Below are 94,406 nucleotides of genomic sequence, written 5' to 3'. Positions count from 1 at the left end.
TGGAGGATCGACAATATCGCCGCCAAGGGCATGCGATATTTCATCGTGATATCGCCGAATCCGATGTTCCGGTATTCCGGCCTCGGCTTTCTTACTGCGTCAGTCATGCTAGACCCCTACTATGTTGTCACACTAATCCGCGATTTTAGCGCCTTTTTATATCGCGCTGCAGCGAAAGTCTGCTCTGGATCATTACGCGAACGGGAATAAAGGCGGCCCGAAACGTGCTACGCGAACATGGGGAGTACGCGCACACGCTGCTTGTGCCGATACGTCGTCAGCTCAAGTCATTCTGATAGTAATACCCGGTTGTGACATACCAGCCGCGTCGCACTTCCACCGGCCGGTCTCCGTATGTATAGGACACGCGCTCGACCGATAGCAAAGGAAAACCGGCCGGCACGTGCAGCAGGTCGGCCACCGCCGGCTCCGCCGCCACCGCGCGAATCTTCTCCGTCGCGCGGATCATCCGCGTGCCGAATTCCGTCTCGAACATCGCGTAGAGCGGCCCCTTGTACTCGCTCAGCCGCTCGAACGTGAGCCCGCGGAACATCGCGCCCGGCAGCCAGATCTCGTCCAGCACCGTCACTTCGTTCTCGAACTCCAGCAGGCGGCGCACCTGCACGACAGGGTCGGCCGGCTTCAGCTCGAGCTGCCGCGCGATCTCGGCCGGCGCGCGCAGGCGACGGCATTCGAGCAGGCGGCTCACGTGCGGATGCTCGGCACCGTCATCGGCCAGCAGACGCAGGAAGCGGAACTGCGCGCGATCTTCGTTGTGCGTCGCAACAAAAGTGCCCTTGCCCTGCCGCCGGACCACGAGGTTTTCCGCGGCCAGTTCGTCGATCGCCTTGCGAACGGTGCCCTGGCTGACCTTGTAGCGGGCCGCGAGCTCCACTTCGCTCGGAATGATTTCGCCCGGCTTCCACTCGCCGGACTCCAGGCTCTGCGTGATCAATGACTTGATCTGCTGGTATAACGGGCTGAAGGTCGGCGACGGCGACGCGACAGGCGCCGGCACGGAATCGGCCGCGCCCGGCTGCCCTGGGCCGCCTGCGCCGGTCGGATTCGCGTTGTTCGCCTGGTTCGATGTCATGGCGCGCATTTCATCACAAACCGCGCTTTTCCGTCCACTCAAATTCCGCAAAACATCTGTCTTATATAAGACATATGATACCGTTTGACTTTGGGCCCGTCGGCTCCTACACTCCGGGGCGAGCAAGGGTTCGCGGGTGCAAAACGCGTCCCCGGCTACGTGCCACGGCCGTCTCCAGGTTCACCGCGTCTGCCTTTCGCGAGTCCTCCGCCCTGCTTCAATGCAACGCTACGCGTAACGCGCATAGAATGGCGTTTTGCCTAGCGTCCACCGCTTCACCCGTCCTGGAGATTTTCAATGGCTAAGCCCGCAAAGCGCGTTGCCGTCACCGGCGCCGCAGGTCAAATCGCTTACTCCCTGCTGTTCCGCATCGCGAACGGCGACCTGCTCGGCAAGGACCAGCCGGTCATCCTGCAACTGCTCGACCTCCCGCAAGCCCAAGCCGCCGTCAAAGGCGTCGTGATGGAACTCGACGATTGCGCGTTCCCGCTGCTCGCGGGCGTCGTGATCACCGACGATCCGAAGGTTGCATTCAAGGATGCAGACGTCGCGCTGCTGGTCGGTGCACGTCCGCGCTCGAAGGGCATGGAGCGCAAGGACCTGCTGTCGGCGAACGCCGAGATCTTCACGGTCCAGGGCGCCGCGCTGAACGAAGTCGCGAGCCGCGACGTCAAGGTGCTGGTCGTCGGCAATCCGGCGAACACCAACGCGTACATCGCGATGAAGTCGGCACCGGATCTGCCGAAGAAGAACTTCACGGCCATGCTGCGCCTCGACCACAACCGCGCGCTGTCGCAACTCGCAGCGAAGTCGGGCAAGCCGGTCGCATCGATCGAGAAGCTCGCCGTGTGGGGCAACCACTCGCCGACGATGTACCCCGACTTCCGCTTCGCGACCGTCGAAGGCGAGTCGCTGCTGAAGCTGATCAACGACGACGTGTGGAACCGCGACACGTTCATCCCGACCGTCGGCAAGCGCGGCGCGGCGATCATCGAAGCGCGCGGCCTGTCGTCGGCAGCGTCGGCAGCGAACGCGGCGATCGACCACGTGCGTGACTGGGTCCTCGGCACGAACGGCAAGTGGGTCACGATGGGCATCCCGTCGGACGGCTCGTACGGCATCCCCGAAGACATCATCTACGGCGTGCCCGTCACGTGCGAAAACGGCGAGTACAAGCGCGTCGAAGGCCTCGAAATCGACGCGTTCTCGCGCGAGAAGATGGACGGCACGCTGGCCGAGCTGCTCGAAGAGCGCGATGGCGTCGCCCACCTGCTGAAGAACTAAGCAGACTGCACGGCCTGGCCGCCTCCGGGCGGCCCGGTCACGGCACGGGCGGCGGGCCGGCAGCCGGCCCCGCCGCCCGATCCGATCCGGGCACGTTTTGACGCTCCAGGCGCCCCGCGCGCCGGCCCAGAACGCGCCCGAATCCGATTTTCTCCACGTTGCCCGCCTCCTTGACGTAGAAGAGATGTCCGCGCTCACTCCTGCACAAGTGCTGTACGACGGGGCGTCCCCGCCCGCGATCCTGCCCTGCTGCGATCACTACGCGGGCAGCGAGAAGCTGATGCGCAAGTCGCTCGCGCTCCAGGCCGAACTCGGCCCCGTGTTCGACATCACGCTCGACTGCGAGGACGGCGCGGCCGTCGGCCAGGAAGCCGCGCACGCGGAGCTCGTCGCCGAATTCCTCGGCAGCGCCGAGAACCGCTTCGGGCGTGTCGGCGTCCGCATCCACGACTTTTCCCACCCCCACTGGCGCGACGACGTGCGCATCGTGCTGCGCGCCGCGCGCGCGCCGGCCTACGTCACGCTGCCGAAGATCGCGAGCGCCGCCGACGCGGCCGAGATGATCGCGTTCATCGAAGGCACGCGCCGCGAGCTCGGTCTCGCGCAGCCGATCCCGGTCGACGTGCTGGTCGAGACGCACGGCGCGCTTGCGCAGGCGGCCAGCCTCGCCGCGCTGCCGCTGGTCGGCACGCTCAGCTTCGGGCTGATGGACTTCGTGTCCGCGCATCACGGCGCGATTCCCGATGCGGCGATGCGCTCGCCCGGCCAGTTCGACCACCCGCTCGTGCGCCGCGCGAAGCTGGAAATCGCCGCGGCCTGCCACGCGCACGGCAAGACGCCGTCGCACAACGTGACGACGGAAGTGCGCGACATGGCCGTCGTCGCCGGCGACGCGGGCCGCGCGCGCGACGAGTTCGCGTTCACGCGGATGTGGAGCATCCATCCCGCGCAGATCCGCCCGATCGTCGACGCATTCGCGCCGCGCACCGATGAAGTCGCACTGGCCGCCGAGATCCTGCTGGCCGCGCAGGCCGCAAACTGGGGCCCGACGCGCCACGGCGATACACTGCACGACCGCGCGAGCTACCGCTATTACTGGTCGGTGCTGCGCCGCGCACGGGCGACCGGCCAGCCGGTGCCGGCCGAGGCTGCGCCGCTGTTCGGCCCGGCCGCCGGGGACGGGCGGTGAGCGCGCGCCGACACACGCATTTCATCGAATCACCGGAGCGTGAACCCGCGACAGGTTTGCGAAACGACAAAAAACGTAACGGAGCCCGAAAACCTGAAATATGCGCGGCCAAATAGGTGAAAATAGCGGCCGCTGCGCGCTTCCGGGGCGCGTGCAGTTTCAAACCGGCCGACGGTGTCTGCCGCCGGCCCTTGTCAACTGATTATCGAAAGGTTCTGACTCCATGAAGAAACTCCTGATCGCTACCGCCATCGGCGCGTTGTCCGCCACGATGCTGGTGTCGGCTCCGAGCGCGTTCGCCCAGGATACGGCGACGACCGCGAAGAAGACGGCCAAGCGCCCGGCGCCGGCCAAGCGCATCATCCCGCGCAGCAAGAAGGCGCAGGCGCGTGCCGCTGCCAAGGTCGATCCGGTACCGGACGGCGCGGTCAAGTGGGCCTGTAAGGAAGGCCTGTCGTTCGACCTCGCCGGCGACATGAAGCGCGACCAGGTCGTCACGGTTCACTGGGCGAAGAAGAACTACAAGCTGCCGCGTCAGGCCACGACGACGGGCGCCGACACGTTCTACGATCCGGCAGCTGGCTTCAAGCTGGTCGTGATTCCGAGCAAGGCGATGCTGTTCTCCGACGCAAACGGCGGCGAGCGCCTCGCGGACGAGTGCGTGACGTCGGAAATGGCGCAAGGCACGCCGGCACCGACGCAGTCGAACGAGCTGAAGCCGGCAACGAACTAAGCACGTTTCCCCCGGCCCCTCGATGTCCGCCCCGGTCTCCAACGTCCGCCCTGCTCCGGATACGGTACTCGTCGATATCGTCGACTACGTGCTGAACACCGGAATCGACAGCGCGCTCGCGCTGGAGACGGCGCGTCATTGCCTGATCGACACGCTCGGATGCGGACTCGAGGCGCTGTCCTACCCTGCCTGCACCAAGCTGCTCGGCCCCGTCGTGCCCGGCACGATCGTGCCGAACGGCGCGAAGGTGCCCGGCACGTCCTTCCAGCTCGATCCCGTCCAGGCCGCTTTCGACATCGGCGCGATGATCCGCTGGCTGGACTTCAACGACACCTGGCTCGCCGCCGAATGGGGGCATCCGTCCGACAACCTCGGCGGAATTCTGGCGACTGCCGACTGGCTGTCCCGCACGGCCGTCGCGGCCGGCAGGAAGCCGCTTGCCATGCGCGACGTGCTCGTCGCGATGATCCAGGCCCACGAGATCCAGGGCTGCCTCGCACTCGAGAATTCGTTCAACGCGGTCGGGCTCGACCACGTGCTGCTCGTCAAGGTCGCGTCGACGGCCGTCGTCGGCCGCCTGCTCGGACTCACGCGCGACGAGCTGATCAACGCGGTATCCAACGCATTCGTCGACGGCCAGGCGCTGCGCACGTACCGCCACGCGCCGAACACCGGTTCGCGCAAGTCGTGGGCGGCCGGCGACGCGACGTCCCGCGCGGTGCGCCTCGCGCTGATCGCGAAAACGGGTGAAATGGGCTACCCGTCGGCGCTGACCGCGAAAACCTGGGGCTTCTACGACGTGCTGTTCGACGGGCAGCCGTTCCGCTTCCAGCGCCCGTACGGCACGTACGTGATGGAGAACGTCCTGTTCAAGATCGCGTTCCCCGCCGAATTCCATGCGCAGACGGCCGCCGAGGCCGCGCTGAAGCTGCACGCGCAGCTCGCCGCGGCGGGCCGCACGACCGACGAGATCAGCCGGATCACGATCCGCACGCACGCGGCCGCGATCCGCATCATCGACAAGCAGGGTCCGCTCTCCAATCCGGCCGACCGCGACCACTGCATCCAGTACATGGTCGCCGTGCCGCTGCTGTTCGGCCGGCTGACCGCGGCCGATTACGAGGACACGGTCGCCGCCGATCCGCGCATCGACGCGCTGCGCGCAAAAACCGTGTGCGTCGAGGATCCGCAGTTCACGAAGGATTACCATGACCCGGCCAAACGATCGATCGCGAATGCGCTGACGATCGAATTCGCGGATGGGTCGAAGCTTGCCGAAGTGGCGGTCGAATACCCGATCGGTCATCAGCGACGCCGTGCGGACGGCATCCCGCTCCTGGTCGAGAAGTTCAGGACCAACCTCGCCCGGCGCTTCCCGGCAAAGCAGCAACAAGCGATTCTCGACGTGTCGCTGGACCAGGCAAAGCTCGAAGCGATGCCGGTCGATGAGTACGTCGACTTGTATGTGATATAGGGGGCTGTTTGCGGATGAAACGGACATGCGAATGCCCCAAATCGGCCGCAGGACAAGAAGTGAGGAGCGCCGTTTGGCCGTGCCAAACAAGTGGCGAACGACGCCGTCATGCGGCCGATTTGGGGCATTCCCGTGGAATAAAGTTTAAATTTGGGGTTGCCCCGAGAAAGGCCGCTCGCTGCGTCACGTTCCTTGCGAATACGTCCAGTATTCGCTGCGTCGCAGTCCTCGCGAGCGGCCTTTCTCGGGGCAACGCATGTCCGTTTCATCCGCAAACAGCCCCCAGGTCATCTACAGGACTCTTTGTTTCCTAGCCTTAAACCCAGGAAAATCACCATGGCCCACAATCTCCACAAGACCCTCAAGGAATTCGACAGCGGTTCCGGCAAAGGCAAGTTCTACTCGCTGCCGCAGCTCGGCAAGGAACTGAAGACGAAGATCGAGCGCCTCCCGGTGTCGATCCGTATCGTGCTCGAGTCCGTGCTGCGCAACTACGACGGCAAGAAGATCACCGAAGAACACATCGAGCAGCTCGCGAACTGGAAGCCGACCGCGAAGCGCGTCGACGAGATTCCGTTCGTGGTGTCGCGCGTCGTCCTGCAGGACTTCACGGGCGTGCCGCTGCTCGCCGACATCGCGGCCATGCGTGGTGTGGCAGAGCGTTCGGGCAAGAACCCGAAGAAGATCGAGCCGCTGGTCCCGGTCGATCTCGTCGTCGATCACTCGGTCCAGATCGACTACTTCCGCCAGAAGGACGCGCTCGACCTGAACATGAAGCTGGAATTCCAGCGCAACAACGAGCGCTACCAGTTCATGAAGTGGGGCATGCAGGCGTTCGACACGTTCAAGGTCGTGCCGCCGGGCGTCGGCATCGTCCACCAGGTGAACCTCGAGTATCTCGCGCGCGGCGTCCACAAGAAGGCGGACGGCGGCGACACCGTGTACTACCCGGACACGCTCGTCGGCACGGACAGCCACACGACGATGATCAACGGCATCGGCGTGGTTGGCTGGGGCGTGGGCGGCATCGAGGCGGAAGCCGGCATGCTCGGCCAGCCGGTGTACTTCCTGACGCCGGACGTCGTCGGCGTCGAGCTGAAGGGCAAGCTGCGCGAAGGCGTGACGGCCACCGACCTGGTGCTGACGATCACCGAAATGCTGCGCAAGGAGAAGGTCGTCGGCAAGTTCGTCGAGTTCTTCGGCGAAGGCACGAAGTCGCTGTCGCTGCCGGACCGCGCGACGATCGGCAACATGGCGCCGGAATACGGCGCGACGATGGGCTTCTTCCCGGTCGACGAAAAAACGATCGATTACTTCGAAGGCACGGGCCGCACGAAGGCCGAAATCGCCGCGTTCGAAAACTACTTCAAGGCACAGAAGCTGTTCGGCATTCCGAAGGCCGGCGACATCGACTACACGAAGACGGTGACGCTCGACCTGGCAACGGTCGCCCCGTCGCTGGCCGGCCCGAAGCGCCCGCAGGACCGCATCGAGATCGGCAACGTCAAGTCGACGTTCACCGACCTGTTCTCGAAGCCGGTCGCGGAAAACGGCTTCGCGAAGAAGGCGGACGACCTGAACGCGCAGTACACGACGAGCAACGGCGTCGACGTGAAGAACGGCGACGTGCTGATCGCCGCGATCACGTCGTGCACGAACACGTCGAACCCGAGCGTGCTGCTGGCCGCCGGCCTGCTCGCGAAGAAGGCCGTCGAAGCCGGCCTGACCGTCGCGCCGCACATCAAGACGTCGCTCGCGCCGGGATCGCGCATCGTCACCGAATACCTGACGAAGACGGGCCTGCTGCCCTACCTCGCGAAGCTCGGCTTCGAAGTCGCCGCCTACGGCTGCACGACCTGTATCGGCAACGCGGGCGACCTGACGCCGGAACTGAATGAAGCAATCACGAAAAACGACATCGTCGCGGCTGCGGTGCTGTCGGGCAACCGCAACTTCGAAGCACGTATCCACCCGAACATCCGCGCGAACTTCCTCGCGTCGCCGCCGCTGGTCGTCGCTTACGCGATCGCCGGCAACATCACGCGCGACCTGATGACCGAGCCGGTCGGCAAGGGCAAGGACGGCTACGACATCTACCTCGGCGACATCTGGCCGACGAGCGATGAAATCCACGCGCTGCTCAAGTTCGCGCTCGACCCGAAGAAGTTCGAGGACAACTACTCGAAGCTGACCAAGAAGGGCGACCTCTGGAGCAAGATCGAGGGCGAAACGGGCCAGGTCTACGACTGGCCGAAGTCGACCTACATCGCCGAGCCGCCGTTCTTCGGCAACGACTTCTCGATGGAGCCGGCGGATTCGATCCCGACGGTCAAGGGCGCGCGCGCACTGGGCATCTTCGGTGACTCGGTCACGACCGACCACATCAGCCCGGCAGGCTCGATCAAGGAAGACTCGCCGGCAGGCAAGTGGCTGAAGGAAAACGGCGTGCAGAAGGCCGACTTCAACAGCTACGGCTCGCGCCGCGGCAACCACGACGTGATGATGCGCGGCACGTTCGCGAACGTCCGGATCAAGAACCTGATGATCCCGGTGAAGGCCGACGGCACGCGCGTCGAAGGCGGCCTGACGATTCATCAGCCGAGCGGCGAACAACTGTCGATCTACGATGCGGCGATGAAGTACGTCGCGGCCGACACGCCGACCGTCGTGTTCGCGGGCGAAGAGTACGGCACGGGCTCGTCGCGCGACTGGGCCGCGAAGGGCACGCAACTGCTCGGCGTGAAGGCCGTGATCGCACGCAGCTTCGAGCGGATCCACCGCTCGAACCTGGTCGGCATGGGCGTGCTGCCGCTGCAGTTCAAGGGCTCGGACAGCGTCCAGTCGCTCGGCATCACCGGCGAGGAGACCTATGACATCGAAGGCCTCGGCGACGACTTCAAGCCGCAGCAGGACGTCACGCTCGTGATCCACCGCAAGAACGGCGAAGCGACCCGCGTACCGGTGCTGCTGCGCATCGATACGCCGATCGAAGTCGACTACTACAAGCACGGCGGTATCCTGCCGTTCGTGCTGCGCTCGCTGCTCGCAGCGTAAGCGCCCTGCTGTTGCAGGTGCCGCAGCCGCCTCGCGGGCGGTTGCGGCCGATTTGGATGCCCGACCTCGTGTCGGGCTTTTTTTGCCTGCTCGCTACGCGATGCCGTCGCGTGTCCGGCGTGTCACGCCGCCTTTTCGCCGCGCGCCTTCGCGCCCGCTCCTCGCGTGTTCTTCCTCAGGTGGGTGCGGTTGTATTCGATCGCCGCGCGCACGAGGGCCTTCAGCGCCCGCTTGTCGATCCGGTCGCCTTCGAGGAAATCGATCGCGCGCCGCGCATTGCCTTCGAGGCCCGCATTGAACAGCCCGCCGGGATCGGGCAGCTGTGCGCCGTGCATGAACGTCAGCTTCACCTTGCCCTTGTGCGCATTCGCGACTGCGATCATCCCGTCGCATGACCACACCGGGCTGCCCATCCATTTCCATTCCTCGACGATGCCATCTTCGGCAGAAAGGATCGTCTCGCGCAGCTCGGCGAACGTCTTGCCTCGCCAGTCGGTGATTCCCGCGATCAGCGCGTCGATGCGTGCCGACGGCTCCAGGTCCGATGCGCTCATGCCCCGGCCTCCGATTCTCCATCGGGCCGCGCCAGCACCTGTTCGAGCGATTCGAAGAACCGCACCCAGCCGTGCTGCGCGCCGCGATACGCCTGTTCCTGATCCGCGCGGAAGCCGGCCTGCTCCATGCGCAGCAGCGTGCCACCCGGCGTCGGCGTGAGCGTCCACGTGACGACACTTTCCAGGCCATACGCGGCCCATGTATAGGACAGCACGCGCTGCGGCTCGATCGTCAGCACCGTGCAATCGACCGAACCCCAGTCCGCGCGGAAGCTGAATGCGCGCCCCGCGACAGGCTCGAAGTCGCTCTGCATCAGCCACGCCTCGATCAGGTGCGGTTGCGTAAGCGCACGCCAGATCTTCTCCGGCGGATGCGACAGTTCCCGTTCGACGACGACGGAGCGCGTTTCGGTAGTGGCCTGGTTCATTACTGATCCATCCTTTTGAGCAGATCTTCGAGGGCGTCGAACCGGGTCTGCCAGAAGCCGGCCATCTGGCTGGTCCAGTCGATCAACGGAGTCAGCGCCTGCGGCTGCGCGCTGTAGTGCGTCTGCCGGCCTTCGTGACGGTCGCTCACGAGCCCGGCCTGCTTCAGTACGCCCAGATGCTTCGATACCGCCGGCTGCGACACGCCTGCATGGGCCGTGAGCGCGGCGACCGTCAACTCGCCCTCCTCGCACAGCCGCTCGAAGAGCGCGCGGCGCGTCGGATCGGCAAGTGTCCTGAAAAGCATGTCGTGAGCGCTTTGCATGTTCGAATCAATAACCCGATGGTTATGGATTGAAGAATAGCCGCCGAACGAAACGCGTCAAGGAGGCGTTTCGCTGCGACATCGTTCGATCCCGCAGCGCGCTCGTTCGCCGGAGCGAGCCGCGCGGCAACGAACCGGCTCGCGATGGACATCCGGCGCGCGCCGAGTCGGCGCCATCGTGCGCATTCGAGTATTTCCTCTAATCCGCTCACATGACCCGCGAACCGAAAGCACGCTGCAAGACTCGGCTACGGGCTGTTCCACAGTTCGGGAAACGCTCGCGATCGACCGGCCCCTTTTTTGTGCATCCGCGCGTCGCGGCGGCGTCGCGTTGCCATCATGGCGGCGTCTGACCACATAGTGCAACGCGCGGCGCACCCGCGCCCGATCGCACGCGAAGCGCTCTCGCGGCGATTCGCTCCGCAATCGCGCGCATTCCGATACCGCAACGAACGAGTCGTGCGTGCAAACGTCGTCGACCGCAGCGCGATCGCGTCGCGAACCGGTTCCCTTTGCCGGCATCGATGCCGCGTGTACCGATGACGCCGGCGCATGCGCGCGAACACGCCGATGTCAGAACTGACAGCTATGGAAACTGGCAGCTACCGGAACCGCACCGACGCCCTACGCTCGTCACCGCTCGCGGCCCCACAAGGGCCGGGGGCTCCAGCAACGTCGTCTCTCCTAAAAAGGACTCCCGATGAAAAGGAACGCCCGGTTTGCCCTGCCCCTTCCGTCGCCCCGCCGCCTTGCATGCGTGTGGCCGCTCGTGCTCGCCGCCGGCGCCGCACACGCGACGACGGACTGGGTCGATACCCACACGAAGGCCTTTCTGACCGGCCCGCAGTTGATGGCGCGCAGCGCGGCGCCGTCGCTCGAACTCGCGGCCGGCGAGACGACCGACGTCGTCGTCAGCCTGAAGCTGCGCAATGCCGCGCAGCTCAAGCAGCTCGCGCACGACGTGAACCGGCCCGGCAACGCGCATTACCGCCAGTACCTGACGCACGAGCAGTTCCTCGCCAGCTACGCGCCGACCGACGCGCAGGTGAAGTCGGTCGTCGACTATCTGCGCAAGAGCGGCTTCGTGAACATCGAAGTGGCGCCGAACCGGCTGCTGGTGTCCGCGCGCGGCACGGCAGGAACGGTGAAGACCGCGTTCAACACGTCGCTCGTGCACTTCCAGTACGCGGGCCGCTCGGGCTTCGCGAACGCATCGACCGCCCAGGTGCCACGCGCGCTCGGCGACGTCGTCGGTTCGGTGCTCGGGCTGCAGAACGTCGCGCGTGCGCATCCGATGCTGCGCATCGGCAACGTGGCGAAGCCGCAGGCGCTCGCGGCCGGCACGGCCACCGGCCACTATCCGAAGGAATTCCCGGGCCTCTACAACGCGACCGGCGTGCCGACCGCGGCCGGCGTGACTGTCGGCATCATCACGATCGGCGGCGTGTCGCAGACATTGCAGGACCTGAAGCAGTTCACGTCGAGCAACGGTTACGGCACGGTCACGACCCAGACCGTCAAGACCAACGGCACCGGCACGAGCGGCAGCTACAGCGACGACCAGGACGGCCAGGGCGAATGGGATCTCGACAGCCAGTCGATCGTGGGCTCGGCCGGCGGCCAGGTCGGCAAGCTGGTGTTCTACATGGCGGACCTGAACGCCTCAGGCAACACGGGCCTCACGCAAGCGTTCAACCGCGCTGTGTCGGACAACACCGCGAAGGTGATCAACGTGTCGCTCGGCTGGTGCGAAACCGACGCGAACGCGGACGGCACGATCGACGCCGAAGAGCAGATCTTCACGACGGCTGCCGCGCAGGGCCAGACATTCTCGGTATCGTCGGGCGACGAAGGCGTGTACGAGTGCAACAACCGCGGCTATCCGGACGGCGCGAACTACACGGTGTCGTGGCCGGCCGCGTCGCCGCACGTGCTCGCGATCGGCGGCACGACGCTGTACACCACGTCGGCGGGCGCATTCTCGAACGAAACGGTGTGGAACGAAGGCCTCGACGGGAACGGCAAGCTGTGGGCCACGGGCGGCGGCGTCAGCACGGTCCTGCCGGCACCGGCGTGGCAGTCGGGCAGCAATCGTCAGTTGCCCGACGTGTCGTTCGACGCCGCGCAAAGCACGGGCGCGTACATCTACAACTATGGCCAGCTGCAGCAGATCGGCGGCACGAGCCTCGCCGCGCCGATCTTCACCGGTTTCTGGGCGCGTCTGCTCGCGGCGAACGGCACGGGTCTCGGCTTCCCGGCCGGCAAGTTCTATGCGGACATTCCGTCGAACCCGTCGCTCGTGCGCTATGACGTCGTGTCGGGGAACAACGGCTATCAGGGGTACGGCTACAACGCAGGCACCGGCTGGGATCTGACGACCGGCTTCGGCAGCCTGAACATCGCGAACCTCAACAAGCTGATCCAGACGGGCGGCTTCTGAGCGTGATGCGAAGGCGGGCGCGCGGCGGTGGTTTGCCGTGCGCCGGCCGGGAAACTCTCGGGCAGCGGTCGCGCACGGAGCGCTACTCCGTCGCACGCTCCTTCGCCGGCGTCACCGCGACCGATGCGACCGGCGCGCCGGCCCGATGCGACGGCGCGAAGAGCCGCAGCCCACTCGCGACGCTCGCGGCGCCGGCAAAGCCCGCACCGAGCATCAGCGCGAGCGTCGGCCCGTGACGCCCGGCGATCCCGAACGACAGCGCGACGAGCGCCGCGCCGGTCGCCTGCCCGATCAGCCGCGCGGTCGCGATGATGCCGCTCGCGCCGCCGCTGCGCTCGGGCGGCGCGCTCGACATCAACGCCTTCAGGTTCGGCGACTGGAAGAAGCCGAAGCCCGCGCCGCACAGCATCATCCGCCAGCCGATGTCGATGACGTTCGGCGCCGCCGGCAGCGCAGCGAGCGACACCATTCCCGCGCTCAGCAGTGCGAGCCCGATCGCGCCGAGCAATCCGGGAGGATAACGATCGGACAGCCGGCCCGCGATCGGTGCGGCGAGCGCGACGATCGCCGACCAGGGCGTCATCAGGAAGCCAGTCTCCACCGCGTCGCGATGCAGCACGGTTTCGAAGTAGAACGGCAGCGATACGAACGCGAGCCCCTGCGCGGCGAACGCGCACACGGCCGTCAGCGCGGACAGCGTGAACACCGGCCGGCGGAACAGGTCCACCGGCAGCATCGGTGCCGGGTGCCCGGCCTGGCGGCGGATCAGCAGCGACCCGAACGCGACCGCGACCGCGGCAGCCGCGAACACGACGGACAGCGGCCCGCGCTGCGCGAATTCGCCGAGCGCGAAGATCAGTGATGCGAACGTGATCACGTTGAACAGCGCGGCGAGCGGATCGAATGCATGCTTGCCGCGCGCCGTCTGCGGCAGCGACGGAATCGCCACGGCAAGCGCGAGCACGCCGAGCGGCACGTTCACCGCGAACAGCCACGGCCAGGCCGCCACCGACAGGATCAGCGACGCGATCGTCGGCCCCACGGCGAACGACACGCCGACGACCAGTGCGTTGAAGCCGACGCCGCGCCCGAGCCGGTGCGCGGGAAACAGGTTGCGGATCAGCGCGACGTTCACGCTCATGATCGCGCTCGCGCCGAAGCCCTGCACGATCCGCGCCGCTGTCAGCTGCGGCAGCGTCGCCGCGAGCGAGCAGCCGAGCGACGCGAGCGTGAACACCACGAGGCCCGCGACATACACGCGCTTGTGACCGACGATGTCGCCGAGCGACGCGAACGGCAGCAGCGTCGCGACCATCGCGAGCTGGTAGGCGTTGATGATCCACACCGACGCGGCCGGCGACGCGTGCAGGTCGGTGGCGATCGCGGGCAGCGCGGTGTTCGCGATTGCCGTGTCGAGCGTCGCGAGCGCGACGGCCAGCAGCACGGCGGACATCGCGCGCCAGTTGACGGCCGGCTCCCGGGCGCCGGCAGGGGATGCAAATTCGGACAAGATGAGGCTCGGCTGACGAGCGACGCGCGGCGTCGCGGATTGAGCGGCGCGGCACCGGGCGCCCCCTGCTGCAAGAACGGAACGCGCGGTGTCGCGAGCCGTATTGTTGCAGAGCCTCATCGAGCGTGCAGGCAACCGCGTCGCCAGTCAGCGAAACGAAAGCTTCCGTGCGCCGCGTCGAGTGCGCGGCATCGTTGAGACCGCAACGATCGACGATACGGCGGCCGCTGCGGTTCCGGCCGTCAAGACACCGCGCGTCGCGCGTTGCGTCCGCGCAGCCATTCGAGCGCGAGCAGCAGGCTCGTCGAGAAGATGATCAGGATCGTTGCGAGCGCGGCGATCGTCGGGCTGATGTTCTCGCGAATGCCGGTGAACATCTGGCGCGGCAGCGTCGTCTGGTCCGCGCCCGCGAGGAACAGCGTGACGACGACTTCGTCGAATGACGTCGCGAACGCGAACAGCGCACCCGACATCACGCCCGGCGCGATCACCGGCAGCGTCACGCGGAAGAACGTCGTGACGGGATTCGCGCCGAGCGACAGGCTCGCGCGCACCAGGTTCTGGTTGAAGCCCTGCAGCGTCGCGGCCACCGTCGTCACGACGAACGGCACGCCGAGCGCCGCGTGCGCGGCGATCAGCCCCGTGTAGGTATTCGCGAGGCCGAGCGGCGCGAAGAACAGGTACATGCCGACGCCGACCACGACCACGGGTACGATCATCGGCGACAGCAGCACGGCCATCAGGAGCCCCTTGCCGCGGAAGTCCGCCTTCGTGAGGCCGATCGCGGCGAGCGTGCCGAGCACGGTCGCGACGACGGTCGCCGACGGCGCGACGATGAAGCTGTTCTTCGCGGCCATCCGCCACTCGTCCGACGCGATCAGATTCTCGTACCAGCGCATCGAGAAGCCCGGAATCGGATAGACGAGGAACGTGCTCGATGAAAACGACAGCGGCACGATGGCAAGCACCGGCAGGATCAGGTACAGCAGCGTCAGCACGACGAGCACACGTAGCGCGACATACCACGCGCGCTCGACGAACGACATGTGCGGCGCGAACAGCGGCCTGGCGAGTTTCATGGTCGGCATCCCCTTCCCGTTTCGTTGCGTATTGCTGCTCGACCGCTCAGCCGAGGCTCACGTTGGTGCGCGTGAAGCGCCCGTACACCGCATACAGCACCAGCGTCGCCGCGAGCAGCAGCCCGCCGAGCGCGCACGCCATGCCCCAGTTGATCGTCACGTTCGTGAAGTACGCGACGTAGTAGCTGACCATCTGGTCGTTCGGCCCGCCGAGCAGCGCGGGTGTGATGTAGTAGCCGATCGCCAGGATGAACACGAGCAGCGCGCCGGCGCCGACGCCCGGATAGGTCTGCGGCACGTACACGCGCCAGAAGGCGGCGAACGGATGGCTGCCGAGCGATACGGCCGCGCGCTGGTATGTCGGCGGGATCGACTTCATCACGCTGTAGAGCGGCAGGATCATGAACGGCAGCAGGATGTGCGTCATCGAGATGTACACGCCGACGCGATTGAACAGCAGCGTCAGCGGATGCGAGATCAGCCCGCTGCCGATCAGTGCCGTGTTGATGAGCCCTTCGCTCTGCAGCAGCACGATCCACGCGGCGACGCGCACGAGCACCGAGGTCCAGAACGGAATCAGCACGAGGATCATCACGAGGTTCGCGCGGCGCTCCGACAGCGTCGAGATCCAGTACGCGAGCGGATAGCCGAGCAACAGCGCGAACAGCGTGACCGCGACGCCGATCACGAACGTTCGGCCGAAGATCGAGAGATAGATCGACTGATCGGGATCGGCCTGCACGATCTGCCCGAAGCCGTCCTGCTTGTGGTCGAGCGCGGCGAGCAGGTAGAACGGCGACAACTGGCTACCGTTCTTCGCGATCGACTGCCAGTACGCAACGTCGCCCCAGCGCGAATCGAGGTCGATCAGTTTCGCGCGCGTTTGCGCGGGCGTCAGTGCCGCGTCGTTGTCGCCTTTCAGCGGCATCGCGCGTGCCGTCTTCGCGACGAGCGAGCGGTAGCCGGGAATTTCGGTGTTCAGGCGCCGCGCGAGTGCGCCCATCGCCTCGCTGTCGGCGACCTTCGTCATGTCGGCCGCGAGCGCGACGTACGCGGCGTCGGCCGGCGGCGCCTTGCGGTCCCATCCCGACAGCGCGGCGATCGTGTTCGGCAGCGCGGTCGCGATCTCGGGGTTCTGCACCGCGCGCGTGAGCAGCGTGCCGATCGGCACGACGAAAATGAGCAGCAGGAAGATCGCGAGCGGCGCGATCAGCAGCAACGCCATCGTGCGCTTGCGGGCCTCGGCGGCCTTCAGCTCGCGCTTGAGCGCGGCTGACGACGGCGAGGAAGGAGCGATCGTCATCGTGTTCAACGGTTCTCTCCGGCCGGGCTCGATCCGGCGGAATGCCGCACGACGCAATCGATGCGCCGCGCGGCAGGTTGCATCAGGACACCTGAGTAGCGGTTACTTCGTCGCCCACGCGGCGAAGCGCTGCTCGAGCTCGTCGCTGTGGTCGGTCCAGAAGCCGATGTCCTCCAGCACCGCGTTCTTGCCGTTGGCCGGCGAGTTCGGCAGGTTCGCGAGCGTCTTCGCGTCGAGCGACTTGATCGCCGCGACGTTCGCGGGGCCGTACGCGATGTGCTGCGCATACCCTTGCTGCGGCTTCGGCGTCAGCGTGTACGCGATGTACTGCTCGGCCAGCGCCTTGTTCGGCGAGCCCTTCGGAATCGCCCAGTAGTCGAGGTCGTAGATGCTGCCGTTCCACACGACTTTCAGGTTCTTGCCTTCCTTCTGCGCGGCGTCGATACGGCCGTTGTACGCGGTCGACATCACGACGTCGCCGGCCACCAGGAACTGCGGCGGCTGCGCGCCCGCTTCCCACCACTGGATGTACGGCTTCAGCTCGTCGAGCTTCTTGAACGCGCGGTCCTGGCCGGCCTTCGTGCCGAGCACCTTGTACACGTCCTTCGGCGCGACGCCGTCGGCCATCAGCGCGAACTCGAGGTTGTAGCGCGCGCCCTTGCGCATGCCGCGCTTGCCGGGGAATTTCTTCACGTTCCAGAAATCGGCCCAGCCGGTCGGCGCGGTCTTCAGCTTGTCCGCGTTGTACGACAGCGCGGTCGACCACACGAAGAAGCCGACGCCGCACACCTGCGGCGATTCGGGAATCAGGTCGGACTTCTTCGCGATCTTCGACCAGTCGAGCTTCTCGTACAACCCTTCGTCGCAGCCGCGGTTCAGGTCGCCCGATTCGACTTCGACCACGTCCCAGTTGACGTGCTTCGCCTCGACCATCGCCTTCACTTTCGCCTGCTCGCCGTTGTACTCGACGGCCGTGACCTTGTTGCCGGTCGCCTTTTCGAACGGCTGGTTGAATGCGGCCTTCTGCGCGTCGCCGTTCGCGCCGCCGAAATTGACGACCGTGAGTTCGGCCGCGGTGGCCGATGCGCCGACGACGGCGAGCGCCAGTGCGAGCGCGGTGCGACGCGCGGTAGAGCTTGCTCCGTTCATGATGGTTCCTCTCCTCTCGTGGTGGAAGTGGGCAGTTGTTGTTGACGACGTGCTGCGATAAAGCGGGAAAACCCTGCGTCAGGCGAATATGCGCAGATGCTCGGGCGCGAATGCGAGCGATACCGGCGCGCCGGGCGAGAACGCATCGAGCGCGCCCGTGCCGAGCGGCACCTTCACGAAGCATTCGTCCTGGCCCGGCAGCGCGCAGCGCATGCGCACGTGATCGCCGAAATAGATGAGGCTGCGCGCTTCGCCGGTCACGCGGTTGGCGGTGCCGTTCGCGTGCCCGTTCGCGAGGCTCATGCGTTCGGGGCGGATGCACGCGACGGCCGGCGCGCCTTCAGCTGCGTCGCCGATGCGGCGACCGACGAGCTGCGTGCCGTCGTCGAGCCGGAATTCGCAGAATTCGCCGTCGACGCGCGCGATGGTGCCGCGCAGCCGGTTGCTGTCACCGATGAAGTTCGCGACGAATTCATTGCACGGCGATTCGTACAGGCGATCGACGGTATCGAGCTGCTGCACGATGCCCTTGTCGAACACGGCGACGCGATCGGACATCGTCAGCGCCTCGCCCTGGTCGTGCGTCACGTAGACGAAGGTCACGCCGAGCTTCTCGTGCAGCGCCTTCAGTTCGTACTGCATGTGTTCGCGCAACTGCTTGTCGAGCGCGCCGAGCGGCTCGTCCATCAGCACGAGCTTCGGCTCGAACACGAGTGCCCGCGCGAGCGCGATGCGCTGCTGCTGGCCGCCCGACAACTGCGCCGGATAGCGTTTCGCGAAACGCTCCATCTGCACCATCTTCAGCGCATGTGCGACGCGCTCCGCGCGCTCGGCCGCCGGCAGCTTGCGCACCGACAGCGGATACGCGACGTTCTGCTCGACCGTCAGATGCGGAAACAGCGCGTAGTTCTGGAACACCATGCCGATGTTGCGCTTGTGCGGCGGCACGGTGTTCAGCAGTTCGCCGTCGAGGCGGATCTCGCCGCCCGTCGGAAACTCGAAGCCCGCCAGCATCATGAGGCAGGTGGTCTTGCCCGAGCCGGACGGCCCGAGCAGCGTCAGGAATTCCCCTCGGTGGATATCGAGGTCGAGCGATTTGACGACCAGCGTCTCCCCGTCGTAGGTCTTCCGCACGCCGCGAAAGCTGACGATCACATCATCGGACTTCATCGTGGCTGTCCCCTTGCTGCGCGACAAACGTTTTTGAGATGGGCCCACTATACGGTGCGTACGGTTCTACAATAGGGAACCATTTCAATATTACTAGTAGGACCACTTTGGATACCGTGATCCTGGCCGACTGGCTCTCCGCCCGTCTCGACCGCAGCTCGTCCGAGCCGATGTACCGGCAGTTGCTGCAACTGATGCAGCAAGCCATTCTTACCGGAGAATTAGGGCCAGGGACAAAGCTGCCCAGTTCGCGCACCCTCGCGGCAGACCTGTCGATCGCGCGCAATACCGTGCTGCACGTGTACGACCAGCTGACGGCCGAAGGCTATGTGCTGACGACGACCGGGAGCGGCACCTACGTGGCCGACACGCGCCCGGACGCGGCCGCGATCCGCGTGCCGGGCGCCGCGCCGCCGTCCGACGCCGGTGCGGCGGCGCAGCAGGACGCACAAGGCAGCCTGTCGATGCGGGGTCGGCAGTTGATCGAGCATGCGGGCGTGTCGCGGCGCCAGTGGGGCGCGTTCATGCCGGGCGTGCCGGATGTGTCGGAATTCCCGAGCCGGACATGGAGCCGCCTGCAGGCGCGCCTGTGGAAAGAAGCGAATCCCGAATTGCTGACCTATTCGCCGGGCGGCGGCTACCGGCCGCTGCGCCGTGCGCTCGCCGATTACCTGCGCGTCGCGCGCTCGGTCAAATGCTCGCCGGACCAGGTGATCATCACGACCGGCATCCACCAGTCGATCGACCTCGCGGTGCGGCTGCTATCGGACATCGGCGATCGTGCGTGGGTCGAGGAGCCGTGCTACTGGGGCGTGCGCAGCGTGCTGCAGGCGACCGGCCTCGCGCTCACGCCGGTGCCGGTCGACCAGGAAGGCATCGATCCGAGCGCGAGCGACATGCAGCATCCGCCGCGGCTCGTGCTTGTCACGCCGTCGCACCAGTATCCGCTCGGGATGGTGATGAGCCTCGCACGGCGCCGGATGCTGCTCGAGTACGCGCGCCAGCATCGCTGCTGGATCATCGAGGACGACTACGACAGCGAATTCCGCTACGGCAGCCGCCCACTCGCGTCGCTGCAGGGGCTCGACGACGGCGGCCGCGTGATCTACGTCGGCAGCCTGGGCAAGATGCTGTTCCCGGGCCTGCGGATGGGCTACATGGTCGTGCCTGAGCATCTTGTCGACACGTTCCGCACCGGGTTGTCGGAACTGTATCGCGAGGGCCAGCTGATGCAGCAGGCCGTGCTCGCCGAATTCATCATGGACGGGCACCTGACTTCACATGTCAGGCGGATGCGCACGCTGTACGGCGAGCGCCGGCAATTGCTGATCGATGCGATCCATGCGCGCTTCGGCGACGCGCTGCCCGTGATGGGCGACGAGGCCGGCCTGCATCTGGTGCTCGGCCTGCCCGACACGTGCGACGATCGCGCGGTCACGCAAAGCGCATTCGACGCGGGTGTGATCGTGCGCCCGCTGACCAGCTACTACAGCAGCCTGGACACCGCGCGGCGCGGGCTGCTGCTCGGCTATGCGTGCGTCGCGCACGAAGGCATCGGGCCCGCGTTCGACACGCTCGCGGCTACCATCGAACAGCATCTGCCGCGACACGTCACGCGCGCGGCATGACCGCGTGCGTCACTGCGCGGCAGCCGTGCCGCGGTCGAGCGACGCCGCGCGCATCGCTTCGCCGGGCTTCGTGAACATGCGCTGCCGCAGTGCGGCGATCTGCGCGTCGCGATCCCGTGGCGACAATCCGGCGGCGCCGATCTGCGCACGCTGCGCCGCATAATCGGCGTAGCGGCTCTGCCATGATGCGTCGTCCTGCTGCATCTGCGCGACGCGCGCGGCGGCTTCGGGGCCGAGTGTCTGCGTCAGTTGCGCGCGCATCGCATCGGGCGTCGCCCCGCTCTTTTGCAACTGCGCGATCTGGTCGATCGCGGCCTGCTGCCGGTCGGCCTTGTTCCGTGCCGCGCGTTCGTCGGCGGGCATCTGCTGCGCGAGCGCCGCGAGCCGCTCCGCCTTCTGCGCATCCGTCAGCGTGCGGTCCTGCTCAATCTTCAGCCGCGCGAGATCGTAGCGCTGCCGCCACTGCTCCGCGCCGAGGAACGGCTGGCTCCAATCGCCGAGCGTGCGCGACGCGATCGACGCGCGCTGATCGAGCGCGAGCTGCAACGCACCGAGATCGGACTTGTCGACCGCGCCCGCCTCCGGCAGCTTCGCCAGCGCGTCGAGATACGCGCGATATCGATGCCAGACGTCGAGCGCCTGGGGTTGCGCGGCCGTGCCGTCGAGCTGTGCGGCAATCTCGCGCACGACGAGTGCATCGAGCGCGGCCGCGTTCAGGTCGCTCCGCGCGGTCAGGCAGTAGTCGAAGAAATCGCGCACCGCGCGCGACTTCGCGAGATGGCCGCCGGCATCGAGCGGCAGCCTCGGCGCACTGGAACCGTCAAGCGGCGGCGGCAGTCCCGCGCTCGCGGGCAATGCGGCCTGCGGCGGTGCGGCGCTCGTGCCGCCGAGCACTGCCGCGCCGGCCGACACATGCACCGCGTCGGCGCCGCGCTGCGATGCCGTGCCGCTCCAGATCGCGACGCCGGCGATCGCCGCCAGCCCCACCGCGCCGTAGACCGCAACGCGTCGCGCGAGCGGCGCGCGTCCTTCACGTGCCGTCATCGATCACACGCCCGCGAGCTTCAGCCGATTCGCATGCGTGCGGATCACCGCGACCGGATCTTCCGCATTCGCGCCGCGCACACCGAGCAACTGGTTGATCTCATCGAGATGGTTCCACTTGTAGCTCGTGCTCAGCACCTTCCCGTACAGCGCACTGCACTTCGACACGAGCCCGTCGTTCTGGCCCGAGGCGCGATTGATCATCACCGTGCCCGTGCCGAACAACGCAAGCGTCGACAGGTCCAGCGCGTTCGCCGGGTCGATCAGCGGAATCGTGCTGGTATCCGTCGCGCCCGTCACGCCGAACGCGGAGATGGTCGGCTGGATCGCCGTGCCGGCCCACGAATACAGCAGGTGCGTATTGCCACCGACGGTTTCCGTCGGCGCACCCGTCTGGCAGCTGCCCGGCGCGCCGAGGCCCGCGCTCGGGTAATTCTGGTTGTACGTGGCGGCCTGGGAAGTCGTCAGCGTCTTCAGTGCGGCGAGCGCGTCCTGGTTGGTGTTGTTGCTGCTGCTCGTCAGGATCCCGAACACATTGACGAACGCTGCGATCACCGACGACGACAATCCGGTCGGATCGTAGGCGAGTACGCTCTGCACGAAGTCGGCGAACTCCGAGCCGCGATGCGGCGTGCCGATCGTCGTCACCGACGCGACGAGATCGGGTGCGACGGCCGCGACATAGCGCGACGTGAGGCCGCCCTGGCTGTGACCGACCAGGTTCACCTTGGTCGCACCGGTCGCGGCGAGCACCGTCTTGACGTAAGCGAGCAGTTGTTCACCGCGCCCGTTCGGCCCGTCGTCGCTCTGGAATCCCGACAGGTTCGCGACGTAGACGGTCGCGCCGTGCTGCTGCAGGTCCTCCTGGATGCCGTACCAGTACTCGAGCACGCCCGCGTACTTGTCGGTGCCGGTGAGCCCGTGCACGAGGATGATCGGATAACGCGTCGTCGCGTAGTCGTCCGCCGGCGCGGTTGCCGCCATCGCCGCGTGCGTCGTCGCGAGCGTCATCAGCGCGGTCGTCCCCGCGAACGGCGCGACGCTCATCGCGCAAGCCACTGCCCCTGCCACCACCCTGGAACGCATCGATCTGGCCATGCATGTTCTCCTGATTATTGTGTTGCCGGTGCGAATGAGATCGGATCGACGCGCACGGCAGGTCGCGAACCGTCGCGGGCAACGTGTGCGTCGAATGCGGGAGTGAATCACGAGTCGCGAACGTTTGCGCCCTGACTAGATACGGTTCTCTAATCGGTTGACGCGCCCCGCCCATTCGGGCGGGGCTGCGTTCACGCGTGCGCATGCTGCAGCGCACACGCGCCGCGCGTTACAGCTTCGCGCTCACACGCAACCATGCCGTGCGCCCCGGCTCCATCACCGGCGCGTTCGCCGGATAGCCGAAGCCCGCGTTGCCGGCGAGGTTCAGGTGCTCGGTGTAGGCCTTGTCCAGCACGTTGTCGATGCCGACCGAGATCTGCACCTTCTTGCTGACGTTGTACTGCGCATGCAGCGACAGCACGCCGAAGCCGGCGCTCGGACCGAAGTCCTTGCCCACCACATTGCCTTCGTTCAGGGCATAGCGATGCTGCGGCGCAACGACTCGCCACAGACCGCCGGCCGACCATGCGCCGTGCGTATACTCGAGCCCGAAGCGCGCCTCGAGCGGCGGCATCTGCGGCAGCGGATCGCCGCTCGTTGCGTTGCGCCCCCACGCATACGCGAGCGACGTCTCGACGCGCAGCGGTGCGACCGGCCGCCACGACACGCCGGCTTCGCCGCCCACGATCTGCGCGTTGACGTTGGTCGCCTGCGTGGTCGGACCCATCATCCCGGCCGCGTAGTTGAACAGGATGTAGTCCTGCACATATCCCGCGTAGGCCGACACCCACGCATCGAACCGGTCGCTCTTGTACTGCGCGCCGATGTCGAGCTGCGTGGTCTTCTCCGGCTGCACCGCCGAGAACGCGTTGATCGAACCGGCCGGCCCGCGCTTCGCGGAGAACAGCTCCCAGTAGTCCGGATAGCGTTCCGCGTGACCGATCCCCGCGTACCACGTGACCGGCAGCGCCGCGAGATCGCGCTCGTACCGCACGAAACCGCTCGGCAGCACGCGCGCGCGATCGTCGTCGAAGGTCGGGTTCGGCTTGCTCGCCATCATCCCGCTCGTCGTCGTACGCTTGTCGCGCGCGCTCGCGTAGTCGACCCGCGCGCCGCCGATCACGCGCGATGCATCGCTCGCATACCACGTCAGTTCGCCGAACGCGCCCGCGTTCCACATCGTCGCCTGCGCATCCCACGGCTGGTCGCCGTAGTTCTGTCGCCCCATCGCCGAGCGGGCATCGAGCCGGTTCGACTGCGCATCGACGCCGGTCACGAGCTTGAAGTCGTCGCCGAAACGGAACGTCGCGGCCGCCCGCGCACCGAGCGTGCGGCGCCGAACCTCGGATGCCATTCGCATCGGCATGCTGCTGGTCGGGTCGGGCTGCCGCAGCGTGTAGTTGTCCATCACGTGGTCGGCTTCGTTGTAGTACACGCGCGCTTCGATCCGGTCGAGCACGTCGCCGAGATGCCGCTTGTCGAACGAGAGGCCGAACGTCTCGCGGCGAAAATGCGCGCCATCCATGCCGCGCCCCGCGTAGCGCGCATAGCCGTCACCGGTGCCCGCCGTCAGTTCGACGCGCGTGTGATCGTCGGGTGTCCAGCCCAGCGCCGCGTCCGCGTTCCACTTGTCCCATTGCGACGGCACGGTGTTGCCGTTGCCATCCTCGTAGTCCTGCGCATGTGCATGGTTCGCGGTCACGCGGCCGTAGACATCCGGCGTGCCGGCCGTCACGTCGACGTTCTGGTCGTTGCGGCCGAACGATCCGCCGACCAGGCTGCCGTCGAAGCGCATGCCGGGGCGGTCGAAACGCGGCGTCACGCGTTCGAACAGCACGGTGCCGGCCGATGCGCCGGGACCGTACAGCACGGTTTGCGGGCCCTTCACGACGGTGACCTTGTCATAGCTTTCCGGCGCGATATACGAGGTCGGCGCATCCATCCGGTTCGGGCACGCGCCGAGCGTCGGCATCCCGTTCGCGAGAATGTTCAGCCGCGACCCGAACATCCCGCGCAGCACGGGGTCGCCGTTCGTCCCGCCGCTGCGGATCGACGTGAAGCCGGGAATCGTCTTCAGGTAGTCCGCGCCGTCGCTCGCCGGCAGCGGCTGGCGCGGCGTCTTCGGATCCGTGACGACGACGAGCGGTGTCGTCAGCGGCGACGCAACGACCTCGACGGGCGGCAGCAGCGCGGCCGCGTCGTCCGTCGGCGCACCGGCGGCCTGCGCGGATTCGGCCGCGGCCGCGGTCATCGCGCCGGCGGCCAGCGCGGGAACAGTGAGTTTCAGCATGCGCGGCACGCGCCGCGCACGGGAATGGCGCGCCGCCCTCGGCGCGCGCAAGGAAAGAATGGTCATGATCGAAAGCCCGAGTGACGCCCTCCACGCGACCTCGACAGACCGCACGGATATCGGCGATGAATGGAACGGAAGACAGCGCGTCAGGCGCGCTCGGGCGGTGCGCGTGGATACGCGCGCGGATAGCGGTCGGCGCGTGCCGCGACCGCATGCGGCGCGGTGGCGGAAACGGCATGAGGGGGGACGAAGGCGAACGATACGGCGGCCGCGCCACCGATCGCGGGACTGTGCGCGAAGAAGCCGCAATAGCCGCACGCATCGAGATGCAGTGCATGGTCGTGCGCGCGGCCCGCATCGGGCGCGCGGTGTGCGCCATGTTCTGCACTGCAGACGATTGCGTCGGGGGTGGCTGCCTGCGCGATGCGCCACTGCGACACCAGCGGTGCCGCGATCGCGAGCCAGATCGCGAACACGCCGAGCCAGGCGGTCAGGTGACGATGTCGGTGCAGCATGCGCGGCGATGCGTAAGCGGAATGTAAAAGCAGCCGAGATGTTACAGAATGTTCGCCGCGATGGCCAGTCGCGCATTGCGGTAAACGGACCGGGGGCGCATGGTTGTCGATACAACCATGCGCCCCCGGCTGCTGCGCGGCTTCAGCGCGCGGCAATCACGGTGCCATGCGCCGCAGCACGTCGTCGCGCCGGATGAAGTGGTGGTAAAGCGCGGCCAGCGCATGCAAGCCGATCACGAAGTAGAACGCGTTACCGATCAGTTCGTGCGCTTCCTTGATCGTCGGCCGCAGCGCCTTGTCCGGGCCGAACAGCGTGAACGACACGCCGATCCAGTCGAGCGACACGGGCTTGCCGCCCATGTTGACCAGCATGATGCCGAGCAGCGGCTGCGCGATGATGAATACGTACAGCGCGAAATGCGCGAGCTTCGACATCCACTTGAGCAGCGTCGTCTGCGGAATGGCTTCCGGCACGCGGCTGATCATCCGCCATAGCACGCGCAGCACCGACAGCACGAGCACGAAGGTACCGGCCAGCAGGTGCACGTTCATCCAGAACGCGCGACTGTCACTGCCTTTCGGTCCGCGAATCTCGATGGCCAGATAGGCCAACGCCACCAGCAGGAAGATGGCCCAGTGGAAGAAGATCGCGGGTGAGCTGTAGCGCGTCTGTTTCGCGAGGATGTTTTTCATGCTGTGTCTCGAAATTTCTCGTGTGGTATGCGGGGCAGACACACGCCGCGGCTGACGGCACCCCGGCGGTTGCCCAGATTGTAGCCTCACGCGCAACCATCGTTGTGCGACCGGATCAAATATCCGAGGAATCCGCGCGGCCCGTCCACTGGCCCGCATATGGAAAGTCCGAATCGCGCGGGCCCGCGGCTGTGGCACGATGAAGCTTTGGTGCGACGTTGCGCGGGCATCATGAGCAAAGCGTTCTTCGTTGCGGCCTACAGGCTGATCGCCGCGTTGCTCGCGGTGTCGACCACGCTGCACAGCGTCGCAGGCTACTGGGGCATGCCTGCCGTCCATCTCGGCAACTACCTCAGCTACTTCACGCAACTGAGCAGCCTCTATGCCTCGGCCATGCTGGTCGTGGGGCTGTCGCGTGTCACGCGTCCCGGCTCGGCGCGCTACGAATCGATGCGCGGCGCCGCCGTGCTCTACATGCTGATCACCGCGATCGTCTACGAACTGCTGCTCGCCCGGCTCGATGCGTTGCGCCACGTCACGCCGGCCCTCAACAACTGGGTCCTGCACCGGATCGTGCCGCTCGTGGTGCTGTGCGACTGGCTGTACGTGGAACCGCGCTCGCCGATCGCGTGGCGCAGCGCGTTCGCGTGGCTCGGTTTTCCGGTCGTCTATCTCGGCTATACGCTCGTGCGCGGCGCGCTGGAGAACTGGTATCCCTACCCGTTCGTCGATCCGCGGCCGCACGGGTACCTGCCGGTCGCGATCCAGTGTTCGCTGATCGCGCTCGGCGCGGCGGGACTCGCGCTGGGCATTCGCTGGCTCGGCAATCGTGCGCGGCAGTCGGGCACCGCGGAGCTCAAGGAAGGGTGAAGACGGGAACGTGTGCGCCGCGCGGCGCACACGTCGTGACGCGGCGCGTCAGCCGCCGTTGCGCGGCAGGAAGTTCATCGGATCGACGACCTTGCCGTTCTGCCGGACTTCGAAGTCGAACGTCGCGCGACCGCTCGCGTCGGCGCCCATCTCGGCGACCGGCTGGCCCGTACGCACTGCGTCGCCTTCGTTGACGAGCAGCTTGCCGTTGTGCCCGTAGGCCGTGATGAGCCCGTTGTCGTGCTTCAGGATCACGAGCGGGCCGTATGCCTTGACGCCAGACCCGGCATAGACCACGCGCCCGTTTGCCGCGGCCCGCACCGAACGGTCGGGCCCGGTCGCGGCGATCACGATGCCGCGCGTCTTGCCGGCCACGAATGGCGCGGCGACCATGCCCGTGGCCGGCCAGGCCAGCGAGCCCGGCTGCGCGGCCGCGGCGGGCGCCTGCCCGAGCGAGGTCGAGGCAGGCGGCGGCGCGACGCGCAGCACCTGGCCGGGCGACAGGGCATCATTCGGCGACATGTGGTTCCAGCTGGCCACGTCCTGAACGCGCTGCCCGTAGGCGGCGGCGACGCCGGCGAGCGTGTCGCCCGGATTCACGCGGTAATAGCCGGCAATCACGCCCGGCGTGGCGACCGACGCCGGCGTCGACGGTCGTACCGGCTGCCAGCTGTCGGTCCACGGCGTCATCGTACAGCCCGTCAGCACGGCGGCCGCGGCGACGAGCGCCGCCTGCGGCAACCAGCGCGCCAGTGCATCGTGGATCGGAATCGTTTTTCTCAAGGGTCCTCCCGGATTTGCGTCGTTGCGCCGCCCACCGCCCTCCGGCGTGCGACGCACGATGTCCGGCCAGGCGGCCGGACCAACCAGTATCCGACCGCTCTCGCGGCCGTCAGTTTCCACGGCGGGACGTCGGCGCGAACGGGCTCATCGGCCCCTTTTTCGCGCCATTTTCGTATCGCCCCGGCCGTCAAAGATACCATCTGTCGTGGACAGGACCGTGGCAGGCGCCCGATCCGGAAACAATCTTGCGGTATCGCTGACGCGTGTCGGCGGGCCGCGAGCCCCATCGCGCGGGGCGTCCGGAGGCTTCAGGCCACGGTTCCACGGCCGCCAGCCGTGTCGCACCGATGACTGCCGCCCCGCTGCCGGCCGCCTCCTATACTCGGAGGTGCAGCGCACGATCCAGCGATCACGAGGAGAAAACCATGAACAATGCGACGTTTCTGTCCGTGCAGCTCAACGCCGAGGATTTCGCCGGTTCCAGCGGCCTCGTCGAATTGCTCAACCGGCACCTGTTGTTCGCGACGGACGTCGCCGAAGCAGCGGACGCACTCGTCCAACTGGCGAGCGTCGCGCACCTGAGCGGCGCCACCCGGCACAGCGTCGAGCTGCCGGTGCTCGCGATCGAGCGGCTGCGCGACGCGCTCGATACGCTGAGCGGCTACGACGAGGCCTGGCTGCAGGCGCTGGAGCCGGCCGACGCGCTGTTCCGGGACATCGGCCGCGGACCACGGCCGCTGCATTGACACGACGGGTGCCGCCAATGAAAACAGCCCGTCGTTCCGTGATGCGGAACGACGGGCTGCGGGTACTGCGTGGGGTCGCATCGGGCCGCACATGCGGTCGGCGATCGATGACGATTAACGACCCTTGTAGACCGGTGCGCCATCCGACACGCGCTTGACCTGCCAGCCGGTCTTGGCGGCCGCCGGAGCGCCCGATTCCTGCTGGGCGGCCGGTTGCGCACCGTAGCCGCTCGTATCGGCAGCGGCCACGTTCTGTTGCGGGTTCACACGGGCTTCAGCTGCCTGGATGCTTGCCGGGTAGTCGGTACGGTCGCTGCCCAGCTTGTAGCCGGCCTGTTGCAGTTGGGCCAGTTCGGCCTTCACCTGCGCACGGGTGACGGGGGCGTTCTGTTGGGCGAACGAGACGGCAGGAACGGCGAGGACAGCAGCAGCAGCGAACGTTGCGATCAGCGATTTCATGATTACCTCCGGGATTTTTTTGCTCCGCCGCACACACCATGTCTGCAGCGATTGAACAAAGTTTAGTCCCGAGATCACCTAGGGAAAACCATGAAAGAACGAAAACACTGTTTCCTCGGAGCCAACAATTCCGGGATCCGGGAACGAAAAACCCTACTCAAAGAATAGAATTTCGCAACAATACCGTCCTCGCCAGCCGGTCACGACCAGTTCGCGTGGAAGCTGCCCGGCCGGTCGGTACGCTCGAACGTATGGGCGCCGAAGAAGTCGCGCTGCGCCTGCACAAGGTTCGCCGGCAGCCGCTCGGAACGGTAGCTGTCGAAGTACGCGACCGCCGACGCGAACGCCGGCACCGGCACGCCTGCCTTTACGGCAGCCACCACGACGTCGCGCAGCGACGCCTGGTAATTCGCGGCGATGTCCTTGAAATACGGGTCGAGCAGCAGGTTCGCGAGCGCCGGATCCTTCGCGTACGCGTCGGTGATCTTCTGCAGGAATCGCGCGCGGATGATGCAGCCCGCGCGGAAGATCTTCGCGATCGTCCCGAGATCGAGGTTCCAGCCATACTCTTCGGACGCCATGCGCAGTTGCGCGAAGCCCTGCGCGTACGAGATCACCTTGCTCAGGTACAGCGCGCGGCGCACCGCTTCGACGAACGCGGCGCGATCGCCGTCGAACGACGCGGCGGCCGGGCCCGACAGGATCTTGCTGGCCGCGACGCGCTCGGTCTTCAACGACGACAGCACGCGCGCGAACACCGACTCGGTGATCAGCGGCAGCGGCACGCCCAGATCCAGCGCGTTCTGGCTCGTCCACTTGCCGGTGCCCTTCTGCGCGGCGCGATCGAGGATCACGTCGACGAGGTGCTTGCCGGTTTCTTCGTCCTTCTTGCCGAAGATCTTCGACGTGATCTCGATCAGATAGCTGTCGAGCTCGCCCTGATTCCACTCGGTGTATACCGCGCCGAGTTCGTCGTTGGTCAGGCCCGCGACGTCCTTCAGCACGGCATAGCTTTCGGCGATCAACTGCATGTCGCCGTATTCGATGCCGTTGTGGACCATCTTCACGTAGTGGCCCGCACCGTCCGGACCCATGTACGCGACGCACGGCTCGCCGTCCGACGGGGCCTTCGCGGCGATCTGCTTGAGGATCGGCTCGACCAGGTCGTACGCGTCGCGCTGGCCGCCCGGCATGATCGACGGGCCGCGCAGCGCGCCCTCTTCGCCGCCGGACACGCCGGTGCCAATGAAGTGCAGGCCCGATTGCGCGAGTTCCTGGTTGCGGCGGATCGTGTCCGTGAAGTGCGTATTCCCGCCGTCGATCAGCACGTCGCCCTTCTCGAGCAGCGGCTTGAGCGATGCGATCGTCGCATCGGTCGCTTCGCCGGCCTTCACCATCATCAGGATCCGGCGCGGCGTCTCGAGCGACGCGACGAACTCTTCGAGGGTATAGGTCGGTACCAGATTACGGCCGGGGAATTCGGCGATCAGTTCGTCGGTTTTCTCGCGGCTGCGGTTATACACCGACACCGCGTAACCGCGGCTCTCGATATTGAGTGCGAGATTGCGGCCCATCACCGCGAGCCCGATCACACCGATTGCTTGTTTGCCCATTAGTCAATTCTCCGGAAAAAACAGGGCGCGACCGAACCGGGTCGCGCGCACAGGCGAAAGGATAGTGGAAACCCGGCTGCGATGCGCGCTTGCGTGTCACTGCTCCGCGTGCGGCAGGCGCCTGAACACGACGCTCAGGTTATTCGCCGGCATCTCGACGACCTCGATGCAGTCGAGCCCGCGGTCGAGGCCGAGCGCGACGACCGCCTCGAGATCGCGAACGCCCCACGACGGGTCGCGGCTGCGTAACTGCTGGTCGAACGCTTCGTTGGACGGCGCCGTGTGCCGGCCTTCGCGGCGATACGGGCCGTACAGGAACAGCACGCCGCCCGGACGCAGCACGCGCGACGCGCCGGCGAACAGTGCGTCGGTGCAGGCCCACGGCGAGATGTGGATCATGTTGATGCAGACGATCGCGTCGAACGCCGCGGCCGGCCACGACGCATCGCGCACGTCGAACGCCAGCGGCTCGGCCAGGTTCGCGAGGCCGGCATGCGCGACCCACGCGGCGATCGAGCGGCGCGCATGTGCGTCAGGATCGCTCGGCTGCCAGCGCAGCGCCGGCAGCGCCTGCGCGAAATGGACCGCATGCTGCCCGGTGCCGCTCGCGATCTCGAGCACGTCGCCGCTGGCCGGCAGCACGCGACGCAGCACGTCGAGGATCGGCCCGCGATTGCGCTCGGCCGCCGGCGCCGACAGCCGCGCGGACGGATCGGGCGAGGACGTCGGCCCGGTCACGATGCGTGCTCCGGCGCGCCGCCGGCGACGCCCAGCCGCGCGTTCAGCGCGTCGAGCGCGGGCGCGCAACGCGCCTCGACCTTCAGCGTCAGCATCGGATCGGCGCGCGTATGGCCGAGGTTCAACGCGGCGACGGGCTTGTTCTGCGCCTGGGCCCACACGCAGAACCGGTAGCCGGAATACACCATCAGCGACGAGCCGACGACGAGCAGCGCATCGGCCGCATCGAGCGCCTGCGACGCCAGCGCGACGCGTTCGCGCGGCACGTTCTCGCCGAAGAACACCACCGCCGGCTTCAGCAGCCCGCCGCAGGCCGGGCAGGCCGGGATGCGGAACGTGTCGAGCGCGGCCCATTCGAGGTGCGCGTCACCGTCGGCGGCGGGTTCCGCCTGTGTGCCCAGCAGCTCGGGGTTGTCCGTTTCGAGCAAGGTCTGGATCGTCGCGCGCGCGTGATGCGCGCCGCAATCGAGGCACGTGACGCCGTTGATGCCGCCATGCAGTTCGATCACGTCGCCGCTGCCTGCACGCTGGTGCAGCCCGTCGACGTTCTGCGTGACGAGGCGCTCGATCCGGCCGGTGCCGCCGAGCCGCGCGAGCGCGACATGCGAGCGGTTCGGCCGCGCACGGCCAACCACGGGCCAGCCGATCATGCTGCGCGCCCAGTAGCGGCGGCGCGCGATGTCGGAACCGAGGAATTCGTGGAGCTGGATCGGCGGCGAGCGCATCCATTGACCGTTGCGGTCGCGATAGCCGGGAATGCCGGAATCCGTGCTGATGCCTGCACCGGTCAGCACGAGCAGCCGCGGATGGCGCTCGACGAACGCGTGCAGCGCATCGAGCGCGGGCGGATCGAGGCTGGCGGATGAGGGGTCGGGCAAGGCGATGTCGTTCATGTTGGCGGCGCGTGATCGGGCGCGGTGGCAAGCCGTGCGGCCAGCGCGCCAGCACATGATACAGAACGCCGGGAGATCGGGCCGGCGGCGCGCGCGACACCGGCGCAGCAAAAAAAGACGCCCATCGACCACATGGCGATGGGCGCTCCAACAATTGATCCATCGGGGTAGTGGATCAACTGACAGCACAATGTCGTCGGATCCACCGCGGCGCCGCCGGCGGACCTTTCCCCTGGACTACACCTTCGATTTCCCGATGTCGGGCGGATCGCCGCGCGACATTGCGTGCGGCAGGCACACGCATGCGTCGCGCTCGGCACGCAGGCGTTTCGCGCGTCGGCATGACGATCCATATCTCATGATTGATTGCCCATCCACGTGCTCGGCGGTTCATCCCCGACGGCCGACTGGCACCGCTCGGCCTGGTGCGTCACGCCTGCACGTCGTCGTTCGGAACGAACCCGGATTGTTCGGATGGAACGAAAAGCCGCACGCTCATGTCACCGCAATCAACGGTGAAACGAATTCTCGGGCAGGTCGGCGATTCATTTTTGCAACACGACACGTTGCGATTCGGTCTGTTCTCATTCTCTTGTCCCCGTCTTCGATGCGTCCGACCCACTGAAGCGATGGCCGGCCCTCTACCGCGCCGGCGATCGCGCTCACGGCACACACAGATATGCAAGGAGCGCACCATGCTTCGCGGCGCAAGGCGGCGCGGCCGGTGAAGTGACCCCGATGCAGATCGGGCGGCGACAGAAATGCGTGAACGTTTCGAAAGTGAAACGACGGGAAACGGCGCGCGCGATCGGCGGACGGGCGCGGCGCCGGTGTTGCAGGAATGTGACGTGTGCACCGGCGAGACGTCTGCACCTGCACGACACCCGACGATCCACTTACAATCGCCCGCCCCTGGCCGCGCATGTGTGGTCGAACGCGCACGTGATCCGAGGCAACCCATCCCGGAGGCCCGCCGTGATGCCCGACTCCTCGGCGGTCCTGCATAGATCGGCATGCGTCGCCTCAACCGTGCGAGCGCCGCCGAACACGAACAGCACCGTGCCCGCCACAAGACCGACCACCACTTGCCGAGGTCAGTTCATGCCGATTGATTGCCCGATGACCGAAGGCGCCGATCATGCCGGACCCGCCGATGCCGCCGTGTATCGCTCGCCGCGCGTCGCAAGCGTCGTGCAAACACGCTAGCATGCGAACACCGTACGGAGCGCGCCCGCTTCGCCCCGTCTTCAAGGAATGGACATGCCCCTGCCCGCCCCCGGCCGCGCCGACGTCGCGCAGCGCATCTTCTCGGCCGAGCGGCTGTCGATCGGCCTGACGCTGCCGCTGCTGCGCAGCGGCCGGACCGTCGCCGATTTCAACGAGCAGCTCGAACTCGCGGCGCGGGCCGATTCGCTCGGCTTTCGCGCACTGTGGATTCGCGACGTACCGCTGAACAGCGCCGACTATCCCGACCCGGTCGGGCACCTCGATCCGTGGGTGCTGCTCGGCGCGCTCGCGTCGCGCACGCGCCGGATCGTGCTCGCCAGCGGCGCGATCGTGCTGCCGCTGCGTCATCCGCTGCATATCGCGAAAGGCGCGCTGTCGGTCGCGACGCTGTCCGGCGGGCGCTTCATCCTCGGCCTCGGCTCCGGCGACCGGCCGCCCGAATATGCGGCGTTCGGCGTCGATGCTCAAACGCGGCGCGACCGGTATCGCCGGCATTGGGACATCCTTGCGGCCGCGCTCGGCGTGCCGTCCCGCGTGCTGCCCGACGAAACACCGCCGGACGCACCCGACTTCACGCTGCTGCCGCGCGGCGATGCCGCGGTGCCGATGCTCGCGGTCGGTTCGGGCGGACAAAGCGTCGACTGGATCGCTCGGAACGCGATCGGCTGGATGACGTACCACCGCGATCCGGACACGCAGCGTTCTCGTTATTCGATGTGGCGCGCGGCCGTCGACCGGCTGGCTCAACCGGGCTTTCGCGCATTCGGCGTGTCGATGCGGCTCGATCTCGATGCGAATCGCGATGCGCCGGCCCGCGCGCTGTCGCTCGGCTACGCGACCGGACGGAATGCGTTGGTCGGCATCTTGCGGGACATGCGCGCAGCCGGCACGCACCACGTCACGCTGAATCCCGGCTCGGACCGGCCCGTGCGCGAGGTCATCGAGGAAATCGCCGAGCACGTGCTGCCGATCTTTCACGACGAGCAGGGCTGATTCATCAGGAATCCGGAGTTCGCTGCATGTAGCCGCAGTCGTGGTTTGCACCGAATCGATGTGCCGGCGAGCACGTTTCGTTCCCGACCCGCCACGTCGCAAGCGAATATTCGTCGGCGGAACTATTCGGGTCCGTTCGCGATCATGTTAACTTCCGTCCATCGTCCAGACCGGCGGGCCACTTTTCGATGTGCGCCCGCATGCCTCCCCATGCGACATTTCCTGCTCGGCTGGCTGCTCGCCGCCGTCGTATCGATCGCCCACGCGGCTACCCCTGCACCAGCCGCCCCATCGGCGGCCTCCGGCGCCGTGCCGGCATTGACGCCGCAACAGGCGCAGCAGGCCCTCTCCGTCCTGCAAAATCCACGCGAGCGCGAGCAGGTCGAAACGACGTTGCGCGCGATCGCGGCCGTCGGCGTGCTGAGCACGCCCGCGCTTCCGGCGAGCGCCGCGACACCGGCCAGCGCGGCATCCGCCGCCCCAGCCGCGCTCACGACGAACGGGCTCGCGTCGATGCTCGTCCGGCAGGGGGCACATTGGGCCGGCGAAATCGGCGCCGCGCTGAACGAATCGCTGCGCTCGCTACTCGATGTCGGCTCCGTCGGCCGCTGGTGGCACGAGCGGCTGGTGCGAACCGACGAACGCGCGGACCTCACGCGCGCGATCCTGGTCATCCTCGCCGTGCTCGTGCCCGCGTTCGTCGTCGAATGGTTCGCGAAGCGGCTCCTGCGGCGCGCGCTGGCCGCCATGGGCACGCGTCGGGCCGAATCGTCGCGTCGGGCCGAGCCCGAGCCAGCCGGGCCGGACGACGCCAGCGCCGGCGCCGACGGCACCGCCGCGCCCGATACGTCGTCGCAAGGCCGTGGCCATGCGCGGCGCCACACCACGCTGCTGCGCCGGATGCCGCGCGCGCTGGTCAGCCTCGCGCTGCGCGTGGTGCCGCTGCTGGCGTTCGTCGGCGTCGCGAGCCTGACGATGTCGGTGCTCGACGGCGCCGGCACGCCGACCGAAACCGCACTCGAATCGCTGATCGACATCTACGTGATCTGCCGCCTCGTGACGATTGTCAGCCGGCTGTTCTTCCAGCCCGATGCGCCGCAATTGCGGCTGCTGCACGTCAGCGACGCATGGGCCGCGATCGCGCAGCGCTCGATCGCGCGGATCGCGATCGTCGTCGGCGTCTGCACGGCCGCGGTCGAGATCGCCGCGAGCTTCGGCCTCAGCGACGCCGGTCACGTCGCGCTGCTGAAAGCCGTCGCGCTCGTCGGCCACTTGATGATCTCGGCGCTGATTCTCAGGTGCCGCCAGCCGGTCGCCGCCCGCATCCGCGCGGCCGGCGACGATCGGCCGGCCTTCGCGATGATCGGCAACGCGCTCGCCGACGCGTGGGCGCCCGTTTCGGTATTCGTCGTGATGGCGCTGTGGTTCGTGTGGGCGCTCGACGTCCACAACGGCTACCGCGTGCTGATCACGCTCGGCGGCCGCTCGATCGCCGCGATGATCGGCATGCGGATCGTGTCGATCGTCGTGTTCGGTGCACTCGCTAGACTGTTCCAGCGCCGCGACGACGATCGCACGCTGGTCCACCTGCACGCGTACCGCTACTACCCGCTGGTGCGCCAGATCGTGTCGGCGGTGATCGCCGTCGCGACCGTCGTGGTGCTGCTGCAGATCTGGGGCGTGCCGATCTTCCACGCCTTCCAGACCGGCACGATCGGCCATCGGCTCGCGTCGGCGCTGATCACGATCGCGATCGCGGCCGTCGTCGCGCTGATCGTATGGGAAGCCGCGAACATCGCGATCGAGCGCCGCCTGCAGCAGTGGACACACGAAGGCAACCTCGTGCGCGCGGCGCGGTTACGCACGCTGCTGCCGATGCTGCGTTCGCTGCTGTTCATCATGATCGCGCTCGTCGTCGTGCTGACGGGCCTCAGCGAAATCGGCGTGAACATCGGTCCACTGCTCGCCGGCGCCAGCATCTTCGGCGTCGCGCTCGGCTTCGGCTCGCAGAAGCTCGTGCAGGATTTCATCACCGGGATCTTCCTGCTGATGGAGAACGCGATGCAGGTGGGAGACTGGGTCACGCTCGCCGGCGTGTCCGGCACGGTCGAATACCTGTCGATCCGCACCGTGCGGCTGCGCGCGGGCGACGGGTCGCTGTACACGATCCCGTTCAGCTCCGTTACGACCGTCAACAACACGAATCGCGGGCTCGGCAACGCAGCCGTCAAGGTCAGCATCGCGTACGGCCAGGACATCGATCGCGCGATCGAGACGCTGAAGGAGATCGGCGCCGCGTTGCGCGACGATCCGAATTACAAGGACGGCATCCTGTCGGATTTCAGCTACTGGGGCATCGACCAGGTCGACGGCGCGACGATCGCGCTGGCCGGACAGATCCAGTGCAAGGACTCTGCGCGCTGGGGTGTGCAGCGCGAATTCAACCGGCGTATCGCGGTGCTGTTCCGCGAACGCGGAATCCGGATCGCGAATCCGCAGCGCAGCCTCGTCGCGTATGACGACGGTTCGCGGCCCGTGGCGCCCGAGAACGATGAGAATGGTGGCCCTACCGCCGGCACCCCGGTCGCCGAGCCGCCACCGCGTGCTGCACCGGAGCGCAAGCCGGACTGATCGTGCGGATGCCGTTGACCCGGCCACCGCGCGTCGCGCCGTGCCTGTGCTCGTGCCATCGAACGACCGATAGCCGCGCTCGACGCGCGGCGGTTTTCATCGCGCGCTGAACGCGCTTCGCCGCATTCGCCGGGGCGGCCCGCTCGCCACCCGATGCGCCGCGCGGCACATGCCAGTGTTCGCGCAGAACCCGCGTCTGATCCGCAATGGTCGCCATCAGCAGCGCGCGGCACCTTCACCGCTAAACGATCCCAATCGAGCAGTTGCAGCGTGGAACGCGGCACGAGGTGGAATACCGTCAACTGGCCGAACGGACTCATCGCGCGCAACTGGTTGTCGCCGTGCTGGTCGTTGATACGTTGTGTCATCCGGTCGCTTCGCCGCGCGATGCGATCCATCACGATGCGCCGACCCACCCCGTTCTCGAGACGCTGTCGCTGGCTGGACTGCTCGCGACGAGCCGTCGATATGATCAGGTTGACTCGCCGGACGCGCCCGACGCGCGTCGAACCCTGCGTTCCGGGACGGAAAACGGGCACGGGAGATTCGAATGATTTCTCGAATACGGTTCGTGCATTACGAATCGAATCGAGAATTATCCGAAGGACGGAGCTGCAATTGCACCCGGTTTATGGTTTGAAAATTACAAAATACCTCATGACTTTTCAAAAACATTTCATCCAATTCCATTTAACTTTGTTTCATATAATCAGAAAAAGTTTGACACCGAACTTTCGTTCTTGATACCGTCCGATGCAAGCAATCCGACGAACTGCAGACCACGCAATCGTTCCCGCTCAACGCATCTCTCGCTTCCGCCGCACCGAAGTTCTCGCCGCCGACCGTCGCTTCTTCCGTTGGCGCATGCAACATCCCGATGCATTCATTGGGCAGCTGCCGTCCGGCAGCAGGCCGAAGGACCGAACCAGATGAGCAGGATACCGAAACTTTTGCTCTAGCTCGCCTGCATCAGGCCTGCCGGCGCGGCCGGGCCGCATCGCGGCGCAGCGCCCCCGTTACCGAGCATTCCAGCATTTCGCCCCCGGAGGATCACCACCCATCCGGTCGGGCGAAAGGCCCCGTCGCGTCCGCGCCATCCGCGCGAGCGCGGCGGATATCGGCGGCGCACGATCCGCGCCGCCGTCGACCGTTGTTGTTCGTGCAGTTCGATGTTCAACCGGAGGGGTAATTCAAAATGAATCAGGTTGCAGACAAGAAACTAAAACACATCCGCATCGCCAAGCTCGCCTTCGCCGCCGCAACAGCCGCTTCGTTCGGCATGACGGCCGCCCATGCCGCACCGGCCGCCGGCTGGACGGAAACGCGCACCAAGGGGTTCCTGCCGCTCGTCCAGCAAGGTGAAAGCAGCAGTACCGCCGGTGCTCCGGCTGCCAGTACCGCCGCCGCTGCCGCGGCTGCCACCGAGATGGCGCCCGGCGAATCGGTCGACATCGTGCTCGGGCTGAACCTGCGCAACGAAGCGCAACTCGACCAGTACCTGCACGATCTGCATACACCCGGCTCGCCGCACTACAAGCAGTTCCTCACGTCGGCGCAGTTCGCCGCGCAATACGCGCCGACCGACCAGCAGGTTGCCTCCGTCGTCGCGCACCTGCGCCAGGCCGGCTTCGTCAACATCGTCGTTGCGCCGAACCGCCTGCTCGTGTCCGCGTCGGGCACCGCGGCAACGGTCAAATCGGCGTTCCGCACGACGCTCAAGCGCTTCACGCGCAACGGCCGCAACGTTTACGCGAACACCGATGCCGCGCAGGTGCCGAACGCAATCTCAGGCATCGTCGGTGCCGTGCTGGGGCTGCAGAACGTCGAGCTCATGCATACCGGCGCGGGCAGCAAACCGCAAGGCAACACCAGCAACCTGACGATTCCGGCAGGCGCATCCGCGGTGCCGCACTACCCGACGGAATTCTCGTCGCTCTATGGCGGCGACGGCACGCCGACGGCCTCGCAAACCACCGTCGGCATCATCTCCGAAGGCGACCTGTCGCAGACGGTCAGCGACCTCAATACGTTCGCCGCCAACAACGGCCTCGGCACGATCAGCAGCAGCGTCGTGCAGACGGGTCCGTCAGGTAGTTCGTACACCGATACGTCCGGCACCGTCGAATGGAACCTCGACAGCCAGTCTATCGTCGGCGCCGCCGGCGGCAGCGTGAAGCAGGTCGTGTTCTACGTGGCGCCGTCGATGTCGCTCACCGCGATTACCGCCGCGTACAACAAGGCGGTGAGCGACAACGTCGCGAAGGTCATCAACGTGTCGCTCGGCGTGTGCGAATCGTCCGCGTACAGCACCGGCTCGCAGGCGACCGACGACACCATCTTCAAGCAGGCCATCGCGCAAGGTCAGACCTTCTCCGTATCGGCCGGCGACCACGGCGCATACGAATGCGCGAGCGGCACGCCGTCGCGCTCGACCTACACGGTGAGCGAGCCAGCGACGTCGCCGTACGTGATCGCGGTCGGCGGCACGACGCTATTCACCAACACGTCGACCAACGCATACAACAGCGAAATCGTATGGAACGATCCGAGCTGGCAGCCGGGCACCGTATGGTCGACGGGCGGCGGCTACAGCAAGTACGAAGCCGCGCCGTCGTGGCAATCGTCGAGTCTCACCGGGTCGACCAAGCGCGCACTGCCGGACGTCGGTTTCGACGCCGACCTGCGCACCGGCGCGATCCTCGTGGTGAACGGCCAGACGTCCGACACGCTTTGGGGCTCGGGCTACCTGAACAACGAAGGCGGCACGAGCCTCGCCGCACCGATCTTCACCGGCATCTGGGCGCGGCTGCAATCGGCCAACAACAACGCGCTCGGATTCCCGGCGTCGAGCATCTACAAGTACTTTCCGAGCAATGCGGCGCTGGTGCACGACGTGACGTCCGGCAACAACGGCAGCGGCACGTACGGCTACAAGGCGAAGGCCGGCTGGGACGCGACGACGGGCTTCGGCAGCGTGAACATCTCGAAGCTGAACACGTTCATCCAGAGCACGTCTGATTTCGCGCGCTGATCGCGCGATGAATGGTGCGGTTTCCGGGTGCGGGTCGTTTTGCGCGCCCGGAGCCGCATCAGCGCCAGTGCGCGCACGGCCTCCGGATCGACGCTGCGCGTCGGCACACGCCGCCCGCGGTCGTCGCGGGCAAGCGAAATCACAGCTGCGATTCGATCGGAAACAAGCCCAGAAACCACACTTCCATGCGCCGCGCCGCCGATACTTCCGGTTCGTGATCGAGTTCGGTCACTTTCCCGTCCGCGTCAGTCTGAATCCACTTGAGCCGCCCCTTCCCGGCCGGGTCGGTCCTCGATTCGACTCGCCACGCGATTTGATCGAGCCGCGGCTCCAGGTCCGCGGCGACTTCCGACGCAATCGCCGCGCTCTCGCAGTAAACGCCGATCTCGGTATTGAGATTCAGCGAGCGCGGATCGAGATTCATCGAACCGATGAAGATGCTTTTGCGATCGAACACATAGGTCTTCGCATGCAGCGAAGCACGCGACGAGCCGATGATGACCTGCTTCGAAATGCTCTTGTCGCCGGATGGCCGCCGTTCGTAAAGCCTCACGCCGGCTTCCAGCAGCGCACGCCGATAGCGCCGGTAGCCGGCATGCACGGCCGCGACGTCGGTCGATGCGAGCGAGTTGGTCAGGATCGTCACGCGCACGCCGCGTGCCGTGAGCGCGTGCAGCCGTTCGACCATGTCCTTGCCCGGCACGAAGTACGGCGACACGATCAGCAGCTCCTGCTCGGGCCGCAACGCGAGTGCGCGCAGTTGCGGCATGAGGTGCCCGTCGCTGTCCTTCGGCGAGCGTGCGATCTTCGCCGGATCGTCGTACAGGACCGTCGCCTGGCCCCAGGACAGCTCGGTGCCCTGCCCGTGCACGATCTGGTCGAGCCTGTGTCGCGCCTCGAGCACGTACGGATTGTCCTCCATCGCGCGCAGGTAATCGCGCAACCGTTCGCGCTCCCGGTCGAGGCCGCCCGGCGCCGCGTCGTGCCCGACCAGCGCATCGATCGGATACGCATACGGTGAATTCCAGAACGTATCGAATTCGGTCGAGATGTCGTTCACAACGGGGCCGTGCACGACCACATCGAGATCGCCGAACTCCAGCATCGACGACGCGCCGAAATATTCGTCTCCGATATTGCGGCCGCCGACGATCGCCGCCTGGTTGTCCGCGATCATCGCCTTGTTGTGCATGCGCCGGTTGACGCGCGAGAATTCGAGCACCGTGCCGATCTTCTTGAAGTGGCGTGTGGCGACCGGATTGAAGAGCCGGATCTCGATGTTCGGATGCGAACTGATCTCGAGCAGCTTTTGGTCGTCCGCATTCGTCCCGAGATCGTCGAGCAGCGCGCGCACGCGAACCCCGCGATCGGCCGCACGGATGATCGCATCCGCGAGCTCGTGCCCGGTCAGGTCGTCGTGCCAGATGTAGTACTGAAGGTCCAGTGAGCGGTCCGCGCGATCGGCGAGCAGCACGCGCGCATCGAGTGCATCGACGGGATCGCGCAGCAGATGAAACGCGTCCTGCCCCGGATGGGCGGCGGCCTGCTGGCGGAATGCGACGCCGAGGCGCGTGGTTTCCGTATCGGTAAATGCGTGCGTTGGCGCGCGACCGGCCTGCGGCGGCAGGCTGGCGCATGCGGCAAGCATCAGCAACGACAGAATCGCACTCCACGAACGCAACGTGATCATGATGGCCGCCCCCACTGTCGGGCGAAGTCTGTTTGTGTTTGTTCTGGCTGCCGGACGGAACGCGGCGCTGCCCTGCGGTTCGCGCACTCGACGATTCTCGATCGTGCGCGCCGACCGCGCTACAGCATACTTCGATTGATATCGGGACGGCACGCTCCGCGCGTTTTCCCGGTGGCGGCAATGCGACACGCGACGCCGGCGTGAACGCATTCAACACGCTCGACACATTCAGGCAGCGCACAAAAGAAAAACCCGCGAAGCCTTGCGGCGTCGCGGGTTTCGAGACTTCTGTGCCGTTAAGCATAACTCGTCCGCCATATAAAGCATAAACGGTCCTCGCGTTATGGCATTACCGGCAACCATATTATCTCCAAAAAACCATTAGTTGACCACTCGTGCAAATATAAAGCATATCCCGTCCGCGAAAATCACCGATAAAATAGTCTAGTTTTTCGCATTAATGCGACGCAAACTCGAATACCATGAATGACAGCGCAGTATCGACGGGCCGCCAAGGTGAGAGTCGACATTTTCCCGCCAGGCCCTCATTGGTGAACAGGAGATGCTCATGACTATTTGGAGAATCGCCCCAGTGAGTGAGGAACCTGGGGTAACGTTATCGCGCTGGAGAATCATGGAAACATCGAACGGGACTCGACATTTTGTCGGTGCAGACAACCGAGATCTCACCGGACGCGTCAGCTCCGAAGTCGTTACGTTCGACCATCTAGGCTTACGTGGTGAGACTCGCTCCGGCCGAATTTATCAACTTATCGGGGAGCCTGGCTGGTCAGATAATGCGGACTATGTGTGGAAGCGCTGGTGTGCAATCAACCAAGTGGCTGCATACGTTGACGTCACCAAGCAGCTGCTTGCCGGAGCCGAGGATGACAACTCCATATGAGCGCACGAAGGCCGTCATCGATACCCGCGTGCTCCTTCAGAGGCTTGCTTCCGCCAACCATTTGGATTGCCACTGCAACGTTCAATCAGTCGCGCAACGCCTGCTCAGGCACTACCCGCTGAACATTGACCTCGAGGTTTCGGCTGCGGCGTTGCCGGGAGTCTGGGCCGCCTCAGGGCTCTAGATCGAAAAAGCGAGCGCGGCATCGTGCCGCGCTCGACAGTTTTCAGATTCGCTATTGCCGGCGTGCGGGTTTGTCAGGTTCGCTGCTCGTGAGGTGACCACTCGCCCGGTGCTCCCCGTTTGCAAAGCGAGATGCAATCACGCATAGCAAATTACGCGCTACTAAGGCAAATCAAACCATCCCCCGCCCCCCACTCGAACATCGCCCGCATGTTTGTAAAGAGTTCATAGAAGTCCTGGTCCGCAAACCTCTTCGCGCGCTCGTCCCATTCCGCGAACTCCGCCGCCAGCTTCGCCGAAGCCTTCGGACCAACCGTTCCCTCTTGCATCCACATGAAGAAATCGCTGAAAGCGACAGGACCACCCATCTTCAGGAGTTCGTTCGTGCAGCCGACCATCTCCGCCAGCTTTATGACCCAGTCACGGCAAACGCGCCAGTGAGGAAAGGAGAAGAAGAAAACTTCCGCAAACTGGTAGGTGGCGCCAACCTCCACGCCTTCGGCTAGTTGCGGGACGTCCGGATTGCCTTCCACGACCATCAGGTCCGCCGTCGCGTAATCATCGTCCGTAAGCTCCTTTAACGCGGCTTCATCAAGCTTCGTCAACCCTCTGCCAGCCCAAAACAAAACGCCCAGAACGTACTCCATAAATGTGCGGATGCCGCGCAATCGGCTATTGTTCATCCGCGTAGTCCAGTTCAGCTGCTGCGACGGTAGATCGAGCAGAGTTATCGCCTCGATTTGTCGAATCGGGCATAGGACGTATAGTGTCGATCGAAGCGGATGACGCGACAAAAAATGCCCCTTAGATAGATGGAGTTTCCTCGAATGGCAAAAACAAGCGATAACCCAAGGGAGTTTTTGATTTAAAAATAACTGCCCGACAAATAAGCCTGTTTTCCGTCTCAGCCCCGCGAACACCAATGGATGTAAGTGACCTCGTGCGCTCCCAACCCGCTCGATGTCAGATTAAAAGGGCTGGATCATGCGGCAGGTCCGCTCCGCTCATGGCCTACAAATATGCGGCGCGCACGCTGTACTTGGGCTGCATGGCCCACAAATGTGGGGAGGCAAAATCGCCTCCCGCCGGATGACCGTGAGCTTTGACTGGATACGGATATGGGTACGCAACACCTGCCCGGCACGCCCGTGGCACAAGGCGTAACCGAATCTAATCGAATACGGTTTGGAACCCAGTCGAGATGCGCGGTCTCGTTTCCACCTGCACGTCAATAGGCTCTCAGCAAGATTAGCTTGGCGACCCAGACGAAATCTGGCCCCTCCTGCGTCGAAATTCTGCCGCGTGGGTTCTTTGGCTTTCGGTTCTCACCGATGCCAGCATGGGTGCAAAAGCCGATCTGCTCAATTTTGAGCAAATCATGCCCCTTCGGCGAACCTACACTCATATGCAGGCAACGCACGCCTGTGCGAGCAGCCGACCGGCTGGACTCGCATCCCAACGAACCCGAAAAATGAACAACTTTGGCGACAATGTGCATGCCGTAGGTAGTTTTGATTTTTTGGCGCGATTCTGGCGCAAGCGGAAGATGCCGAAAGGGCTCCCGTTCCACGTCTGTGCGCTGACATGTCCGATGGACGCCTCGGCCCTGGCCAGCCTGCCGCGGGACTTCTCGCCGGCGATAATGACTTTCGAGAGCCTGCAGCTTGGCTCGCATCCTGTCATTGACATGACACTGTCCATCGGCGACCTGGAGATTCACTGGCTTGCCAATGCGAAAACCCCAGATGTTTGGATGTACATCGCCCACTGGGAGGACTGGAAGGTCGTGCCGATTGTGGTCGGCGTCGAACAGGGTACTGACTGGGTCTACCGGCTCTATCTGCCAGAGATGCCGAATATCGCTCTGAATGCCGGAGAACTGATAGACACGCATTACGTTTGGGGAGACATGGAGCCGTGGCTCAGTATGGTGGAGCACGTCAAGAGCCATCGGGCTGCATACCCGCTCCTGTCTGCTCGCGTGCCACCATTGCCACGGCCCGATGGGTTTCGTGCAAAGTTCGTCTTATCCCCCACAGACATTTGAGTTGAAGCTGGAACAGCGCAGCGCTGAGCATCTTGCCCGGCGCCGTAGCCCTTTCACTGAGCTATGCCCTGACCTAACCACACCGACCACATTCGACGAATATGATTTATTTTACGGAAGAGCAGATAGCTAACAGAGAACTCCGAAACGCCGCATACCACGAAGCGGGCCACAAGATGCTCTACGAGCGCTTCGGCGGCGCTGGCGACGCAGTCGTGTGGAAAAACGAGAGTGGTAATCCAGAGGAGAGCGCGTGGCTTGGCCAGTTCCGTCCCCGCACCTGCCCGGAGGTGATGCGCAAAACAGCGTTGAACCATGGGTTTCCCGCTCCCGAGCTACCTGCGAACTGGAAGGTCCTCGTCGGCATGGCTGGCCTGTTGGCCGAAGAAATCCTGAGTGGCGAGACGGATGATACCGGCGCTATGGCGGACTCCTTGGCCCTCAAAATTTCCTTTGGAGAGGCATCGGCCTCCGACCTCGCGCTCATGGGCGTGACGGACATCGATAGTTGTGAACTGAGCTATGAGGTGGTCGACGAAGCCGTGAGGATGCTGCGCGAGGGATGGCCCGTCGTGCAGGAAGAAGCCGAGTATCTAATAAAGTTCGCTGCAAACTGAACCGGCGCACTGTGGAATGGTATGAGACATTCCCTTGTCGCGAAAATCACAGAACAGCAATTGAGCGAACTTGGCAGTCGCTATCCGGACATCTGGCGCCGGATGGCAAAAGAACTCTCGAAACGCTTGATCGAGCGCAACCAGTTCGTGAACGCGAAGCGCGACAAAATCCGCGTTTTCGTGATTTCGAGCGCTGAGGCGGTTGGCGTCGGGCACTTGCTCCAATCCATGTTCGCACACGACAAGTTCCTGACCGTGCCGTGGAACCAGGGTGTGTTCAAGGTCGCAAACTATACGCTAGACGATATCGAACGTGAGCTGGATCAGTGCGATTTTGCGGAGGCGATCACAGCTCCAGCGAGCGAAGCATGACGCGGTTTCATCAGCGTCCGCGCATGTACACCTGCGGACTACTCCCCATCTCGAGGCGAAATGCGTAAACAAAGGCGGACGTTGAGCCATATCCCAACTCCATTGCCGTGCGCGTAACGCCCAGCCCGCCGCCCAGCAACTCGATCGCCCTGAACAAGCGCATACGTCTCCGCCAAGAACGCAAACTCATGCCTGTTTCGGTTGCGAAGCGACGAGCCAAAGTTCGCGTCGACATGCCTAAAATGCTGCTCCACTCCTCAGGTCCTCGAGGGTCCGCCGGATCGGCGTAGAGTGCCTCGCAGATGCTTGACAGCGCCCGAGCTCGCGGCCAAGGAAGCGCTGCGGAAATAGGACGAGCACGGTGCAACTGATCGAAAATTAGACGAGTGACGCGGCCCACATATCCGTCGTCATCTGGCATTGCGCTTATCTCAGCAGCCTCAATAACAAGCGCCTTGAGCAATGGCGAGACACCGAATACGGTCGGCCCGGCCACGTTCCCGCCGTCGTCCATATCTTCTGCGATCCAGAGACTCCGAAATTCTGCGCCCAATAACGATCCGACGCTGTGACGCGCACCGACCGGCAGCCACACCGCTTGCTCTGACGAAATGACGAAAGACCTGCCTTCGGCGATCACCGTCAAAACTCCCGAGATCGCATAGACCACCTGATTCCACCGATGAGCATGCTCAGGGAAGTAGTGGCGGGCCGGAATGAACTGCGCGCGCACGGCGAGCGGCCTAGGCGGCGAAAGCCCTGCCGGGGCCTCGATTGGCTTCCATGTCATCGTTCTCTCCAATTGGCGAATATTCTATACAGTATGTCGATTCATCGAAATACGGCCACGTAGGAAATTGATCTAATGACGGGATGGTCAGCCCGCCCGCTCAACGAAATTGGCGATCGCCTCCCACCGAAGGCTCACGATCTCCGCTGGAGTTCGCTTCTCGTTTCGCTATTGCGAAGCGGCGAAGCGGCAAAAGCACGCGCGCTTCTTGACGAGATTACACCGGCGCCGGTCGCCGCGAGACTCGCGATGGATGAGGCAAATTGAAGCTGCTGGAGTGAGGTCGGCAGGTCTTGACTGCCCTTGAGCGAATACCCCGCCGAGTCAAATAAAGATGTGTCGCCTCGGTGGTCCGGGCCACTTGTGATCCTTCGACGGGGCACTGTCGAAGAACGATTCTTATGTTGGGGCCGTTCAAACCGGTTAGCGTCTCGTTCGTCGACCTCCAGAACGCGCCAGAAAGGGATGTGAAATGAATTCGAGCATAACGGTGAGGAGAAACGGGCTTCAACGGCTACTCGTTAACGTGCCAGGCCCGGTCGCCACAATCTCAATCGCTCAGCTTTTTGGCACTGCACTGTGGTTCAGCGCCAACAGTACAGCGGGTGATCTGATGCGCATCTGGCACGCGAGCGCCGCCGATATTGGCTGGTTGACTAATGCCGTGCAGCTTGGCTTCATCCTTGGCACACTTACGATCTCGTTAAGCGGTGCGGCCGATCGCTGCCGCGCGAGCACAATCTTCGTTTATGCCGCGATCGTCGGGGCGACGTTCAATGTTTGTTTCGCGTGGCTCGCCACTGGACTGGTTAGTGGCGCCATCTTCCGATTCGGTGTCGGCCTGTGCCTCGCAGGGATCTACCCGATGGGAATGAAGTTAATCGTCGGCTGGGCGCCAGAGCGGACGGGACAAGCGCTCGCACAGCTTGTCGCGATGCTGACCCTTGGCACGGCGCTTCCGCACGCCATGCGCGTCATGGGCGCGGGCGTCCGTTGGCAGCTAATCATCACTGCCTCGTCAGTGCTGGCACTGATCGGCGCGGCGCTGATCGGCGCACTGGGAGACGGACCGCACGCTCGGACTAGAAGCCAAACCACGATTGCAACGCGAACCACAAAAGCTCTGTCGCCATCTGTTCTCTGCGCTTTCCGGCTGCGTCCGTTTCGTGCGGCAACTCTCGGCTACTTCGGTCACATGTGGGAACTCTATTCATTCTGGACCGCCGTACCGCTGCTGGTTGCTCATACTTCGCTAGCGTCGCATTTCCCTGGACTGGGTGTTTCGGGCATTTCGTTCTGTGTGATCGGTGTTGGCGCGGTTGGCTCCCTCACTGGCGGCGTGTTGTCCCGGTATATCGGTAGCGCGAAAGTCGCCGCGGGAGCACTATGCATGTCAGGGCTTTGCGGGTTGATGTTTGCGATCGGTTGGCGCTATCTCCCGATGGAGGCCATTGCGGTCCTGCTTATTCTCTGGGGGGCATCTGTCGTTGCGGACTCTCCGCAATTCTCAGCCCTCGCTGCCAAAGCTTGTCCGCCCGGTCTAGTGGGAAGCGCGTTGGCCATCCAAAATTCCATTGGCTTTGCGATCACGGTTCTATCGATCGCCGCGACGACCTCCTTATTCGAACTCGTCGGCCTCGACGCCACATGGCTCTTGATACCGGGACCAGTGCTCGGTCTGTTCGGCTTCATATCGACCTCTCAAAGCGATGCTTCGCGACGTTCATCGAAGTGACTCGATAGCAGCTCGGCTGACGTCGTCTACATCCGCTAGGTGGGGGCCGTTTGACGGGCCGGCAATCAAGAGCACCCGTAACGTTCTTCCAAGCGAAGCAACAAAACGCCGACACGGTCCAATGGCCCCGAAAGCTTTGTCTGTCCGACTATTCGACATTGTGCATATATGAACGGACACGTTGGGGGATGACCGCCACTTCAGCCGGCTTCGCCGGCGAATTGCGGAGCCCCCACCGCTTCTTGCAGCGCCATTTCCCATGGTGGGATCGCTCCGATCTCCTCGACGAGGAAGTCGATGAAGCTGCGCACCAACGCGTTCGAATATTTCGAGCGATAGTACATCGCGTACAAAGTGTGCTCTGTCGCCGAACGATACTCCGGCACAACCGTGCGTAGTGCGCCCCGAACGATATCGGCCGCCACGAGATATGTTGGCAGACACGCGACACCGTGACCTCGCAGCGCGGCCTCATACAATGCGAGGCTCGAATTCGAGTCAAGCGCGGTCTTTACCGCAATCTGCTGCGCTTCGTTCTTCCCGCAGAATGTCCACGACCCATTCGTAGTCGTACCCGGATAGACCAAGCACCTGTGGTCCGCGATGTCGACGGGCTTGCGTATCGGCGCATGGGAGTCGAGATAGTCGGGCGCGGCGCAGTACATCCAGTGTATCGTCGCGAGCTTCCGGGCGGCGTAATTGGCGTCGGTCCTGCTGGTGATCCGGATCGCCAAGTCGAAATTTTCTTCTACGAGATTCGTCAGCCGGTCGTCCAACGTAATCGATGCGCTAACCGCCGGATGCCGGTCCAGGTACCGACCCATGATCGGCGTAAGCTGCTTCGACCCGAACGCAATGGAGCACGTTAACCTGAGGTTTCCTTGCAGTGTCTTCAGTTGACGGGCCGCATCAAGCGTACTTTCGAGATCGGCGAGAATGTCGTTGGCCCGTTCGAATATGATTCGGCCGCTATCCGTCAACGTCAGGCTTCGAGTCGTCCGCTTGACAAGCAACACGCCCAGCTGATCTTCGAGTTGCGCCAAGCTCTTACTGACAGCCGAAGGAGATAGATTCAATTCACGAGCGGCGGCGGATAGGCTACCCAGCTCGGCTATCCGGACAAAGATGGTGATCTGCGTAAGCGACGCGAAACTCTTCATAACGTAACCGAGACGTTATCGAACAACATACGGCCAACGGGCGTAGCTTGATTGAGCCGCGCCCGAGAGGAGGACCACGGAAAACGTGGTTTGAATGAATCGGCATGCGTCGCATTCTAGGCGCCGCATGCCGGTGGATCACGGCATATTTTCTATCCCAACGGACAAGGAAAACTTTACCGTGCATGTGACCTGAAGTCATAGGGTGTGGATCGTCTTCAGCACGAGTGAGTTTTTCTTTTAGAGCCCGATACTTTATCTCGTTTGCCGGAAGACGCAAATCGGCGAACAATTCGCTGCAGCAAGAATCAGCATCACTGGACACTGACGCAAGACATTTGTTCGCTCGCCGGATCGGGGCGACATCCCCTCCTCCAGTGTGCTGACTTCACCGGCATCCGTGCAGATGCATAGCAATGCGATCCCGGGAACCTCGATCACCCAACGCGTAATCAGGAGCAACTAAATGGTTTATCTGCAGATCATCCTAAAGATTGCTAACGCCAACCGTGCCGCCGCCGCGGGTATCTACGAGAAATACAAGGCACCGTTCCTCCACACAGTCACCGGCGCGAAGTCAAAGGAATTGCTGGTGCGCGATGAAGACGTGCAAGTGCTGCACGGTTTCGATAGCGCACAAAACGCAAACGCCTATTTGCAGAGCGAATTGTTTACTGCGGACGTGGTCGACAGCCTCAAGCCACTGCTGGACGCCGCGCCGGATGTGCGCATCTATCAAGCCCTCTAACCCTCTCTAACCCTACATAGTCCGGTGCCGACTGGCGCCAGGCATTCAGTCACTCTTCGAGGAGATATCAACATGATGCAAGATTGGAATAACTACCGCGCCTCCTTGCAAGCGCGCGTCGGCGACTACGCCGAACTTAGCCCCGACGTTATGAAGGGCCTCGCTGTCATCCAAAACTCACCTGTAAAGAATGGCACGCTCGGACCAAAGATTCACGAACTGATCTCGTTGGCTGTGGCTGTTACCACGCGCTGCGACGGCTGCATATCCGTACATACGAAGAAGGCAGTTGAACATGGCGCGACGCGAGAAGAGATCGCGGAAGCGTTGAGCGTTGCCATCGCAATGAACGCAGGACCGGCCTTGGTCTACTCAGCGCGCGTACTCGAAGCTCACACGCAACTGTCCAACGCGTAAGCGCCTCATCGACGCGGCCGGCTTTCGGCGTTTCAGCTGGTTGGCCGCGCGATGTTGTTTCCATTAAGACGTCCATGCTTGTAAATGCAGATTTTTCGCGCCGGGTCATCGTGACTCCAGAGCAGTACGAATGGATCACCAGTCCGCAGAGGGGCGTCGAGCGCATGATGCTCGAGAGGATCGGCGCAGAACAGGCCCGTGCGACGAGCGTCGTACGGTACGCCGCCGATTCGCACTTCCCCGGCCACGCACACCCCGGGGGCGAAGAGATTCTGGTACTGTCAGGCACGTTTTCCGAGAATGACGTGCATTATCAAGCCGGCTGGTATCTACGCAATCCGCCGGGTTCCGTCCATCGGCCGTCCAGTGCTGAAGGCGCGCTCATCTTTGTCAAGCTTCGGCAAATGCAGCCCGGTGATACCCAGCGCGTGCGATTGGACACTCGCGATCCCGCGCGGTGGCAGCGCGAAGATGGCCGGGAGGTTTGCCCGCTTTTCTCGTACGGGTCCGAACGGGTTTTTCTGCGACGTTTATCCGCAGGCGAGGTGTTATTTGACGGGCCCGTGGAGGGCATTGAATTGTTTGTGTTATCCGGTGACATAGTGCTCGGGGAGCAACCTTGTCGTCGCGGTAGCTGGATTCGGCTACCCAAGGGAGCGTATCCCGGGTTCATAGCCGGCGCCCGGGGAGCGACCTGCTATTTCAAGACCGGCCATTTGGCCGATCCGGCTGTCGAGGCGTGCGCATGAAAAAGGCACGCATTGCCATCATCGGCGGGGGGCTAAGCGGCTTGTATGCGGCGTTTCTTCTCGAGCAGCGAGGCATCGACGATTACGTATTGTTAGAGGCTCGCTCTGAGTTTGGTGGCCGCATCCTTTCGGCACCGGTTTCCAAGACGCACGCTCGAGCCGAAGACACGTTCAATGCTGTGGATCGCTTCGATTTGGGACCAACTTGGTTCTGGCCGACGTTGCAACCGCAGTTGGACCGGCTCATTGCCGATCTGGGCCTCGACAGACTGGAGCAGCATGAGGCCGGAAGTATGATCATTGAGCGATCGCCGCACGAAGTGCCCATGCGGATCGACTCTGCCTACACTATGTCCACGCCGTCCATGCGCCTAGCGGGTGGCATGGGCGCTATGATCGCAGCGCTGCGCCAAACGCTTGCGCAGGAGCGGCTCGTCATCGGCCACGCAGTCCGGCGTATTCGCCGCACCGAACAGCACGTCGAGATTGAGGCCGAGAATTCGCGTGAACAACGGATCACTTACGGCGTGAATTTCGTGTTGCTCGCCGTACCACCTCGCTTGGCTGTCTCCACAATCGACTTCATACCCGCGCTGCCCGATTCGCTATCTCTCAACTGGGCTGGTACGGGCACGTGGATGGCGTCGCACGCCAAATACGTCGCCGTCTACGAGACGCCCTTCTGGCGCGACCAAGGACTGTCGGGCGAAGCCCGCAGCGCCGCGGGACCACTGGGCGAAATACATGATGCATCGTCGCCGAGCGGCAATGGCGCACTGTTCGGATTTTTCAGCACACCCGCACGCACGCGCAAGCATTTGCCGGAGGAACAGCTTCGGTTGCACTGTCGCGCGCAGTTGCGGCGGATATTCGGCCCGCAGGCGGCGCTTCCCAAAGCCGAACTGATCAAGGATTGGGCTGCCGATTCCCTGACCGCGACACCGGCCGACCTTGACGGTATGGCTGGACATGGGGCGGCTCCAGCGGCAACAGCAGATTCGGGGCCGTGGCACGGTTGTCTGGCGGGGATTGCCAGTGAATGGTCACCTCGGTTTCCCGGCTATGTGGCCGGTGCCATCGATGCGGCCACGGTGAGCATACGTCACGCACTCAACGCAGCAGGGGTTGGCAGTTGAGCTGCAAGACGCTTTGGCAACCGTGCGATTGTGCGGCGCGGGATTAAGAATTCTCTGGGCACGAACGCCCTTTGCGATACGAAGATGAGAACCACATACCGAGCTATGCAGGTCACCCAGCCTGGAGTCCTCGAGCTCGTCGAGCGACCTACCCCATCCCCGGGAGCCGGCGAAGTCTTGATCGCGGTTGAGGCGTGCGGCATTTGCGGCGCCGACGTCTCCGACATCGAGCGCGCCGATGCAGCATTGAGGCAGCCGCGTGTGCCCGGGCACGAAGTCATCGGACGAATTGCTGCTATCGGAGTCGGCGTATCGTCAATGTGGAAGGTGGGTCAGCGCGTTGGCGTGGGCCGTCTCGGCGGCCACTGCAACGAATGCGATCAATGCCGACAAGGGCACTTCCAACTCTGCCGGAATCAGCCAGTGGTTGGGGTTACGTGCGACGGCGGATACGCCGAAGTAATGGTGGCCCGTAGCACTGGATTGGTTTCGATCCCTGACGAGCTCGACTCTGGAGAGGCGGCTCCTATCTTATGCGCGGGCATTGCAACGTTCAATGCACTCAAGAAATCGGCGGCTGAAGCAGGCGATCTGGTGGCGGTGCTGGGCATCGGTGGCCTGGGACACATGGCGCTGCAATACGCGCGACAGATGGGATTCAAGGTTGCCGCCGTCGGTCGCGGCGACGATATCGCCGCCGCGGCGTTGGCATTGGGCGCGCATGTGTACATCGACACGCATAAAGATGACGCCGTGACCCGGCTCAATGAGATGGGAGGAGCGCAAGCGATCATCTCGACAATAGGTGACGCCGCCGCCGTCACGACGCTAATGGGGGCACTCGCGCCGCGTGGCCAGATGATCGTGTTAGGCGTAGCCAAAGATTCGTTGCACATATCGAGCGGCCAGCTCGTCGCAGGAGAGAAAAGCATCGCGGGTTCGATTACAGGCTCTCCCTGCGAGAACGAAAAGACGCTGAACTTCAGCGTGCTGTCCGGCATACGACCAATGATCGAGACGATGCCATTGGAAAATGCGTTCGCCGCCTATGAGAAAGTAAAACGCGGCGACGTCAAGTTCCGTATGGTATTGACCACTTCATAGCGACGGCGATTCAGGATCTAACAGAGTAAATCTATGTCACAGGTAAATGCAGGCACCTCAACCGAGGTGCCATCGTATTCGCTTTACGCCAACGCGAAAAGCAATATCGCTAGGCTCACCGTCGCCCAGGCATTCGCCGGCGCGAACTCGGCGATCGTCTACTCGACAGGCGCGATCGTCGGAAATGCGCTCGCGCCCAGTCACGCGCTGGCGACAATGCCGATCTCCATGTTCGTAGTGGGGATGGCGATCTTCTCATTGCCGAGCGGCCTGATCGCTCAACGCCACGGCCGTCGAGCGGCCTTTTTGATCGGCACTGGGTTCGGAGTGCTCGCGGGTTTGCTTGCTGCATTGGCGGTCGTGCTAGCAGGTTTCTGGTTATTCTGCACGGCAACGCTCTTCGCCGGTGCGTATGCTGCTGTTGTTTTGTCTTTCCGCTTTGCGGCCGCCGATTGTGTTCTGCCGGAGCGTCGCCCGCGTGCGTTGTCCTTCGTCATGGCGGGCGGAGTCTTTGCCGGTGTGATCGGGCCACAGCTCGTCACCTTCACTATGAATCTGTGGCTACCCCATCTGTTCGCCGCGACGTTTCTAGCGCAAGCCGCTGTGGCCGCCGTGGCCGCATGCATCCTTGTCGGTGTGCGTTTGCCGAGGCCTTCGAAGACCGCGGTAGCTGCGGGGCGTCCTATGCGCACCATCGCTCGCCAACCCCGGTTCGTAACGGCCGTCGTCTGCGCAGCTGTCTCATACCTGCTCATGAACTTCCTCATGACAGCGGCCCCGCTGGCAATGCAGATTTGCGGCCTGCCGCAAACATCGTCCAATCTCGGCATTCAATGGCACATTATCGCGATGTATGGCCCTAGCTTCGTTACAGGACGGCTCATCACTCGGTTCGGACCGCAAAGGGTCGTCATGGCGGGCCTGCTGCTCACCGCGCTTTCGGCTGCGGTCGGTTTGACCGGCGTCGACGTTGCGCATTTCTGGGGCACACTGATCTTGCTCGGCCTGGGGTGGAACTTCGGCTTCGTGGGCGCGTCAGCCCTGGTGCTCGAATGTCATCGGCCAGAAGAAAAAGCCCGCGTGCAGTCGCTCAATGACTTCATCGTATTCGGGACGATGACCGTTGGCTCCTTCCTGTCTGGTGATCTTCTGACCACCTATGGGTGGAATACGGTGCTCGGCCTGTCGTTCATTCCCCTTGCCTTGGCCGTGCTTGCCCTGGTCATGTCTGCGGTAACTCGGCAACGCGCCGTTGCGGGTTGATCGAATCCCAAACGTGAGAGCGGTCATCGGTCAGTGCGCGGATGCCGCTTCTCGGATCAACCATTCGCGGAAGGCTGCGATTTTCGGTAGAGACGAGCACTCAGGGCGGTAGACGATGTAGTAGGCCAGTTCCGAAGTCCACTTCACCTTGGGGAATAATTGAATCAACCGACCCGCAGCCAGATCGTCGGCGGCCATGACGCTACGCGCTAGCGCAACGCCGTGACCCTCCACCGCCGCTTGCAGCACAGCGGCCGAATTGTTGATCCGCATTCCACGCCTCGCGTCGACATTCTCGACTCCGGCCCGCTGGAGCCAATCGTCCCACGACGCAAATCCAAGATGAGCATCGACCGACAGATCGTGTATCAGTGCTTTGCCGGCGAGGTCATTGGGGGTCTTTACTTTCCCGTTCTTGGCGAGCCATGCTGGCGAGCAAACGGCGTAGATTTGTTCGTCCATCAATTTTTCCGACGCCAGGCCAGGCCAGGAACCGCGACCGTACCTCACACCAATATCAATGCCTTGAGCGGCAAAATCGATTAGCTTAAGGTTTGTGTCGAGTCGAACGTCAGTCTCCGGACATATGTCGTGAAACCGCTCTATTCGCGGCAGGAGCCACTTGCTAGCAAAAGCAGGGCTAACTGCGACCGTTAGCACCCCGCTTCGCGTCCCCTCGCGCAGGCGGCTCAGCCCAAGCGAAAGTCGATCAAATCCTGCTCGAAGATCCGGCAGCGCACGCTCCGCTGTTTCGGTCGGAATGAGACGTGAACGGCCACTCGTTCCTCGATGAAATAGCGGCGCACCTAGCCACTCTTCGAGCGAGCGAACCAGTTGGCCGACTGCAGCTGGCGTCACGTTCAATTCGGCTGCGGCCGACGAAAAACTTTGGTGCCGCGCGCTCGCTTCGAACGCACGAAGCGCATTGAGATGGACGGGGCCCTTCATAAAAAGATCAACTCTCTGTCAAGCTTCAGGGTAAAAACTACGCTAGCAAGGGTGCATCCCCACGTACGTTCGGCCAGCGCCAAGTCTCGTGCCCAATGTAGCACGGCAGCCCACGCACTGCATAGATTTTCTTCTCGACGGAATCGCTTCACATTCAGAATCTCAGGGCATGCCCGGCGAACTATGCGCAGCCCCCACAAGGGTTGCACAAGCAAGAAGATTTTCTTTCAATCAAAGACACTTTATCTCGTTTGCCGACGAGACCAAAACAGCGAAGAATTACTGCTAAGTCGAAGCCAACCAGCTAGGCCGAGGTGCTATCCATTGGTCCAATGATGGCCGACTATGTAGTTTTTCTACTAGCGGCCGCCGGCTTCGACGGTGTCCCTAGCCACGGCAGAAAAAGCGGTCGCAGCCGACAGCACGTTGGACGATTCCGCTGTATCGGCGCGACTTGATGCACTCTTCCTGGCCGTGAGTTTGGCGCAGTTATACAACGTGAGCCTGCACCGCAGCAGGCAAAGGAATTCAGATGAACAGTCAATTCAAGGGCAAGAAGCTGCTGGTCGTTGGCGGCACGAGCGGAATGGGTCTCCAGACGGCACGTATGGTCCTCGCAGAGGGCGGTCGCGTGGTGATCGTGGGTCACCGTCCGGACAAAACCGAGCAGGCGCGCAAGGAACTGACAGCGCTCGGCGAGGTGGCTGCTCTGACAGCCGATCTATCCAGCGACGACGGGTTGGCCGCGCTACTTAAGGCGATCGACGAGCAGCACTCCGACATCGATCTACTGGTCAATGCGGCAGGCGTCTTCTTCCCCAAGCCGTTTCTCGAGCATCAAGGTTCGGACTACGACCAGTATATGAAGTTGAACAAGGCTTTCTTCTTCATCACCCAAAAAGTCGCTGCAAACCTGGTCGCCAAGGGTCGTCCTGGTGCGATCGTCAACATCGGATCGATGTGGGCCAAGCAAGCCATCGCAGCAACGCCGTCCTCCGCGTACTCCATGGCTAAGGCGGGACTGCATTCACTGACTCAACATCTTGCGATGGAGTTGGCGCCCAAGCACATCCGCGTCAACGCAGTGTCGCCGGCGGTGGTGCAAACCCCGATTTATGAAGGCTTTATTCCCAAGGCGGAAGTGCATGACGCGCTGCAGGGATTCAACGCCTTCCACCCCATCGGCCGTGTTGGCACGCCGCAAGATGTCGCCGAAGTGGTTTCGTTTCTACTGTCCGACAAGGCGAGCTGGGTCACCGGCGCGATTTGGGACGTAGACGGCGGTGTGATGGCCGGCCGCAACTGATATTCGGAAAGGGAGGGCACGCTGGCAGCGCGCCCGGCGCCGGGGCGAGAATCCGAGCGAGCCTGCCATCTCGCTCGATGGCGCTTAACGCTCAGCCCCCTATCAAGGGGGCTGCCACGCCGAAATCTTATCGCTCCACTGTCATCAGCAACGCATAAGTTCCAATTTAGAAAAAGATCTTCGAAAAATTTTCACAATATCCAAAGCAAGATTTTCAAATCGGTTTGATAAGATCGACGCACACCTGCTCTGCCTCTGCCGATCTCGGAAGCTCACGCTAGCTTCGACGCAGTGTCAGGGACGCGCCCCAACGAGTCGCACTCGCCCGCTATCGCGAGTACGCTTTGGCGCGCCAACCGGGTGCGACACGCCAACCCGAGTCACCGACTTGTAGCCATTGGAAACACTGTGAAGGCATATTCTCAATCTTTGAACTGCGGTGAATCTAACCAACCAGTCGCCTCCATTTTTGACGAAATCATCAATCGGAAGAACACGAACTCATTGAAATGGGAAGCCGGTGAAAGATTTCTAAAGGCAGACGAGCTAGAGGCGCAACCGCTGCCGATGTGGGTGGCCGACATGGATTTTAGAGCGCCGCAGCCGGTTATCGATGCACTTCGCGAAGCCGTCGATTTCGGCGTGTTCGGATACCCGCGCGGAGCAAGTCGCAGCTATGTTGATGCTGTCACACGCTGGCAAGGCAAGCGATTCGGGTGGGACGTGGCCCGCGAATGGATGATGCCGACGAGCGGGATCATCACTACGTTGAAGACGGCCGTGCAAGCGTTTTCCGCCCCCGGAGATTCTATTCTCATCCAGCCGCCCGTTTACGCGCACTTTCACGATGACGTCCTGATGAACGGACGTCATCTGACGCTAGCGCCGCTCGAACGGACGGAGATCGGATATCGGCTCAATGAGACCACGTTCGAGGCAGCGATTCGCGACGATACTAAACTGTTCATCCTCAGCAACCCGCATAACCCGACGGGCAACGTCTGGTCGGAGGACGAACTGCGCGCCATGGGAGAAATTTGTCGGCGGCACGGCGTGCTCGTGATTTCCGACGAGATCCATCAGGACCTGGTCATCAACCCAGCAAAAAAGCACGTTCCATTCGCTTCGCTGGGTGATAAATTTGCGCAAATGAGCATCACCTGCACCGCGCCGAGCAAGACGTTCAACTTGCCGGGGTTGCAAAGTGCCAACGTGTTCATCCCCAATCGGCATCTGCGCGAAGAACTGCGCCGTCAGTACGACCGGAATATGTACCCGTCGGTCAATACTCTCGGCATGGTGGCCGCGGAAGCGGCTTACACGCATGGCGAGCCTTGGCTCGAAGAACTGCTCGTCTACCTTCGTGACAATCACGCCTACTTTCGTGATGAGGTCCATAGCATGACGTCGAAAATCACCGTGTTGCCGGCCGACTCGCTCTATCTTGCTTGGATGGACTGCCGGGCACTCGCGATGGATGCGGAGGCACTGAGCAAGTTCATGCTGACCAAAGCTCGACTCTGGCTCGACAAAGGGCAGAAATTCGGTGTCGCCGGGTACGGCTACATGCGCGCCAACCTCGGTTGCCCCCGCTCGATGATCGCCGAGGCGATCAGCCGTCTTCGCGGAGCAGTGGCCGGGCTATGAATACACCGTAAGCAAGCTGTGCGGCAAGCACAACGCGAACGCGTCGGCCACACTCTAATCCTTGCGACCTGACCTGCGCAGTGTGCTTTGCAATGAAGCAGCAGCATCGCCCGCGTGATGGCTAGTCCCCGAGCAAGTTTGTCTTTGGACCGTAGAGCCTGCGCCAAGGCGAGCGCCGCAGCGCGACCATCACGCATCTCTGGAAGAGACGACCGGCCTGTGAAGAAAAACGGTCTGCCCGTACCCGAATTGAGGGCCGAGACTGTCAGGCACATCCCGTAGCGGAATCGCTTCCTGCTCCAACGTGGCACCGCGCATAAATATCGGCTGCGCCGTATCACTCCCGTCGCGTTGGCCGTCGCAGACGATGGCCTTGATAATCCTTGCGTCCGGCGACAATAAGCGCCGCGTCTCCTCACTTTGGAAAAGGTTCGGGGGTATTGCTTTTTGCAGTTGCAAAACTTCCCGGCGACCACCGATCCTGGAAAGCAAAGCGTGAAGGCCGCTGATCTGCCCACGGGCCTCGGGTGTATCGACCCTCAGGCGCGTGTACAGAAATACCCTGCTTCGTCCTGCCGCGTTGGTCAGCCAGAAGGCAACGTGATCATTGTCGGCATTGCCCCCCTTCGCTCTTGAGAAGTAAATGCCCCCATCCTCGCTCAGCTCAAATGCACAAACATGGATACTGCGGACATCGTCGCCGTTAAGGATTTGTGCGGTTACCGCACGTGCGAGCGACAACGGCCCGAGGGTTCCGTCATTGCAGCCGAACGTGGACGCGTACGTGTTCCAGTCCCCTAAGCTGTCGAAGGCGAAATTAATGCTCATCCCAGTTAGCGCCCACTCGCACTTCTTTAGATTAAGGGCCCTTGGGATGCCTTTAACGTTGCCCCATGGTTCGGCGCCCGTCAGGATCGATACCCGTGCATTGCTGAGCAGCACCGGGTGGTAACCGTCAGCACCGCCGAACGGGTAGAAACAGACGGACGAGTCGGAAAGGCTTTGCCGGATCTGCTGCAACTCGCGTGCGGTCACCGCTCTTTGTTCGGCGTAACGCTCCTTTTTCGGCAATTCGACGAACGCCGCATCGATTTGCTTGCCCAAAGCGCTCGGCACTCGAATGGAATCGGCGACCGATGGGATAGCGAGTAGCGCTTCCCGTTCATGTTCCACACCAATTGTCACTGGATCGGTTTGAGCGCGATGTGTCGGCGCCGTCGCTGCCGCGTGCGCGGCGCTCAAAGTTGCGAGTCGCTCTGTTGCCAAAGCCTGCGAAAGCTGTCCGGCGCCAGCGCTTCCTGCCTCTGTTCTGCGCCTCCTGTTGCCTCTCAGCGCAGTCAATTGGGCTAACGCGCCTGGGTCGGAACCCCGGTCAAGCCGGCGGTTTCCGTCGGTCCGCTCGCCCGCGACAGGGCGTTGTTCAGACCTTGCCGCGAATGACGAGTTACGATCGGAGTCCACCGACAGCAATTTTGAACCGCAAATTCCCAAAGCGAAATCTCCCATGAGTTGAGGCTACACGCCCTGGTCACATGTTGTACTCATCTTATTTGTGATGCCCAACGCTCTTGGTCCGAGAAACGAAATCTAGTCTCCGTTAACGACACGTCCTGTTCAGACCGCCTAACCCGCCGAAAACTGCAGCAGACTCCCAGACCACGTTCGAGACGATCGCACATCGCGCAAGCAGATCGGGCCTGAACTACCCGGCGCAACGCATCGTGCTGGACAACGATGACCTGAAACCGCCGATGTAAGCGATCACACAGCGAACGAATAGAAATGCCCGCCATACAGGCGGGCATTTCTAGGTCGGCAGCTCGGGATTTTGTTGTCAATGCCCCAGCAATTTAAAGAGCGGGGTACTGATCAACATGAGACCGGTGAAACCCACGAACCAGACGCTGGCCGATCGGAATTTCCTCAGGGCAGGAACTCGCCAGACCAAATAGCATGGGATCAAGCAAGACACCGTCCCGAAAGTCGGCGATGTCCACTGCAGCAACGCCATCGTAGAAATGTTGCTCCAGACCCAAGCCGTCAGCATGAGCGTGGACGCAACGGCAATCGCCACAGGCAAAATACGATCAAGCGTCTCACTGCGGGTCGTGAAGCGATCCAACACGTTGACAACGATCCCTTTCATCGCATCATGAAACCCGAGGTACGCGCCAAAGAACGCCGACAACATCGCCAACACGTTCAGCGCTGTGGCAAGGATCTTGACCGTGTTGCCAGGTATCACGCGGGCCGAGAGCGCCAGCGCCGAGATGTTCTGTGACACGGCGTATCGGGCATCTTCAGAACTGACCGAGAACAAAAACGAGAACGCAAAGAAAAGAACGCTCACGATCAAGATGATGTACGCGATCTTGCTTGCTCGCAGCGCGCGATAGGTCGCGATCGCGGGATCGGACTCCACCTTTCTGAACGCTACGTTCATGGGATTCAAGATCTGGATATACACAATCGAGAACACTGCAAACGGTAGCGACACCAGGACGTTTTCGATGAACGAAAAAATATTGTCAGGTGCAACGAAGCTGACGTTCTTCACGTTCCAATACGGCATCATGGACAAGCCAAGAAAGACCACAATCGCAAGCTTCGTGACAATCAGCGGTCCAGAAACCTTGAACAACACCCTCTCCCCGCACGAGGCGATGGCGACCATGAAGCCGATCACACAGAGCGGAAACCAATGCGTCGCCGCGAGGGACGCATGCGTCACACCGAAAACCTGCAGATATGAGGCGCCATCATGCGTAAGCGTGGTCGAATAGGCCAACATCGCCTTGGTCAGCGTGATGAAGTACACGATGCTGAGCGCTGCAGCCCAGTTCTTCCCTAAGTACTCCGTGATGATCCCGGTGTAGTCCTTGCACTGGCCGCTTTCAGAAAGCGATCGAATGTATAGGTTTGAAAGAAACTGAACTGCCGGATAGGCGATCGCAAGTGCTGCCGCTGAGACCCAAAAGCCTTTGACGCCCATTTGGAGAGGCATAAAGACGATGCCGGACCCAATTGCCATCCCTATGCAGAGGACGACCCATCCGGCATCATAGGCCGTGAACGGCACCGACTCGACCGCGCCGTCCTCCAGTTCAATTGAACTGCTACCGAGAATTCCCATGTTGCTCACCGCCTCTCAATTTGAACAGAATTTGGATCAACGCGTTATATTTTTTGCACCGGCTCGAATTCAATTAAAATCCGCACACCTTTGCAAAATAATATGGACTTTCTCGGCTCAGCAATGAATGCCAGTCGATTAATGGCAAGTGTAGAGGTGCATATTTCCACGTCCTATCCGGAGTCACCCTACAAATTAATGACAGCTGGTGAAGACATTTGTGAGAGATCGTCACAACAGGAGATCCTTTAGGACGTCTTTTGGGCGCCCCCTCTTATCGCGCGGCGGCAGACCGGCTGGCGGACACCGTTGGCGCTCAGGCGCTGGTCTGATCAGCCAATGAATTCAGCGGCTTATTTTTCAGATTAAAAAATATCAGACCACACTTCCTCAGCGAAAAGTTTCCCCTTCTTTCAAATAAAGATTATCTAATTTGCGAATTTCTCGATATTGAACGAAAATTTACATGATTATCTCACGTCGTGATATCACGCGATCCCACCCAACTCAGCCTGAACCCTGACGAGCGGAAAATAGTCTCGAAGGATTGCCTTTTGCAGCAAATCAATGGCGCGCAAAAAACCTACCCACGGTTTAACATGAATCGGGAGGACGCCCCCGGGAACTCAGCAACAAGGAATGCTGGATTTCCCCGGGGACATGGAGGATTCAAACATCTATATGGCGTTCCCTCCGGGCCGTCTTTCGAGGAATGGCGATGCAACGCAACGCTTGCCCACTCAACTCCCGATGAACGTTATCCGCGACGAGTTCGGCAAGCTTGGCCATCACGAGTTCGCCACCACCGGCCACATGTGGCGTGATGATCAGATTAGGCGCGCGCCATAATGCGCTCCCCTCGGGCAAGGGCTCGGGAACAGCCACATCAAGGCCTGCACCGCCGATGTGGCCGGAATGGAGCGCATCGGCCAGCGCGTCCTGATCGACCACCTCGCCGCGAGCGATATTAATTAAGAGACATCCGCGCTTGCATTCGCGCAGTGCGCGCTCGTTGATCAAATTGGCGGTATCGGCGCCGGACGGGACTGCAATCGCAGCCACGTCCGCCAGACGTAGGGCCGCGTGTAGTTCACTAGCCGGATAGATGCAATCGGCAAGATTCGACGGCTTCGGCTTACGCATCACAGCGACAATTCTCATACCGAACGCCTTAGCTCTCTGCGCGACCTGCTCGCCAATTGAGCCAAAGCCGACGAGCACGATGGTGCGCCCATGCAACGAAGTCATGCGCGCCATCATCTGCCGGTCCCAGTCCCTGCGCTCCTTTTGCCTGACCGCCTCTGGCAAGCGCTTCGCGAGCGCGAGTATTAGCGCCATCGCGTGTTCGGCTACGGAAACCGACCATGCATCGCCCGCGTTGGTCACTGTTACGTCCGGCGGCACGCCAAAGCGCTGCAGGTTTTCATAGCCCGCGGATAGCGTCTGGACCCAACGCAGCTCGGTCGCGCTGGCCAAGGCTGCGGCGACAGCCGGCGTGTATCCAGGGCCGACGAGCACTAGCCCGTGCGCTTGCGGAGCGACGGCTGCGAGCTGCTCCACGTCATCCGCATAGTGCACGACTGCGCCCGGAATAGCGGCGATGGCGGGGCCGACGACTTCACGTCCAAACTTGCCGAAGAAAACGATGTTCATCTCTGCCCTCGTTCGGCACATCACTTCGTTAGCTTGACGCATGACTTAGTCATGCGCTGTTCCGCGTCGCGCCTCAGGGTCATGCCGAATCCGGGCGCGGTAGGCACGACGAACTTGCCGTTTTCAGGCTGCAAGTCCTCTTCGAACAACTCCCGGTTGGCCCGCCTCAGCGTATAGGCGTGATTCTCATGGATATCGAAGTTGGGAATCCCAGCCTCGAATTGCAGCGCAATGGCCGTGGCCAAAGGCGATCCGCAAACATGCGCTTGCACGCCCACGTCGTATGCATGAGCGAGATGCGCCACGCGATAAGCTTCGCTGATGCCGCCCACTAGACACACATCGGGTTGGATCATGTCGATGGCACCCGCCTCGAGATAAGGGAGGAAACCCCAGCGTGTATAAAGGCGCTCACCGATTGCGAGCCGAATTGGCGATTTACGTGCCATCTTAAGGTGCGCGTGATCGCTATTGTTATGAGTGGGCTCCTCGATGAAGAGTATATCTAGATCCTGAACCAGTTCGGCGATTTGCAGCGCGCCGGCGGTGGACGTTAAAGCGTTGAGCTCGAGGATGATGTCGGCATCCGTTCCTAGGCCCTCGCGGACGGCCTCCATCCGCTTGCGAAACAGTTTGCGCTGCGCCGGTGTCAGTACGCCGCGCAGGCCGGTGGCGTACTTGCCCTCCTCGTCCATCATGATGGGATTCACTTTGACACAGTCATATCCCAACCCCCGGACGTGCGCCGCGGCCTCTCGGTATTGTGTCGGCTGTCCAATCCACTGCGCGTGCTCGCCCCAGCCCAAATGGAGCTGACTCGCGTAACAGCGCAGCGGCTCGGGTGTGGCGCGCCCCAGCAGTCGATGCACCGGCTGTCCGAGCGCCCGCCCCTTGATGTCCCACAACGCCGCATCGATGGCACTGATAGCCGCGAACACAATCGGCCCACCTCCGTCGGCCCAGACTGAGCGCCGCAGTAGGCTCTCCCATATCGTATCCGTATGGAACGGGTCCGCACCGAGCACGAATCGCTCGCCAAGCGTCAGGATCATCGGCGCAGCCGCGGGAGCGCCAGCCCCATATGTCACTCCCGCCTCGCCCAGTCCGCTGATCCCTTCGTCCGTATGCACTCGGACGAGTACGACCCTCCAGGATGCCATCCCGTCGCGCCCCGACAGGTCAGCCTCGAGTACTTCGATCTGCGTGATCTTCATGCGCTCTCTCCTCCATTACTATCGCCACGGTTTGCAGCACACAATGCGCTGCGTTCAGGCATTGCAAGTGCCAATGGCCAGCAGGGGCCATAACACGATGCGGTGTCACTCACATGTGCTCCCATCGTGCATACGCCATATTCGATTCGCAAACTAGTTCTACTACGCCGATCATAAAGAAAATCTTTTCGACGTGACCCGAGGAGGATTTGTGAAAATTCGTCAAAACTCCTGTTCCGAATTCGCGCTTCAGCATTAAGCGATGACGCGCACAGAATGTGTTACTTGGATCGGGCGTGATGTCTCAGATGCCGACAAAACCGCATTGATGGGTCGCCCCGATAGTTATCCCGAAGCTGCATCCGCTTCGCAGCAAATGCGGAACTTTCTGGGCCATCTCCGACGGTCGTCAAAGCATTTCCGTGTCCGGCCACCTGATTAGTTTTTCTTCTAGAAGGTTGGGCTCGGATGGAATGCCGCCCGCTTGACTGGCGCAATCATTAAGTGGCCTGATCCAATGTAGTCTGGCGCCATACAGCAGCAGACATTCAATCACTCTTCGAGGAGATATCGACATGATGCAGGATTGGAACAACTATCGCGCGGCTTTGCAGGCGCGCGTCGGTGATTACGCCCAGCTTAGTCCGGACGTGATGAAGGGCCTTGCAGCCATCCAAAGCTCGCCGGCAAAAAACGGTACGCTCGGACCCAAGATTCACGAATTGATCTCGCTGGCTGTGGCCGTGACCACGCGCTGCGACGGCTGCATTGCCTCGCATACTAAAAAGGCCGTCGAGCACGGAGCCACGCGAGAAGAGATTGCAGAAGCACTAAGTGTCGCCATCGCAATGAACGCTGGGCCGGCACTGGTCTACTCGGCACGTGTGCTGGAAGCATACGAGCAACTCCCCAACACCTGAGTCACCTTCAAATGCGGCCGGTTGTCGATGGATTCGGACACCGACCGCTCGTTCCTTCGATAGAGACAGCGGTTCGGGAGATGTAGTCGTGGCAATGCAACGCTTTAGTCACTGTAGTCACTGGGGCGCATACTCGCTCCTCGTTGACGATGGACGCCTGGTTGGCGTCGAACCTTTTGCGGGCGATCCCGCGCCGTCCCCCATCATTCACTCGGTGAAACACTGGGCCGACTCCAAGCATCGAGTCGGGCAACCCATGGTGCGCGAGCGATGGCTAAAGGAAAGGGGGCCGAACGATCGCCGGCCAGACGATCGCTTTGTCCCGGTATCGTGGGACGAGGCATTGCGTCTCGTCGCCACCGAAATCAATCGAGTGCGCCAAACCTTCGGCAATCGCTCTATCTTCGCGGGCTCGTATGGCTGGACGAGTTGTGGACGTTTCCACCACGCGTCGTCCCAGTTGAAGCGACTACTCAATTTGGTGGGCGGCTACACCGGACACGTCGACACCTATAGCACCGCCGCAGGGCCCGTTATCCTGCGTCACACGCTCGGCGACGCTGAAGCGTGCAACGGCGGGGCCACCACGCTAGATGCCGTCGCAGCTCATGCGCAGACGGTCGTCGTTTTTGGCGGATTGTCTCCGCGTACGGCTCAAAGTGAGGCGGGCGGCATAGCGCGCCATCAGTTAGAAATTTACTTGCGTGCAATGGTTGAGCGCGGCGTGCATTTCGTGCTGATCTCCCCACTACGCGATGACCTTCCGGAATGGGTGCCCGCCGAGTGGTGGCCGATTAGGCCCAATACCGACACGGCCGTAATGCTTGGTCTCGCCGGAGAAATCGTCGCGGCCGGCCGCCATGATCGCGACTTTCTCGCGACCTACTGCAGCGGCGGTGATCGCTTCGTCGACTATCTGGCCGGCAAGCCGGACGGAATCCCGAAGAATGCGACGTGGGCGGCGTCGATCGCGGATCTCGACGCATCGCGCCTAAAAGAGCTGGCCGCGCGTCTTGTCGAGACACGTTCGATGCTAACGGTGGGCTGGAGCCTGCAGCGCGCCGACCACGGCGAGCAGCCTTATTGGGCCGCACTCGGACTCGCCGCCATCGTTGGCCAGATTGGGCTGCCCGGTACAGGCGTCGGCTATGGCTATGGCTCGCTCGGTGGTATGGGCCCGCCGCTCGCGGCCTCGAATTCGCCAGCCTTTCCACAAGGGCCCAAGCCGATCCGCGATTTCATCCCATGCGCGCGAATTGCCGATCTCCTGCTCAATCCGGAAACAACGTTCACTTACGAGGGCGGGACCTATGTGTACCCGGACACTCGTCTCGTCTATTGGGCCGGTGGTAATCCTTTTCACCATCATCAAGATCTGAATCGGCTGCGCCGTGCATGGACACGCCCAGAAACAATCATCGTCCAAGATCCAATGTGGACGGCGACGGCCCGCCGGGCCGACATAGTGCTTCCTGCGAGCACGTCAATTGAGCGCAATGACATCGCGGGTGCTCGCCGTTCTGGACACATAGTTGCCATGCATCAGGCGATAGCGCCAGTGGGCCAAGCGCGTAGCGACTATGAGATCATGCGAGGACTCGCGGATCTGCTTGGCGTGGAACCCGCATTTAGCGAGGGGCGGGACGAGATGGGGTGGATTCGTCACCTGTATGAACTCTCTCGCAAAGACGCCCGCGAGCGCTTTGATTATCTTCTTCCGGAATTCGAACAATTCTGGGAGAAGGGTGTCGTCGAGGTTCCCACACGACCGAATTTCACCTATCTGGAGGCATTTCGTGGGGATCCAGAGGCACATCCGTTGTCGACCGGTACGGGCCGCATTCTGCTCTGGAGCGAAACCCTCGATAAATGTGGGCTCGACGACTGCGCGGCCCATCCCGCCTGGCTTGAACCCGCCGAATGGCTAGGACGCGCCGCGACGACCGAGTTGCACTTGATCTCTCGACAACCAGTTGGCAAGCTGCACAGCCAGCTTGACGAAGCCCCGGCGAGCCAAGCCACAAAACGCGACGGACACGAACAGGCGTGGATTCATCCGGCGGATGCTAGTCGTTTCGGCATAACCGATGGCGATATTGTCCGCTTATGGAACGCACGGGGACAATGCCTTGCCAGCGCAAAGGTCGTAGAGGAAATCCGCCAAAGTGTCGTCATGCTGCCGACTGGCGCATGGTACGACCCGCGGGACGATGCTGACGATTCGCTGGACCGTGCCGGCAACCCAAACGTCCTTACCCTCGACAAGGGAAGTTCTGGTTTCGGGCAAGGATGTGCGGCGCATACGTGCCTGGTGAAGATAGAACGCTATCTCGGTCAATGACCACGCATTTTGCCTGAGCGATTATTTCCGCCCCAGATATAGCCTTTTCGCCCACGGACCTCACCCTTCCCGTTGCTCGTCGACGAAGCGGTGAGTGCATCCGTGAGCAGCTTTTCACGGCTGCTATAGCCGATGGGCTACGATCTTTCCGTCGCGTACATGAAATTTTCCCGCCGTATCCGAAAGCAATTGCGCCTGCTGCTGTAGCGAATGCGTGGCGGCAGCCGCTTGCTCTACCAATGCTGCATTCTGTTGTACCGCTCTATCCATATCATTCACGGCTACGCTGACCTGATCCAGGCCGTTGCTCTGCTCGCGGGACGCGTCGGCGATCTCGCCCATGATCGAATGCGCACGAGAAACCGCTGCAATAAGTTCCGCCATCGTCCGGCCCGCCTCCTCGACCAGTTTCGCGCCGGTCTCTACCCGTGCGCTTGAATTGGCGATGAGCTCTTTGATTTCCTTAGCCGCCACCGACGACCGCTGCGCGAGAGTCCGCACTTCGGCCGCAACAACCGAAAATCCGCGCCCTTGCTCGCCCGCGCGGGCCGCTTCCACTGCAGCGTTCAGCGCGAGAATGTTGGTCTGGAACGCAATACCCTCGATGATCGACGTAATGTCCGCAACCGCACTCGAGCTCTCGCTGATCTCGTTCATCGTGCCAACGACTCGAGCCACGACTTCGTACCCCCGTTGCGCGATCTGCGAGGCGGACGACGACAATTCCTTCGCGTGCAGCGCATTTTCCGAATTCTGTTTGACAGTCGCTGAAAGTTCCTCAGTGCTGGATGCGGTCTCTTGAAGAGACGCTGCCTGTGATTCGGTACGAGTCGACAGGTCGGCGTTCCCTGCGGCTATCTCGCGGGTCGCGATTGCAATCGCTTCACTGCCCTCCCGCAGCGACACAGCTGTGACCGTGAGACTATCCTGCATGGCGACGAGCGCGCGCAACATTCGTCCCATTTCATCGTCCGTCCGTACCTCGATATCGCGGCTCAGGTCCCCGCCGGCGATGTGCTCGAAGTGGATGACGGCCTCGTTCACCGGACCGAGAATCGCACGACGCAAGTAGTACCAACTGCCAAACGCGCCGAGGAGGCCTGCCATGATCGCCAATACGCTTCCCGCGCGGAAGAGTTCGTCGCGATGCTCGGTTACCTCATAAGCTCGCTCCGATTGCTGGAATTGGTACCCCTTAAGGCGCGTCGCGGCGTTCTGCATGTCGGTGTACACCTTACCGACGACCACCATCTGCTTAAGAATCGCGTCGCGATCGGCCCGCATGGTTGCCTGCCGAAAAATATCGAGCTCACGTTCGGTCGCCTCGTATTGGGTCGTCACCTCGGACGCGAGTCGATCCTCCCCGGCGTCGCGCGGCAACGAGAGGTACTGCTTCCACGCTTTGCTAGCCGCAGCACTTACTTCTTTGTCTTTTTCGTACATCTTCGCTGCATCTTCGGAGCCGGGGTTTATGGCCGCGCGGTCGAGTGATGTCCGCTGGCGCCCGACATTGATGACCATTTCGCCAACGGCTATCGATTTCGGCATCTGCACGGAATAGGTGTGCCGGTTGGCGGCGTTGCTCACCGCCATGCCGGCCAAGCCGACCACACCGACTCCGATGAGCAATACCCCCAAGAACGCCATCGCCACAGCGAGACGCCCGTTAATGCTAAGACGCAAATGAGACACCTTGACTCCCCGAACAGGCCTATGGTTAGATCGCATTCATTTTTTTCAATTGACCGCACAATGCGATGTCATTTGGCGGCCTTGCGCACCTTCGCAACCTGCTCTGCGGTCACTGCTGGCGCATGGTTGCCCCAACTCGCGCGCACGAAAGTCAAGACGTCGGCAACGTCACGATCGCTCAGCCGCCAGCCGAAACCCGGCATCGCGTAGTGCGCCGGAGCGGCCTGCGTCCACGGCATCTCATCGCCAGCTAGGACAATGTGTATCAGAGACGTCGGATCGTCCGTGTTGACCACCGTCGACAGCGCAAGCGTCGGAAAGGTGCTGTCGTAGCCGCTTCCACTGGTACGGTGACACGCCGCGCAGTTGTCGAGAAACGTCAGCGCGCCGTTGCTACGATCGCTGCCCCTACGCAGCGCTTTGTATGCAGTGGTGTTGGCAGTCAACGCCCTCTTCGGTCCATCTGCCGGCGTCAGCGACTTCAGATAAGCGGCAATCGCCCGTAGATCCGCATCGGCCATAAGTTGCGTGCTGTCCTGTACAACCTCCGCCATACTGCCGAAGGCAGCCGAGTGTGCGGTGCGGCCGCTTTTTAGGAACGCGACGATATCCGTTTCTGTCCACTTCGCGAGTCCGTCGCTCTCGTCGCCCCGCAGGTTCTTGGCGAGATAGCCATCAATGACGCCACCCGAGAGGAACATCTTCCCATCGTCGGCAAGCACTTTTTCCTGCAGGGCGAAACCACGCGGGGTATGGCATGCGCTGCAGTGTCCGAGTCCTTCGACCAGATAGCGGCCGCGCGCGATATGGTCGTTCGAGGCAGGCTTGTCGTCGCTTACCACCTCCGGTGCGAACGCCATTCGCCAGAAGCGCAGTGGCCAGCGCATCGACAACGGCCATGGAATGTCGGCCGACATATTGGCTTCAGACACAGGCTGCACGCCGTGCATGAAGTATGCGTAGAGGGCCTTCACATCGGACGGCTTAATCTTCGCGTACGACACATACGGCATCGCGGGGTAAAGGCTCCCGCCATTTTTTGCGATACCACGACGCACCGCATTGTCGAAATCCTCGAATGTATAACCGCCGATACCCGTTTCATTATCCGGCGTGATGTTGGTTGAATAGATCTTGCCGATCGGCGAATCGATCGCGAGGCCGCCCGCGAACGGCTTCCCGCCCTTCGACGTATGACACGCGATACAGTCCCCAGCAACTGCAAGATAACGGCCTTTCTCGATCAGGGTACGAGTGGCGGCCGTGGCCGCGGGCTTTGCGATCGCCGTGTCGACGGCGGGGGCCGACGCCGGGCTCTGCGCGAACGCAAATGCAGTCCATCCGGCGCCAATGAGCACAGCGGACGACACGACGGTTGCCATCATTTTCTTCATCGTCATCGCGGTGCTCTTCAAGCTTGAACCAGCGCAACGCCTGGGTTCTTTAGATATTGTTCTCGGATCGCCTTTGCGCAGTGATAGGCGAGCGCAACCACCATCCCCGTCGGGTTGTAGCCCATGTTCTGGGGAAATGCGGAAGCGCCCAACACGAAAACGTTCGGCACGTCCCAGCATTGCAGGTACTTGTTCACGACACTTGTTTGCGGCGACGAACCCATCACCGCCCCCCCCGTCGTATGGGTTGATTGATATACACGCGTGTCATAGCGCTGTCCCTTTTTGCGGATCGCGCGGAAGTATTTCTCCGGTCTCATCGCCTTGGCGACCTCTTCTATACGCGTGCCGATGTAGTCCAGCATCGCGTACTCGTTGTCATGCCAGTCGAACGTCATGCGAAGGAGTGGCTGGCCATACTTGTCCCGATACGTCGGGTCTAAATCGAGGTACGCGTCCCGGTACGGCATCACCGAACCCGCGATAGCAATCGTCATATAGCGCTGGTACGCGTCGTTGACGCCCGCCTTCCAAGCGCTGCCCCAGGTTGGCGTGCCAGGAACCGTCTGTGCCTGCTTAATCGGCCGGCCACCGGTCCGGACATGGCGAACGCTGGCACCGCCAAGGAAGCCAAGCGGACCGTGGTCGAACTGGTCGCCGTTCAGATCATCCATGCTGACACCACCGGCGCCCGCACCGACAAACGGATTCAGTTGCGTTCCCTTTGGTAGCAAGACATTGATGCCCCCGTTCATCTGGTACGCGTAGTTGCGACCAACAACGCCATCGCCAGTCTTCGGTTCATAGGGCTTGCCGATGCCGGAAAGTAGCAATAAGCGTACGTTGTGCATCTGGAAAGCAGCGACGATCACCATTTCTGCCGGCTGCTCTACTTCGCGGCCTTGCGCGTCAATGTAAATCACGCCTGTCGCGCGCTTCTTGTCCGCCGTGAGCAGCACCTTGGTCACGTATGCTTTCGTACGGAGTTCGAAGTTTGGCTTCTTCAGCAGCACCGGTAGGATCGTGGTTTGGGGCGAAGCCTTGGAGTACATGTAACAGCCAAAGTCTTCGCAAAAGCCGCAGAAATTGCATGGCCCGAGACGAACACCATATGGGTTCGTGTAGGGCTGCGAGGCATTGGCGGCCGGTGCGGCATACGGATGGAAGCCGACTTCCCGAGCGGCCTTTTCGAACAGCGATGCTCCAAGGCCATTCTTGAGCGGCGGCGTCGCATATTCGCTGCTACGGATTCCCTCGAGCGGATTGCCTCCCGCTTGCAACTTCCCGTTCAGGTTGCCCGCCTTGCCCGATGTTCCGAATACCTTTTCGGCGAAGTCGAAAAACGGCTCCATTTCCTCGTACGTCACACCGAAATCCTGCACTTGCATCCCTTCCGGGATGAACTTCTTGCCGTAGCGTTGTTCGTATCGCGTGCGCAATTGAAGCTCTTCCGGCAGCATCCGGTAGTGCATGCCATTCCAGTGGAAACCAGAGCCACCCACGCCATTGCCGAGCAGAAATGAGCCGTGCTGGCGATAAGGCACAGCCAGATCGTCGACGCCATGGCGAATCGTCACGGTCTCCGACGAAAGATCTTGCAAAAGCTCGCCGCGCACCGCGTACTTGAGTTCGTCGATGACCTTCGGATAGTTGGCGTCTATTGGCGTATCCCGCATGGCGCCGCGCTCCAACGCGACGACGTTGAGCCCCGCGTCCGTCAGTTCCTGGCCGAGAATTGCTCCGGTCCAGCCAAACCCGACGATGACGCAATCGATCTTGTCTTTTTTGATTGCCACCGCGCTTACCCCCGCCTGCCGTTGATCGACACAGGGCCATACGGATACTTCACCCCGGGCTGCTCGATCCAGTCCTGAAAATCCGCGCGCGCGCCCGGGAAGCCGACCATCTTCCAGCCCACCATGCCCTTGTTGCCGCCGTACATGGGATCGGCGAGGAAGCCCTCTTTCGTATTGCCGAGTAGATACGAAAAGAACGTGCGAGCCGGGACCGCTTCGAAGTGAACCTTCTGGTGTTCGATGTCGCGTAGCACCGCTTCCTGATTGTGTGTATCAAGTTGCGTGAATGTCTTCCCGCCGTACTGTTTCGCGCAGTACTCGTCACATTCCTTGATGCCGTGGCGATAGATATCTCGCGGCGTCATATTGAGTTGATAACCCATTTCCGCCGCCTGGTCGGGATGGAACGGCCCTTGCATATACCAGAGTTTGCCGTGGCCGTACGGTGTTTCCATCTGGCGATCAATGTACTCCGGCACCCCAGCCTTCACCGCACCGGGGCCCAGATCATCTTCGGGAATCAATCGATCGACAGCAGCGCGAACGAACGCCCACTCCGTGTCACTGAAGAAAGTGGGATGGTAGGATGCGTCGTTATCTTCCGCGCTGGTGGCTGAGGCGGAAGCAGCGCTATCGTTGCGTTCACCGCACGCGCTTTGCGTCAGCGTTACCCCGGTCGAAACGGTCGCGACGGGCACGATCGCCAACACCTGCCGCAAAAAGCGACGACGCGGCTCCTCCTGATGAGACATGGCTTCACACCTGGTATTGTGAGTTATAAATGCAAGACGCCCCGCCGCTCAATATCAGTAGCGTCTAACGAATACCAACCAACGAACCGAACTCCGATCCCTCGCTCTGCAGTCCGAAAGTGTTGACGGTGCGCGCGCTATGGTCTAGCGCGCATTGTCTGGGACCGCTCACCGTCAAACAACGCAAAAAAACTTTAAATGACTGATAGAAAACCTTCTCCGCTGCGACCCGACAATGGATGGCAGTCTGGAAGACTGCGTGCCTAAAGGCGTCCGGAGCGCACTTCGAGCGCAAGACAAGCCAGAATGAAATGCGTCCCGCTAGTCCATAACGGGCGAGGGATGAGCCGAACTGCGCAGCGCGGCGTCTGGCATCTTCAGCGTGATCAAGAAGAGAAAGCAGCGACGAGGGCGCCGATCAAGTGCACAGGGTGGAAACCATGCCTTTCCATCACAGCGCGAGACAGCCACTTTCGTTTCACCCAGAATAGCGCGGGACACCACTTCTCAAATAGCCCGGTCCGTAACACGCGGATTGGCTCGCGATTGCACAGCATCACGGCATGCCCACTCGGCTGCTCGACTGGTCAGGGAGCGCATCGACTGCGCTCTGGTTCGCCGTAAATGAAGCGGTCGACGACGACAAGCCCGCAGCGGTCTGGATGTTCCCCTACACGGACAAGGACCTGATGACAGCGACGGAACGTGATACGCCGTTTGATGTTCCGCAGACACGACTGGTTCGGCCGCGCCACGTATCGCGTCGCATTGCTGCCCAAGACGGTTGGTTCACGTTCATCGCAATCCGCCCGAGTCCATCAGCCACGTTTCTCTCGAGACGAACCGCGGATACCGCGACCGTCTGCGCTATGTGACGATTCCTCACGCAGCGTTCAGTCCGATGCGCATGCAACTGGCAAATGCCGGCGTCACCAGCGCCGTTCTTTATCCAGATCTGGATGGTGTGGCGCAATACATTTGCCGCACGCACTTGCGCGCGGGCGACGAGATGTTGAGCCGGCTCGGACTCAGCCCGAATCTGTATGGAAAGCGTGCCAGACGGGGCGGAAGCGCTGTCGGCGCTGCGTTTTCGGCGCGACAGGGAAAGCTCGCGGGCATGAGCGTCGGTTGCCGCAAGCTACCCTGAGGCCCGGTCGATTTCAGACTCTCGACGGGGCTATGGACTGTGTTTTCGGGCGCGAGCCCCCACATTTGTAGTCCAGTTCGGCGCTCCGGCACGACTGAGATTCGGCAGCCGAGGACCCGCAATTTAGGTACGGTCATGCCCGGGCCGCGCTCCTATACTCGCCAAGCCCACTCCTCTCCACAAACCATGCAATTCCAAGCAACTCGAGAAGCCCACGCTGGAACCGTCGACGCGCTGGTCGCGTACATGCGTGACTGCCGATTCAATGCATCCTGCCTGACCGCCGCAACGCTTTCTCTGGCACTTGAGTACGTCTACAAGACTCATCCGCGCTTCTGGCGGGACTTCAACATCGCGTTCCTCGTTCGGGCGCTCAGTCTCCACATTCCCGATTGGCGTGCCGTAACGAACAGCGCCGGTCATGCCTCAGGAGGCGCGAATAGGCTGCTCGCGGACGTCGAAGAATACGTGCGCGTCAACGCGTTCGACGAAGCGAATGCGGAAATGCTGAGGGCGCTGCCGATGCACATGCGACCAATGGACGGAGCATCCGCTTTCGATTGGATTTCGGCCCAGTTGGCCAAGAAAGGAATGGCAGAGGAACTCGAATTCGCACGGCAAGACGGCGATGTCTGCGGCGACGGCGCACTCGATGCGCTGCATTGCATCGAGGAAGCGGCAGCCGGTCGAATTGTTGAGAGGACAGGAATGCTCGCGGCTCGAGTGTATCGCGATGCGGTGATGAAGGGCCACACGGCTCGCTGACCTGCCAGGACCAGGGCCGGCGACGTTCGTTTCTTCTTCATTCGCATATCCCTGCCTTTTACACCTCATGATATGCCGCGCCCACAAAATGGCTAGGTCCCGGTACTGCGGCGAGCCAGTTGGAGCGAGTGCTTATCATCTTGGGAGAGCTCAATCCTGACGTCAACGAATTGGCTTGCGCGTCGGAATTTCAATGATAGCTACGAATTCCCGTGGCAACCTGGCAGTGCCGCGAACGTGGTTTCCGTACCACGTTGCAACCCTCCTCGCGCCTTGGCCCTGACCAATCTTCGATCCGTTAAAGCACAGCTGGTCTTGGGATGCTGAAACTACGCCGCACTTCGCATCTGCCGTGCTTGCGCTGACGAAAGCCGGCGTCAATCCGCAGCTCCGTGAACCTACGGATCCTAAACCGGGCACAGCGTATTAAAGAAAGCTGCGGTACTTTGCGCGGCAGACCGTGCCCGCACAAGGGCAGAAGACGTGGTCTCGGCAGCAATGGGAGTCTCTATGACTAGTTGAATATCTTCTCGGAGTTCGTCAAGGATTCCGTGCAATGGGATAGCGCCGTCGCCGAGATGAAGCCGTGACGTACGCGCCTCAACTGCCAGTCCCTCTAGGGGCGGCGCCAGATGTGAACAGTCACACAATTGTGCGTATGCGATTCGCTTCGCCGGAATTTGCTTGATGTCCGATGGCGTGCCGCCTCCCCGGTAAAAATGCAGAACATCAAGAATCAGTCCGGCGTTGGACTTGCCCGCAGCCTCTACAAGGTTCAATGCGTCCCGCCACGTTCCGATATCACGGTACAACATAAATTCCACGCCTACGGTAAGGCCATAATCCGCGGCCAAATCACATAGACGACCAAAAAGATCAACGCGCTGCGCGTGAGATAGAAAACGCGCGTCGGACGCGAGTTCCGTGCCAATTGACGAAATATGTGACGCCCCGAGCTCTGCGCCGAGTTCGAGCGCTGGTTTGAAACGTTCTAGATCAGTCGATGGCGACAGAACAAATGCCTCGATGTCGAAAACACGAACCCCGGTTTCGCGTAGCGTCGCCTTAATTTCCCGGATGACTTCAGGTCTACCCAGCACTTCATGCTGCAGAGGTTGAGCAGTAGCAGTCATTACAAGCAGACCTGCTTTCCCGAAACCCGATTCTGCTGCAGCAGAGACAAGCTCGGCCTGTGGCGTGCGGCCAACCGTGAGGTTCGCCAACGACATGTTACGGAGCTCAATGTTTGCTTTCATGTGCGTCACCTATTCCCAGATTGTAGAAAACCCTACTTCATGCTCGGACCCGGAAATCTTTCCATCCCCGCAAACCGAAGAAGACGCTGCGAGACGGGGGCGGATCGCGCCATCCCGACGCCCGCTGGCGCAAACCTTCCAAGGCTGCTCTGCCCTTTTCACATCTCAACGGTTGGCTCGTACAGACAACGTCTCGGCCAGTATCCGGACCATCGCATGGAATAACATTCCATATATGATGGAATTCTATTCCAATTTTGCGTTGCGTGTGCCAATATTGCGTAACCGGTGGCCTGAGCCCGCCAACGTGGTGACGACACGTCGAACACGTTGCGCATAGCGGAGCTTCTCGACCATCGGACGACCAAACCAACGTTGGAGCAGAGGATGACACCCGACCTTAAAGCACAGGATCCGTCCCGTGCCCGCAACCAGCCTTCTTCGTCCAGAGCCGACACGTCCGCGCGCCGGGCGGCGCTTGCCGGCTCGCTGGGCGCCGTCATTGACTGGTATGACTTCTTTCTATACGGCACCGCCGCTGCGACGGTGTTTTCTCCACTGTTCTTTCCTTCCAGCGAGCCCGCAACGGGACTACTGATCGCCTTCAGTACGTTCGCGGTGGGTTTCCTTTTCCGCCCTATCGGCGGAGCCGTGTTCGGCCATTTCGGCGATAAGATCGGGCGGCGGACGATGCTCCTTTTGACCGTTCTCATCATGGGACTCGCGAGCACATTGATCGGAGTTTTGCCAACTTACCAAATGGTGGGTATATGGGCGCCAATCATGCTGGTGGCGCTGCGCGCAATCCAGGGCTTTGCTGTCGGCGGTGAATGGGGCGGCGCAGCGCTAATGGCAGTCGAAAGCGCGCCTCGGGGACGACGAAACTTTTTGTCTGCCGGCGTCCAGACCGGCTCTTTCGTTGGGTTGCTGATTGGTACTGCGGTCTTCTTCTTATGCCAGAAACTGACGACCCACGATCAATTCATGGCGTGGGGCTGGCGTATTCCGTTCTTGCTCAGCATTTTTCTGACGTCCGTAGCGTTGTGGATCCGTCGGTCCGTTCAAGAATCGACAGCGTTCGACGAAGTGAAGAAGCACCATGCTGAAACCGGCGCCCCCCTCGGAATCGTTCTCCGAACGAATCCGCTGCAGATTCTCGCAGTCATCGGGATGCGACTGCTCGATCAAAGCACCTATTATCTGGCGTTCACTTTCGCATTGGCCTATGTGACGAATTACACACACGTCCCGCCCAGCAATGTGATGATTGCATCGATGATCTCGATGGCGCTCGCCATGGTCACGCTGCCCACGTTCGCCAAGCTCGCGGACCGCTTTGGGATACGTTGGTTTTATGCGATCGGCTCGGTCGTAGGGGCCGCAGCAGCAGTTCCGTTTTTTCATGCATTGCATACAGGTTCGATCCCGCTCATCACGCTCGGTTTTTTTGCCTTGATCAACGTCTGCCATAACATGGCGACGGCTGTTCAGCCTGTCTGGTTCGCCGGCATGTTCGATACAAAGGTTCGCTACAGCGGTGCTGGCTTCGGCTACGCTCTTGCTGGTGCGGCCGGTGGATTCATGCCTCTAGTCGCGACCGCATTGGTCAACCGTGCTCACGGCTCGTACCATCCTATTGCACTCCTGCTCGGTGGGCTCTGCCTCATTGGCGGGCTAACCAGTTTGTTGTCGTACCGCTGGGTGAATTTGCGCGACTGAGCGGCGTTGATGGCGCAAGGAGACTACCGCAGGCTCGTATAGAAAGAAGTCAACACAGGAAGCGCGCCCGGACGAATGCGTACTATCGACTTGTTCTGGCGGATTATGGCATCCGGCATAACCCGTCAGGAACATGTCACCCTAGCAGCAAGGTTCGTAGTTGTTGCGCAAAACGTTCAAGCGCTCACCGCAGGGAAACTTTCGTGGCAGCGCTTGGGCGAGATTAACTTTGGAGAACAAAGCATATGAAGGATGCACATTCGATTCAAACAGCTCTCGTTACCGGCGGTGCGCGCGGCCTCGGTCTTGGCATCGCGCAACGACTTGCAGCCGATGGCAGGCGAGTCATCATTTGGGATGTTGACTGTAGCGACTTTGACGCCGTTCAAGCAGGTTTCAGTCCCCTTCTGACGCAGAAGGTAGATGTTTCAGATCTGAATTCAGTAACGACCGCCTTCAACGAAGCATTGAAGGCCGCAGGTCGCATCGAAATACTAGTCAATAACGCCGGCATTAACGGACCGATTCACCCAACCTGGGAATATCCGGCGGATCAATGGCATCGTGTACTCAACATTAATCTCACAGGCGTTTTTAACGTCTGCCATGTCGCCATTCCGCAATTGCGCGCCGCCCAATACGGTCGAATTGTCAACGTTGCGTCCATTGCAGGGAAAGAGGGAAATCCAGGTGGCAGTGCATACGCGGCGTCCAAAGGTGGCGTCATCGCATACACAAAGTCGATAGCCAAGGAACTTGCGGAGTCGGGAGTCATTGCAAACTGCATCGCTCCAACGATGGCAGAAACCGATCTGCTGAAGCAAATGACGCCGGAATTCATCGCATCAATCAAAGCCAAGATTCCAATGGGCCGTTTCGTGACGATCCCAGAAGTCGCCGCGATGGTAGCCTGGATGACAGGTAGCGAGTGCAGTTTTACGACCGGCTTCACCTTCGATCTCTCCGGTGGACGCGCCACGTACTGACGGTGCAAATGCGCATGGCCGCAAGGCCGGGACAGGAACTCGATCTGATGCGCAGCGCAGAAGCGAGGCACATGCACGAATCGGCAGCACACACCGATCGAGCGACTGTTGTGGCCGACTGCAATGTCATGTGAGGCAGCGCTAATCAGCGACCTTCACGCGGTCGCGGCTACTCGAGGTGCGTCACTGGATGGCTCCATGCGTCATCCTGATGTAAAAGTACGATGCCGCAATGGTTGATTGCACGATGGAAGAAGCGAAACCGAAGCATACAAGCACGGTCGAATATGAACGCGGGCAAGAATCTCCGCTCGTCGTCGTGGCCGGCTCGAAACTGCCCCGCATTCCGGATGTGTACACCCCCAACAATCCGCCTTGTGCCCCCTAAACCGACTGGATTACTGCGAGCGTCGCCTCACGCAATCGGCGCGCGCGCTCAGGTGCCGGAGCGCTCCGCGCCCAGCGCTGGTTGGGAACCTCCACACTTACTGGCAGATTCATCGGCAGAGCGCGGAGAATGCCCTGAAGGTCGATGCCGCCCTCGCCAGGAATCATGCGTTCGCAACGGGCCTGAAAAAGCAATGTCTCGAGGTCAGTCGGGCGTTGTGGGCGGGCATCACAAAACTGCAGATAGCCAAAGTACTCGCGTGGCAACGCGCGTAGTACGTCGACTGACGTGCCGGCACGATCGAAGTGAATCGGGTCGACGACTAGTCCTGTATTCTTGCGGCCCGACGCACGGACGATGCGCGCGCCCGCCTCGATATCTTTGACGTCCGTCCACGGCATCGGCTCGACGCATGGGTGAAGGCCCAGCGGCTCAGCAAGCGTACAAAGTCGCGAGAGATTGTCGACCAGGCGGCTCTCATCTGGATCGTTCCCGGCCACCAACACGTATCGTGCGCCAAGTTCAGCTGCGGTCTCCAGCATCGGCAGATAGGCGCATACATCAGTTTCGGGTTTCAACCGCAATATCTCCGCATCGAGAACGCGCACCCCCGTGTCGCGCAACGCAACGAGTACTTCGCGCCGTAGCGCAATATCGCCTACAAGATCGTGATGTACCTCAGTTTCCGTCGCGGGCACCAGTCGCAAACCGACATAGTCATATCCGGACTCGAAAGCACATTGAACCATCTGTAGCGGTGTCAGTTCGAGAACCGTCAATGCAGCCAGCGACAATGGTCGAGATTCGTGCACAATCACCTCCTGCTCGATGAGGTTGTTTCTGAACTTCTGACCGCTAGGCAGTCCTGCGAGCCTTATACAATCTGCACGCCATCGGGACCGCCACTCGCCGCCGCTCGCTCACTCTCCTGATTGGGGTTGGGCATTTCGGGGGCCTCGGCATCGCCGCTCCTTAGCATGCTGACACGCGCAGCATGCTGCCCCGCGATGTATCCGAACGTCATCGCCGGACCAAGATTGATCCCCCCAGACGGATAGAAGCCTCCCATGACACTGGCCATATCGGTACCTACTGCGTAGAGACCGACAATCGGCCGATCGTCCTCGTCCAACACCTGCGCGGCGCCGTTGGTCTTCAGTCCAGCGAATGTCCCGAAACTGCCTGGCAATATCTTGACCGCATAGAACGGTCCGTGTTCGATCGGCGCGACACAGGGATTGGGTCCGTCATGCAGCGGATCCCCTCCTTTGCGGTTAAATGGTGTTGAACCACGCCCGAATATGGGATCCTCCCCACGCCGAGCATGCTCGTTGAATGTGCGCACTGTCTGTGCAAGTTCCTCGGGGTCAATACCACACTCGTGTGCCAACGCGCGGATCGAAGCCCCGCGCTTCAGATAACCGCTGCGGATGAACCGGCCAAGGGGCACTGGAAACGGTCGAGCATAACCAAGCCCGTACCGCCGTTGGAAACGATGGTCGCAGATTAGCCACGATGCGACTTCCTCTCCTTCCGGAACTGCGTCGATCATCGCTTTCGTATAGTCGTAGTAGCCATTGGCCTCATTCACGAAGCGCTTGCCATTGCGTAGTACGCCAATGATTCCGGGTTTGGCACGATCGATGATGTGCGGAAAATGGCCGACACGCCCATCCCGATAGACAACTTGCGACACCGGAGCCCACGCCGCAGGCGACGCGAGGTCCGTCACGAGTCGCCCACCGACTGATTCGCCCAGCATGATGCCGTCTCCGCTGCAGCTCGCCGGTGGCAATGCGAGATGTTCGGAGGCAGTAGGGTTTCGTGGAAAGAGAGCTTGCCGACGGGCAATGTCATTCGCAAAACCTCCAGTGGCCAACACCACGCCCTTCGCTGCATGGATCAGCACGTCGCCTTCCATGATGGCAACGACTGCACCACGTACGGCACATGCGTCACGAATCAGATGTTTTGCAGATGCCGATTCCATCATGGTGACGCCCAAGTTCTCGGCAGATTTCGCCAACCGGGCGACCAGAGCGACGCCGTTCACCAACTGCATTGCTCGACCATGGACGGCGAGGTCGAACAGGTGTCGGGAAATGCGCCTCGCAACATGAAACAAGGATTTCCAGGAGCGCGTCACCGTGAGAAACGCAGAAAGATCAGCTCCGGCCATGATGGGCATGCCCAGGACCGACGTCTCTGGCATGGTCTTTCTCAGACGCCTGATGAGCGCGCCAGTCTTCCGCCCATCGTAAGGCGCGGCAATAACCTGATGCCCTCGAACGGCGGCCCCACGCGTGTGGCCGTGCATGTCTGGAATCTCGTTGCCGTCTACGAACTTGAGCTCGGTGTTGGTCTCGAAGAACGAGACCATCTCTGCGCAGTGATTTAGGAATGCATCGACGCGTGTCTCGTCGTAGCGCGCACCGAGCTCGTTACGCAGATAGATCCGCGGCTGTTGTGGGTCTTCGTGAATACCCGCCCGTTTCGCGAGCGGATTTCCCGGCACCCACATCCAGCCGCCGGACCAAGCGCTCGCGCCTCCCAGAACCTCGTCCTTTTCGATGACGATGACGCTCAGGCCATGCCAGGCAGCCGTGACGGCCGCGGCTAAGCCAGATGCCCCGGAGCCAATCACCAGCAAGTCACAGCGCAGCTCGCGCTCAGCCATCTCCGCCTCCTCTTCTTACCGAATCATGAAGCAAGTATAGTGGAAGTTTGTTCCGTTGTCGCTGGAACACATTTCCACTATTGGACAGTGCTCGTAGCTACACGTCCCGGTGCAACTGCGCCGCAAGAGGGGCGGGGGCTCGCGAATTGCAGGGGGTCGAATCGTTCGCCGTGGGAAAGCGATTCGGAGGGAAGGCCGTTCCACACCAAGTGGAATAAAATTCCAATATAATCGCGTGATTGGTTCGTCTACGCAGGGAGGTATAGATGGCAAGCGGGGTAACATCGCACGAGCCCGGCTACTCGGGATTGCTCGACCGAGGGCTGGCGATTCTGGAGTTGCTCGCGGGCAGCGAAACGGGCGCGTCGCTCACCTCTATCTCTGAGCAATTGCGTATCCCGCGCAGCGCGACGCATCGCCTGCTGACCGCTCTTTCGGATCATGGCTATGTGCGCCAGGAGCAAGACCGAGGAGTGTATGTTTTGACAACGAAATTGCAGGTGCTGGCGTTTCGTCACCTTGCATCGAGCGGCTACGTTGATGCGGCACAGCAGGTACTGGACCGATTGGCTATGGCGACGGGCGAACTGGTCCGTCTCGCTGTCGCAGATAACGACCAGTTGACGTGGGTCGCCAAGTCGCAAGGTGCGCGATCCGGGCTGCGGTACGACCCTGACATGGGCATGATTGCAAAACTATCCTGCTCTGCGACCGGCTACGCCTGGTTGTCGAAAATGAATGATGACGAGGCCATCAAGATCATCGAAAGTCAGGGGTACGGAAGCCGCGACGAATATGGTCCCCGGGCACCAGAGACAGCCGCGGAGGTGCTCGCGCACATTCATGACGCGCGCGAGCAAGGTTACGCTATTGCTGTGCAGACCTTTACCGACTGGATGGCGGCGATTGCGACTGCATTAATTCATCCGCTCACGAAAAAACCGATCGGTGTCGTCAGTGTGGCGGGTCCTTTTTCCCGACTGCCGGAAAAACGGCTGCATGAGTTCGCTCCTCTGTTAATTGAAGCGGCTCGTGAAATCGCTCAGCTGATTCCAGGTTCCCCAGCTCTAACGAGTCCCGGTATTGCCGCACTAGCGGCTCGCGAAAGCGCCATTTCGTAGCAAGACCGCTGGCGGTATTCGCTTTCGGGAGGGTCCGCGGAGAACCTCAACGATAGCGGGCACACGCTTTCCTGCCTTGGCCGCGCCAGAAGGTTTTTTGGTCTGGCTCGCCCTGTGACACTTCGCGTCGCACCGACATGACCACCTGGGACGCGCGGTTTCGACACGAAGTTCCGAAAACTCCATTTTGATCGTACTGCTCACCCGGGGCCCGCCCTCCTTCGCGAGCACGCGCGCAAGACCGAGCAGCCCAGGCTTGGCTGTCACGTATGGGGCTTTGAGCGGCGACGCCTCGTGCGAATGCACGGAGCCGATGTAGACCACGACGCCCCCGCGGTCGTCGCGATACATGTCCGCGAGCGCGGCGCGTGTCGTGAGGAAGGCGCCGTCCAGATGGATGCCCATCATCTTCTTCCAGTCGGAGAAGGCGAACGATTCCATCGGGTTCACGATCTGTATCCCGGCATTCGATACCAGAATGTCGATCGGACCGAGTTGTGCGACCAACCGACGCCCGCCGCAATGCCATCGAGTTCGGTCAAGTAATCAGGGAAGTACGCTAACGCCGCGTCTCGCATCTGCTTCACAAACGCATGACCACGCCATCGCTGAACAGCACGCCAAGCTGAACTTTGCTCCATGTACGCGTCGAATACCGGGCGCGCCAACTCGCCGAGCCGACGGCCGATTTCAAATGGCTCGCCTTCTATCCGATGCAACTCCCAATCCTGCTTCGACATACGACACCTCGGCTTCGGTCAACACGTGGTTCTTATTCTACATTCAAAACAACATATGTTGATATAAGTGGAAATTCGCTTCCGGTTGTTGTGTGACGCGAGCCGGATCAAATTGTCCACTTCCCCTCCGCGCGTCATCTCGATCATTTCGCGGCCAATGCCGCGGTCTACCATGTGGTTTGCACAAATGACGACGCAGCGGGCGCATGGTTCCTGCACGGTCAGCGCGCGAGTGTCGGCGCACGTCATGAAGTGCGGATACGTCTGCAGCGGCAGATTGACCGGCTTGCCTTTTTCGAGCGTCGACAGCCGCGCCCACATCCGGAAGTGCGAAGCTGTGTGCGACGGACTCACGCTGACCATCCGCTGGTCGACGACCATGTTCAGACGGTGCGGCGCCGGTCGGTGGTGACGTTTCACAACGGCGCGGAACGTGACCCGCACGAGCCGTCGCACCTCATCGGGAATCACGACGCCGTCCCGCATGGTCAACGGCACCGACAGGGTCTTCCAGGAGCGCCAACGATTGATGAAGTGTGAAGTGCAACTAATGCTTGAGCGGGGGTTCGAGTGACAAACCGATCTGCTCTGACTTCATGCGGGACGAGAACCCCCGCCAACGCAGACCGGCGGTACACCGCTCCTCTGGCCAGCAGCCGCGCAGCGGCCGCAACACTCAATAAGCGCGCCAACGGGGAGGATATGCTCACGTAAGCATATCTTTTCGAGAACCGGGCATATCCATGGGTGAGGATATGTTTCCTTGAGAATTGCTTGTGAGGAGATCCTCACGTGAGCAGAACCGGAATAGCCGGAGCCCCTGCCAGCTGTCGCTCGCCGCCCTTCCACCATTCCGAGGTCGAATAGTTCCGACAGACATCCGGGTCGCGGCTCTGTCTTCGCCACCGCGCCGGACTGTCTCAACCCTCCCCCCGTGGTCGTCCGGTTTTCCCCAGCGCGCCACCGGTCATGCCCGTCCGCGCCAGCGGTCACTCACCGAAGCCCTTCATGCGGAAGGGGCGGCCCTATCGTCGGGCGGCTCGTGCTCGGCCGACGCGTGACAGAGAGGTATAGCGCCCAAAAGCATCGCGTCAACGTAAACTCGACGGAAAGTTCGGCCTCCGAATGTACACCGCTCAAAACTCCATTATTCGACGAGGACTTACGCAAAAAGCATCGTCAGAATTATGTGCGCCGCATCCTTGAACGAGCCCCATAAATCTACTAGTTTGTTCAAAGGCGCAACGCCAACTTGACCGACGTCGCACAGTAGCCTCCGCAGCGGAACGCCGGATTCCGCCGGTCCCCTTTTTATGAAAGGGTACGATGGCGGGGGACGCGATGCGACAGGCAAGAACGGAAGGCGGTCAGGCTCCGATTGGACAAGCTGTCGCCGGACCCTGGCTTTCGCTAGAAAACGGGGACGAACTCAATCTTCATCGCGACCAGGCAGGCCAACAGGAACGCCGCCGAAAACCGCTTCCGGTTGATCTTGCGGTTTATCCGGTCAGCATGCTCCTCTATTCCATACGGCTCCAACAGCCTGGCCAGGTCCTTGTAGCTCAAGTTCCGCTGCACCATTGCCGAAACGACCAACTCCCTCGCGCGGTCCTCCCATTGCGCGTAGGGGGACTCCTGCACGTGATCCTCGGGCGACATCGCTCCCATCCTTCTCTCTCCAGTTTGTGCCGACGCTCCACGGCCGTCTCTGCAACATTCTCTCAGACTGAAATCAGTCGTATACGACCGATTCGGCGTACATGGGTAGCCGGGGTTCCTACACGTCCATATCCACCATTTTTTTGGACGACGTGATGCTGGACAAGGCTCAACTGACCGGCCTCTTCGACCGACTGGGCACGCCGCCCGCCGGTCAAAAGCTTATTCTCGACGCCCGAATCCAAGCACCGGTTCGCCAGGTGAAGTCCGATGTCGGCAATGTCATCACCATCCTGGCCAGTCAAAAAATGTGTCGTGACATCCGGACGGAGAGCCGCCATATCGAATTTGCTGCCGCGGTGACCAAGGAGCATGCGGCTGATGTGCTCGAATACTACGCGCAGCCGTGCGAGCTGAAGCTCTCACTGATTGATGAGTCGACTGGCGAAATCCGGTCCATCACGCACGTCCCGGATTTCCTCACTATTCGCAACGATGGTTTCACGCTTGAGGAATGGAAATCCGAGGCCAAACTCGCACGATTGGCAGAGCGGTATCCCTATCGCTACGCCAAGGGCAGTGACGGGCAATGGTACGCCCCGCAAATTGAGAAGCAGCTTGCCAGACTCGGTATTCGGTATCGCGTTTGCAGCGACGAGTCCATCCCTCGCCGCCGGGTCGAAAACCTTCTGTATCTGGCCGATTACCTTCATCCGGGTGCAGAGCCATGCCCGGCGGATGTTGTGGCACGGCTCCATGAAGTACTTCGCGAGCAGAGCTCCTTGTCCTTCTGGGAACTGCTTGCTGCCCCGTACGAATTCGACGCGGACGCACTGAACCAGGCCATCGCCGGCAATCACGTGGCAACGGACATCGACCGGGAGTCGTTCAGCGACAAGCGGCGGTTTCGCCTCTATCGTGACGAGGTGCTGCGTGACTTCATGCTTGCCGATAGCCAAGTCGGCCAGTTGCCCGGCGTCGACCGGTTCGCCTTCGATGTCGCCGAAGGATCGAAGTTCCAGTTCGAAGGCCAGGAGTTGACCATCGTGATGGTGGGCGAAGAAAACGTCGTCTGCAATCGACAAGACGGGTCCAGCATCCAATTGTCCCGTTCATGGCTCGAGGACGCTCATGAGAAGCATCAAATCACGGTCGTCCAAAGCAATCAGAAACCTCGTGCGGATTTGAGCCGTTACTCCAAGGAAGACCTGGAACTTGCTCTTCAGCGGCAGTCACTTCTTGAATCTCGAGAGGTACAGAAGGTCGTCACGTCACGCACGCTCCGGCGCTGGGAATCACGCAGGCTTGCCGCTCTCGCCAACGGTGACAATGAAGTCGTCGCGCTGGTGCCGCGGACCAGCGCCAAGGGCAACCGTACCCCCCGCTTGAGCGTGGACCAGCTCGAATTGATGGACCGCATTATCGATACTGCGTGGCGCGACAGCAATGCCATCAACTACAAGGCATGTCACCTGCTATTGAAAGTGGCATGCGACAAAGCCGGCGTGACGGCTCCGTCATATCCAACCTTGATTGCGCGAATCAAGGCACTGGAGACCAACGAGGACATCCATACGCGTCACGGGAAACGTATGGCGTATCAGAAGAACGTCTTTGTGGACGTCCTTTATTACGACACACCGGCGCATGGTAGCCGGCCGTTCCAGTACGTCCATATCGACCATACTCTGCTCGATATCGAATTGATATCCAGTCGAACGGGCAAGCCACTCGGCCGTCCCTGGCTGTCGCTGGCGGTGGACGCCTGGTCGCGGCGCATAGTTGCGTTCTACTTGACGTTCGACCCACCGTCTTATCACTCGGTCATGATGGTTGTCCGCGACATGGTGCGCCGCTTCAAACGTCTCCCCGAGTTCATTGTTGTCGATAACGGCCGCGACTTCATGTCACAAGCGTTCGAGTCGTTTCTCCGCGTGATGGGCACGCATCTGCGTTTCCGTCCCGCAGGGCAACCGCGGCACGGTGCCGTCCTTGAGCGTATGTTCGGTCGGTTGCACACCGAATATGTCCACAACCTGGCCGGCAATACCAAAGCGACGAAGAACGTACGGATGGTTACTGGTTCCCATCTGCCGGAAAAGCTCGCCCAGTGGACACTCGAGCAACTTTATTATGGGATTGGGCACTGGGCCTGCGAGTATTACGACGAAGCGACTCACCCTGCTCTTGACGAATCTCCACGAGATGCGTACTTGCGTGGCTTGCGCGAGAGCGGCGCGCGTCCTCAGCGACAAATTCTCTTCAACCGGGACTTCCTGATTGCCACCTGCCCACCCGTCGACCGCTCTGGCGTCCGAGAGATTGATCGCCAACGCGGCGTCAAGGTGAACAGTCGGCTCTACTGGAATGAGACGTTCAAATCTGCCCATCTCGGCGGCCAAAGCTTGCCGGTCCGTTACGACCCGTGGGATGCCTCGTCGGTCTATGTGCGCGTAAAGGATGAATGGGTGCGGGCCGTTTGCCGAAACCTGCACGGCCTGGGGCAACTGACAGACGTCGAGCAACGCGCCATCACTGCGGAATTCAACCGTCGCAGCGGCACATCTGCTGGCGACGAACGGGCTGCTCAACGACTTCGGGAGTTCGTGTCGACGTTCACACCGGAAGGTGCGTTAGCCGTCGAGTTCGAGCGTCAGTCTGAAAACAAGGCTCTATACAGCAGCCTTCAATTCGGAAATATCGAACCGGTCGCTCCCCCCCGCCGATTCCGACTCGTCGATGAATCCTTGACTACAACCAGTGCCCCGGAACAGCCGGAACCAACGATGCCTCTTTCGCCGATATCCCAGCAAGAGGCCTCAGGCGACGACGATCTTCCTGACTTTGAAGAATTCTAAGGTGGTTCCATGCATCAACAAAACCATACATCCCCGCCGGCGCGAAATGACTCTGCCAATGCGCTCTCGTCCAAACGCATCAAGCACACCCGTGTCGGCGAAGTAATGGCCGACCTCGGCACCCTGATTTATCCGGGGAGCCAGGACAGCATTCTTCTCGTGTGCGGCCCAACAGGTGCTGGCAAAACAACGCTTGCCAGGCATATGGTCGACACCGCGCTTGAACATGCCTACCCTCAGATGGAATCGAATGCGGGCATGATTCCGGCCATCTACGTTGAAGCGCCGGCCTCTGGCGAGAGCGACTTCTCGTGGCGGCTGTTCTACCAGAGGATTCTGGCTCAGCTCGGGGATAATCTCGACTCGCCGAAAGTGACATACGGAATCGATTCACAGACTGGTCGGATGTTGCGCCCTCGTGGTAGCGGCAACGGAAGCAGCCTCGCCGCGTTGCGCACCGCAGTCGAACGCGGATTGCGCGAGCGTCAGGTGCAGTTTCTCGTCATTGACGAGGCCGCTCACATCATTCGCCAGACGCGAGGTCAACACAGGCTGGAAATCCAGCTCGATACGCTGAAGTCATTGGCAAATCAATGTGGCACGCAGATGGTCCTGGTGGGCTCCTATGACCTCTATCAACTGGTCACCCTGTCTGGACAACTCGCGCGACGCACACATGTACTTCATTTCGAGCGCTATCGAGAAGATAAGCCAGAAGACGTGCGCGCCTTCCAGCGCTGCATCCAGGCTTTCGAGAAAACATTGCCCGACCTTTGGGGAAACGAGCTCTCGCGTCACACCATGGCGCTGCTCGACAATACGTTGGGATGCGTTGGCACGTTGAGCAGCGTTTTAGTCCGTGCCGCCAAGCTGGCCGACGCAGACGGTGCGTGGTCGGTCGAAGCCCTGAAGCGCGCGCTGCTCAATGAAGCACAACGCAAGCGGATACTGGAGGAAATCCTCGACGGAGAAGCCGCTATCGGTCCAAGCCTTACTCGTGTCATGCCGAAGCCGAAGCGTCCAGTGGCAAGTTCGGGCGGGAGCACTGAATGAGTACGCAACCGGTAACTCCACGTTCGATGCTGAACCCCCTCGCGCCGATCGGGATAGGTACCCCCGAAATCGAAAGCCTGTTCAGCTATTTCTGCCGCCTGGCGGCATCTCACAGCATCTCTGCTGCCGAGCTTTCACGCGTAGTCGCAACCGCTATGGGTTGGCGAATTGCGGAAAGGTACGATTGGAATGCTGTTAATCTCAGCGGGATGGCCGACGCAGCGGCCGACTGGTCCAGTGCCCTATCTGCATTGACTAGCGTTAAGCGCCTAGACAAGCTGACCCTGCTAACGTGGCGTGACGTTGTTGCCCAGCAGGGCGTGGCATCCGCGTCGCATCACTGGTGTCCACAATGTCTGGTGGAGGACCGTGCTACAGGTCAGAAACCGTATTTCCGGCTAGCGTGGGACATCGGTACCGTCACGGCTTGCCCTCGCCACAGGACGAAGCTGGTTCACGTCTGTCCGGACTGCGGCCGTCCAGATGCACGGCACAATTCTGCTTTTGTCATTCCCGGATGGTGTGCGCACTGCGGCGCATTCCTCGGCGACGTCGAACGCCTTATGCCTGCCTCCCCGGAAGCAACGTGGATAGCGTCTCAAGTCGGTGCAATGCTGGAAGTACAAGCTACATTGGATAAATTTCCGACGCGTGATGTACTGCAGGATACCATTCGTGAATTGGTCACCCGCTTGGATACCGGGAAAAACGCGTTGTTTGCCCGACGCATCGGGCTTAGCAAGGTCACCGTGCACTACTGGCTGAAGGAGAACTGCGTTCCAAACCTGCCTGGCCATCTGCGTATTGCCTCTCAGACCGGATTAGCGCTTCCAAAGCTTCTGACTGGCGACCTTTCTGACTGGCCATCAGCCAAAGCCGAAATCCATTCTTTGAGGTCGCTATTTCCTGACCACAAGAAGCGTGCGGCGCCACGCATTCTGGATTGGGACCGTGTCCGCGCGGAGCTAACCGCGCTGAGCCAATTGCCGGTTACCATCAGTGTTGAGGAGGCGGCGCGGCGCCTCGGCATCGCGAAGAGTCAGCTCTATCACAATGCCAACAGAGAGACCCGCATCCTCGCAGAGCACGCGAAGCACGGCAGGCAGCGACATAGTGCGCAACGCCAAGAAACTGCGCGTACGATTATCGAAACCGCATGCCGAGATATTCTGGCTGACGGGAAGGGCCTCAATCTGCGAGAACTAAAAGGACGGGTCCCCAATGAGGTTCTCGGCAGTTTCAGAGGGGTCATTGGACTGCTGCAGGAGACCAAGAGCAAGAGCGGACAGCGTTGAGTTCATCTTCGAAAGGTGCGGCCCGCCATGCGTCGGCCGTCACCTAAGGCGCTTTCGCGTCCGCCAAGGCCCGCCGTTGCGGCCGCCAGTCATGAACTGCGCATGTCCTGTCAATTCCTGTCCACGACATAGTGTCTATTAGCGAGGCGTGTTCGCATCTGCTGGAACTGGCGGAGGAAGTGGTTGCCGGTGCAGAGAAGGTTCTGACGAGGAACGGCTCAGCGTACGTCGCGAATGTTGATGCACGGAAGCTCGACTGTTACCGCGCCTCGAGGCAGAGCACGACCGGCTAATCCTGTTGGGCGATGCCGAGCAGGGGCTGAAGGACGCGCTGGCAGGCAGGGTACTGTCCGAGGAAGAGTTCCGCAAATCGCTTCCGCGCTCTGGTCGAGATCGCCGGGGCCGGCTCATCCTTATCGCAAGAGAATCAACAGGCCGCAGCCCGCTCCCAACCACCCTGCCGGCCAGAGCAGCCGACACCCGGCGAAAGCATCCCACCGCCGAACCACAATCGATTGTTTTCGTCGCCGGCAAGCGCCGCGCAGCTTTTCCCCTCACCGCCCTCCGGTCTGACAGGTCTTGCTCGACGAATCTCGAGCTCCGGAGACATCCTGGCGAGGTAGCACCATCATTTGCGCAGATCGGGCTAGCAGTACGAAAGCGGCGACGTCATCCGCCGAGCGTTGCGCGACCCAAGCGTCAACTCAAGATCGCCCCCCAGTCAGAGCCACGCTCGGAAATCGAGATGACTGGCGGAAGGCTTGACGCACAAAAACACATTGATTTGCAGAGAGAGTTTCGGGGAAAACGTTTCTTTTCCAAAAAAGACCGAAAATCGTTGGAAAAATCACGATCATCACTCCACGGTCGCACTATACCCTTCCAGTCGATCACTCGCATGCAAAATTGCATACACACTTGTTTCTGCCGCTCATGTCGCTGAAGCCTCGGCAAAGCGACGGACATCGAAATTCGATATTGGATAACCAGTTTTGGAGATGAAACCATTATGGAAGCTTGCTTGCAGTTCAAGATTGCGGGGTATCCGGTCGCTTACATGAAGAACAGGGGTCTGCCGTGGCAGTTCGCTCTCGAATCTGGATTTGTCCCTACGCGAGCCACTCCGTCTTCGAGCGGCGTCAGCGAGCATCTGTATCTCTCGACTGCAGGCGCCCTACGCCGCCGCCTCAATTCAGCCGGCTACGACCGTAAAGCATTGGAGTTCGAATACCTGAAATACATGGACCAGGTTTTCAGCCGCTGGGACCCACCATATTTCTTTCGAGACGACAAAACCAGTAACACTACGACCGCAGTTCAACGCGCAGAAGCATTTAGATTCGCGAGCCTTGATGACTGGTTTTTCGCGCTCAAAATGGCCATCAGGTTTAGAAATTCCGGACATTTGGTGCGCGCCAAACACATTGAATACTCCGACCCTTTTATAGACATAAATGCGCTGGTCGATATCGTTATGGGACCGGAATCTCTGCCCAGCAGTATCAAATTGCCGAGTCATGTGGTTGGCGGCTTCCCCTGCATCAGCGTGGAATGCATGGCACTTGCAATGCTGGAAGTCGTACCCGATGACGCGGAGTGCGTCCTAGACGTTTTTGAACTCGTGCCTTTTTCTGACGACCTGACGTCGACACGAGAGAACGCCGTCTGATGTCGGCATGCGCGAAAATCGCGCGTACTGATATCAAGGTAGGTGTGCCGTGCGTCATGGCTTTTAGATGCGGGGTGGGTCTTCCTCAATCGGGCAAAGCGGCGATTTTTATGCCTTCATCAGACGTTCCCGCGACTATACGTACCTATGAAGCGTCGCGATTCGGTGATGGCGTGCAGATCAACGGACACGCGCAACATAGATAGACAGCGCACTTTTGTAGCATCCACTTTCTGCAATGAGGGTAACTATGCCTCTCCACGCTTTTATTAAAATTGGTGGCTATCCGATTGACTCCATGAGAGACCAATATCGTCGATGGCTCTTCGTACGCGATGACAGAATCATTCGAACGCGGACAAAAGGTCAACGGAATCTAATCACTCACGCCTTGCCCGATGACCCGTATGACTGGAACAAACCGGAAACAGACTATCTGTATCTCACGAGAGCAGACACACTTCGTCGGCGCCTTGCAACCGCCGGCCACGACCGTTCGTCACTGGAACTTGAGTTCCTTAAATACAGAAATATGGTATTTAGGCATAGAAATCCACCATATTTCTTTCAGGACCACTATCTCGAGACTGAAAAGACAGCGCAAGCCCGCGCCGAGGCCTTCAGAAAGGCAACGCTTGACAATTGGCTCGACGCACTGGGAGACGCGGTTAAATCTGGCATTCATTATTGGACGCGAAGCCGCGAAGGCCTCACACCATCGAACCTACTGGTCGACATCATTACCGGTCGCGATTCCCCGAATTTTGACGATATAGAGCCACGACACCTGCTGTCTGGATTTCCCTGCACATCCCTGGAATGTATGGCAGTCGCAATGCTAGAGATTGTTCCGGATGACGCAGAGTGTGTTCTTGATGTGAGCGACATCGTCGAGTATGGCCCCACATATTGTTTTGAAGACCTCATTCTTTCCGGGAGAAGTGCAACGTAACTCATCTTTCGCTGTGACGTGCCGCATACGAATTTTATTGCTCGCCAATGAAATTACCACACTCGCCCAAGCAAGAACAATTCACATGAAGAAGACCAACATGCAACTTAAAGCCGCAGACCTTCACGCCGGGACGACCGATGCGCTGTACACGTATATGGCGGATTGCCAATTCAACGAAGCCCACCTGACCTCGATGTGCCTCTCGTTGGCATTGGAATACGTGTATCAACCACGTCCGCGGTTCTGGCAGAATTTCGACCTGATGTATCTCGTCACTGCAATGAACCGATGCTGACCTGCCCCCGGTTTTAGTCCGAACTGCAGTTAGAGTCCGAGGTTAAAAACTGCTGCTTTGCATCGTGCGCCCGA

76 protein-coding genes and 5 pseudogenes are annotated in these 94,406 nt (G+C 61.8%); 41 read left to right on the top strand and 40 right to left on the bottom strand.

Annotated features, from left to right (window positions below; all coding sequences use genetic code 11):
* Together DIE08_RS27900 and DIE08_RS27895 are read right to left on the bottom strand one after the other, a co-directional pair.
* Nucleotides 1-107 (bottom strand): annotated as a pseudogene (locus DIE08_RS27900) (succinate dehydrogenase, cytochrome b556 subunit); the annotation flags it as partial.
* Nucleotides 108-277: 170 nt separating this feature from the next.
* Complete coding sequence (locus DIE08_RS27895) at nt 278-1,102, bottom strand: GntR family transcriptional regulator (RefSeq protein ID WP_082728923.1); 825 nt, start codon at nt 1,100-1,102, stop codon at nt 278-280.
* A gap of 288 nt (nt 1,103-1,390) precedes the next feature.
* Between DIE08_RS27895 and DIE08_RS27890 the strand changes: the two genes are divergently transcribed.
* From DIE08_RS27890 to acnA, 5 genes are all read left to right on the top strand, one after another.
* A complete protein-coding gene (locus DIE08_RS27890) occupies nt 1,391-2,377 on the top strand; it encodes a malate dehydrogenase (protein WP_044843799.1) in 987 nt (328 codons plus the stop codon).
* Nucleotides 2,378-2,561: 184 nt separating this feature from the next.
* The gene (locus DIE08_RS27885; RefSeq protein WP_124904753.1) at nt 2,562-3,566 is read left to right on the top strand and encodes a CoA ester lyase; all 1,005 of its coding nucleotides are present in this window, start codon (nt 2,562-2,564) and stop codon (nt 3,564-3,566) included.
* A gap of 223 nt (nt 3,567-3,789) precedes the next feature.
* The gene (locus DIE08_RS27880) at nt 3,790-4,299 is read left to right on the top strand and encodes a hypothetical protein (protein ID WP_124621213.1); all 510 of its coding nucleotides are present in this window, start codon (nt 3,790-3,792) and stop codon (nt 4,297-4,299) included.
* A 22-nt stretch (nt 4,300-4,321) separates the two neighbouring features.
* Nucleotides 4,322-5,773: a bifunctional 2-methylcitrate dehydratase/aconitate hydratase gene (locus DIE08_RS27875; protein WP_124904751.1), complete on the top strand. Its 1,452-nt coding sequence runs from the start codon at nt 4,322-4,324 to the stop codon at nt 5,771-5,773.
* A 336-nt stretch (nt 5,774-6,109) separates the two neighbouring features.
* A complete protein-coding gene (gene acnA / locus DIE08_RS27870) occupies nt 6,110-8,827 on the top strand; it encodes an aconitate hydratase AcnA (protein WP_124904749.1) in 2,718 nt (905 codons plus the stop codon).
* Nucleotides 8,828-8,949: 122 nt separating this feature from the next.
* Here the strand turns inward: acnA and DIE08_RS27865 are convergent, their stop codons facing one another.
* Genes DIE08_RS27865 through DIE08_RS27855 form a run of 3 tightly spaced genes read right to left on the bottom strand, consistent with a single transcriptional unit; the run spans nt 8,950 to nt 10,132 of the window.
* A complete protein-coding gene (locus DIE08_RS27865; RefSeq protein WP_124904747.1) occupies nt 8,950-9,381 on the bottom strand; it encodes a DUF1801 domain-containing protein in 432 nt (143 codons plus the stop codon).
* Entirely contained in the window at nt 9,378-9,809 is a 432-nt protein-coding gene (locus tag DIE08_RS27860; RefSeq protein ID WP_124904745.1) for an SRPBCC domain-containing protein, read from the bottom strand. The genes DIE08_RS27865 and DIE08_RS27860 overlap by 4 nt, the downstream gene beginning before the upstream one ends.
* Nucleotides 9,809-10,132, bottom strand: a complete 324-nt coding sequence (locus DIE08_RS27855; RefSeq protein WP_059678780.1) for a helix-turn-helix transcriptional regulator — start codon at nt 10,130-10,132, stop codon at nt 9,809-9,811. Before DIE08_RS27855 ends, DIE08_RS27860 begins: the two co-directional genes overlap by 1 nt.
* 700 nt (nt 10,133-10,832) lie before the next feature.
* Here DIE08_RS27855 and DIE08_RS27845 point away from each other — a divergent pair.
* On the top strand, nt 10,833-12,572 hold the full coding sequence (locus tag DIE08_RS27845) for a protease pro-enzyme activation domain-containing protein (RefSeq protein ID WP_124904743.1): 1,740 nt from the start codon (nt 10,833-10,835) through the stop codon (nt 12,570-12,572).
* An 82-nt stretch (nt 12,573-12,654) separates the two neighbouring features.
* Here the strand turns inward: DIE08_RS27845 and DIE08_RS27840 are convergent, their stop codons facing one another.
* The 5 genes from DIE08_RS27840 to DIE08_RS27820 all read right to left on the bottom strand — a co-directional run bounded on the left by DIE08_RS27840 (nt 12,655) and on the right by DIE08_RS27820 (nt 18,783).
* Complete coding sequence (locus DIE08_RS27840) at nt 12,655-14,082, bottom strand: MFS transporter (RefSeq protein WP_124904741.1); 1,428 nt, start codon at nt 14,080-14,082, stop codon at nt 12,655-12,657.
* A 242-nt stretch (nt 14,083-14,324) separates the two neighbouring features.
* Nucleotides 14,325-15,161: an ABC transporter permease gene (locus DIE08_RS27835; protein ID WP_059525632.1), complete on the bottom strand. Its 837-nt coding sequence runs from the start codon at nt 15,159-15,161 to the stop codon at nt 14,325-14,327.
* Between the two features lie 46 nt (nt 15,162-15,207).
* Nucleotides 15,208-16,464 carry an ABC transporter permease gene (locus DIE08_RS27830; RefSeq protein WP_174908687.1) on the bottom strand — a complete coding sequence of 419 codons (1,257 nt, stop codon included), beginning with the start codon at nt 16,462-16,464 and terminating at the stop codon, nt 15,208-15,210.
* A gap of 102 nt (nt 16,465-16,566) precedes the next feature.
* Nucleotides 16,567-17,613 (bottom strand): ABC transporter substrate-binding protein, encoded by a 1,047-nt coding sequence (locus DIE08_RS27825; RefSeq protein ID WP_059601773.1) that lies wholly within the window; start codon nt 17,611-17,613, stop codon nt 16,567-16,569.
* Between the two features lie 78 nt (nt 17,614-17,691).
* Nucleotides 17,692-18,783 carry an ABC transporter ATP-binding protein gene (locus tag DIE08_RS27820; RefSeq protein ID WP_059601771.1) on the bottom strand — a complete coding sequence of 364 codons (1,092 nt, stop codon included), beginning with the start codon at nt 18,781-18,783 and terminating at the stop codon, nt 17,692-17,694.
* Between the two features lie 107 nt (nt 18,784-18,890).
* On the opposite strand from DIE08_RS27820, the gene DIE08_RS27815 reads away from it, so the two are divergent.
* Complete coding sequence (locus DIE08_RS27815) at nt 18,891-20,411, top strand: PLP-dependent aminotransferase family protein (RefSeq protein ID WP_124904739.1); 1,521 nt, start codon at nt 18,891-18,893, stop codon at nt 20,409-20,411.
* A gap of 9 nt (nt 20,412-20,420) precedes the next feature.
* Here the strand turns inward: DIE08_RS27815 and DIE08_RS27810 are convergent, their stop codons facing one another.
* The 5 genes from DIE08_RS27810 to DIE08_RS27785 form a co-directional block, all read right to left on the bottom strand.
* Entirely contained in the window at nt 20,421-21,455 is a 1,035-nt protein-coding gene (locus tag DIE08_RS27810) for a lipase secretion chaperone (RefSeq protein ID WP_124904737.1), read from the bottom strand.
* Between the two features lie 3 nt (nt 21,456-21,458).
* Entirely contained in the window at nt 21,459-22,553 is a 1,095-nt protein-coding gene (locus tag DIE08_RS27805; RefSeq protein ID WP_124904735.1) for a triacylglycerol lipase, read from the bottom strand.
* A gap of 229 nt (nt 22,554-22,782) precedes the next feature.
* A complete protein-coding gene (locus tag DIE08_RS27800; RefSeq protein WP_124904733.1) occupies nt 22,783-24,909 on the bottom strand; it encodes a TonB-dependent copper receptor in 2,127 nt (708 codons plus the stop codon).
* An 83-nt stretch (nt 24,910-24,992) separates the two neighbouring features.
* Nucleotides 24,993-25,361 carry a DUF2946 domain-containing protein gene (locus DIE08_RS27790; protein ID WP_124904731.1) on the bottom strand — a complete coding sequence of 123 codons (369 nt, stop codon included), beginning with the start codon at nt 25,359-25,361 and terminating at the stop codon, nt 24,993-24,995.
* 156 nt (nt 25,362-25,517) lie between these two features.
* Nucleotides 25,518-26,054: a cytochrome b gene (locus tag DIE08_RS27785; protein ID WP_124904729.1), complete on the bottom strand. Its 537-nt coding sequence runs from the start codon at nt 26,052-26,054 to the stop codon at nt 25,518-25,520.
* 231 nt (nt 26,055-26,285) lie between these two features.
* On the opposite strand from DIE08_RS27785, the gene DIE08_RS27780 reads away from it, so the two are divergent.
* The gene (locus DIE08_RS27780) at nt 26,286-26,924 is read left to right on the top strand and encodes a Pr6Pr family membrane protein (protein WP_124621186.1); all 639 of its coding nucleotides are present in this window, start codon (nt 26,286-26,288) and stop codon (nt 26,922-26,924) included.
* Between the two features lie 48 nt (nt 26,925-26,972).
* On the opposite strand, the gene DIE08_RS27775 is transcribed toward DIE08_RS27780, so the two are convergent.
* Nucleotides 26,973-27,707 carry a peptidoglycan DD-metalloendopeptidase family protein gene (locus DIE08_RS27775; protein ID WP_124904727.1) on the bottom strand — a complete coding sequence of 245 codons (735 nt, stop codon included), beginning with the start codon at nt 27,705-27,707 and terminating at the stop codon, nt 26,973-26,975.
* Nucleotides 27,708-28,132: 425 nt separating this feature from the next.
* Between DIE08_RS27775 and DIE08_RS27770 the strand changes: the two genes are divergently transcribed.
* A complete protein-coding gene (locus tag DIE08_RS27770; RefSeq protein WP_006760526.1) occupies nt 28,133-28,453 on the top strand; it encodes a hypothetical protein in 321 nt (106 codons plus the stop codon).
* Nucleotides 28,454-28,567: 114 nt separating this feature from the next.
* On the opposite strand, the gene DIE08_RS27765 is transcribed toward DIE08_RS27770, so the two are convergent.
* Together DIE08_RS27765 and gndA are read right to left on the bottom strand one after the other, a co-directional pair.
* Nucleotides 28,568-28,912 carry a DUF4148 domain-containing protein gene (locus tag DIE08_RS27765; RefSeq protein ID WP_044845294.1) on the bottom strand — a complete coding sequence of 115 codons (345 nt, stop codon included), beginning with the start codon at nt 28,910-28,912 and terminating at the stop codon, nt 28,568-28,570.
* Between the two features lie 200 nt (nt 28,913-29,112).
* A complete protein-coding gene (gndA, locus tag DIE08_RS27760) occupies nt 29,113-30,525 on the bottom strand; it encodes an NADP-dependent phosphogluconate dehydrogenase (RefSeq protein WP_059601753.1) in 1,413 nt (470 codons plus the stop codon).
* Nucleotides 30,526-30,531: 6 nt separating this feature from the next.
* Here gndA and DIE08_RS36310 point away from each other — a divergent pair.
* Nucleotides 30,532-30,606 (top strand): annotated as a pseudogene (locus DIE08_RS36310) (6-phosphogluconate dehydrogenase); the annotation flags it as partial.
* 15 nt (nt 30,607-30,621) lie between these two features.
* Here DIE08_RS36310 and DIE08_RS27750 read toward each other — a convergent pair.
* Together DIE08_RS27750 and DIE08_RS27745 are read right to left on the bottom strand one after the other, a co-directional pair.
* Nucleotides 30,622-31,263, bottom strand: a complete 642-nt coding sequence (locus DIE08_RS27750; RefSeq protein ID WP_059601751.1) for a DUF938 domain-containing protein — start codon at nt 31,261-31,263, stop codon at nt 30,622-30,624.
* Complete coding sequence (locus tag DIE08_RS27745) at nt 31,260-32,156, bottom strand: NAD-dependent protein deacetylase (RefSeq protein ID WP_124904725.1); 897 nt, start codon at nt 32,154-32,156, stop codon at nt 31,260-31,262. Before DIE08_RS27745 ends, DIE08_RS27750 begins: the two co-directional genes overlap by 4 nt.
* Nucleotides 32,157-33,416: 1,260 nt before the next feature.
* Between DIE08_RS27745 and DIE08_RS27735 the strand changes: the two genes are divergently transcribed.
* The 4 genes from DIE08_RS27735 to DIE08_RS27720 all read left to right on the top strand — a co-directional run bounded on the left by DIE08_RS27735 (nt 33,417) and on the right by DIE08_RS27720 (nt 40,038).
* Nucleotides 33,417-34,376 carry an LLM class oxidoreductase gene (locus DIE08_RS27735; protein ID WP_124904723.1) on the top strand — a complete coding sequence of 320 codons (960 nt, stop codon included), beginning with the start codon at nt 33,417-33,419 and terminating at the stop codon, nt 34,374-34,376.
* A gap of 210 nt (nt 34,377-34,586) precedes the next feature.
* Nucleotides 34,587-37,007, top strand: coding sequence for a mechanosensitive ion channel family protein (locus tag DIE08_RS27730; protein ID WP_124621179.1), 2,421 nt, complete (start codon nt 34,587-34,589; stop codon nt 37,005-37,007).
* A gap of 287 nt (nt 37,008-37,294) precedes the next feature.
* The gene (locus tag DIE08_RS27725; RefSeq protein WP_124904721.1) at nt 37,295-37,561 is read left to right on the top strand and encodes a hypothetical protein; all 267 of its coding nucleotides are present in this window, start codon (nt 37,295-37,297) and stop codon (nt 37,559-37,561) included.
* A 641-nt stretch (nt 37,562-38,202) separates the two neighbouring features.
* On the top strand, nt 38,203-40,038 hold the full coding sequence (locus DIE08_RS27720; RefSeq protein ID WP_124904719.1) for a protease pro-enzyme activation domain-containing protein: 1,836 nt from the start codon (nt 38,203-38,205) through the stop codon (nt 40,036-40,038).
* Nucleotides 40,039-40,177: 139 nt separating this feature from the next.
* On the opposite strand, the gene DIE08_RS27715 is transcribed toward DIE08_RS27720, so the two are convergent.
* Nucleotides 40,178-41,728 (bottom strand): phospholipase D family protein, encoded by a 1,551-nt coding sequence (locus tag DIE08_RS27715; protein WP_124904717.1) that lies wholly within the window; start codon nt 41,726-41,728, stop codon nt 40,178-40,180.
* A gap of 634 nt (nt 41,729-42,362) precedes the next feature.
* On the opposite strand from DIE08_RS27715, the gene DIE08_RS27705 reads away from it, so the two are divergent.
* Together DIE08_RS27705 and DIE08_RS36580 are read left to right on the top strand one after the other, a co-directional pair.
* Nucleotides 42,363-42,632, top strand: a complete 270-nt coding sequence (locus DIE08_RS27705) for a hypothetical protein (protein WP_241020688.1) — start codon at nt 42,363-42,365, stop codon at nt 42,630-42,632.
* A complete protein-coding gene (locus DIE08_RS36580) occupies nt 42,526-42,816 on the top strand; it encodes a BPSL0761 family protein (protein ID WP_311768954.1) in 291 nt (96 codons plus the stop codon). The genes DIE08_RS27705 and DIE08_RS36580 overlap by 107 nt, the downstream gene beginning before the upstream one ends.
* Nucleotides 42,817-42,967: 151 nt before the next feature.
* On the opposite strand, the gene DIE08_RS27695 is transcribed toward DIE08_RS36580, so the two are convergent.
* Complete coding sequence (locus tag DIE08_RS27695) at nt 42,968-43,498, bottom strand: hypothetical protein (protein WP_124904713.1); 531 nt, start codon at nt 43,496-43,498, stop codon at nt 42,968-42,970.
* A gap of 656 nt (nt 43,499-44,154) precedes the next feature.
* On the opposite strand from DIE08_RS27695, the gene DIE08_RS27690 reads away from it, so the two are divergent.
* The 3 genes and pseudogenes from DIE08_RS27690 to pycTIR all read left to right on the top strand — a co-directional run.
* Nucleotides 44,155-44,862, top strand: a complete 708-nt coding sequence (locus DIE08_RS27690) for a hypothetical protein (protein WP_124904711.1) — start codon at nt 44,155-44,157, stop codon at nt 44,860-44,862.
* Nucleotides 44,863-45,038: 176 nt separating this feature from the next.
* Nucleotides 45,039-45,479 carry a hypothetical protein gene (locus tag DIE08_RS27685; RefSeq protein ID WP_124904709.1) on the top strand — a complete coding sequence of 147 codons (441 nt, stop codon included), beginning with the start codon at nt 45,039-45,041 and terminating at the stop codon, nt 45,477-45,479.
* Between the two features lie 30 nt (nt 45,480-45,509).
* Nucleotides 45,510-45,827 (top strand): annotated as a pseudogene (gene pycTIR / locus DIE08_RS27680) (Pycsar phage resistance system effector protein PycTIR); the annotation flags it as partial.
* Nucleotides 45,828-45,861: 34 nt separating this feature from the next.
* On the opposite strand, the gene DIE08_RS27675 reads toward pycTIR, so the two are convergent.
* Complete coding sequence (locus DIE08_RS27675) at nt 45,862-46,641, bottom strand: helix-turn-helix domain-containing protein (RefSeq protein WP_124904705.1); 780 nt, start codon at nt 46,639-46,641, stop codon at nt 45,862-45,864.
* Nucleotides 46,642-47,113: 472 nt separating this feature from the next.
* Between DIE08_RS27675 and DIE08_RS27670 the strand changes: the two genes are divergently transcribed.
* Nucleotides 47,114-48,376 carry an MFS transporter gene (locus DIE08_RS27670; protein WP_124904703.1) on the top strand — a complete coding sequence of 421 codons (1,263 nt, stop codon included), beginning with the start codon at nt 47,114-47,116 and terminating at the stop codon, nt 48,374-48,376.
* Nucleotides 48,377-48,576: 200 nt separating this feature from the next.
* Here the strand turns inward: DIE08_RS27670 and DIE08_RS27665 are convergent, their stop codons facing one another.
* On the bottom strand, nt 48,577-49,536 hold the full coding sequence (locus tag DIE08_RS27665; protein WP_124904701.1) for a LysR family transcriptional regulator: 960 nt from the start codon (nt 49,534-49,536) through the stop codon (nt 48,577-48,579).
* A gap of 466 nt (nt 49,537-50,002) precedes the next feature.
* Here DIE08_RS27665 and DIE08_RS27660 point away from each other — a divergent pair, with 466 nt between their 5' ends.
* The 6 genes from DIE08_RS27660 to DIE08_RS27635 all read left to right on the top strand — a co-directional run bounded on the left by DIE08_RS27660 (nt 50,003) and on the right by DIE08_RS27635 (nt 54,953).
* Nucleotides 50,003-50,284 (top strand): hypothetical protein, encoded by a 282-nt coding sequence (locus DIE08_RS27660; protein ID WP_124904699.1) that lies wholly within the window; start codon nt 50,003-50,005, stop codon nt 50,282-50,284.
* A 72-nt stretch (nt 50,285-50,356) separates the two neighbouring features.
* On the top strand, nt 50,357-50,701 hold the full coding sequence (locus tag DIE08_RS27655) for a carboxymuconolactone decarboxylase family protein (RefSeq protein WP_124904697.1): 345 nt from the start codon (nt 50,357-50,359) through the stop codon (nt 50,699-50,701).
* A gap of 74 nt (nt 50,702-50,775) precedes the next feature.
* Complete coding sequence (locus DIE08_RS27650) at nt 50,776-51,450, top strand: cupin domain-containing protein (RefSeq protein ID WP_124904695.1); 675 nt, start codon at nt 50,776-50,778, stop codon at nt 51,448-51,450.
* A complete protein-coding gene (locus DIE08_RS27645; protein ID WP_124904693.1) occupies nt 51,447-52,586 on the top strand; it encodes an FAD-dependent oxidoreductase in 1,140 nt (379 codons plus the stop codon). Before DIE08_RS27650 ends, DIE08_RS27645 begins: the two co-directional genes overlap by 4 nt.
* 84 nt (nt 52,587-52,670) lie before the next feature.
* Nucleotides 52,671-53,690 carry an alcohol dehydrogenase gene (locus DIE08_RS27640; protein ID WP_124904691.1) on the top strand — a complete coding sequence of 340 codons (1,020 nt, stop codon included), beginning with the start codon at nt 52,671-52,673 and terminating at the stop codon, nt 53,688-53,690.
* 33 nt (nt 53,691-53,723) lie between these two features.
* A complete protein-coding gene (locus DIE08_RS27635; protein WP_124904689.1) occupies nt 53,724-54,953 on the top strand; it encodes an MFS transporter in 1,230 nt (409 codons plus the stop codon).
* 30 nt (nt 54,954-54,983) lie between these two features.
* Here DIE08_RS27635 and gcvA read toward each other — a convergent pair whose 3' ends face one another.
* Nucleotides 54,984-55,901 (bottom strand): transcriptional regulator GcvA, encoded by a 918-nt coding sequence (gene gcvA, locus DIE08_RS27630; RefSeq protein ID WP_124904687.1) that lies wholly within the window; start codon nt 55,899-55,901, stop codon nt 54,984-54,986.
* Nucleotides 55,902-56,433: 532 nt separating this feature from the next.
* Here gcvA and DIE08_RS27625 point away from each other — a divergent pair.
* Nucleotides 56,434-57,207, top strand: a complete 774-nt coding sequence (locus DIE08_RS27625) for an SDR family NAD(P)-dependent oxidoreductase (RefSeq protein ID WP_124904685.1) — start codon at nt 56,434-56,436, stop codon at nt 57,205-57,207.
* Nucleotides 57,208-57,615: 408 nt separating this feature from the next.
* A complete protein-coding gene (locus DIE08_RS27620; protein WP_260436573.1) occupies nt 57,616-58,854 on the top strand; it encodes a MalY/PatB family protein in 1,239 nt (412 codons plus the stop codon).
* A gap of 189 nt (nt 58,855-59,043) precedes the next feature.
* Here DIE08_RS27620 and DIE08_RS27615 read toward each other — a convergent pair whose 3' ends face one another.
* The 4 genes from DIE08_RS27615 to DIE08_RS27600 all read right to left on the bottom strand — a co-directional run bounded on the left by DIE08_RS27615 (nt 59,044) and on the right by DIE08_RS27600 (nt 64,854).
* Nucleotides 59,044-60,360: a hypothetical protein gene (locus DIE08_RS27615; protein ID WP_124904682.1), complete on the bottom strand. Its 1,317-nt coding sequence runs from the start codon at nt 60,358-60,360 to the stop codon at nt 59,044-59,046.
* A gap of 328 nt (nt 60,361-60,688) precedes the next feature.
* Entirely contained in the window at nt 60,689-61,987 is a 1,299-nt protein-coding gene (locus DIE08_RS27610; protein ID WP_124904680.1) for an aromatic amino acid transport family protein, read from the bottom strand.
* A 669-nt stretch (nt 61,988-62,656) separates the two neighbouring features.
* Nucleotides 62,657-63,640 carry a D-2-hydroxyacid dehydrogenase gene (locus DIE08_RS27605; RefSeq protein ID WP_185715900.1) on the bottom strand — a complete coding sequence of 328 codons (984 nt, stop codon included), beginning with the start codon at nt 63,638-63,640 and terminating at the stop codon, nt 62,657-62,659.
* Nucleotides 63,641-63,660: 20 nt separating this feature from the next.
* Nucleotides 63,661-64,854: a mandelate racemase/muconate lactonizing enzyme family protein gene (locus DIE08_RS27600; protein ID WP_124904676.1), complete on the bottom strand. Its 1,194-nt coding sequence runs from the start codon at nt 64,852-64,854 to the stop codon at nt 63,661-63,663.
* A gap of 575 nt (nt 64,855-65,429) precedes the next feature.
* Between DIE08_RS27600 and DIE08_RS27595 the strand changes: the two genes are divergently transcribed.
* Together DIE08_RS27595 and DIE08_RS27590 are read left to right on the top strand one after the other, a co-directional pair.
* Nucleotides 65,430-65,774: a carboxymuconolactone decarboxylase family protein gene (locus tag DIE08_RS27595; RefSeq protein WP_124904674.1), complete on the top strand. Its 345-nt coding sequence runs from the start codon at nt 65,430-65,432 to the stop codon at nt 65,772-65,774.
* 94 nt (nt 65,775-65,868) lie between these two features.
* Nucleotides 65,869-68,115: a molybdopterin-dependent oxidoreductase gene (locus DIE08_RS27590; protein WP_124904761.1), complete on the top strand. Its 2,247-nt coding sequence runs from the start codon at nt 65,869-65,871 to the stop codon at nt 68,113-68,115.
* A 123-nt stretch (nt 68,116-68,238) separates the two neighbouring features.
* Here the strand turns inward: DIE08_RS27590 and DIE08_RS27585 are convergent, their stop codons facing one another.
* Genes DIE08_RS27585 through DIE08_RS27570 form a run of 4 tightly spaced genes read right to left on the bottom strand, consistent with a single transcriptional unit; the run spans nt 68,239 to nt 73,749 of the window.
* Nucleotides 68,239-69,843, bottom strand: a complete 1,605-nt coding sequence (locus DIE08_RS27585; RefSeq protein ID WP_124904672.1) for a methyl-accepting chemotaxis protein — start codon at nt 69,841-69,843, stop codon at nt 68,239-68,241.
* Between the two features lie 32 nt (nt 69,844-69,875).
* Nucleotides 69,876-71,201: a c-type cytochrome gene (locus tag DIE08_RS27580; protein WP_409360413.1), complete on the bottom strand. Its 1,326-nt coding sequence runs from the start codon at nt 71,199-71,201 to the stop codon at nt 69,876-69,878.
* A gap of 17 nt (nt 71,202-71,218) precedes the next feature.
* Nucleotides 71,219-72,997 carry a GMC family oxidoreductase gene (locus tag DIE08_RS27575; RefSeq protein WP_124904670.1) on the bottom strand — a complete coding sequence of 593 codons (1,779 nt, stop codon included), beginning with the start codon at nt 72,995-72,997 and terminating at the stop codon, nt 71,219-71,221.
* A 5-nt stretch (nt 72,998-73,002) separates the two neighbouring features.
* Entirely contained in the window at nt 73,003-73,749 is a 747-nt protein-coding gene (locus DIE08_RS27570) for a gluconate 2-dehydrogenase subunit 3 family protein (protein WP_124904668.1), read from the bottom strand.
* 545 nt (nt 73,750-74,294) lie between these two features.
* On the opposite strand from DIE08_RS27570, the gene DIE08_RS36740 reads away from it, so the two are divergent.
* Together DIE08_RS36740 and DIE08_RS35755 are read left to right on the top strand one after the other, a co-directional pair.
* Nucleotides 74,295-74,624 carry an FRG domain-containing protein gene (locus tag DIE08_RS36740; RefSeq protein ID WP_409360412.1) on the top strand — a complete coding sequence of 110 codons (330 nt, stop codon included), beginning with the start codon at nt 74,295-74,297 and terminating at the stop codon, nt 74,622-74,624.
* 458 nt (nt 74,625-75,082) lie between these two features.
* Nucleotides 75,083-75,661 carry a hypothetical protein gene (locus DIE08_RS35755; protein WP_185715899.1) on the top strand — a complete coding sequence of 193 codons (579 nt, stop codon included), beginning with the start codon at nt 75,083-75,085 and terminating at the stop codon, nt 75,659-75,661.
* A 407-nt stretch (nt 75,662-76,068) separates the two neighbouring features.
* Here the strand turns inward: DIE08_RS35755 and DIE08_RS27555 are convergent, their stop codons facing one another.
* The gene (locus DIE08_RS27555) at nt 76,069-76,917 is read right to left on the bottom strand and encodes a sugar phosphate isomerase/epimerase (RefSeq protein ID WP_124904664.1); all 849 of its coding nucleotides are present in this window, start codon (nt 76,915-76,917) and stop codon (nt 76,069-76,071) included.
* A 387-nt stretch (nt 76,918-77,304) separates the two neighbouring features.
* On the opposite strand from DIE08_RS27555, the gene DIE08_RS27550 reads away from it, so the two are divergent.
* On the top strand, nt 77,305-78,636 hold the full coding sequence (locus DIE08_RS27550; protein ID WP_124904662.1) for an MFS transporter: 1,332 nt from the start codon (nt 77,305-77,307) through the stop codon (nt 78,634-78,636).
* A 245-nt stretch (nt 78,637-78,881) separates the two neighbouring features.
* Nucleotides 78,882-79,622: an SDR family NAD(P)-dependent oxidoreductase gene (locus tag DIE08_RS27545; protein WP_124904660.1), complete on the top strand. Its 741-nt coding sequence runs from the start codon at nt 78,882-78,884 to the stop codon at nt 79,620-79,622.
* Nucleotides 79,623-80,006: 384 nt separating this feature from the next.
* On the opposite strand, the gene DIE08_RS27540 is transcribed toward DIE08_RS27545, so the two are convergent.
* Nucleotides 80,007-80,759, bottom strand: coding sequence for a sugar phosphate isomerase/epimerase (locus tag DIE08_RS27540; RefSeq protein WP_124904755.1), 753 nt, complete (start codon nt 80,757-80,759; stop codon nt 80,007-80,009).
* Between the two features lie 125 nt (nt 80,760-80,884).
* Nucleotides 80,885-82,687 carry an FAD-dependent oxidoreductase gene (locus DIE08_RS27535; protein WP_124904658.1) on the bottom strand — a complete coding sequence of 601 codons (1,803 nt, stop codon included), beginning with the start codon at nt 82,685-82,687 and terminating at the stop codon, nt 80,885-80,887.
* A gap of 266 nt (nt 82,688-82,953) precedes the next feature.
* On the opposite strand from DIE08_RS27535, the gene DIE08_RS27530 reads away from it, so the two are divergent.
* Complete coding sequence (locus tag DIE08_RS27530; RefSeq protein ID WP_124904656.1) at nt 82,954-83,808, top strand: IclR family transcriptional regulator; 855 nt, start codon at nt 82,954-82,956, stop codon at nt 83,806-83,808.
* Between the two features lie 213 nt (nt 83,809-84,021).
* Here DIE08_RS27530 and DIE08_RS27525 read toward each other — a convergent pair.
* From DIE08_RS27525 to DIE08_RS27510, 4 genes and pseudogenes are all read right to left on the bottom strand, one after another.
* Nucleotides 84,022-84,300: pseudogene (locus DIE08_RS27525) on the bottom strand (SDR family NAD(P)-dependent oxidoreductase); the annotation flags it as partial.
* Between the two features lie 11 nt (nt 84,301-84,311).
* Nucleotides 84,312-84,548 (bottom strand): annotated as a pseudogene (locus DIE08_RS27520) (peptidase C45); the annotation flags it as partial.
* Nucleotides 84,549-84,566: 18 nt separating this feature from the next.
* A complete protein-coding gene (locus tag DIE08_RS27515; RefSeq protein WP_124904654.1) occupies nt 84,567-85,046 on the bottom strand; it encodes a hypothetical protein in 480 nt (159 codons plus the stop codon).
* A gap of 912 nt (nt 85,047-85,958) precedes the next feature.
* Nucleotides 85,959-86,216, bottom strand: a complete 258-nt coding sequence (locus DIE08_RS27510; RefSeq protein ID WP_124904652.1) for a DUF6471 domain-containing protein — start codon at nt 86,214-86,216, stop codon at nt 85,959-85,961.
* A gap of 146 nt (nt 86,217-86,362) precedes the next feature.
* Between DIE08_RS27510 and DIE08_RS27505 the strand changes: the two genes are divergently transcribed.
* The 6 genes from DIE08_RS27505 to DIE08_RS27475 all read left to right on the top strand — a co-directional run bounded on the left by DIE08_RS27505 (nt 86,363) and on the right by DIE08_RS27475 (nt 94,332).
* Nucleotides 86,363-89,065: a Mu transposase C-terminal domain-containing protein gene (locus DIE08_RS27505; RefSeq protein ID WP_124904650.1), complete on the top strand. Its 2,703-nt coding sequence runs from the start codon at nt 86,363-86,365 to the stop codon at nt 89,063-89,065.
* Nucleotides 89,066-89,074: 9 nt separating this feature from the next.
* Nucleotides 89,075-90,118 (top strand): ATP-binding protein, encoded by a 1,044-nt coding sequence (locus DIE08_RS27500; protein ID WP_124904648.1) that lies wholly within the window; start codon nt 89,075-89,077, stop codon nt 90,116-90,118.
* The gene (locus DIE08_RS27495; RefSeq protein ID WP_124904646.1) at nt 90,115-91,413 is read left to right on the top strand and encodes a TniQ family protein; all 1,299 of its coding nucleotides are present in this window, start codon (nt 90,115-90,117) and stop codon (nt 91,411-91,413) included. Before DIE08_RS27500 ends, DIE08_RS27495 begins: the two co-directional genes overlap by 4 nt.
* 1,021 nt (nt 91,414-92,434) lie before the next feature.
* Nucleotides 92,435-93,082: a HEPN/Toprim-associated domain-containing protein gene (locus DIE08_RS27485; protein ID WP_124904644.1), complete on the top strand. Its 648-nt coding sequence runs from the start codon at nt 92,435-92,437 to the stop codon at nt 93,080-93,082.
* 250 nt (nt 93,083-93,332) lie between these two features.
* Entirely contained in the window at nt 93,333-94,034 is a 702-nt protein-coding gene (locus tag DIE08_RS27480; RefSeq protein ID WP_124904642.1) for a HEPN/Toprim-associated domain-containing protein, read from the top strand.
* Between the two features lie 85 nt (nt 94,035-94,119).
* Entirely contained in the window at nt 94,120-94,332 is a 213-nt protein-coding gene (locus DIE08_RS27475; RefSeq protein ID WP_124904640.1) for a hypothetical protein, read from the top strand.
* Nucleotides 94,333-94,406 lie beyond the last annotated feature (74 nt).

The organism is Burkholderia sp. Bp9004, assembly GCF_003858025.1.
GTDB lineage: Bacteria > Pseudomonadota > Gammaproteobacteria > Burkholderiales > Burkholderiaceae > Burkholderia > Burkholderia diffusa.
This window is presented reverse-complemented; position numbering and strand designations above follow the sequence as displayed.

Coding starts and splice junctions, on each gene's coding strand:
- DIE08_RS27610 (WP_124904680.1), bottom strand. CDS start 61,987: ATGGGAATTCTCGGTAGCAGTTCAATTGAACTGGAGGACGGCGCGGTC.
- DIE08_RS35755 (WP_185715899.1), top strand. CDS start 75,083: ATGCAATTCCAAGCAACTCGAGAAGCCCACGCTGGAACCGTCGACGCG.
- DIE08_RS36580 (WP_311768954.1), top strand. CDS start 42,526: ATGCGGACTATGTGTGGAAGCGCTGGTGTGCAATCAACCAAGTGGCTG.
- DIE08_RS27715 (WP_124904717.1), bottom strand. CDS start 41,728: ATGATCACGTTGCGTTCGTGGAGTGCGATTCTGTCGTTGCTGATGCTT.
- DIE08_RS27670 (WP_124904703.1), top strand. CDS start 47,114: ATGAATTCGAGCATAACGGTGAGGAGAAACGGGCTTCAACGGCTACTC.
- DIE08_RS27690 (WP_124904711.1), top strand. CDS start 44,155: ATGGGTGCAAAAGCCGATCTGCTCAATTTTGAGCAAATCATGCCCCTT.
- DIE08_RS27550 (WP_124904662.1), top strand. CDS start 77,305: ATGACACCCGACCTTAAAGCACAGGATCCGTCCCGTGCCCGCAACCAG.
- DIE08_RS27875 (WP_124904751.1), top strand. CDS start 4,322: ATGTCCGCCCCGGTCTCCAACGTCCGCCCTGCTCCGGATACGGTACTC.
- DIE08_RS27780 (WP_124621186.1), top strand. CDS start 26,286: ATGAGCAAAGCGTTCTTCGTTGCGGCCTACAGGCTGATCGCCGCGTTG.
- DIE08_RS27645 (WP_124904693.1), top strand. CDS start 51,447: ATGAAAAAGGCACGCATTGCCATCATCGGCGGGGGGCTAAGCGGCTTG.
- DIE08_RS27705 (WP_241020688.1), top strand. CDS start 42,363: ATGGAAACATCGAACGGGACTCGACATTTTGTCGGTGCAGACAACCGA.
- DIE08_RS27865 (WP_124904747.1), bottom strand. CDS start 9,381: ATGAGCGCATCGGACCTGGAGCCGTCGGCACGCATCGACGCGCTGATC.
- DIE08_RS27800 (WP_124904733.1), bottom strand. CDS start 24,909: ATGACCATTCTTTCCTTGCGCGCGCCGAGGGCGGCGCGCCATTCCCGT.
- gcvA (WP_124904687.1), bottom strand. CDS start 55,901: ATGAAGGGCCCCGTCCATCTCAATGCGCTTCGTGCGTTCGAAGCGAGC.
- DIE08_RS27790 (WP_124904731.1), bottom strand. CDS start 25,361: ATGCTGCACCGACATCGTCACCTGACCGCCTGGCTCGGCGTGTTCGCG.
- DIE08_RS27720 (WP_124904719.1), top strand. CDS start 38,203: ATGAATCAGGTTGCAGACAAGAAACTAAAACACATCCGCATCGCCAAG.
- DIE08_RS27805 (WP_124904735.1), bottom strand. CDS start 22,553: ATGGCCAGATCGATGCGTTCCAGGGTGGTGGCAGGGGCAGTGGCTTGC.
- DIE08_RS27785 (WP_124904729.1), bottom strand. CDS start 26,054: ATGAAAAACATCCTCGCGAAACAGACGCGCTACAGCTCACCCGCGATC.
- DIE08_RS27665 (WP_124904701.1), bottom strand. CDS start 49,536: ATGAAGAGTTTCGCGTCGCTTACGCAGATCACCATCTTTGTCCGGATA.
- DIE08_RS27880 (WP_124621213.1), top strand. CDS start 3,790: ATGAAGAAACTCCTGATCGCTACCGCCATCGGCGCGTTGTCCGCCACG.
- DIE08_RS27695 (WP_124904713.1), bottom strand. CDS start 43,498: ATGAACAATAGCCGATTGCGCGGCATCCGCACATTTATGGAGTACGTT.
- DIE08_RS27890 (WP_044843799.1), top strand. CDS start 1,391: ATGGCTAAGCCCGCAAAGCGCGTTGCCGTCACCGGCGCCGCAGGTCAA.
- DIE08_RS27835 (WP_059525632.1), bottom strand. CDS start 15,161: ATGAAACTCGCCAGGCCGCTGTTCGCGCCGCACATGTCGTTCGTCGAG.
- DIE08_RS27810 (WP_124904737.1), bottom strand. CDS start 21,455: ATGACGGCACGTGAAGGACGCGCGCCGCTCGCGCGACGCGTTGCGGTC.
- DIE08_RS27540 (WP_124904755.1), bottom strand. CDS start 80,759: ATGGTTCAATGTGCTTTCGAGTCCGGATATGACTATGTCGGTTTGCGA.
- gndA (WP_059601753.1), bottom strand. CDS start 30,525: ATGGGCAAACAAGCAATCGGTGTGATCGGGCTCGCGGTGATGGGCCGC.
- DIE08_RS27860 (WP_124904745.1), bottom strand. CDS start 9,809: ATGAACCAGGCCACTACCGAAACGCGCTCCGTCGTCGTCGAACGGGAA.
- DIE08_RS27510 (WP_124904652.1), bottom strand. CDS start 86,216: ATGGGAGCGATGTCGCCCGAGGATCACGTGCAGGAGTCCCCCTACGCG.
- DIE08_RS27640 (WP_124904691.1), top strand. CDS start 52,671: ATGAGAACCACATACCGAGCTATGCAGGTCACCCAGCCTGGAGTCCTC.
- DIE08_RS27605 (WP_185715900.1), bottom strand. CDS start 63,640: ATGAACATCGTTTTCTTCGGCAAGTTTGGACGTGAAGTCGTCGGCCCC.
- DIE08_RS27830 (WP_174908687.1), bottom strand. CDS start 16,464: ATGACGATCGCTCCTTCCTCGCCGTCGTCAGCCGCGCTCAAGCGCGAG.
- DIE08_RS27595 (WP_124904674.1), top strand. CDS start 65,430: ATGATGCAGGATTGGAACAACTATCGCGCGGCTTTGCAGGCGCGCGTC.
- DIE08_RS27650 (WP_124904695.1), top strand. CDS start 50,776: ATGCTTGTAAATGCAGATTTTTCGCGCCGGGTCATCGTGACTCCAGAG.
- DIE08_RS27885 (WP_124904753.1), top strand. CDS start 2,562: ATGTCCGCGCTCACTCCTGCACAAGTGCTGTACGACGGGGCGTCCCCG.
- DIE08_RS27845 (WP_124904743.1), top strand. CDS start 10,833: ATGAAAAGGAACGCCCGGTTTGCCCTGCCCCTTCCGTCGCCCCGCCGC.
- DIE08_RS27820 (WP_059601771.1), bottom strand. CDS start 18,783: ATGAAGTCCGATGATGTGATCGTCAGCTTTCGCGGCGTGCGGAAGACC.
- DIE08_RS27855 (WP_059678780.1), bottom strand. CDS start 10,132: ATGCAAAGCGCTCACGACATGCTTTTCAGGACACTTGCCGATCCGACG.
- DIE08_RS27530 (WP_124904656.1), top strand. CDS start 82,954: ATGGCAAGCGGGGTAACATCGCACGAGCCCGGCTACTCGGGATTGCTC.
- DIE08_RS27635 (WP_124904689.1), top strand. CDS start 53,724: ATGTCACAGGTAAATGCAGGCACCTCAACCGAGGTGCCATCGTATTCG.
- DIE08_RS27580 (WP_409360413.1), bottom strand. CDS start 71,201: ATGAAGAAAATGATGGCAACCGTCGTGTCGTCCGCTGTGCTCATTGGC.
- DIE08_RS27505 (WP_124904650.1), top strand. CDS start 86,363: ATGCTGGACAAGGCTCAACTGACCGGCCTCTTCGACCGACTGGGCACG.
- DIE08_RS27475 (WP_124904640.1), top strand. CDS start 94,120: ATGAAGAAGACCAACATGCAACTTAAAGCCGCAGACCTTCACGCCGGG.
- DIE08_RS27585 (WP_124904672.1), bottom strand. CDS start 69,843: ATGCGATCTAACCATAGGCCTGTTCGGGGAGTCAAGGTGTCTCATTTG.
- DIE08_RS27615 (WP_124904682.1), bottom strand. CDS start 60,360: ATGGGAGATTTCGCTTTGGGAATTTGCGGTTCAAAATTGCTGTCGGTG.
- DIE08_RS27655 (WP_124904697.1), top strand. CDS start 50,357: ATGATGCAAGATTGGAATAACTACCGCGCCTCCTTGCAAGCGCGCGTC.
- DIE08_RS27660 (WP_124904699.1), top strand. CDS start 50,003: ATGGTTTATCTGCAGATCATCCTAAAGATTGCTAACGCCAACCGTGCC.
- DIE08_RS27730 (WP_124621179.1), top strand. CDS start 34,587: ATGCGACATTTCCTGCTCGGCTGGCTGCTCGCCGCCGTCGTATCGATC.
- acnA (WP_124904749.1), top strand. CDS start 6,110: ATGGCCCACAATCTCCACAAGACCCTCAAGGAATTCGACAGCGGTTCC.
- DIE08_RS27480 (WP_124904642.1), top strand. CDS start 93,333: ATGCCTCTCCACGCTTTTATTAAAATTGGTGGCTATCCGATTGACTCC.
- DIE08_RS27495 (WP_124904646.1), top strand. CDS start 90,115: ATGAGTACGCAACCGGTAACTCCACGTTCGATGCTGAACCCCCTCGCG.
- DIE08_RS27735 (WP_124904723.1), top strand. CDS start 33,417: ATGCCCCTGCCCGCCCCCGGCCGCGCCGACGTCGCGCAGCGCATCTTC.
- DIE08_RS27770 (WP_006760526.1), top strand. CDS start 28,133: ATGAACAATGCGACGTTTCTGTCCGTGCAGCTCAACGCCGAGGATTTC.
- DIE08_RS27535 (WP_124904658.1), bottom strand. CDS start 82,687: ATGGCTGAGCGCGAGCTGCGCTGTGACTTGCTGGTGATTGGCTCCGGG.
- DIE08_RS27555 (WP_124904664.1), bottom strand. CDS start 76,917: ATGAAAGCAAACATTGAGCTCCGTAACATGTCGTTGGCGAACCTCACG.
- DIE08_RS27500 (WP_124904648.1), top strand. CDS start 89,075: ATGCATCAACAAAACCATACATCCCCGCCGGCGCGAAATGACTCTGCC.
- DIE08_RS27895 (WP_082728923.1), bottom strand. CDS start 1,102: ATGCGCGCCATGACATCGAACCAGGCGAACAACGCGAATCCGACCGGC.
- DIE08_RS27625 (WP_124904685.1), top strand. CDS start 56,434: ATGAACAGTCAATTCAAGGGCAAGAAGCTGCTGGTCGTTGGCGGCACG.
- DIE08_RS27545 (WP_124904660.1), top strand. CDS start 78,882: ATGAAGGATGCACATTCGATTCAAACAGCTCTCGTTACCGGCGGTGCG.
- DIE08_RS27745 (WP_124904725.1), bottom strand. CDS start 32,156: ATGAACGACATCGCCTTGCCCGACCCCTCATCCGCCAGCCTCGATCCG.
- DIE08_RS27600 (WP_124904676.1), bottom strand. CDS start 64,854: ATGAAGATCACGCAGATCGAAGTACTCGAGGCTGACCTGTCGGGGCGC.
- DIE08_RS27685 (WP_124904709.1), top strand. CDS start 45,039: ATGCTCTACGAGCGCTTCGGCGGCGCTGGCGACGCAGTCGTGTGGAAA.
- DIE08_RS27765 (WP_044845294.1), bottom strand. CDS start 28,912: ATGAAATCGCTGATCGCAACGTTCGCTGCTGCTGCTGTCCTCGCCGTT.
- DIE08_RS27675 (WP_124904705.1), bottom strand. CDS start 46,641: ATGACATGGAAGCCAATCGAGGCCCCGGCAGGGCTTTCGCCGCCTAGG.
- DIE08_RS27590 (WP_124904761.1), top strand. CDS start 65,869: ATGCAACGCTTTAGTCACTGTAGTCACTGGGGCGCATACTCGCTCCTC.
- DIE08_RS27825 (WP_059601773.1), bottom strand. CDS start 17,613: ATGAACGGAGCAAGCTCTACCGCGCGTCGCACCGCGCTCGCACTGGCG.
- DIE08_RS27570 (WP_124904668.1), bottom strand. CDS start 73,749: ATGTCTCATCAGGAGGAGCCGCGTCGTCGCTTTTTGCGGCAGGTGTTG.